The organism is Pararobbsia alpina (assembly GCF_902859895.1).
Classification (GTDB): Bacteria; Pseudomonadota; Gammaproteobacteria; order Burkholderiales; family Burkholderiaceae; genus Pararobbsia; species Pararobbsia alpina.
In genome coordinates, this window is sequence record NZ_CADIKM010000010.1 from 57,363 (window position 1) to 170,027 (window position 112,665).

At 64.1% G+C, this 112,665-nt stretch carries 110 protein-coding genes and 3 pseudogenes (1 of these 113 cut by a window edge); 52 read left to right on the plus strand and 61 right to left on the minus strand.

Going from position 1 to position 112,665, the window contains the following annotated elements:
- The 3 genes from HV670_RS12915 to leuA all read left to right on the plus strand — a co-directional run.
- Positions 1–1,786: the 3' portion of a nitrate reductase gene (locus HV670_RS12915; protein ID WP_175105184.1), read on the plus strand. 1,019 nt of this gene lie to the left of the window's left edge; only the last 1,786 of its 2,805 coding nucleotides appear in the window; its start codon lies off the left edge, out of view; its stop codon occupies positions 1,784–1,786.
- A 131-nt stretch (positions 1,787–1,917) separates the two neighbouring features.
- Entirely contained in the window at positions 1,918–2,880 is a 963-nt protein-coding gene (gene ybiB / locus HV670_RS12920) for a DNA-binding protein YbiB (protein WP_175105185.1), read from the plus strand.
- Between the two features lie 444 nt (positions 2,881–3,324).
- Positions 3,325–4,992: a 2-isopropylmalate synthase gene (gene leuA / locus HV670_RS12925; RefSeq protein ID WP_175105186.1), complete on the plus strand. Its 1,668-nt coding sequence runs from the start codon at positions 3,325–3,327 to the stop codon at positions 4,990–4,992.
- Positions 4,993–5,127: 135 nt separating this feature from the next.
- On the opposite strand, the gene HV670_RS12930 is transcribed toward leuA, so the two are convergent.
- Positions 5,128–5,523: a nuclear transport factor 2 family protein gene (locus HV670_RS12930; RefSeq protein ID WP_175105187.1), complete on the minus strand. Its 396-nt coding sequence runs from the start codon at positions 5,521–5,523 to the stop codon at positions 5,128–5,130.
- Between the two features lie 283 nt (positions 5,524–5,806).
- Between HV670_RS12930 and rpoH the strand changes: the two genes are divergently transcribed.
- The 5 genes and pseudogenes from rpoH to cydX form a co-directional block, all read left to right on the plus strand.
- Entirely contained in the window at positions 5,807–6,730 is a 924-nt protein-coding gene (gene rpoH / locus HV670_RS12935; RefSeq protein WP_425511419.1) for an RNA polymerase sigma factor RpoH, read from the plus strand.
- Positions 6,731–6,812: 82 nt separating this feature from the next.
- Positions 6,813–7,256 (plus strand): cytochrome oxidase putative small subunit CydP, encoded by a 444-nt coding sequence (cydP, locus tag HV670_RS12940; RefSeq protein ID WP_175105188.1) that lies wholly within the window; start codon positions 6,813–6,815, stop codon positions 7,254–7,256.
- Positions 7,246–8,811, plus strand: coding sequence for a cytochrome ubiquinol oxidase subunit I (locus HV670_RS12945; RefSeq protein ID WP_175105189.1), 1,566 nt, complete (start codon positions 7,246–7,248; stop codon positions 8,809–8,811). The genes cydP and HV670_RS12945 overlap by 11 nt, the downstream gene beginning before the upstream one ends.
- Before the next feature lie 87 nt (positions 8,812–8,898).
- Positions 8,899–10,038: a cytochrome d ubiquinol oxidase subunit II gene (cydB, locus tag HV670_RS12950; RefSeq protein WP_175105190.1), complete on the plus strand. Its 1,140-nt coding sequence runs from the start codon at positions 8,899–8,901 to the stop codon at positions 10,036–10,038.
- Between the two features lie 12 nt (positions 10,039–10,050).
- Positions 10,051–10,146: pseudogene (gene cydX / locus HV670_RS32220) on the plus strand (cytochrome bd-I oxidase subunit CydX); the annotation flags it as partial.
- 206 nt (positions 10,147–10,352) lie between these two features.
- Here the strand turns inward: cydX and nagE are convergent.
- The 5 genes from nagE to HV670_RS12980 form a co-directional block, all read right to left on the minus strand.
- On the minus strand, positions 10,353–12,104 hold the full coding sequence (gene nagE / locus HV670_RS12960; protein ID WP_175105192.1) for an N-acetylglucosamine-specific PTS transporter subunit IIBC: 1,752 nt from the start codon (positions 12,102–12,104) through the stop codon (positions 10,353–10,355).
- A 202-nt stretch (positions 12,105–12,306) separates the two neighbouring features.
- Positions 12,307–15,021, minus strand: coding sequence for a phosphoenolpyruvate--protein phosphotransferase (ptsP, locus tag HV670_RS12965; protein WP_175105193.1), 2,715 nt, complete (start codon positions 15,019–15,021; stop codon positions 12,307–12,309).
- A gap of 50 nt (positions 15,022–15,071) precedes the next feature.
- Positions 15,072–16,079, minus strand: a complete 1,008-nt coding sequence (locus HV670_RS12970) for an SIS domain-containing protein (RefSeq protein WP_175105285.1) — start codon at positions 16,077–16,079, stop codon at positions 15,072–15,074.
- Positions 16,072–17,187 carry an N-acetylglucosamine-6-phosphate deacetylase gene (gene nagA / locus HV670_RS12975; RefSeq protein WP_175105194.1) on the minus strand — a complete coding sequence of 372 codons (1,116 nt, stop codon included), beginning with the start codon at positions 17,185–17,187 and terminating at the stop codon, positions 16,072–16,074. The genes HV670_RS12970 and nagA overlap by 8 nt, the downstream gene beginning before the upstream one ends.
- Before the next feature lie 38 nt (positions 17,188–17,225).
- Positions 17,226–18,005 (minus strand): GntR family transcriptional regulator, encoded by a 780-nt coding sequence (locus HV670_RS12980; RefSeq protein WP_175105195.1) that lies wholly within the window; start codon positions 18,003–18,005, stop codon positions 17,226–17,228.
- A 256-nt stretch (positions 18,006–18,261) separates the two neighbouring features.
- Between HV670_RS12980 and HV670_RS12985 the strand changes: the two genes are divergently transcribed.
- A complete protein-coding gene (locus HV670_RS12985; protein WP_175105136.1) occupies positions 18,262–18,588 on the plus strand; it encodes a hypothetical protein in 327 nt (108 codons plus the stop codon).
- Between the two features lie 43 nt (positions 18,589–18,631).
- On the opposite strand, the gene HV670_RS12990 is transcribed toward HV670_RS12985, so the two are convergent.
- Genes HV670_RS12990 through HV670_RS13010 form a run of 5 tightly spaced genes read right to left on the minus strand, consistent with a single transcriptional unit; the run spans position 18,632 to position 22,728 of the window.
- On the minus strand, positions 18,632–19,261 hold the full coding sequence (locus HV670_RS12990; protein ID WP_175105196.1) for an SCO family protein: 630 nt from the start codon (positions 19,259–19,261) through the stop codon (positions 18,632–18,634).
- A gap of 33 nt (positions 19,262–19,294) precedes the next feature.
- Positions 19,295–20,200, minus strand: a complete 906-nt coding sequence (gene cyoE, locus HV670_RS12995; RefSeq protein ID WP_175105197.1) for a heme o synthase — start codon at positions 20,198–20,200, stop codon at positions 19,295–19,297.
- Between the two features lie 7 nt (positions 20,201–20,207).
- Entirely contained in the window at positions 20,208–21,350 is a 1,143-nt protein-coding gene (locus HV670_RS13000; RefSeq protein ID WP_175105198.1) for a COX15/CtaA family protein, read from the minus strand.
- Between the two features lie 4 nt (positions 21,351–21,354).
- Entirely contained in the window at positions 21,355–22,008 is a 654-nt protein-coding gene (locus tag HV670_RS13005; RefSeq protein WP_175105199.1) for an SCO family protein, read from the minus strand.
- A 3-nt stretch (positions 22,009–22,011) separates the two neighbouring features.
- A complete protein-coding gene (locus HV670_RS13010) occupies positions 22,012–22,728 on the minus strand; it encodes an SURF1 family protein (protein WP_175105286.1) in 717 nt (238 codons plus the stop codon).
- 165 nt (positions 22,729–22,893) lie between these two features.
- On the opposite strand from HV670_RS13010, the gene HV670_RS13015 reads away from it, so the two are divergent.
- On the plus strand, positions 22,894–23,103 hold the full coding sequence (locus HV670_RS13015; RefSeq protein WP_175105200.1) for a twin transmembrane helix small protein: 210 nt from the start codon (positions 22,894–22,896) through the stop codon (positions 23,101–23,103).
- A 125-nt stretch (positions 23,104–23,228) separates the two neighbouring features.
- On the opposite strand, the gene HV670_RS13020 is transcribed toward HV670_RS13015, so the two are convergent.
- The 7 genes and pseudogenes from HV670_RS13020 to HV670_RS13045 form a co-directional block, all read right to left on the minus strand.
- A complete protein-coding gene (locus HV670_RS13020; RefSeq protein ID WP_175105201.1) occupies positions 23,229–24,086 on the minus strand; it encodes a cytochrome c oxidase subunit 3 in 858 nt (285 codons plus the stop codon).
- 46 nt (positions 24,087–24,132) lie between these two features.
- Positions 24,133–24,399: a DUF2970 domain-containing protein gene (locus tag HV670_RS13025; RefSeq protein WP_246257332.1), complete on the minus strand. Its 267-nt coding sequence runs from the start codon at positions 24,397–24,399 to the stop codon at positions 24,133–24,135.
- Positions 24,389–24,541, minus strand: coding sequence for a cytochrome oxidase small assembly protein (locus HV670_RS30555; RefSeq protein ID WP_217478417.1), 153 nt, complete (start codon positions 24,539–24,541; stop codon positions 24,389–24,391). Before HV670_RS30555 ends, HV670_RS13025 begins: the two co-directional genes overlap by 11 nt.
- A gap of 117 nt (positions 24,542–24,658) precedes the next feature.
- A complete protein-coding gene (ctaD, locus tag HV670_RS13030) occupies positions 24,659–26,275 on the minus strand; it encodes a cytochrome c oxidase subunit I (protein ID WP_175105202.1) in 1,617 nt (538 codons plus the stop codon).
- Between the two features lie 22 nt (positions 26,276–26,297).
- Positions 26,298–27,464: pseudogene (gene coxB / locus HV670_RS13035) on the minus strand (cytochrome c oxidase subunit II); the annotation flags it as partial.
- A 43-nt stretch (positions 27,465–27,507) separates the two neighbouring features.
- Entirely contained in the window at positions 27,508–27,984 is a 477-nt protein-coding gene (locus HV670_RS13040; RefSeq protein WP_175105204.1) for a DUF2244 domain-containing protein, read from the minus strand.
- Between the two features lie 159 nt (positions 27,985–28,143).
- Complete coding sequence (locus HV670_RS13045) at positions 28,144–29,154, minus strand: methyltransferase domain-containing protein (protein WP_175105205.1); 1,011 nt, start codon at positions 29,152–29,154, stop codon at positions 28,144–28,146.
- A 73-nt stretch (positions 29,155–29,227) separates the two neighbouring features.
- Here HV670_RS13045 and HV670_RS13050 point away from each other — a divergent pair, with 73 nt between their 5' ends.
- Together HV670_RS13050 and trmL are read left to right on the plus strand one after the other, a co-directional pair.
- The gene (locus HV670_RS13050; RefSeq protein ID WP_175105206.1) at positions 29,228–30,085 is read left to right on the plus strand and encodes a ComF family protein; all 858 of its coding nucleotides are present in this window, start codon (positions 29,228–29,230) and stop codon (positions 30,083–30,085) included.
- Positions 30,086–30,105: 20 nt separating this feature from the next.
- Positions 30,106–30,576: a tRNA (uridine(34)/cytosine(34)/5-carboxymethylaminomethyluridine(34)-2'-O)-methyltransferase TrmL gene (trmL, locus tag HV670_RS13055; RefSeq protein WP_175105207.1), complete on the plus strand. Its 471-nt coding sequence runs from the start codon at positions 30,106–30,108 to the stop codon at positions 30,574–30,576.
- Between the two features lie 11 nt (positions 30,577–30,587).
- On the opposite strand, the gene HV670_RS13060 is transcribed toward trmL, so the two are convergent.
- From HV670_RS13060 to HV670_RS13075, 4 genes are all read right to left on the minus strand, one after another.
- Positions 30,588–31,601: an NAD(P)H-dependent glycerol-3-phosphate dehydrogenase gene (locus HV670_RS13060; RefSeq protein WP_175105208.1), complete on the minus strand. Its 1,014-nt coding sequence runs from the start codon at positions 31,599–31,601 to the stop codon at positions 30,588–30,590.
- Between the two features lie 15 nt (positions 31,602–31,616).
- On the minus strand, positions 31,617–32,123 hold the full coding sequence (gene secB, locus HV670_RS13065; RefSeq protein ID WP_175105209.1) for a protein-export chaperone SecB: 507 nt from the start codon (positions 32,121–32,123) through the stop codon (positions 31,617–31,619).
- Between the two features lie 164 nt (positions 32,124–32,287).
- Complete coding sequence (gene grxC / locus HV670_RS13070; protein ID WP_175105210.1) at positions 32,288–32,584, minus strand: glutaredoxin 3; 297 nt, start codon at positions 32,582–32,584, stop codon at positions 32,288–32,290.
- A 13-nt stretch (positions 32,585–32,597) separates the two neighbouring features.
- Positions 32,598–33,005 (minus strand): rhodanese-like domain-containing protein, encoded by a 408-nt coding sequence (locus tag HV670_RS13075; protein ID WP_175105211.1) that lies wholly within the window; start codon positions 33,003–33,005, stop codon positions 32,598–32,600.
- A gap of 177 nt (positions 33,006–33,182) precedes the next feature.
- On the opposite strand from HV670_RS13075, the gene gpmA reads away from it, so the two are divergent.
- The 3 genes from gpmA to HV670_RS13090 all read left to right on the plus strand — a co-directional run bounded on the left by gpmA (position 33,183) and on the right by HV670_RS13090 (position 36,653).
- Complete coding sequence (gpmA, locus tag HV670_RS13080) at positions 33,183–33,929, plus strand: 2,3-diphosphoglycerate-dependent phosphoglycerate mutase (protein WP_175105212.1); 747 nt, start codon at positions 33,183–33,185, stop codon at positions 33,927–33,929.
- Between the two features lie 254 nt (positions 33,930–34,183).
- A complete protein-coding gene (locus tag HV670_RS13085; protein WP_175105213.1) occupies positions 34,184–35,773 on the plus strand; it encodes a S41 family peptidase in 1,590 nt (529 codons plus the stop codon).
- A 106-nt stretch (positions 35,774–35,879) separates the two neighbouring features.
- Positions 35,880–36,653, plus strand: a complete 774-nt coding sequence (locus HV670_RS13090) for a HesA/MoeB/ThiF family protein (RefSeq protein ID WP_175105214.1) — start codon at positions 35,880–35,882, stop codon at positions 36,651–36,653.
- Here the strand turns inward: HV670_RS13090 and ptsP (HV670_RS13095) are convergent, their stop codons facing one another.
- The 7 genes from ptsP (HV670_RS13095) to HV670_RS13125 form a co-directional block, all read right to left on the minus strand.
- Positions 36,654–38,405, minus strand: coding sequence for a phosphoenolpyruvate--protein phosphotransferase (gene ptsP / locus HV670_RS13095; RefSeq protein ID WP_175105215.1), 1,752 nt, complete (start codon positions 38,403–38,405; stop codon positions 36,654–36,656).
- Between the two features lie 209 nt (positions 38,406–38,614).
- A complete protein-coding gene (locus tag HV670_RS13100) occupies positions 38,615–38,884 on the minus strand; it encodes an HPr family phosphocarrier protein (RefSeq protein WP_175105216.1) in 270 nt (89 codons plus the stop codon).
- A complete protein-coding gene (locus HV670_RS13105; RefSeq protein ID WP_175105217.1) occupies positions 38,853–39,338 on the minus strand; it encodes a PTS sugar transporter subunit IIA in 486 nt (161 codons plus the stop codon). Before HV670_RS13105 ends, HV670_RS13100 begins: the two co-directional genes overlap by 32 nt.
- A gap of 184 nt (positions 39,339–39,522) precedes the next feature.
- Complete coding sequence (gene gshB / locus HV670_RS13110; protein ID WP_425511420.1) at positions 39,523–40,668, minus strand: glutathione synthase; 1,146 nt, start codon at positions 40,666–40,668, stop codon at positions 39,523–39,525.
- Positions 40,589–41,887, minus strand: a complete 1,299-nt coding sequence (gene gshA, locus HV670_RS13115) for a glutamate--cysteine ligase (protein ID WP_175105219.1) — start codon at positions 41,885–41,887, stop codon at positions 40,589–40,591. Before gshA ends, gshB begins: the two co-directional genes overlap by 80 nt.
- Before the next feature lie 281 nt (positions 41,888–42,168).
- A complete protein-coding gene (locus tag HV670_RS13120) occupies positions 42,169–43,644 on the minus strand; it encodes an ammonium transporter (RefSeq protein WP_175105220.1) in 1,476 nt (491 codons plus the stop codon).
- A gap of 19 nt (positions 43,645–43,663) precedes the next feature.
- The gene (locus tag HV670_RS13125) at positions 43,664–44,002 is read right to left on the minus strand and encodes a P-II family nitrogen regulator (protein WP_121082910.1); all 339 of its coding nucleotides are present in this window, start codon (positions 44,000–44,002) and stop codon (positions 43,664–43,666) included.
- A 525-nt stretch (positions 44,003–44,527) separates the two neighbouring features.
- On the opposite strand from HV670_RS13125, the gene HV670_RS13130 reads away from it, so the two are divergent.
- Both HV670_RS13130 and HV670_RS13135 read left to right on the plus strand, forming a co-directional pair.
- Positions 44,528–44,779: an accessory factor UbiK family protein gene (locus tag HV670_RS13130; protein ID WP_175105221.1), complete on the plus strand. Its 252-nt coding sequence runs from the start codon at positions 44,528–44,530 to the stop codon at positions 44,777–44,779.
- Between the two features lie 34 nt (positions 44,780–44,813).
- Positions 44,814–46,441, plus strand: a pseudogene (locus HV670_RS13135) (YifB family Mg chelatase-like AAA ATPase).
- A gap of 335 nt (positions 46,442–46,776) precedes the next feature.
- Here the strand turns inward: HV670_RS13135 and HV670_RS13140 are convergent.
- A complete protein-coding gene (locus tag HV670_RS13140; RefSeq protein ID WP_175105222.1) occupies positions 46,777–47,295 on the minus strand; it encodes a hypothetical protein in 519 nt (172 codons plus the stop codon).
- A gap of 265 nt (positions 47,296–47,560) precedes the next feature.
- On the opposite strand from HV670_RS13140, the gene HV670_RS13145 reads away from it, so the two are divergent.
- Positions 47,561–48,082, plus strand: a complete 522-nt coding sequence (locus tag HV670_RS13145) for a TlpA family protein disulfide reductase (RefSeq protein WP_175105223.1) — start codon at positions 47,561–47,563, stop codon at positions 48,080–48,082.
- Positions 48,083–48,436: 354 nt separating this feature from the next.
- Complete coding sequence (locus HV670_RS13150; protein ID WP_175105224.1) at positions 48,437–48,817, plus strand: helix-turn-helix transcriptional regulator; 381 nt, start codon at positions 48,437–48,439, stop codon at positions 48,815–48,817.
- Between the two features lie 284 nt (positions 48,818–49,101).
- Here HV670_RS13150 and lipA read toward each other — a convergent pair whose 3' ends face one another.
- The 3 genes from lipA to HV670_RS13165 form a co-directional block, all read right to left on the minus strand.
- On the minus strand, positions 49,102–50,100 hold the full coding sequence (lipA, locus tag HV670_RS13155) for a lipoyl synthase (protein ID WP_175105225.1): 999 nt from the start codon (positions 50,098–50,100) through the stop codon (positions 49,102–49,104).
- Between the two features lie 83 nt (positions 50,101–50,183).
- Positions 50,184–50,885: a lipoyl(octanoyl) transferase LipB gene (gene lipB / locus HV670_RS13160; RefSeq protein ID WP_175105226.1), complete on the minus strand. Its 702-nt coding sequence runs from the start codon at positions 50,883–50,885 to the stop codon at positions 50,184–50,186.
- A 221-nt stretch (positions 50,886–51,106) separates the two neighbouring features.
- The gene (locus tag HV670_RS13165) at positions 51,107–51,445 is read right to left on the minus strand and encodes a DUF2917 domain-containing protein (RefSeq protein WP_246257334.1); all 339 of its coding nucleotides are present in this window, start codon (positions 51,443–51,445) and stop codon (positions 51,107–51,109) included.
- Between the two features lie 105 nt (positions 51,446–51,550).
- Between HV670_RS13165 and HV670_RS13170 the strand changes: the two genes are divergently transcribed.
- Positions 51,551–52,459 (plus strand): transcriptional regulator GcvA, encoded by a 909-nt coding sequence (locus HV670_RS13170; RefSeq protein WP_175105227.1) that lies wholly within the window; start codon positions 51,551–51,553, stop codon positions 52,457–52,459.
- 9 nt (positions 52,460–52,468) lie between these two features.
- Here the strand turns inward: HV670_RS13170 and HV670_RS13175 are convergent, their stop codons facing one another.
- The 8 genes from HV670_RS13175 to HV670_RS13210 form a co-directional block, all read right to left on the minus strand.
- Positions 52,469–52,741, minus strand: a complete 273-nt coding sequence (locus tag HV670_RS13175; protein ID WP_175105228.1) for a DUF493 family protein — start codon at positions 52,739–52,741, stop codon at positions 52,469–52,471.
- Positions 52,742–52,788: 47 nt separating this feature from the next.
- The gene (locus HV670_RS13180) at positions 52,789–54,006 is read right to left on the minus strand and encodes a D-alanyl-D-alanine carboxypeptidase family protein (protein ID WP_175105229.1); all 1,218 of its coding nucleotides are present in this window, start codon (positions 54,004–54,006) and stop codon (positions 52,789–52,791) included.
- Positions 54,007–54,328: 322 nt separating this feature from the next.
- On the minus strand, positions 54,329–54,976 hold the full coding sequence (locus HV670_RS13185; protein WP_175105230.1) for an alpha/beta hydrolase: 648 nt from the start codon (positions 54,974–54,976) through the stop codon (positions 54,329–54,331).
- Between the two features lie 14 nt (positions 54,977–54,990).
- Positions 54,991–55,314 (minus strand): (2Fe-2S) ferredoxin domain-containing protein, encoded by a 324-nt coding sequence (locus HV670_RS13190; RefSeq protein ID WP_175105231.1) that lies wholly within the window; start codon positions 55,312–55,314, stop codon positions 54,991–54,993.
- 118 nt (positions 55,315–55,432) lie between these two features.
- Positions 55,433–56,068 (minus strand): ABC-type transport auxiliary lipoprotein family protein, encoded by a 636-nt coding sequence (locus HV670_RS13195; RefSeq protein WP_246257337.1) that lies wholly within the window; start codon positions 56,066–56,068, stop codon positions 55,433–55,435.
- Between the two features lie 54 nt (positions 56,069–56,122).
- Positions 56,123–57,085 carry an MlaD family protein gene (locus HV670_RS13200; RefSeq protein WP_175105233.1) on the minus strand — a complete coding sequence of 321 codons (963 nt, stop codon included), beginning with the start codon at positions 57,083–57,085 and terminating at the stop codon, positions 56,123–56,125.
- A gap of 14 nt (positions 57,086–57,099) precedes the next feature.
- Positions 57,100–57,966, minus strand: a complete 867-nt coding sequence (locus HV670_RS13205) for an ABC transporter ATP-binding protein (protein ID WP_246257363.1) — start codon at positions 57,964–57,966, stop codon at positions 57,100–57,102.
- A gap of 134 nt (positions 57,967–58,100) precedes the next feature.
- Positions 58,101–59,231 (minus strand): MlaE family ABC transporter permease, encoded by a 1,131-nt coding sequence (locus tag HV670_RS13210; protein WP_175105234.1) that lies wholly within the window; start codon positions 59,229–59,231, stop codon positions 58,101–58,103.
- Between the two features lie 140 nt (positions 59,232–59,371).
- Here HV670_RS13210 and HV670_RS13215 point away from each other — a divergent pair, with 140 nt between their 5' ends.
- The 3 genes from HV670_RS13215 to HV670_RS13225 all read left to right on the plus strand — a co-directional run bounded on the left by HV670_RS13215 (position 59,372) and on the right by HV670_RS13225 (position 61,814).
- Positions 59,372–60,592, plus strand: coding sequence for a biotin--[acetyl-CoA-carboxylase] ligase (locus HV670_RS13215; protein WP_175105235.1), 1,221 nt, complete (start codon positions 59,372–59,374; stop codon positions 60,590–60,592).
- The gene (locus HV670_RS13220; RefSeq protein WP_175105236.1) at positions 60,589–61,401 is read left to right on the plus strand and encodes a type III pantothenate kinase; all 813 of its coding nucleotides are present in this window, start codon (positions 60,589–60,591) and stop codon (positions 61,399–61,401) included. The genes HV670_RS13215 and HV670_RS13220 overlap by 4 nt, the downstream gene beginning before the upstream one ends.
- A 71-nt stretch (positions 61,402–61,472) precedes the next feature.
- The gene (locus tag HV670_RS13225; protein ID WP_175105237.1) at positions 61,473–61,814 is read left to right on the plus strand and encodes a hypothetical protein; all 342 of its coding nucleotides are present in this window, start codon (positions 61,473–61,475) and stop codon (positions 61,812–61,814) included.
- Here the strand turns inward: HV670_RS13225 and rfaE2 are convergent.
- The 4 genes from rfaE2 to HV670_RS13245 form a co-directional block, all read right to left on the minus strand.
- On the minus strand, positions 61,777–62,259 hold the full coding sequence (rfaE2, locus tag HV670_RS13230; protein ID WP_175105238.1) for a D-glycero-beta-D-manno-heptose 1-phosphate adenylyltransferase: 483 nt from the start codon (positions 62,257–62,259) through the stop codon (positions 61,777–61,779). The two genes, HV670_RS13225 and rfaE2, sit on opposite strands and share 38 nt — an antisense overlap.
- Before the next feature lie 20 nt (positions 62,260–62,279).
- Positions 62,280–63,161 carry a ferritin family protein gene (locus HV670_RS13235; protein ID WP_175105239.1) on the minus strand — a complete coding sequence of 294 codons (882 nt, stop codon included), beginning with the start codon at positions 63,159–63,161 and terminating at the stop codon, positions 62,280–62,282.
- 816 nt (positions 63,162–63,977) lie between these two features.
- Complete coding sequence (locus HV670_RS13240; protein ID WP_246257341.1) at positions 63,978–64,901, minus strand: PhaM family polyhydroxyalkanoate granule multifunctional regulatory protein; 924 nt, start codon at positions 64,899–64,901, stop codon at positions 63,978–63,980.
- Positions 64,902–65,067: 166 nt separating this feature from the next.
- Complete coding sequence (locus HV670_RS13245) at positions 65,068–66,060, minus strand: fumarylacetoacetate hydrolase family protein (protein ID WP_175105240.1); 993 nt, start codon at positions 66,058–66,060, stop codon at positions 65,068–65,070.
- A gap of 70 nt (positions 66,061–66,130) precedes the next feature.
- Here HV670_RS13245 and HV670_RS13250 point away from each other — a divergent pair, with 70 nt between their 5' ends.
- From HV670_RS13250 to metH, 4 genes are all read left to right on the plus strand, one after another.
- The gene (locus tag HV670_RS13250) at positions 66,131–67,588 is read left to right on the plus strand and encodes a DUF3108 domain-containing protein (protein WP_246257346.1); all 1,458 of its coding nucleotides are present in this window, start codon (positions 66,131–66,133) and stop codon (positions 67,586–67,588) included.
- A 490-nt stretch (positions 67,589–68,078) separates the two neighbouring features.
- On the plus strand, positions 68,079–68,336 hold the full coding sequence (locus tag HV670_RS13255; protein ID WP_175105241.1) for a BTH_I0359 family protein: 258 nt from the start codon (positions 68,079–68,081) through the stop codon (positions 68,334–68,336).
- Between the two features lie 321 nt (positions 68,337–68,657).
- Positions 68,658–69,725, plus strand: a complete 1,068-nt coding sequence (locus HV670_RS13260) for a homocysteine S-methyltransferase family protein (RefSeq protein ID WP_175105291.1) — start codon at positions 68,658–68,660, stop codon at positions 69,723–69,725.
- On the plus strand, positions 69,722–72,481 hold the full coding sequence (gene metH, locus HV670_RS13265) for a methionine synthase (protein ID WP_175105242.1): 2,760 nt from the start codon (positions 69,722–69,724) through the stop codon (positions 72,479–72,481). The genes HV670_RS13260 and metH overlap by 4 nt, the downstream gene beginning before the upstream one ends.
- Before the next feature lie 112 nt (positions 72,482–72,593).
- Here metH and HV670_RS13270 read toward each other — a convergent pair whose 3' ends face one another.
- Together HV670_RS13270 and HV670_RS13275 are read right to left on the minus strand one after the other, a co-directional pair.
- A complete protein-coding gene (locus HV670_RS13270) occupies positions 72,594–72,875 on the minus strand; it encodes a PsiF family protein (RefSeq protein WP_175105243.1) in 282 nt (93 codons plus the stop codon).
- Between the two features lie 22 nt (positions 72,876–72,897).
- Complete coding sequence (locus tag HV670_RS13275) at positions 72,898–73,218, minus strand: DUF1840 domain-containing protein (RefSeq protein ID WP_175105244.1); 321 nt, start codon at positions 73,216–73,218, stop codon at positions 72,898–72,900.
- A gap of 222 nt (positions 73,219–73,440) precedes the next feature.
- Between HV670_RS13275 and argS the strand changes: the two genes are divergently transcribed.
- The 5 genes from argS (at position 73,441) to HV670_RS13300 (ending at position 79,379) form a co-directional block, all read left to right on the plus strand.
- On the plus strand, positions 73,441–75,240 hold the full coding sequence (argS, locus tag HV670_RS13280; protein WP_175105245.1) for an arginine--tRNA ligase: 1,800 nt from the start codon (positions 73,441–73,443) through the stop codon (positions 75,238–75,240).
- A 47-nt stretch (positions 75,241–75,287) separates the two neighbouring features.
- Positions 75,288–76,052: an SPOR domain-containing protein gene (locus tag HV670_RS13285; protein ID WP_175105246.1), complete on the plus strand. Its 765-nt coding sequence runs from the start codon at positions 75,288–75,290 to the stop codon at positions 76,050–76,052.
- A 176-nt stretch (positions 76,053–76,228) separates the two neighbouring features.
- Positions 76,229–76,879: a thiol:disulfide interchange protein DsbA/DsbL gene (locus HV670_RS13290; protein WP_175105247.1), complete on the plus strand. Its 651-nt coding sequence runs from the start codon at positions 76,229–76,231 to the stop codon at positions 76,877–76,879.
- Positions 76,880–76,962: 83 nt separating this feature from the next.
- A complete protein-coding gene (locus HV670_RS13295; protein WP_175105248.1) occupies positions 76,963–77,739 on the plus strand; it encodes an SDR family oxidoreductase in 777 nt (258 codons plus the stop codon).
- A gap of 65 nt (positions 77,740–77,804) precedes the next feature.
- Positions 77,805–79,379: an ABC transporter substrate-binding protein gene (locus HV670_RS13300; RefSeq protein WP_175105292.1), complete on the plus strand. Its 1,575-nt coding sequence runs from the start codon at positions 77,805–77,807 to the stop codon at positions 79,377–79,379.
- Here the strand turns inward: HV670_RS13300 and HV670_RS13305 are convergent.
- Positions 79,376–80,461, minus strand: coding sequence for an MBL fold metallo-hydrolase (locus HV670_RS13305; RefSeq protein ID WP_175105249.1), 1,086 nt, complete (start codon positions 80,459–80,461; stop codon positions 79,376–79,378). The genes HV670_RS13300 and HV670_RS13305 overlap by 4 nt on opposite strands.
- Before the next feature lie 294 nt (positions 80,462–80,755).
- On the opposite strand from HV670_RS13305, the gene HV670_RS13310 reads away from it, so the two are divergent.
- The 9 genes from HV670_RS13310 (at position 80,756) to bioB (ending at position 89,410) form a co-directional block, all read left to right on the plus strand.
- Positions 80,756–81,166 (plus strand): MerR family transcriptional regulator, encoded by a 411-nt coding sequence (locus HV670_RS13310; protein WP_175105250.1) that lies wholly within the window; start codon positions 80,756–80,758, stop codon positions 81,164–81,166.
- Between the two features lie 18 nt (positions 81,167–81,184).
- A complete protein-coding gene (gene can / locus HV670_RS13315; RefSeq protein ID WP_175105251.1) occupies positions 81,185–81,922 on the plus strand; it encodes a carbonate dehydratase in 738 nt (245 codons plus the stop codon).
- A gap of 120 nt (positions 81,923–82,042) precedes the next feature.
- Positions 82,043–83,242: an acetyl-CoA C-acetyltransferase gene (locus HV670_RS13320; RefSeq protein ID WP_246257348.1), complete on the plus strand. Its 1,200-nt coding sequence runs from the start codon at positions 82,043–82,045 to the stop codon at positions 83,240–83,242.
- A 69-nt stretch (positions 83,243–83,311) separates the two neighbouring features.
- The gene (locus tag HV670_RS13325; protein WP_175105253.1) at positions 83,312–83,848 is read left to right on the plus strand and encodes a YchJ family metal-binding protein; all 537 of its coding nucleotides are present in this window, start codon (positions 83,312–83,314) and stop codon (positions 83,846–83,848) included.
- A gap of 240 nt (positions 83,849–84,088) precedes the next feature.
- Positions 84,089–84,910 carry an enoyl-CoA hydratase/isomerase family protein gene (locus HV670_RS13330; protein ID WP_175105254.1) on the plus strand — a complete coding sequence of 274 codons (822 nt, stop codon included), beginning with the start codon at positions 84,089–84,091 and terminating at the stop codon, positions 84,908–84,910.
- 18 nt (positions 84,911–84,928) lie between these two features.
- Positions 84,929–86,266, plus strand: a complete 1,338-nt coding sequence (locus HV670_RS13335; RefSeq protein ID WP_175105255.1) for an adenosylmethionine--8-amino-7-oxononanoate transaminase — start codon at positions 84,929–84,931, stop codon at positions 86,264–86,266.
- Positions 86,267–86,272: 6 nt separating this feature from the next.
- A complete protein-coding gene (locus HV670_RS13340) occupies positions 86,273–87,574 on the plus strand; it encodes an 8-amino-7-oxononanoate synthase (RefSeq protein ID WP_175105256.1) in 1,302 nt (433 codons plus the stop codon).
- Between the two features lie 19 nt (positions 87,575–87,593).
- A complete protein-coding gene (gene bioD, locus HV670_RS13345; protein WP_175105257.1) occupies positions 87,594–88,343 on the plus strand; it encodes a dethiobiotin synthase in 750 nt (249 codons plus the stop codon).
- Positions 88,340–89,410, plus strand: coding sequence for a biotin synthase BioB (gene bioB / locus HV670_RS13350; protein ID WP_175105258.1), 1,071 nt, complete (start codon positions 88,340–88,342; stop codon positions 89,408–89,410). The genes bioD and bioB overlap by 4 nt, the downstream gene beginning before the upstream one ends.
- A 42-nt stretch (positions 89,411–89,452) precedes the next feature.
- Here the strand turns inward: bioB and HV670_RS13355 are convergent, their stop codons facing one another.
- Positions 89,453–90,469, minus strand: coding sequence for a sulfate ABC transporter substrate-binding protein (locus HV670_RS13355; protein WP_425511421.1), 1,017 nt, complete (start codon positions 90,467–90,469; stop codon positions 89,453–89,455).
- A gap of 144 nt (positions 90,470–90,613) precedes the next feature.
- On the opposite strand from HV670_RS13355, the gene HV670_RS13360 reads away from it, so the two are divergent.
- The 3 genes from HV670_RS13360 to HV670_RS13370 all read left to right on the plus strand — a co-directional run bounded on the left by HV670_RS13360 (position 90,614) and on the right by HV670_RS13370 (position 93,199).
- Positions 90,614–91,522, plus strand: coding sequence for a hydroxymethylglutaryl-CoA lyase (locus tag HV670_RS13360; RefSeq protein WP_175105259.1), 909 nt, complete (start codon positions 90,614–90,616; stop codon positions 91,520–91,522).
- Between the two features lie 57 nt (positions 91,523–91,579).
- Complete coding sequence (locus tag HV670_RS13365; protein ID WP_175105260.1) at positions 91,580–92,083, plus strand: YbaK/EbsC family protein; 504 nt, start codon at positions 91,580–91,582, stop codon at positions 92,081–92,083.
- Between the two features lie 153 nt (positions 92,084–92,236).
- A complete protein-coding gene (locus tag HV670_RS13370; RefSeq protein ID WP_175105261.1) occupies positions 92,237–93,199 on the plus strand; it encodes an NAD(P)H-dependent flavin oxidoreductase in 963 nt (320 codons plus the stop codon).
- A gap of 87 nt (positions 93,200–93,286) precedes the next feature.
- Here HV670_RS13370 and HV670_RS13375 read toward each other — a convergent pair whose 3' ends face one another.
- Both HV670_RS13375 and HV670_RS13380 read right to left on the minus strand, forming a co-directional pair.
- Positions 93,287–93,850 carry a YggT family protein gene (locus tag HV670_RS13375; RefSeq protein ID WP_175105262.1) on the minus strand — a complete coding sequence of 188 codons (564 nt, stop codon included), beginning with the start codon at positions 93,848–93,850 and terminating at the stop codon, positions 93,287–93,289.
- A 272-nt stretch (positions 93,851–94,122) separates the two neighbouring features.
- Positions 94,123–94,428, minus strand: coding sequence for a hypothetical protein (locus HV670_RS13380; RefSeq protein ID WP_175105263.1), 306 nt, complete (start codon positions 94,426–94,428; stop codon positions 94,123–94,125).
- Between the two features lie 537 nt (positions 94,429–94,965).
- On the opposite strand from HV670_RS13380, the gene HV670_RS13385 reads away from it, so the two are divergent.
- From HV670_RS13385 to HV670_RS13395, 3 genes are all read left to right on the plus strand, one after another.
- A complete protein-coding gene (locus tag HV670_RS13385; protein WP_175105264.1) occupies positions 94,966–95,970 on the plus strand; it encodes a bile acid:sodium symporter family protein in 1,005 nt (334 codons plus the stop codon).
- Positions 95,971–96,358: 388 nt separating this feature from the next.
- Positions 96,359–97,585, plus strand: a complete 1,227-nt coding sequence (locus HV670_RS13390; RefSeq protein ID WP_246257351.1) for an acyl-CoA dehydrogenase family protein — start codon at positions 96,359–96,361, stop codon at positions 97,583–97,585.
- Entirely contained in the window at positions 97,573–98,334 is a 762-nt protein-coding gene (locus HV670_RS13395) for a PIG-L deacetylase family protein (protein WP_175105265.1), read from the plus strand. Before HV670_RS13390 ends, HV670_RS13395 begins: the two co-directional genes overlap by 13 nt.
- A 222-nt stretch (positions 98,335–98,556) precedes the next feature.
- Here HV670_RS13395 and HV670_RS13400 read toward each other — a convergent pair whose 3' ends face one another.
- From HV670_RS13400 to HV670_RS13425, 6 genes are all read right to left on the minus strand, one after another.
- Positions 98,557–98,766 carry a hypothetical protein gene (locus HV670_RS13400; RefSeq protein WP_175105266.1) on the minus strand — a complete coding sequence of 70 codons (210 nt, stop codon included), beginning with the start codon at positions 98,764–98,766 and terminating at the stop codon, positions 98,557–98,559.
- A 174-nt stretch (positions 98,767–98,940) separates the two neighbouring features.
- Positions 98,941–99,852: a flagellar brake protein gene (locus tag HV670_RS13405; protein ID WP_175105267.1), complete on the minus strand. Its 912-nt coding sequence runs from the start codon at positions 99,850–99,852 to the stop codon at positions 98,941–98,943.
- Positions 99,853–99,890: 38 nt separating this feature from the next.
- Positions 99,891–101,132, minus strand: coding sequence for an ROK family transcriptional regulator (locus tag HV670_RS13410; protein ID WP_175105268.1), 1,242 nt, complete (start codon positions 101,130–101,132; stop codon positions 99,891–99,893).
- Between the two features lie 4 nt (positions 101,133–101,136).
- Positions 101,137–101,979: an ATP-binding cassette domain-containing protein gene (locus HV670_RS13415; protein ID WP_175105269.1), complete on the minus strand. Its 843-nt coding sequence runs from the start codon at positions 101,977–101,979 to the stop codon at positions 101,137–101,139.
- 10 nt (positions 101,980–101,989) lie between these two features.
- Positions 101,990–102,979: an ABC transporter permease gene (locus HV670_RS13420; protein WP_175105270.1), complete on the minus strand. Its 990-nt coding sequence runs from the start codon at positions 102,977–102,979 to the stop codon at positions 101,990–101,992.
- A gap of 57 nt (positions 102,980–103,036) precedes the next feature.
- On the minus strand, positions 103,037–104,005 hold the full coding sequence (locus HV670_RS13425) for a sugar ABC transporter substrate-binding protein (protein WP_175105271.1): 969 nt from the start codon (positions 104,003–104,005) through the stop codon (positions 103,037–103,039).
- 390 nt (positions 104,006–104,395) lie between these two features.
- Here HV670_RS13425 and HV670_RS13430 point away from each other — a divergent pair, with 390 nt between their 5' ends.
- The 5 genes from HV670_RS13430 (at position 104,396) to HV670_RS13450 (ending at position 108,028) form a co-directional block, all read left to right on the plus strand.
- Positions 104,396–105,415 (plus strand): GlxA family transcriptional regulator, encoded by a 1,020-nt coding sequence (locus HV670_RS13430; protein ID WP_175105272.1) that lies wholly within the window; start codon positions 104,396–104,398, stop codon positions 105,413–105,415.
- Positions 105,416–105,424: 9 nt separating this feature from the next.
- A complete protein-coding gene (locus HV670_RS13435; protein WP_175105273.1) occupies positions 105,425–105,721 on the plus strand; it encodes a DUF2917 domain-containing protein in 297 nt (98 codons plus the stop codon).
- A gap of 222 nt (positions 105,722–105,943) precedes the next feature.
- The gene (locus tag HV670_RS13440) at positions 105,944–106,366 is read left to right on the plus strand and encodes a hypothetical protein (RefSeq protein ID WP_175105274.1); all 423 of its coding nucleotides are present in this window, start codon (positions 105,944–105,946) and stop codon (positions 106,364–106,366) included.
- Positions 106,367–106,572: 206 nt separating this feature from the next.
- Positions 106,573–107,766, plus strand: a complete 1,194-nt coding sequence (locus HV670_RS13445; protein WP_175105275.1) for an alpha/beta fold hydrolase — start codon at positions 106,573–106,575, stop codon at positions 107,764–107,766.
- A gap of 19 nt (positions 107,767–107,785) precedes the next feature.
- Entirely contained in the window at positions 107,786–108,028 is a 243-nt protein-coding gene (locus HV670_RS13450) for a hypothetical protein (protein ID WP_175105276.1), read from the plus strand.
- 116 nt (positions 108,029–108,144) lie between these two features.
- On the opposite strand, the gene HV670_RS13455 is transcribed toward HV670_RS13450, so the two are convergent.
- From HV670_RS13455 to HV670_RS13470, 4 genes are all read right to left on the minus strand, one after another.
- The gene (locus HV670_RS13455; RefSeq protein WP_175105277.1) at positions 108,145–108,768 is read right to left on the minus strand and encodes a DNA-3-methyladenine glycosylase I; all 624 of its coding nucleotides are present in this window, start codon (positions 108,766–108,768) and stop codon (positions 108,145–108,147) included.
- A gap of 76 nt (positions 108,769–108,844) precedes the next feature.
- Positions 108,845–109,630, minus strand: coding sequence for a type I methionyl aminopeptidase (gene map, locus HV670_RS13460; protein WP_175105278.1), 786 nt, complete (start codon positions 109,628–109,630; stop codon positions 108,845–108,847).
- 116 nt (positions 109,631–109,746) lie between these two features.
- Entirely contained in the window at positions 109,747–111,792 is a 2,046-nt protein-coding gene (locus HV670_RS13465; RefSeq protein WP_175105279.1) for an AI-2E family transporter, read from the minus strand.
- A 353-nt stretch (positions 111,793–112,145) separates the two neighbouring features.
- Entirely contained in the window at positions 112,146–112,541 is a 396-nt protein-coding gene (locus HV670_RS13470; protein ID WP_175105280.1) for a surface-adhesin E family protein, read from the minus strand.
- Positions 112,542–112,665: the final 124 nt, after the last annotated feature.

Consider the following 112,665-nt stretch of genomic DNA (forward strand, 5'->3'; position numbering starts at 1 on the left):
CCCGTTCTCGCTGACGGGGCAGCCAAACGCAATGGGCGGACGCGAGGTCGGCGGCATGGCGACAATGTTATCGGGCCATCGCGACATCAACAGCGCGGCCGATCGCGACGAGATCGCCCGCTTGTGGGGCGTCGACGCGCTTCCCGCGACGGCGGGCAAGACCGCGGTCGAGATGTTCGACTCGCTGGCTGACGGCTCGCTCAAGGCGGTCTGGATCGTCTGCACGAATCCCGCGCAGTCGATGCCCAACCAGTCGCTCGTGCGCCAAGCGCTCAAACGGGCGGAATTCGTCGTACTGCAGGACGCGTATGCGAATACCGCGACTGCACCTTTCGCGGACGTCCTGCTGCCCGCTACGACCTGGGGCGAAAAAGAAGGGACCGTGACAAATTCCGAGCGCCGCATTTCACGCGTGCGCGCGGCGCGTGCGCCGTATGGCGAAGCGCGCGACGACTGGCGGATCGCCGTCGACGTGGCCCGGCGGCTCGAGGCGCAACTGCGTCCCGCGCAGCCGAGCCTGTTTTCCTATCGAACACCAGAAGCAGTCTGGAACGAGCATCGGGCGACCACCATCGGCCGCGATCTCGATATCGGGGGGCTTTCCTATGCACTACTCGAGGCGCAAGGCCCGCAACAATGGCCTTATCCGGCCGGCGCGGCAGGAGCGACTGAGCGACTTTATCTTGACCACCGCTTCGCTACGCGCGACGGCCGCGCCCGCTTCGCGAACGTCAGCTACCAGCCCGTTGCAGAAGCGGTCGATGCGCGGCATCCGTTCGCGCTGACGACCGGCCGCCTGCGCGACCAGTGGCATGGCATGAGCCGCACTGGCACGGTCGAGAAGCTGTTCTCGCACATGCCAGAACCCTGCGTCGAGCTCAACGCGCGCGATATCGAACGGCTGGGGCTCGACGAGGGGGCGCTCGCGCACCTGACCTCGCGCCGCGGCAGCATCGTCATGCCCGTGAAGTCGAGCGAGGCCATGCAGCCGGGGCAAGCCTTCGTCGCGATGCATTGGGGAGAGGAATTCCTCGGCGGGCAGCCCGGCGGACGCGTCGCGCATGGCGTGAATTCGCTGACGACCGGTGTGTACGATCCGGTGTCCAGGCAGCCCGAGCTCAAGCATGCGGCGATCCGGATCATGAAGGCCGAACTGAGCTGGCAATGGACCGTGTTCGCCTTGCTGCCCACGGAACGCGCGCTCATGCTGCAGCAGACGATGCGGGCCTACCTCGCGCGGTTTCCGTTTGCGAGCTGCGTGCCGTTCGCGGCCGGCAGCCAGGTCGGTCTGTCTTGGCGCGCAGCCGCGTACGATCCTGCGGAGATCGATCTCCAGCAGGAGATTGAAGCCCACTTTGGGATCGTCGCCGGAGCGCCGGATGTGCTCTTCTACAAGGACACGCGGCGCGGTACGGTGCGACGGCTGCGGGTCGAGGACGGCGTGTTGCGGGCAGTCTCGCTCGCAGGAGACATCTCGGCCGCGGGCTGGCTGCGTGAGTACCTCGACACGGCGACGCCGGTGGACGGGCTCGGTCGCCGGCTGCTCGTGTCGTCGAGCATCCCGCCGACGGAGAACATCGCGCCGCGCGGCAAGACGGTCTGCAACTGCGTCGCCGTTGGCGAGCGAGAAATCGTCGACCTGCTCGGCGCACAGCCCGCTTCGGCCGACCCGGCCGCGCGTCTCGAAACCCTCAGGCAGCGGCTCAAATGCGGCACGCAATGCGGATCGTGCATTCCGGAACTCAAGCGGCTCGTCGGGTCGACGCGGGCTGTTCAAGCAGCTTAGCTCGGAATGCCGGGGGTTCGGGGTCACCATCGGTGCACCATCGCTGCGATACGGACCTATCGCAGGGTCGTACACCACGGCCCTGACGCCGGCAGGCGATAATGTGGATCGAGCCTTCTCCAGAATACGCGATGACTGAATTGACGTTCTCCTGCGCACGCTTCATCAAGGAAATCGGGCGTGGCCCCAACGGCGCACGGCCGCTGTCGCGCGAGGACGCGCACGATCTCTATTCGGCGATGCTCGACGGCCGCGTCACGGATGTCGAACTCGGCGCCGTGCTGCTCGCCTACCGGCTCAAGGGCGAAACGCCAGCCGAACTCTCCGGCATGCTGGCGGCCGCCCATGAGACGCTCGAGTTGCTGCGCACCCCCGCGGGCGCGCATCGCGGCGTCTCGATCCCGAGCTACAACGGCGCGCGCAAACAGGCCAACCTCACGCCACTGCTCGCCATGCGGCTCGCGCACGAAGGTGTGCCGGTGCTCGTGCACGGCGTGACCGAGGATCCGGGCCGCGTGACCAGCGCGGAGATCTTCGCCCGCCTCGGCGTACCGGCCGCGGCCAGCATGGCCGATATCGACGCCTCGCTTGATCGCGCGAAGATCGCTTTCGCACCGATCGCGACCTTGTCGCCGCAGCTCGCACGGCTGTTGTCATTGCGCCGGGTGCTCGGCGTGCGCAATTCGACGCACACACTTGTCAAACTGCTGCAACCGTTTCGCGAACCGGGTCTGCGCCTCGTGAACTACACGCACCCGGCCTACCGCGACAGCCTGTCGAGCCTTTTCAGCGATCATCCGGAGATTGGCGCCGGCGGCGCGTTGCTCGCGCGCGGCACCGAAGGCGAGGCCGTCGCCGACACGCGGCGACAGGTCCAGATCGACTGGCTGCACGATGGCCTCGTCGAAACGATCGTCGAACCCGAGCGCCGGGATCCGGATACGCCCGCGCCCGCCCTGCCGGAACGCGACGCCGATGCTACCGCTCGCTGGATCGAGGCCGCCCTGTCGGGACAGGTGCCCACGCCGCCTGAAATCGAACGACAGGTCGAGACCATCAAGCGGCTTGCCGCGCATCCGGAGGTTTCGGCTTGAATTTCAGCCTGAGCTTTCACTTGAATTTCAGCTTTGAGTTTCCTGTTGACACGCCTCAGACCGTCCGCCTATATTTGCCTCTATGCAATCGACCGCACCTTCCACCCTCCGCATTGCCCGCCTGCTATCGCAGCGGCTAGCGCTACGCCTCCTACCGGCGCTAGCGTAAGGCCCTGCGCGTAAGCGCTCAGCAGTTTCTGTTTCTCCCCGTTTTCAGGTGAAGTGGTTCACAGACGGCCCGAGGCTATCCGCCCGCCGAGCTCACCATTTCGAAACCTTGGCCGCCAATCCGCGTCCAGCCCCGGAAAAGACGATGTTCCGCACCGCCCATCTCGATCTCGCTCTACCGCTACCGCTACCGATCGGCTGACGGAACGCGCGCCCTGTGGCAATTCCGTTCGCCTCACGCCACATCCTTTGAATCCCCCCGCTTTCGAGGCGAACATGCTCAAGAATCCGTCCACCAAGTACCAACCGTTTCCAGCCGTAGCGTTGAACGGCCGCCGATGGCCCTCGCGCACGATCACCCAGGCGCCGATCTGGATGAGCACCGACTTGCGCGACGGCAACCAGTCGCTGATCGATCCGATGAGCATCGACACAAAGATCGAATTCTTCGAGATGTTGGTCCGCATCGGCTTCAAGCAGATCGAAGTCGGCTTTCCGTCTGCCTCCCAGACCGAATTCGACTTCGTGCGCCGCCTGATCGAGGAGAACCGGATTCCGGACGACGTGACGATTGAAGTGCTCACGCAATCGCGCGCCGAGCTGATCGAACGCACATTCGAATCGCTCGATGGAGTACCCCGCGCAATCGTTCACCTCTACAACGCGATTGCGCCGTCGTTCCGCAAGATCGTGTTCGGACTCGGCAAGGACGAGGTCAAGGCACTTGCGGTCGAAGGCACGCGACTCATCAAGCAGATGGCTGCGGCGCGGCCGCAAACCGAATGGACATACCAGTACTCGCCGGAGACCTTCAGCATGACCGAACTGGGTTTTGCGCGCGAAGTCTGCGATGCGGTCGCCGGTGTCTGGCAGCCAACGCCCGCACACAAAATGATCGTCAATCTGCCGGCCACGGTCGAGGCAGCCATGCCCAATGTGTTCGCCGACCAGGTCGAATGGATGGACCGCAATATGGCATTTCGCGACAGCATCGTGCTGTCGGTCCATCCGCACAACGACCGCGGCACGGCGGTCGCCGCCGCCGAAATGGCATTGCTCGCCGGTGCGGACCGCATCGAGGGCTGCCTGTTCGGCAACGGTGAACGCACCGGAAACGTCGACCTCGTGACGCTCGCGATGAACCTCTATACCCAGGGCATCTCGCCGGGCCTCGATTTTTCGGACATCGACGCCGTGCGCCGCACCGTGGAGCGCTGCAACCAGTTGCCCGTGCATCCGCGTCATCCGTATGCGGGAGACCTCGTATTCACGGCATTTTCGGGTTCGCATCAGGACGCGATCCGCAAGGGCCTCGCCCAGCAGCGTGCCGACGCGATATGGGAAGTCCCCTATCTCCCGATCGATCCGGCCGATGTCGGCCGCAACTACGATGCGGTAATCCGCGTGAACAGCCAGTCTGGCAAGGGCGGCACGACCTGGCTGCTCGAGCGCGGGATCGGCGCCACGCCGCCGCGGCGCATGCAGATCGAATTCAGCCGGATCGTACAGGGCGTCGCTGACCGCTCGGGCGTCGAAGTCACGCCGCAGGGCATCTGCGAGTTGTTCCGCAAGACTTATTTCGACGCGAAGGGGCCCCTCGCACGCGCCACGGCCGATACGCTGAGCTGCAATGGGCGCAGTTTCCCGACGCCGCCGGCTGGCGCCGACGCGGCACAGTACGCCGCGAGCATCGCGAAGGCGATCGGACGGTCCATCGTGGTGGTCGATATCGAAGAGCAGCGCACGGCAGAGGGCAAGGTCGCCGTATTTGTCGGCGTTCGGATCGGCGCGGCGGGCGAAGTGGGCCAGGCCGGCATTCATTGCTACGGTGCTGCGATCCGGGAATCGAAGGAGATGGCCGTAATCGATGCGGTAATGGCATCGGTCAATCGGGGCATCGGCGTAACGGCCCCGGACGAACAGGCCGCGCTTGAATTTGCTTGATTCGCGGCCTTGGCGGAAAGGTAGGCCAGATGCCGACTGGGAACCGTCGAGGCAATGCGTAAAACAGCGACATAGTCCGAACCGCGCCCGAACTGTGCGGTTCACCCTGCCTGAACGTGCCGGCGCGGGTGGCGCTCAGTCCGTCGCGCAGCGCGTCGCCTGCCACGCCGCGAGCCGCCAGCCAGCCTTCTCGTGGACCTGAATCGCCGTGTAGGCAATCAGAAACAGCAAGACGCCGCTGTTCGCCTCGAGCTCGACGAGCGCACGGCCGGTCACGATGCAGGTATCTTCGCGCGCGAGCAGAATGTCCTGTGTCTGGACTTCGATCTGCCGGTAGCGGCGCTTGCCGTTCGTAATCGCCGCGAGCAGCTGTGCCTTGTTCTCGCGCTTGCCGTTGGTATGGATATAGCTGACGTTGTCGGACAGGAGGGCCTCGAGCTGCTCGCCGTCCGCGTCCACCATGGCCCGGAACCGCTCGCGTTCAAGCTCCTTGACCTTATTCACGATGGAATCGTTGAATTTTGCCGCCATCCGGAACCTCGCCGCCTGGGAAATGCACCCGATCGATTCGCTGAAATTTACACCACGTTGGCCTCCGTATCCTATGTGTGTCGAAATTCGAGCCGCCAAGCAACAGACGCGAAATCTCCGCGGAACCCGGGGGAACCGTGCAGGTCTACCCATTTAGATGACTATCATCATCCAAGCTTTGATAGGTACACGGGAACCCTTACGTGCTAACCTCCTCTAACACTTAGCACTCTAATTTGGAGAGTGCTAAGATGGAAACCGATGCCTTTAAGGAGCTTACCGAGTGAGCACTGCCACGACTTTTCCGAAAGCAAACCGTTCCACCGCACCTACCGGCGCCCTTGCGCTGGCCGGGAACGCGATGTTGCCGGGTCAGCTTGGCAATATCGACGCGTATATCCAGTCGGTCAACCGGATTCCGATGTTGACGCCGGGTGAAGAAAAGCAGCTGGCAGCCGACTATCGCGAACGCGGTGACCTCGGTTCGGCGCGCCGCCTGGTGTTGTCGCATCTGCGGCTTGTGGTGTCGATCGCGCGCAACTACCTGGGCTATGGCCTGCCGCATGCCGATCTGATCCAGGAAGGCAATATCGGCCTCATGAAGGCGGTCAAGCGCTTTGATCCCGAACAGAACGTACGCCTGGTGTCGTATGCGATGCACTGGATCAAGGCCGAGATTCACGAATATGTGCTGCGTAACTGGCGCATGGTGAAAGTTGCGACAACCAAGGCCCAGCGCAAGCTGTTTTTCAACCTGCGCAGCCACAAGCAGGGCCCGCAGGCCTTCTCGCAGGATGAGATCGACGGTCTGGCGAAGGAACTCAACGTCAAGCGCGAAGAAGTCGTCGAGATGGAAACACGTCTGTACGGCGGCGATATCGCGCTCGAAGGCCAGGTCGACGATGGCGAGGAAAGCTACGCGCCGATCGCCTATCTGTCCGACACGCGCCAGGAGCCGACCGAGGTGATCGCCGCGCGTCAGTTCGACCATCTGCAGTCGGACGGCCTCGCATCGGCACTCGGATCGCTCGACGAGCGCAGCCGCCGCATCATCGAAGCCCGCTGGCTCCATGTGTCGGACGACGGCACGGGCGGCGCGACCCTGCACGATCTTGCCGCCGAATTCAGCGTATCCGCCGAACGGATCCGCCAGATCGAAGCCAGCGCGATGAAAAAGATGCGCACAGCGCTTGCCGCAGAGGTGTGACGCCCCGCGGCTCCCCGCAGTGGTGAGTCTCTCGACTCAGCACCGCTGATCAGATCAAGACAACCAGCATGGCCTCACGGCAATGCTGGTTTTTTTTCGTCCACGTCTGCGGCATTTTGTCGCATCGCAACACGACACCTCCTTGTCCCGTGGGCCTGTCAAGACGGCGACGCCTACCTGCGACAATCTGGCGCATGGTACGCAATTAAGCGGATTCCTAAAATCGTTGCAGGAATTGTCGTGCGCGGAGCCGGTTCCCCTCTTTTCCGGTCCGCCTAACGTCGAAGCGGCATTCCAAAAGACAATGAACCAGCTTCTCTCCGTACTCTCCCGTGCGCGCCGGGGCGGCTCCCTGAAGGTCGAACTGATTGTGGTACTGGCCGTGAAAGCCGCCCTGCTTTTCGCACTCAAGGAACTGTTCTTCAGCCATCCCGCCGCCGAACACATGCATCTCCCCCCGGCCGACGTCGCCCGAGCCTTGCTCGACACCCCCGCGTCCACTCAAGGAGCCGCTCATGCTAAGTAGCGACGTCGTCGAGCTCTCGCGGCTGCAGTTCGCCGTGACCGCGCTCTACCATTTCCTGTTCGTCCCGCTGACGGTCGGCCTGGCGTGGCTGCTCGTGATCATGGAGTCGTGCTATGTGATCACCGGCAAGATCGTCTACAAGGACATGACGCGCTTCTGGGGCAAGCTCTTCGCGATCAACTTCGCGATGGGAGTCACGACCGGCATCACGCTCGAATTCCAGTTCGGCACCAACTGGTCGTACTACGCGCACTACGTCGGCGATATCTTCGGGGTGCCGCTCGCGGTCGAAGGAATGATGGCCTTCTTCCTCGAGTCGACCATGGTCGGCCTCATGTTCTTCGGCTGGGACAAGCTCTCGCGCGGCAAGCATCTGATGGTGACGTTCCTCGTCGCGCTCGGCTCGAATCTGTCAGCGTTGTGGATACTGATCGCAAACGGCTGGATGAACAATCCGGTCGGCGCCGCATTCAACTATCAGACGATGCGCATGGAACTCACGAGCATGGTCGACGTGATGTTCAACCCCGTCGCGCAGGTCAAATTCGTGCACACCGTGGCGGCCGGTTACGTGACTGCCTCGATGTTCGTGTTCGGGGTCTCATGCTGGTATCTGCTCAAACGGCGCGATACCGCGTTTGCGCTGCGCTCGTGCGCGATCGCCTCCGCCTTTGGCCTTGCCTCGACACTCTGCGTGATCGTGCTCGGCGACGAGTCCGGCTACACGACGGGCGAAGTCCAGAAAGCCAAGCTCGCGGCGATTGAATCGGAATGGGACACAGCACCCGCCCCGGCCTCGTTCACGCTGTTCGGCATTCCGAACCAGAAGGAACAGCGGACCGACTATGCGGTGAAGATTCCTTACGTGCTCGGCCTGATCGCGACGCGTTCGTTCGACGACGAGGTAACCGGCCTCAAGGACATCATCCATTCGAACGAGGCGCGCGTGCGCAGCGGGATCATCGCGTATTCGGCCTTGCAGGAAATGAAATCCGGCAGTCCCACAGCGGCTGCGCGCGCCGCTTTCGAAAAGCATCAGCAAGATCTCGGCTATGCGCTATTGCTGCGCCCGATCGCGCCACGTGTGGTCGACGCGACCGATGCGCAGATCGCCCAAGCCGCAGTGTCGTCAATTCCCAAAGTTGCGCCGGTATTCTTCTCGTTCCGGATCATGGTCGGAATCGGCATCCTGCTGCTCCTGACATTCGTGCTCGCATGCTGGCTATCGATGCGCGGCAAGCTCGAAAAACCTCGCTCGCGCTGGTTCCTGCGCTGGGCGGTCTGCGCGATACCGCTGCCCTGGCTGGCTGCCGAATTCGGTTGGATCACCGCGGAAATGGGACGCCAGCCATGGACCATCGCGGGCATCCTGCCGACGAGCGCATCGGCGTCGACCCTCACGCCGAACGATCTCTATTTCAGCCTTGGCGGCTTCGTGCTGTTCTACACCGTGCTCTTCGTGGTGGAGATGTTCCTGATGTTCAAGTATGCGCGGCGCGGCCCTTCCTCCCTCCACACGGGCCGTTACCACCACGAACCGCGGGCCGTCCAATGAGCGCGGATGACCAGACGCGCCGGTCGCACGAATCACACAGGCAGCACAAGGCTCGCCCACGCTCAACGCCGACAATGAGGAACCGCGATGTTCGACTATGAAACCCTCAAGCTGGTCTGGTGGGGCCTACTCGGCCTGCTGATGATCGGCTTCGCGCTGACTGACGGCTTCGATCTCGGCATCGGCACCCTGCTGCCCTTCATCGGCCGGACCGACACCGAGCGCCGCGTGATCATCAACGCGATCGGCCCGACCTGGGAAGGCAACCAGACCTGGCTCATCACCTTCGGCGGCGCGAGCTTCGCGGCCTGGCCGATGGTCTATGCGACATCGTTCTCGAGCTTCTACGTCGCCCTGCTGCTCGTGCTGTTTGCGCTTTTCATGCGGCCGGTCGGCTTCGACTATCGCGGCAAGATCGACAACCCGCGCTGGCGCAGTGCCTGGGACTGGGCCTTGTTCGCGGGCAGCGCGGTGCCGTCGCTGGTGTTCGGCATCGCGTTCGGCAATCTGCTGCAGGGTGTGCCGTTCTTCTTCGACGGCGATCTTCGCTCGACCTACACGGGCAGCTTCTTCGGCTTGCTCAACCCGTTCGCGCTGCTGTGCGGCGTGCTTGCCGTGTCGATGCTCGTCGCGCACGGCGCCGCGTTTCTGCGGATCAAGACCGAGGGCATCGTCGCGCAGCGCGCCAAGCCTGTGCTGCGCATCGCGACGCTGCTCACGCTCGTGCTGTTCGCCGTCTGCGGGTATTTCGTGCTCACGCGGGTGCCCGGCTATCTGATCGTCGGCCATGTCGACGGCAACGGCGTCGCTAACCCGCTGAACAAGGAAGTGATCGCCGCGCCCGGACTCTGGGTCACGAACTACGGCCGCTACCCGGTCACGCTGCTTGCGCCCCTCGTCACGACTCTCGCCGGCCTGATCGCCTGCTTGAGCGCCGGCCTGCGCAACGGGATCGCGACATTTCTCGCGACGGGGTTGCAGATCATCGGCGTGATCCTGACGGCGGCGTGCGCGATGTTTCCGTTCGTGATGCCGTCCTCGCTCGACCCGCGCAGCAGCCTGACGTTATGGGATGCGGCATCGAGCCGGCTCACGCTCGAAATCATGCTGTTCATCAAGCTCGTGCTGGTGCCGGTGATCTTTGTCTACACCGGCTGGGTGTACCGGGTGCTGCGCGGCAAGATCAGCGCGGAGACGATTGAACGCGATTCCCATGTGATGTACTGAAGGAGCTCGACGATGTGGTATTTCAGCTGGATTCTCGGGGTAGGTGTCGCGCTCGCGGCGGGCGTGATCGGCGCACTGTGGTTCGAAGCACGCGAGGATCGACAGGCAGCGCATCGGCAGGCCCCGCCGCGTGAAGCGTTGGGGCCGGGTGCGCGGAAGACCGCATAAAAAAAGAGGGCGGCCTTTTCACGGGCCGCCCTTCCAATTATCGCAATGTCTTCACTACTACTGCATCACTGCATACTGCAACATCTTCGTTACGACAGCTTCACCGCAACGACCTTGCTCCTGCATCTTCGCTGCATCGCGAAGCGTCAAGCGGGTTGCGGCGCAGCCCCACCCGCGGGCAGGCGCGCACCGAGCACTTGTGCATAGCGCTGGGCGGCATTGCCCACGACGATATGGAACGTGTCTGCGCCAACCCATGCGACATCGAGCGTATCGAGACGCGCGCGGTCGACTGCCTCGACATCCCGCACGACGACACGCAAACGCGTGGTTGCCACCGCATCGAGCGCGGCGACATTGCCTGCACCGCCGAACACGGCAAGCCAGCGCGTCGGCTCCGGATCGAGCGGGCCCAGGTCGGCCGGCGCGACGGGTGCCGCGGCAGCGGCGGCAGCCGGTGCGGCGACACGGCCCGCGCCGCTTGCGACTTCCTGGCGAATTTCATCCGAGATCAAGTCCGCTTCCGGTCCGATGATCACTTGCACCGTCGTCTTGCCCTGACGCAACAAGGCGCGTGCGCCCGCAGCCTTCAAGGCCGGCTCGGACACGAGATCGCTGTCGACGACGTTCAGGCGCAGACGTGTCGTGCAGGCATCGATGACCGTGAGGTTGGCCGCACCACCGAGCGCGGCGATGTACTTGCCCGCACGCGTATTGGCCGTGACCGGCGCATCGAGACTGCCGCCAAAGACCGGCGAGGGAGCCTCCGCCGCCGCGATTTCGGCATCGCTCTCACGACCCGGCGTCGCAAGGTTGAGCTTCTTGATGAAGAAGCGGAACAGGCCGTAGTAGACGAAAAAGTAGGCGATACCGATCGGAATCGCTTCCCAGCCCTTGGTCGACAGACCGTAGTTGAGCACGTAGTCGATCGCACCCGCAGAGAAGGTGAAACCGAGCTTGATGCCGAGCGCGCTGCAGATCGCGAGCGACAGGCCCGTGAGCAGCGCGTGGATCGCGTACAGAACCGGCGCGAGGAACATGAACGCGTATTCGATCGGCTCGGTCACGCCCGTCAGGAACGAGGTCAGCGCCATCGACAGCAGCAGCCCACCGACGATCGCGCGGCGGCCCTTCGGCGCAGCGTGGTACATCGCGAGGCATGCGCCCGGCAGGCCGAACATCATGATCGGGAAGAAGCCCGCCATGAAGCCGCCCGCGGTCGGATCACCCGCGAAGAAGCGGTGCAGGTCGCCCGTCACCACCTTGCCGTCGGCGCCCGTGAAGCTGCCGAATACGAACCAGCAGAGGCTGTTGATGATGTGATGCAGCCCGGTCACGAGCAGCAGCCGGTTCAGCACGCCGTACACGAACGCACCCAAGGCGCCCGCGGTCACGATCCAGTTGCCGACGTTCGAGATCAGCACCTGGACCGGCGGCCACACGAAACCGAAGATCGCACCGAGTATCAGGCAGGTGAAGCCTGTGACAATCGGCACGAAACGTCGCCCCCCGAAGAAGGCCAGGTACGAGGGCAGCTTGATGTCCTTGTACCGGTTGTAGAGCATGCCCGCGACGATACCGTCGATGATCCCGCCAAGCACGCCCATGTCGAGCTTGGGATCGATCGACTTGAGCACGGCGACCTGCACGAGATAGCCGATCGCACCTGCGAGACCCGAGGTCCCGTTGTTGTCCTTCGCAAAACCGACGGCAACGCCGATCGCAAACAGCAAGGCGAGATTCGAGAAAATCGCGTCGCCCGCATTCGCGACCATCGGGATATTGAATACATCAGGCTGTCCAAGCCGCAACAAAATCCCGGCTACGGGTAGCACCGCAACCGGCAGCATCAGGGCGCGCCCCAATCGCTGGACCTTTGCAAATGGATTGGTATCCATATAGTTCTCCAGAAGTTCTCGTCGTTGATTTACTGGCTGGTGCACTTCCCGCACCGCGCTTCCCCTTTTGCGAGCTGCCGGCTTTGTCTCCTCCAGGCGCCCTCACGTCCGGCCTGCCGTGTCTCGTGCATCTGCTGCCCCGTCGTCGACGTTCGGGGCAGCAGACAGGCGAGACAGGGTCAGGCCGGCACGTCAGGTTCTCCTATTCGAGCGGCCAGATCTCGCGGCTTACTGCTCTTACTGCCTGTGCCGACTCGAGCGCCAGAGCATCCTGAGCACGCTGACGGCACAATTGATAGTCCAGCTTACGGACACGGGCCTTGATCCCAGGCACCGACACCGGATCCACGGACAATTCGGTCACCCCAAGGCCGATCAGCAGCGGCACCGCCACCGGATCGCCCGCGAGTGCACCGCACACACCCACCCAGCGGCCATATTTCGCCGCCCCTTGCGCGGTTGCTGCAATCAAGCGCAGCACGGCCGGATGCAGGCCGTCGGCCTGGTCGGCGAGCTGGGCCTGCATGCGGTCCATCGCAAGCGTGTACTGAGTCAGATCGTTCGTGCCGATCGACAGGAAATCGGCGTAACGCGCGAGCTGGTCGGCGAGCAGCGCGGCCGACGGCACCTCGATCATCACGCCGACCTCGACCGGCTCGGTGCGGCCGACCTCGCGTTGAAGCTCGTCGATGCGTGCGCGCAAGCGGATCAGTTCGCCCGCATCGGTCACCATCGGCAGCAGGATGCGCACGGCGCCATGGGGCTGCACCGCGAGCAGGCCGCGCAACTGGTCTTCGAGGAGGTCGGGGCGTACCTGCGCGAGACGGATCCCGCGCAAGCCAAGCGCCGGGTTCGGTTCGGGCGGCAGGGTCAGGTAGTCGACTTCCTTGTCGGCACCGACATCGAGCGTGCGGATGATTGCGGTGCGCCCCTGAAGCGCGCCGACGATCGCCTGATAGCTGTCGCGATGCTCCTCGACGGTCGGGGCCTGCTTGCGATGGATGAACAGCAGTTCGGTGCGCAGCAGCCCAACCGCGTCGGCACCGTTGTCGACGGCGATCTGTGCATCGCCGGCCGTCGCGATATTGGCCGCGATTTCGATCGCCCGGCCATCGCTCGTCGAGGCCGCCTGCGCAGCGCTCTTGCGATTGAATTCGCGGACCGATGCAAGGCGCGCGCGCTCGGTACGGGCACGGTCGATATCGAGCGTCGTCGGCGCATATTCGAGGCGGCCCGCGCTCGCATCGACGACCACCGTCGTGCCGTCGGGAATCGCATGCAGCGCGTCGCCGACGGCGACCAGCGCCGGAATGCCAAGCTGCCGCGCGATGATCGCCGCATGCGAAGTCGCGCCACCGCGTGCGGTCACGAGCCCGGTCACGCGCGAGGTGTCGAGATCCGAAAGATCGGATGGCGTGAATTCGTCGGCTACGAGCACGGCTTCATCGGGCAGCGTACGCGTGCGGGTCGCGCTCGACAGGCCGAGCGCGCGCAGCACGCGCTTCTCGATATCGCGCAGATCGGCAGCCCGTTCCGCGAGCAACGCATCGTCGAGCCGGCCGAGCATCGCGGTCTGCGTGCGGATGGCTTCGCGCCACGCGAAGCCCGCGCTCTTGCCGAGGCTGATCAGATCGCGCGCCGCATCGACAAGCGCCGGGTCCTCGAGCAGCACGCGGTGCACCGCGAAGATGCCGGCCTCGCCGACCGCGCCGCGCTGCGAGGCGTTGTGCACGGTCGATTTGAGTTCCTGGTCGACCGCCTCCAGTGCCTTGTCGAGCATGCGGCTTTCAGCGGACGAGGTCCCGCTCGCGAGTTCGGGCGGGGTGAGATCCGCGTCGTCCCATCGAACCAGGGTGCCGACACCGACCCCCGACGAGGCGGCGACGCCTGCCAGGGTGTTCGGATCGAGCGGCCTGCCCGGCGCACCGTTCGCGCGCGGCGGCGGCGGTGGCGAAATGGCGCCGGCCGGCAGTTCCTCGCGCTCGGACTGCGCCTCGTGTTCGAGTTCGGCGACCACGGCTGCGAGCGCGGCTTCGGCGTCGTGGCCGGTCGCGATCACGGTCACGCGCGCGCCCTCGCCCGCGCCGAGGCCAAGCAAGCTCACGATGCTGTTCAGCGGCGCATGGCGCCCACCGTAGTGGAGCTCGACCTTCGAAGCGAACTTGCGGGCGGCTTCGCGCGCACGCGCGGCCGGCCGTGCATGGAGGCCGCCCTTATGTGCCAGCGTGACGTCGGCACGCGCCTCGGTGGACGAGGTGGTGTCTGCGAGCGCCGGCTCGGTGACAACGGTGCCGGCCGAGGCCGCCGCAGAGATCGCGACTGCTGCCGCCGACGCGGTGGCAGCCGATGCGCCGGAGGCGGTGGTTGTCGCCGCAGCTGCCGTTGCCGCGCCGGCCACCGCCGAGCGCTCGGCATCGGTCGCGCCGTGGCTCACGACGGCACTGCCGCTCGACACCAGCGTCAGCAGCATGGTGCGCCCCGCCTGCATCGGGCCGCTGCCGCGCCGGGCGATCTGGAACGCGTCGCCGTTTGCAATGGCCACGACAGTGACGAGGCTGTGCGCGCGCCGTGCAATGTAGTCGGCGTCGAATTCGATCAGCGGCTGTCCGGCCACGACGCGTTCGCCTTCGCTGACCTTCGGTGTGAAACCTTCTCCCTTGAGCTCAACCGTATCGATGCCGATATGCAGCAGCAATTCCGCCCCTTGAGCGGTCGTCAGCGTCACGGCATGGCCGGTCCGCGCGAGATGCGAGACCGTGCCGTCGCAGGGTGCGACGAGCAGGCTGTCGAGCGGGTCGAGGCCGATCCCGTCGCCAAACAGCTTGCCGGCGAACACGGGGTCCGGTACGTCCTCGATGGGTACCACCGGGCCGGTCAATGGCGCGAGCAATACAATTTCGTGATCCTGGCGATTCATTGCGACGCCTCCTCGGCGTATGTCATGCGATTGATGTCCGCGCGACGGACTCAATGGGTTTCAGTCACTTTCTTCAGATGACGCGGCGTATCGGGATTGCGTCCGCGCGCAACGGCCAGAGCGGCTGCCATCACGTAGAAACTGACCACCGCGGCAATCGGGTCGAGCATCGGATCGGCCGTCGTCACGAGCGGCAGGTCGCGTTCCGCGACATCGTCGGTAGCGGCGAGCAGCACGCGGGCCCCGCGTTTGCGCATATCCGCGGCCAGCGTCAGCAACCCTTGCTGAGCCGGTCCGCGCGGCGCGAACACGAGCAGCGGGTAGTCGCGGTCGATCAGTTCCATCGGGCCGTGCCGGACCTCGGCGCTCGAAAACGCCTCGGCCTGGATACCCGAGGTCTCCTTGAGCTTGAGTGCCGCTTCCTGCGCGATCGCGAGCGACAGGCCGCGGCCGATCACCATCATCTGGTCGGCATCGCGCAGCGCTTCGACCGCGGGCGACCAGTCGAGCGCGCCGGCCGCGCGTAGCGCGTCGGGCAGCCCTTCAAGCGCCGCGAGCAAGGACGCATCGCCCTTCCAGTGGGCCACCAGTTGCGCGGACATCGCGAGCATCGCGATATAGCTCTTGGTCGCGGCGACCGACAGCTCCGGCCCCGCGAGCAGCGGCAGCGTGTACTCGCAGGCATCGCCGAGCGGCGAGCCCTCGACGTTGACGGCCGCCACCGTCAGCGCGCCGGCGGCGCGAAGCGCCGTCATCGTGCCGACCAGATCGGGGCTCTTGCCCGACTGCGAGAACGCGAAAGCGAACTGATGCGCGACCTTCAGCGGTGCCTGCTCGAGCGTCGCGATCGACATCGGCAATGAGGCAACCGGCAGGCCGATCACACTCATCGCGAGTCCCGCGAAATAGCTTGCGGCATGGTCCGAGCTGCCGCGCGCGACGGTCAGCGCGACCTGCCGTTCGCGCGAGGCGAGCACGTGTGCGACCTGTTTCACGGCCTGCGGCGCGGCAAGCTGCGCGGCGACCGCATCGGCCGACGCGAGCGCTTCTTCAAGCATATTCGACGACAATTTCCTCTCCTTCCACATAAGTCATCTGCAGGGCAAGCGCGCGGTCCAGCAAGACCAGATCGGCCCATGCCCCGACTTCGATACGGCCTCGGTCGGTGATACCGAGATAGTCCGCCGCATGACGCGACAGCCGGTTCGACACATCCGCGAGGGGCAGGCCCAGCGACACCAGATTGCGCAAGGCCTTGTCCATCGTCAGCGTGCTGCCCGCGAGCGTGCCGTCGGACAGCCGCACAGCCCCCAGGCATTTGACGACGCCCTGGCTGCCGAGCCGATATTCACCATCGGGCATGCCGGCGGCCGCGGTGCTGTCGGTCACGCAGTAAAGGTTCGGAATCGCGCGCAAGGCCGCGCGAATCGCACCCGGATGAACGTGCAGCAAATCGGGGATCAGCTCGGCATAGTCCGCATGTGCGAGCGCCGCGCCGACCATGCCGGGTTCACGGTGATGCAGGCCCGACATTGCATTGAACAGATGCGTGAAACCGGAGGCGCCGTGACGCAGCGCATTCACGCCCTCGTCGTAGCTGCCCAGCGTGTGGCCGATCTGCACGCGCACGCCACGTGCGGTGAGCTCCGCGATGATGCGCGGATGCCCGCTGATTTCAGGTGCGAGCGTCACGACCTTGATCGGCGCGATGCTCAGGTAGTCGAGCACTTCGTCGAGCACCGCGACGATCGCCTCGGGCGGCTGCGCGCCGAGCTTCGACGGGCTGATGTATGGGCCTTCGAGATGCACGCCGAGCATGCGCGCCGCACCCGTCGGCCGTTCACGCGCGATCTCGCCGAGTTCGACGAGCACGGCACGCAAGGTATGGCGCGGGGCGGTCATGGTCGTCGCGAGCAGGCTGGTGGTGCCGTAACGCGCATGCAGACGCGCCATCGTCACGGCGGCCTCGCCGCCCTCCATCGTGTCGGCGCCGCCACCGCCGTGCACGTGCAGGTCGATAAAGCCCGGCAGGATGTAGGGAGCGTCGTTGCGCGACGGATCGACGGGCCCGGCCTCGATCAGGTCGAGCGCAACGATGCGTCCCGCTTCGATCTCGATTCGGCCATGGCGCCAGCCGGCCGGTGTCAGGATATTGCCAGTCAGCACATTCGGTCCTTCATGTTTGGCGCGGCAGAGGCAAACGTCTAACGTCTGAGTTCCGCAACGAAGTCGTAGTAGTCATTGCGGCAATACGTGTCCGTCAGTTCAATCGCGCGCTGCTCGGCCGTGTAGCCAATACGGGTGATCAACAGCAGCGCCTCGCCGGGCGCGATGCCCATGCGCTCGGCGATTTCATCGGTCGCATTGACCGCACGGAAATGCTGCAAAGCCCGCATGATCGACAGGCCGCGCCGGTCGAGGAATGCGTACAGCGAGTCACCGACCGCGCTCGGATCCGGAATCAATGCAGCCGGAAACGTCGAATGCTCGATCGCCATGACCACATCGTCCGCGAGCCGCAAGCGCCGCAGCCGCGCAACCGCCGCGGTCGGCGAGAGACCCAGCTGGATCACCTCGGCGCGATTGGCCGGCACGATTTCCCGCGTGATCCACTGCGAGCTCGGCGTAAAGCCGCGCCGCCGCAGCATCTCGGAGAACCCCGTCAGTTGCGACAGCGGGTCTTCGAGACGCGGCGTGATGAAGCTGCCCGCACCCTGCGTGCGGCGAATCAGGCCCTGCTCGACGAGCAAGGCAATCGCCTTGCGCGAGGTCACGCGAGAGACACCGAGCGCTTCGGAAAGCACGCGCTCAGAGGGCAGGGCTTCCCCTGCCGACCACACTCCCGCCTGGATCGCGGCGGCAAGCTTGCGCGCGAGTTGCAGATACAGCGGCGTAACGCTGTCAGGATCGGGTTTCAACTCTTGCCAGCGTGTCTCCATCGGACTTCCGTCGGCTGCGTATTGCAGCTGTTGTTTGCGGGCCATTATAGGACCAAAGTAATACCAGTCAACCTTATCAAAAATACTGTTCTAATTTGCTGAAAGGCTTGACCAGAAAGGGTTTTGAGACGATTCATGAGAATTAACTGAAAGTATTATCAGGGTATGTCCTAGTCCACGTTAGTACCAGTCGATAGCACGCAAAGGATAGGAGGCAAAGCGGATAGGAAGGGTCGTCGAAATCCGGTGGCAATGGATGTCTATGGGGCTACAGGGCTGCAGGTTGTGAACGGGGACTACGTTGGGGCTGGGGCTGGGGCTGGGGCTGGGGCTGGGGCTGGGGCTGGAGCTGGAGCTGGAGCTGGAGCTGGAGCTGGAGCTGGGGCTGGGGCTGGGGCTGGAGCTGGAGCTGGAGCTGGAGCTGGAGCTCGGGCTGGGCGGGCTGAGGCTGGGCGGAGGCCGAGGCTGGGCTGGGCTGGGCTGGGCTCAGGCTGAGGCTCAGGCTGGGCCGCGGCTGGAGCGGCCGGGGCGACGCGCGTCATTGGACCCTTCGATGGAAAACGATCGACGGACCGACGGATGTCCCGGTTTTGAAACGGGACCCGCCTTGGAAGAATCGTCTGGGTAAGCGCCGCTCACCGCGCCCTAAGGTCCGAACGCCGAACCAGACCTCAGGACTTGAGCAGTAGCTTGAGATCGTGGACCCACGGATCGGGCCCCTGGCCATCACGCACATACAGGCGCAAATGGCCGTCCGGATCGAACACATAGCTCGCAGCGGTGTGATCGAGGGTGTAGTTGTCGGCAGTCGTGCCGGGCACCTTCGCGTAGACCAGCCTGAAGTTCTTCGCGAACGCATCGCGCGCGGCATCCGAAGCTGGCCGCAGCGCGGCAAAGGCCGGGCTGAAGGCATGCACGTATTGCAAGAGCACCGGCGGTGTATCGCGCGAAGGGTCGAGCGTGACGAACAGCACCTGAACGCGTGATGCATCGGAGCCGAGCTGCTTCATCGCTTCGCTCAACTCGGCCATCGTCGCGGGGCAGATGTCCGGGCAGTGGGTATAGCCCACGAACAGGATGACAGCCTTGCCCTTATAGTCGGCAAGCGTGCGGACCTTGCCACTGGTGTCAGGCAGCGAGAAGTCGGTCGGGAAACTGGTGTTGCCCGTGATGTCGATGTTCTGGAAGGCGGGCTTGGAGCAGCCAGCGAGAAGGATCCCGAGTGTGCCGATTACGCACCATGCGAGCGCAACCGCCCACCCCCGCGAGACCCGGCCCTGCAAACTCCACGTATCCCACATGCCCCACGTTCCCCGAAAGCGCGCTTCGAACATTCAGAGGCCAATGCCGAGCGGCACGTAGTGATCGATCAGCAGGGCCGCGAACAGCAGCGACAGGTAGACGAGCGAGTAGCGAAACGCACTTCGCGCGAGCGCATCGTCGTAGTGGCGCCAAAGCTTCCACGCATAGCCGAGATAGATCGCGCCGAGTATGACCGCCGAAGCAAGGTAGACGAGGCCGCTCATGCGCGTCGCATAAGGCAGCAGCGTGACGCCGAACAGCACGATCGTGTAGAGAAGAATGTGCAGGCCGGTGAACCGCTCGCCGTGAGTGATGGGCAGCATCGGCAGGCCGGACTTTTCGTAGTCGGCGCGGCGATAGAGCGCGAGCGACCAGAAATGCGGCGGGGTCCACGCAAAGATGATCAGGACGAGGATCCAGGCATCGGCAGGCAGCGCGCCCGTGACCGCGGCCCAGCCGAGCGCGGGCGGCATGGCGCCGGAGGCGCCGCCGATCACGATGTTCTGCGGCGTCGCGGGCTTGAGAATGATCGTGTAGATCACCGCATAGCCGACGAAGGTCGCGAAGGTCAGCCACATCGTGAGGGGATTGGTGAACGTGTTGAGCGTCCACATGCCGAGGCCGCCGAGGATCGACGAAAACACGATGATCTGCACCGGCGTGATCTCGCCGCGTGCCGAGGGGCGCCAGGCGGTCCGGCGCATCATGGCGTCGACCTTCTGCTCGACCAGGCAGTTGACCGCAAACGCGGCGCCCGCGAGCAGCCAAATGCCGATCGTGCCGCCGATCAGCGGTTTCCAGGGCACCATGCCGTGCGTCGACAGGAACATCCCGATCACCGCGCAGAACACTGCAAGTTGCGTGACACGCGGCTTCGTCAGCGACCAGTACTGGGCGATGCGATTGCCGGGCGACGTCGATAGGGCAGATGCGGTCATGGCGGGATCAGGCGCTCACGCCAAGCTGCGAAGGTGCAGTGACGGAATTTGCGCGACGGGAGACGAAGCGAAAGTTTAGCATGCATAGCAAGAGCAGCAGGACCGCTGCACCACCGTTATGCGCGACCGCGACGGGCAACGGCCAGGAGAGCAGCACATTGGCGAGGCCGCTGGCGAGCTGAATCACGAGCACGGCGAGCAGGCCCGTCGCGAGACGACGCAGCGCCGGGTCGGTGCGCAGCCGGAGCGCGAGCGCCCCGACGTAAAAGAACACGACGAATGCGAAGGTCCGGTGAGTCCAATGAATCGCGACCAGCGCATCCTGTGTGATGTATCCGCCATCTCCGGTACGGCCGAGCGCACGCCATAGATGAAAGCCGTTCACGAAATCCATGGCGGGCAGCCACTGGCCGTTACACGTCGGGAAATCCGTACACGCGAGCACCGCATAGTTCGTGCTGACCCAGCCGCCTAGCGCGATCTGGATCACGAGCAGGGCCAGGCCCAGCAGCGCCGCGCGGCGCCAACGCGCGCTCGACGGCAGGACGAGCAGCGCGGAAGATCTTCCGCCGGCATCCGCGCCCCGCCCCGCCACCGAAGCCGACCTGCTCGCGGCAAGCAGGCCGAGTCCGGCCAGCAAGGCGAGACCGAGCAGCAAATGGGTCGTGACGATGACGGGCTGCAACTTGAGCGTGACGGTCCACGCACCGAACGCCCCCTGCACCAGGACCAGCACCAGCAGCGCGGTCGGCCCCCACGGGTTGATCGCGAGGCGCCTGCGGCGCAGCCACGCGATCAGCACCTGCGCAATGATCAACACTCCGACGGCCATCGCGATATAGCGGTGGACCATCTCGATCCATGCCTTGCTCATCGTCACGGGCCCGCTCGGCATGGCTGCCTGGGCCGCATGAATCTGCGCATGGGCAACGAACGGCGACGCGGATGCATAACAGCCGGGCCAGTCAGGGCAGCCGAGCCCGGAGTCGGTCAGCCGCGTAAAGCTGCCGAACATCACGAGATCGAGCGTAAGGAAGGTCGTGACCCAGACAAGCTTGCGAAACTTGTCGGGGTCGCCGCTGCCCCACACGTACGACAGCGGCACGAGCGCGACACACAGACCGATCAGTCCGAGCTGAAGTATGAACATCGTGCTAGCTCGGCTTGCCCAGACCCGTATTGATCTTCAGCAGCTTGCTCAGATCGCTCTTCATCTTCGACGGATCGGGGTTTTTCGGGAAACGCATCATCAGGTTACCGTTCGGATCGACGAGATAGATATGGTCGGTATCCTGCGTTCCCGGCGCGGCCTGCAACCAGCCCGCAACCGCCGCGGGATCGGCGACCAGCATGCGCGTGCCGCCATAGGCCTTGAGCACCTTGTCGGGCACGGGGTCCGCATCGGTGCGCAGCCAGACCGTGCGCACGCGCTCGCGCTCGGCGCCCTGCGTGAGCCGCACCTGCCGCATGAAATAGAGCTTCTGCGCGCACGCGTCGTCACAGGCACTCGGATTGACCGCGACCATCAGCCATTGGCCGGTGAGCGTGCTCAACAGCATATCCTTGCCCTGCTCGTCCTGGACATGGAGATCGGGTGGGATCGGCCGCTGCGGCTCGACGAGCTCGCCGTAGTTGGTCATGCCACCGCGCGGCTTGATCACGTAGTAGGTCAGGTAAGACGCGATCACAGGCGCCACACAGATGCCGATGATCAGCAGCAGCATCCAGCGCCCTCTGTTCCAGCTGCCGCGTACGGGTTGCGGGTCTTGCGAGCTTGGGGAGCGATTCGAATCAGTCAAACTGTCCATCCTTCATTCTTTGTCTTGCGAATGTGAACGCGCCGCACGCCGCGCGGCATAGAGGCCGAATCCAAGCGCGGCGATAGCCATCGCCCACCATTGGAACATATAGCCGTAGTTGCGCTGTGCATCGGCGGTCTGTACGGGCCAGTCACGCACGAGGCCATCGTCGAGCGCGCTGGTTTGCTGGATCACGAACGACTGAAGCGGCAAGCCGGTCTCGTTCGCATACTCGTCGATCGAGAGATTCTGCCGAATCTTCGTATGCGGCGCCGAACCGCCATGGCCCAGCTCGAATGCCTCGCTCGCATTCGCGCGCGCGACTCCGACGATTTCGACTTCGTCGGCCGGCGTCCTGAACGAACCGATCTGCGTGCGATCCTCCGAATTGCGTGGCAGCCAGCCGCGATTCACGAGCACGGTACCGCCGCCGTCGAGCGCCAGCGGCATCACGACATAGAAGCCGGGCTGGTCCTGATACGGGCGATTGTCGAGGAGAACGACGCGCTCCGGCATCAGGCGGCCGCGAGCGACGACCCGATGATATTCGATCGACGCGAGAGGCAAGCGCTTGCCGTCGATCGGAATCGGCGTCTCATACCGATACTCGAGCATATGGGCGTTCAGGGCTTCGCGCTGGTGCGCGCGCGACAACTGCCAGAAGCCGAGCCGTGTCGTCAGCACCACGACTGCGAGCACGAGCAGCGCAGGCCAGAATGAAATCTTCAGCTGCCCTTTCAGCACGGCCGCCCTCCCTGCCCTCGGGCACGGGGTATGCGGGATTCCGAGGCACGGCCCGGAATCTCCCACGCCGGCCGCGCGCCGCGACGCTCAGGCCGGCAACCCGGCGGGGCCAGTGCGATAATCACCGGCATCGCCATCGTGGTTCGATTCATGCACATCCTTGTTCCCATCGCTTTCGCCCTGATCATCGCCAGCATGGCCTCGGCCCTGTATTTCATGATGCACGACAAGGGCAAGTCCAAGCGCATGGTCTGGTCCCTCGCGACTCGCGTGGGCCTGTCGATCAGCCTGTTCCTGTTCATCCTGTTCGCCCACTGGATGGGCTGGATCCAGAGCACCGGCATACCCATGGGCCGCTGAGCCTGCCCACCCTGCAAGCGACAACGCCGCCCGGAGGGGCGGCGTCGTGCTTACAGCGGGGCAGTCGAAGGGGCCGGCCGCGGAAGTAAGCCCTCCCGCGCACCGCCCCCATGCGAGGCCTTCGCTTACATCCAGTAGACCACCACGTACAGCCCGAGCCAGACCACGTCCACGAAGTGCCAGTACCAGGCGGCGCCTTCGAATGCGAAGTGGTGATCGGGCTTGAAGTGACCGCGAATCACACGCACCAGCACGACCGTCAACATCAGCGCACCGAGCGTCACGTGGAAGCCGTGGAAGCCGGTCAGCAGAAAGAATGTCGAGCCGTAGGCGCCCGAGCTCAGCTTCAGGTTCAGCTCGTTGTAGGCGTGGAAATATTCGAAGCCCTGGAAGAACAGGAAGGTCACGCCAAGCAGGATTGTCGCCGCGAGCCAGAATATCGTCTTCTTGCGATGGTCTTCGCGCAGCGCATGGTGAGCGACCGTCAGCGTCGCACCCGAGCTCAGGAGCAGTGCGGTGTTGATGGTCGGCACCGGCCACGGGGTCATCGACTTGAAGTGGGCCACGAGGTTCGCCGGGCCATTGTTGGGCCACACCGCCGCGAAGTCGGGCCACAGCAATTTGCTGTCGAGGCTGCCGAGCGCCACCTGGGCAAATTCACGCGTGTAGAACAACGCACCGAAGAACGCGCTGAAGAACATCACTTCGGAAAAGATGAACCAGCTCATGCTCCATCGATACGACTTGTCGACGTGCAGGCCATACCGGCCGCCTTCCGATTCGGAGATCGAGTCGCCGAACCAGTGCCAGAGCACGAACAGCAGCCAGGCGAGCCCGACCACGAAGCCGAGTGGCGCAAGCGCCTCGCCATTGAGCCAGGCGGCCAGCGAAAACATCATGCACAACAGACCGATCGCTGCGGTGATCGGATGCCGCGATGGCTGCGGAATAAAGTAGTAAGGGCTCTGGTTCTGAGCGTTCATCTTGGATTCTCCACTTCGATCCGTTTTTGGTATTCCGTGACTTCGTTCACTTCGCCGTGACGAAGTGCACCACCGTGATCAGCAAGCCGATAAAAACCGCCATCAACAGGAACGCCGCGATGACGACATGAATCGGATTGAGCCGTGCCGCGTCGCGCTCGAGATCGCTCCGCTTGCGCACCCCGAAGAACGACCAGAACACGGCCTTAAACGATTCGCCAAAACGGATCGGCCGGTTAGTCGCCGCCTTGTCGGCCTCGTCGTCCGGCCCGCCTGCTGCGTTCATCGTCACGACCTTCGATTCAGTGTGCATGCAACTGTTGGATGATCGCACTGGCAAAAAACACCGCCGCAACCGCGCACAAGATCAGCCCAAGGCGCCAGTTGCTGCGCCGCACAGCGGCCTTTCGTGCTGCCGCGTCTTCCGGCAGTGTCTTTTGTCGATGCACCGTCATTTCACCGTCCTGCTACTCAAGCTACTCATACAAACCCTGTCCTGCTCGCGCTTGCAAGGCGCCCCGGCGGCGTGGCTGCAACAGCAGCACGGGGCGGGGCGCCATCCCAATCAGAACTTACTCGACCGTCGGCGGCGTTTCGAACGTATGGAACGGTGCCGGGCTCGGAATTGTCCATTCGAGGCCGGTCGCGCCGTCCCACGGCTTGTCGCCGGCCTTCTCGTGTTCGCCGTGGCCGCGATAGGTCGGCAGCGCGACGAAGAACAGGAAGTAGACCTGCGAGAGACCGAACCAGAACGCACCGATCGTCGCGATCTGGTTGAAGTCCGTGAACTGTGCCGGGTAGTCGGCATAGCGTCGCGGCATGCCAGCCAGTCCCAGGAAGTGCATCGGGAAGAACGTTACGTTGAAGCTGATCAGCGAGCTCCAGAAATGGATCTTGCCGCGCGTCTCGTTATACATCCAGCCGGTCCATTTCGGCGACCAGTAGTACCAGCCCGAGAACAACGCGAACAGCGAACCCGCGACGAGCACATAGTGGAAGTGGGCCACCACGTAGTACGTCCCGTGCATCGCGATGTCGAGCGGCGCGACCGACAGGATCAGGCCCGTGAAGCCGCCCATCGTAAACACGAACAGGAAGCCGATCGCGAACAGCATCGGGGTTTCGAACGTCAGCGAACCGCGCCACATCGTGGCCGTCCAGTTGAACACTTTCACGCCGGTCGGCACCGCGATCAGCATCGTCGCGTACATGAAGAACAACTGGCCGGTGACCGGCATGCCGGTCACGAACATATGGTGCGCCCAGACCATGAACGAGAGCACGGCAATCGACGAGGTCGCATAGACCATCGAGCTATAGCCGAACAGGGGCTTGCGCGAGAAGGCCGGCACGACCTGCGAGATGATCCCGAAGGCCGGTAAGATCATGATGTAGACCTCGGGGTGCCCGAAGAACCAGAAGATATGCTGGTAGAGCACCGGGTCGCCGCCGCCGGCCGCGTTGAAGAACGAGGTACCGAAGTGGCGGTCGAACAGCACCATCGTGATCGCGCCCGCGAGCACCGGCATCACGGCGATCAGCAGGAACGCGGTGATCAGCCAGGTCCACGCGAACATCGGCATCTTCATCAGCGTCATGCCCGGCGCGCGCATGTTCAGGATCGTCACGATGATGTTGATCCCGCCCATGATCGACGAGGCACCCATCAAGTGGAGCGCGAAGATCCCGAGGTCCATGCCCGGACCCATCTGTACCGACAGCGGTGCGTAGAGCGTCCAGCCGGCCGCGGTCGCGCCACCCGGCACGAGGAACGAGGCCGACAGCAAAACGCCCGCGATCGGCAGCAGCCAGAAGCTGAAGTTGTTCATTCGCGCGAACGCCATGTCCGACGCGCCGATCTGCAGCGGCACTATCCAGTTCGCAAAGCCGACGAACGCCGGCATGATCGCGCCGAACACCATCAGCAGGCCGTGCATCGTGGTCAGCTCGTTGAAGAATTCCGGCCGCATGATCTGCAGACCCGGCTCGAACAGCTCCGAGCGGATCAACAGCGCCATGACGCCGCCTATGAGGAACATGATGAACGAGAACAACAGGTACAACGTACCGATGTCCTTGTGGTTCGTCGCGTACAGCCAGCGGCGCCATCCGTGTGGAAGGTCGTGCGCGTGGTCGTGACCCTCGTGCGCGCCATGGCCGGCGTGTTCGTGATCGGTGATCGTGGACATGCTGATTCTCCTAGGTCTTGCTGCCGTCGCGCGCGGCGGCCACTTGCTTCGGCTGGACAACTTCGCCCGTGTGGTTACCCCACGCGTTGCGCTCGTACGTGACCACCGCGGCGATCTCGACATCGCTGAGCGTCTTGTCCCAATTCGGCATCGCCGGCTTGCCGGCTTCCTGCTTGCCGTGCAGCACAATACTAATATGGTCCGAGAGCGGGCCCTTGACGAGCGCGTCGCCGTCGAGCGCCGGGAACGCGCCTGCGCCCTTGCCGTTCGCCTGGTGGCAGACCGCGCAGTTCGTCGTGTAGACCGTCTGGCCGCGCGTTTGCAGCTCCGCCATCGTATAGGTCTTGTTCGGATCGTCGGCCGCGGCGCTCATCTTCTTCTTCTGATCGTCGACCCACTTCGCATAGTCGGCGTCGGAGAGCACATCGACCACCACTGGCATGAAGGCATGGTCCTTGCCGCACAGCTCGGTGCAGAAGCCGCGGAAGGTACCGACCCGATCGGCCTTGAACCACGTGTCGCGCGTGAAGCCCGGAATCGCATCCTGCTTGACGCCGAACGCCGGCACGTACCACGAGTGGACCACGTCGGCGGCCGTCGTGATGATGCGGACCTTCTTGTTGACCGGTACGACGAGGGGGTTGTCGACTTCCTGGAGGTAGAGGTCGCTCTTCGGCTGGGTGCCTTCGACCTCCGCGCGCGGCGTGGTCAGCGTCGAGATGAACGAGATGCCTTCACCCGGGCCGTTGACATAGTCGTAGCCCCATTTCCACTGATAGCCGGTGACCTTGACGGTCAGGTCGGCGTTGGAAGTGTCCTTCATCGCGACGACGGCCTTGGTGGCCGGCAGCGCCATCAGGATGACAATCAGGAACGGCACGACGGTCCAGATGATTTCGACCGTGGTGCTTTCGTGAAAATGCGCGGGTTGATGACCACGCGATTTACGGTGCGCGAAGATCGAATAGAACATGACCCCGAACACGCCGAGGAAAATCACCAGACAGATGATCAGCATCATCGTGTGCAGGCTGTAGAGCGTCTCGGCAATATTGGTCGCCGGCGTCTGAAAGTTCAGCTCATACAGCGCGGGACCGCCCGGACTGTCGTTGACCGCCTGGGCCACCCCGGCGGTCAGCAAACTTCCGCCCGCGAGCAGAACCGCGAGGGCTCGCTTCTTTATTTTCATGGCTTCCTTACCCAAAATTACCTCAAACCCTCGCCGTTCGATGTCAGGCACAGCGTCGCAACCAGGTACGCAGCTCGCTCGCAAATTGCGCGCGGCGGTGCCAGGCCAGATGCTGCCCGATCATGACGGATTGTCCGGCGGAGTGCAGCGTGATTCGATCGCGAGGCGTCGCACCAGGCTCGACCCTCACCCAGCGCGGATTGAATTCGAACAACGAAACCCGATCGGCCGACACCCGCTCGATGACGAGACGGTGTTCGCACAGGCGGATATATTCGTAATCGACTGCGTGCCGTGCATAAATCACAAAAGCAACTCCCACTGCGAGCAGGTCCAGACCGGTGAACGGCAATACCAGCCACGCTCCCCAAAGCACGACCGTCAACCCGACCAGCAACGACACGACACACAGTGACGCGTAAAAGAAGAAAAACTGGCGTGGGGATACCGAGCAGTTACGCTTGAGCATCCAGTCCTTGAGCACCGGTTCGTCCTCGACCCCTTCACTGTAAGCGTGCATTACCGGCCTCGTAGGACCCCACTCGCAAACGGACGCATTATAGGCGGGTTTGCCCCCGCACGACAAGCAACCTCGACCCGCGCAGAAGGCACGCCGGACGGCCGTTTCCGGGCGTTCGACGAACCTTTCAGTCCGCCTCCGGCACACTGTGCGCATTGATTACGCACGGCCGCGCCGGCCGCCGATCTGATCCGCGCGGACGATTGCATGGCCTTCGGGCGTCATCGTCTGCACGGCCTTCCATGCATGGCCGTAGACGAGTTCAAAGGTCAGCGCGAGCGTCCCGTCGGAGCGTCGCGCGCGCTCCAGCGCGGTGCACAGTGCGGCTCGCCAGCGTTTACCCGCGAGGCCTTCGAAGGCGCGATCCGCGAACGGATACGCGCCCCAACGGCGCACATCGGCGAGCAGTTTTTCGGCGCTCGGATAGGTCACGGTCAAGCGTTCGACGTCCATCACCGGGACCTCGAAGCCACTGTTGACAAGCATGTCTCCGAAGTCGTGCATATCCGTGAATGCGATCACGCCCCGATCGGGGGGACCGGGCGGCGGATTCAAAACCGGTCGAGCGGCGACTTGTCCGGCGGCCGCACGGTTGTCCGACCCAATTTCGGCCAGGGCGGCGCGAAGCTCCTTGAGGGAATCGGGTCCGAGCGTGCTGAACATCAGCAGGCCGCCAGTTTTCAAGACACGGTTCCATTCGGGAAAAACTTCATGTGGCCGGGGATGCCAGTGCAGCGCAAGATTCGACCAGATCAGGTCGAACGCGGCCGGTGCAAACGGCAACGCGCCGAAGTCACCCTGCACGAGCGGCGGACGGCGCGCGGTGAAGCGGTCGCGAATCGCGCCCGGCAGGAGCCGTTGCAGCCCGCTTGCGGGTGCGATGAGGCTCGCCACGTGCGAGAGCATGCGGCCCGACGCATCGATGCCGAATACCGTCGACTGCGCAAAGCGCTCCGCAAGCGAGGCAAAATCGTCGCCGCGGCCGCAGCCCGCGTCGAGTACCGTCGTAGGCGCGACCTTTATGTAATCGAGCCGCTCACGCATTCGTTGCGCGACTTCGCGCGGCAGGAAGGCAACATCACCGAACGACGCGGCACGCCGGTCGAAAATACGGGTGATGCGACGGATATCAGCATCCGGCCGGACCGAATCGGTGTAGGAGGAGGACATCGGATCTCAGGGTTCGCGAACGTCCGCGACGAAGCTGGGCAGTATACTCGCTCACCGATTTTCTCCATGCCCGATGAAACGTGCCACCGACCTGTTCTCACGCCTGATCGCGGGCGCGCTGCCGCTTGCGTTGCCCAGCGCATGCGCGGGCTGCGGGGTGTCGGGCGCGCGCGTGATCTGCGGCGGATGCGCGGCCTGCCTCGAAGACGCATGCGTACGCTGCGCGCGTTGCGCGCTGCCACTGGCGGCCTCGGAGAGCGCCCCTGCGCCGAGGGGTTTCGCCGCGGCCACTGTGCTACACGGTGCCGAAGCCTCCCATGCGCTGCCAGACCCGCTGGCAAGCCTGGCGAATGACGGCGCATGCGTGGACTCGGATCGCTTACCGCAGCCGCTGCTTTGCGGCCGGTGCATCGCCGCTGCGCCGGCCCTCGACGCGGCGCTGTGCGTCGCCGACTATGCGGCGCCCGCCGACGCTTTCGTACTCGCACTCAAATTCCATCGGCGGCTCGCGCTGGCCGGCTGCCTCGCGTCGACGCTTGCCCGACGCGCGCTCGCGGCCGGCATCGTGCTGCCCGATGTGATCGCGCCGGTGCCGCTCTCGTCGCGCCGACTTGCGTCGCGCGGTTATAACCAGGCGTGGGAAATCGCGCGTCCGTTTGCCCGTCATCTGCGCCGACCGGCTGTCGCGCGGCTACTGAAGCGCTCCCGCGATACGCGTGCGCAAGCCGAACTGCCGGGCGCGGAGCGTCATCTCAATATGCGGGGCGCATTCGACGTTCCGCGAGCGGCGGCTGTCCGTGCGCGCCATATTGGCCTGGTCGACGATGTGATGACTTCTGGCGCAACGCTGGACGCGGCCGCCCGTGCGTTGAAACAGGCCGGCGCCGCGCGCGTCACCGCCTTCGTGATCCTGCGCACGCCGAAGCCCTGAGACCCTGAGTACCTTCCACTATGTTCAACGTCGTCCTGGTTCACCCCGAAATTCCGCCGAACACCGGCAACGTGATTCGCCTGTGCGCAAACACGGGCGCACGCCTGCATTTGATCGAGCCGCTCGGCTTTCCGCTCGACGACGCGAAGATGCGGCGCGCGGGCCTCGACTATCACGAGTATGCGCAGATGTCGGTTCATCCCGACTGGGCGGCCTTTATCGCCAAGGAACAACCCGTCCCCTCGCGCATGTTCGCTTTCACGACACGAGGCTCGAGCCCCTTTCACGGCCGCGCATTCGAGCCCGGCGACTGGTTCGTGTTCGGCTCGGAAACGCGCGGCCTGCCCGCCGATGTGCTCGCGCAATTCGACAGTACGCAGCGTGTGAGACTGCCGATGCGCGCGGGCAATCGCAGTCTCAACCTGTCGAACACGGTCGCAGTCGTGGCGTACGAAGCGTGGCGCCAGAACGATTTCTCGGGTGGAGAATAAGAAGATACGGCTCAGGCAACGCCGATATTTTCCGAACGGGCATCGCGTCTGAGGAGTGCGTCGACCGCCGCCCCTGGTGAAACGCCGTCGAACAGCACGGCGCAGACCGCTTCGGTGATCGGCATCTCGACGCAATGTTCGCGCGCGAGCGCCGCGACAGCCTGCGCGCAGCGCACCCCCTCGGCGACGTGCCCAAGACTGCCGAGAATGTCCGCGAGCGAGCGACCCTTCGCAAGTTCGAGCCCGACCGTCCGGTTGCGCGACAGATCCCCGGTCGCAGTGAGGATCAAATCGCCCACGCCCGTGAGGCCGGTGAACGTATCCGCATGCCCGCCGAGCGCCACACCGAGCCGCGTCATCTCGGCCAGGCCGCGCGTGACGAGCGCCGCGCGCGCATTGAGGCCGAGCGCGAGTCCGTCGGCGATCCCCGTCGCGATCGCAAGCACGTTCTTGACGGCCCCGCCGACCTCGACGCCGATCACGTCGTCGCCCGTATAGATGCGCATCGCACCCGCGTGGAAGGCCTCGACGGTACGCTTGCGGCATTGCGCCGACACGCTCGCGATCGTCAGCGCCACCGGCAGATGCGCGGCGACTTCGCGTGCGAAGCTCGGCCCCGACAGCGCGCCCGCATGCGGATGCGCGCCGAGCTCCGCATCGACGACCTGATGCGGCAGCAGGTGCGTCTCGCGTTCAAAGCCCTTGCACAGCCAGATCAGGTTGGCCGGCACGCAAGCCTGCTCGCGCATGGCGACGCAGCTTTCGCGCAGGCCCGCGACCGGCGTCGCGACGACCACCAGCGCGTCGTCGTCGCAGGCATGGCGAACCGCCGAAGGCAGATCGCTTTCGAAGTGAATCGAATCAGGAAGGACGGTGCCGGGCAGATAGGCATCGTTGCGGCGCTCACGCGCAAGCGTGGCGACCAGCGCCGGATCGCGCGCCCACAATACGGTGTCGTGGCGCTCGCCGAGATGCGCGGCAAGCGCCGTGCCCCACGCGCCCGCGCCGAGCACGACGACTTTCATCGAGCGTACCGCGGCCTAGTGCGTGCGCGGCGCGGTTTCGCCGATCACGATCGGGTTGTCGCCGCCGTTCGAGGCAACTTGCTGCGCCTGGAATTGCGCGAGGCGTTGCTCATACAGCGCCTGAAAGTTGATCTCGGCGAGATGGATCGGCGGAAAGCCCGCACGCGTGACCATGTCGGCGATATTCGAACGCAGATACGGAAACAGAATCGTCGGGCAGGCAATGCCGAGCAGCGGATCGAGCTGGTCGGCCGGGATGTTGCGAATATCGAAGATGCCGCCCTGCTTGGCTTCGACGAGGAAGGCGACCTTGTCCTTGACCTTCGCGGTGATGGTGCCCGTGACGATGCTTTCGAACACGCCTTCGGCCAGTTTCTCAGCCTTCACGTCGACTTCGACCTCGACCGACGGCATTTCCGTTTCGAGGAAGATGCTCGGCGAATTCGGCTGTTCGAGCGACAGATCCTTCAGGTAGATACGCTGGATGTTGAAGAACGGCTGGGTATTCTGCTGGTCTGACATAAAAAATTCCTTGGTGGAAAAACAATGAAACGTATGCCGCGCTACCATGAAGAAGCGCCCAGCAGGCGAAAACCGCCCTGCGAGGCGCACGGATGAAACACCCAGCTGCGGCAGGCCTGCTGTGTCCGGAAGTCAGGAACAGCCAGCCGTGCCGCCCACCGCGCTCAGATCGTCTGCAGCAGCGGTACCAGTCCGCCCTGTCGGTCGAGCGCCGAGAGGTCATCGAAACCGCCGACATGCTGCTCGCCGATAAAGACTTGCGGCACGGTGCGGCGCCCGGTGCGCGTCATCATTTCCTGACGCCGGCCGGGCTCGCGATCGATCAGGATCTTCTCGACATGCTCGACGCCGCGCGCCTTCAACAAGCGTTCGGCCATCTGGCAATACGGGCAGACCGTCGTGCTATACATCACGACCTTGCTTTCGACCTGCGCTGCATTCGTGCTGGACTCACTACTCATGGTGCGGCTCTCCTTATTTGACCACCGGCATTCCGGCAGTTTGCCACGCCTCGAGCCCACCCTGCAGCGAATACACTTCGGCATAGCCCGCATCAGTCAGGACTTGCTCCGCCTTGCGGGCGCGCTGGCCGTTCTGGCACACGAGCAGCAGCGGCGTGCCCTTGTTCTTCGAGATTTGCGACGCCTTCGCCGTCAGCTCTTCGAAAGGATAGTTGCGCGCCTGCGGCAAATGCCCCTGGCCATACTGCTCGGCGGTGCGCACATCGAGCACCACCGCGTTGCGGCGGTTGATCAACTGCGTGGCATCGGCCGCGGACAGCCCATGGCCGCGCCGCGTGATCGTCGGCCAGGCGAGCAGCACACCGGAGACGAGCGCGATGGCGATCAGCGCAATATTCAGATAGTTGGCAAAGAAGCTCACAAAAGTCCGTTCGGTAGAGAGGCGAGCCCGCATTATAAAATATCTGCTTGACGCAACGGCTCGCCGACTTCGATCATTTGAGGTTCCGGATGCTTAAAGTTCGACAGACGGCCGCCTCAGGCAGCGTCGGCGGCCTCCCGCATCCCTTTCAACCCTGAATCCCCTCGGAAAGCTCCCATGTACAAACTGGTCCTGATCCGCCACGGCGAATCGACGTGGAACAAGGAAAACCGCTTCACTGGCTGGGTCGATGTCGACTTGACAGAGAAAGGCGCCGCCGAAGCGCGCCAGGCGGGACGATTGCTCAAGGAAGGGGGCTACCGTTTCGACATCGCCTACACCTCGGTGCTCAAGCGCGCGATCCGCACGCTCTGGTACGTGCAGGACGAAATGGACCTCATGTATATCCCCGTGGTCCATGCGTGGCGCCTCAACGAGCGCAGCTACGGTGCGCTCGCCGGCCTGAACAAGGCCGAGACGGCGGCCAAGTATGGCGACGAGCAGGTCCTGATCTGGCGCCGCAGCTACGACACGCCGCCGCCCGCGCTCGAACCGGCGGACGAACGCGCGCCGTTCGCCGACCCGCGCTATGCGAAGGTGCCACGCGAACAACTGCCGCTGACCGAGTGCCTCAAGGATACCGTCGCGCGCGTGCTGCCCGTCTGGAACGAATCGATCGCGCCAGCCATCAAAACCGGCAAAAGCATCGTAATATCCGCCCATGGCAATTCGCTGCGTGCGCTGATCAAATATCTGGACAATATTTCCGATGATGACATCGTCGGGCTGAATATCCCGAATGGCGTGCCGCTCGTCTATGAACTCGACGCGGATCTCAAGCCCATCAAGCATTACTATCTCGGTGATCCCGACGCGATCGCGAAGGCTCAGCAGGCAGTCGCCAGCCAGGGCAAGGCCGCCTGAAGCCGCTTTCGAACCGTTTATATCGTCCTTGCGCAAGCGACTTAAGAATCTTGTTGCGCATGGGGTTGTGAACCTTGTTATGCGCCCCGCGTCGAACCTCTGATTCGCCGCGGGGGCAAAACAAGGTCCCTTCCCCATATGAAACTCAATGCTGCTGGGCAAACAAGCGGCAAGCGAACGGCATTGCTGCGTCCATCTTCGTTATACTGCCCACCAACGGCGACGAAGCCGGCCGTCTTATCTTTCCGATCCTTATGCGCAAATACGTGAAACACTTGGCCCTGATCACAGCCGGCCTCTTGACCGGTGTGTTGGCCACCCACCAATTTTCCGTCGCCGCCTCCGCCCCCGATAACGCCGTCACACCGTTGCCGCTCGAGCAGTTGCGTCTACTCGCGGAAGTGTTCGGCCAGATCAAGCACGATTATGTCGAGCCGGTGGATGACAAGAAGCTGCTGACGGCGGCCATCAAGGGCATGGTATCGAGCCTTGATCCGCACTCGTCGTATCTCGACAAGAAGGATTATCAGGATCTGCAGGAACAAACGCGCGGACGTTTCGCGGGCCTCGGCATCGAAATCGGACAGGAAGACGGCCTGATCAAGGTCATCTCGCCGATCGAGGACACGCCGGCATTTCGCGCGGGCATCCGCCCGGGTGACCTGATCACGCGGATCAACGACAAGCCCGTGCGCGGCATGACGCTCGACCAGTCGGTCAAGCAGATGCGCGGCGAGCCGGGTACCAAGGTTACGCTGACGATCTACCGCAAGACCGATGAACGGACCTTCCCCGTCACCGTCACGCGCGCCGAGATCCGCATCCAGAGCGTGAAGGCCAAGATGATCGAGCCCGGCTACGCATGGGTGCGCATCACGAGCTTCCAGGAACGCACCGTGCCCGATCTCGCCGCGAAGCTCCAGGACCTCGCGCGCCAGGACCCGCATCTCAAGGGTCTCGTGCTCGATCTGCGCAATAACGGCGGCGGCCTGCTGCAAAGCGGCGTCGGTGTCGCCGGTGCATTCATGGCTCCCGATTCGGTCGTCGTTTCGACCAATGGCCAGATCCCTGACTCGAAGCAGTCCTACCGCGATACGTTCTCGGACTACCGCCTGCCTTCGTTCGACAGCGACCCGCTTGCCAACCTGCCGGCGATCTACAAGACGGTTCCGATCGTCGTGTTGACGAGCCCGTACACGGCGTCGGCTTCGGAAATCGTGGCCGGTGCGCTCAAGGATGCGCATCGCGCGATGACAATGGGCAAGACGACGTTCGGCAAGGGATCGGTGCAGACGGTGCGTCCGCTGACCGCCGATACGGCGCTGCGGCTGACAACGGCGTATTACTACACGCCGTCGGGCCGTTCGATCCAGAACAAGGGCATCCGTCCAGACATTCCGGTCGACCAGTTCTCCGACGGCGACCCCGACGATGCACTCGTCACGCGTGAGGTCGACTACACGAACCATCTGGCGAATCTGCAGGATGCCAACGAGCAGGCCGAGCAGGAAAAGCGCGAGCAGCAACGTATGGACGCGCTGCGTGAGCTCGAAGAGAAGAACGACAAGATGACGCCGGCCGAGAAGGAAAAGCTGCGTAATCGCCTGCCGGTCGAGTTCGGCAGCAAGGACGACTTCATGCTCCAGCAGGCCCTCAACGAGTTGCAGGGTAAGCCGGTCGTGCGTTCGAAGTCGCCGTTCGAGCGTGTGCTCGCCCAGACGGCTAGCGACAAGACGGATGCGTCCGCTGCTGCAGCGTCAGTTGCAGCACCGGCGACCCCGGCTTCGCCCGCCAGACCCGCATCGCCGGCCATGCCGGTCTCGGCACCGACGGGACAACGCTGATGTGACGGCGCCGATCCGGGCCTACCGGGTTCAGCTCAGGATTTAAGTCGTAAAATACGAACGGCCGGTGCATTGCGCACCGGCCGTTTTTATTTGCCTGCTATCGATGAACGACGATCAACTCCTCCGCTACTCCCGCCACATTTTGCTCGATGAAGTCGGCATCGAGGCGCAGCAGCGCTTTCTCGACGCGCATGCGCTGATCGTCGGCGCCGGTGGTCTCGGCTCCCCGGTCGCGATGTATCTCGCGGCATCGGGCGTGGGCCATTTGACGCTCGTCGACGAAGACCGCGTCGACCTGACCAATCTCCAGCGACAGATCCTCCACACCACGCAAAGTGTCGGGCAGCGCAAGGTCGACTCGGGCCGCCAGACGATCGAGCGGCTCAACCCCGACATCCGCATCACGACGCTCGCTTGCCGGGCCGATGCCGCCACACTCGATTCGCTCGTCAGCGACGCGACCGTCGTGCTCGACTGCACCGATAATTTCGTGACGCGCCATGCGATCAATCGCGCATGCGTCGCGCATCGCGTCCCGCTCGTATCCGGATCGGCGCTGCGTTTCGACGGCCAGGTCAGCACCTTCGACGCACGCTCGCCCGACTCACCGTGCTACGCGTGCATCTTCCCGCCCGACGAGAATTTCGAGGAAGTCGCCTGCGCAACGATGGGCGTGCTTGCGCCGCTCGTCGGCATCATCGGTGCCGTGCAGGCAGCCGAGGCATTGAAAGTGATCGGCGGCTTGGGCAAACCGCTCACAGGAAGACTGCTGATGCTCGACGCGCTGAGCATGCAGTGGGACAGCTTCAGGGCGCCGCGCCAGACGAGCTGCCCCGTATGCGGCGACGCGTCACACTCACCGCCACACACGGCCTGATCAGCAGCGCGCAAGCCGCGTGAGCGCGGCCTGTTGTTCCGCCGGCTCAAACGCGGCGAGTACATCCTGGACGAGCTTCTCGACCGTCGGGATATGCGTGCGCAGCACTTCCTGCTTGACCTCGAGCACCTGGCTCGGATGCATCGAGAACTCGGTCAGGCCCATGCCGAGCAGCAGGCGCGTCAAGGTCGGATCGCCGGCCATCTCGCCGCAGACCGCGATGGGCATTCCGGCCTTCTTCGCCTCACGCAGGGTCAATGCAATCAGGTGCAATACGGCCGGATGCAGCGGATCGTACAAATGCGCGACCGCGTTGTCGGCACGATCGATCGCAAGCGTATATTGGATCAGGTCGTTGGTGCCGATCGACAGGAAATCGAGACGCTTGAGGAACAAGGGCAAGGCGATCGCCGCGGCGGGAATCTCGATCATCGCGCCGACCTTGATATTGCGGTCGTAGGCCTGCCCGGCGATATCGCACTGGCGCTTCGCTTCGGCGATCAGGTCGAGCGTCTGGTCGATCTCGCGCGCATGGGCGAGCATCGGAATCAGTATCCGGATCGGACCGAACGCCGAGGCGCGCAGGATTGCGCGCAACTGCGTGAGGAACATCTGCGGTTCCGACAGGCTGTAGCGAATCGCGCGCAGGCCAAGCGCCGGGTTCGGCGGGACTTCATATCCGTCGCGGCCTTCATCGCGATAGTCGAGCGGCTTGTCGGCCCCGACATCAATGGTCCGGATCGTCACCGGGTGACCGCGCATGCCTTCGATTGCGCGGCGGTAGGCGGCGAACTGCTGTTCCTCGTCGGGAGACTGATGGCCGCGGTTCATGAACAGGAATTCCGTGCGGAACAATCCGACTCCAACTGCGCCGGCCTCGAGGGCGACATCCGCATCCTCGGGCAGCTCGATGTTCGCGCACAGATGAATCTCGGTGCCGTCGACCGTTTGCGCCGGCGCGAACTTCAGCCGCAGGAGCTTGCGCTGCTCGAGCGCTTTCTCGCTTTGCCGGTAGGTGTATTCCTCGAGCACGATCGGCGCTGGATCGACGATCACGATGCCCTGGTCGCCGTCTACGATGATCATGTCGTGCTGGCGGATCAGCGCGCTCGCCTGCTGGACGCCGACCGCCGCGGGAATGCCGAGGCTGCGTGCCACGATCGCCGTATGCGACGTGCGCCCGCCGAGATCCGTCACGAAGGCGCGGAAGGTCTGCTTCTTGAACTGAAGCATGTCGGCCGGCGCAATATCGTGCGCGACGACGATCATGTCTTCGGGGGTGTCGCCGTTGAGGCCATCGGCGGGCACGAACGAGCCCGCGAGTGCCTTGAGCACGCGCTCGACGACCTGTTCGATATCGGCCTTGCGTTCGCGAAGGTATTCGTCTTCGACGTCGTCGAAAATGCGACCCAGCAACTGGAGCTGCTCGGTCAACGCCCATTCGGCGTTGTAGCGGCGCGTACGGATCAGCTCGACAGTCGCCTCGGCGAGCATCACATCGCGCAGGATCAGCGTATGGACATTCAGGAATGCGCTCATTTCACCCGGCGCATCGGCGGGTAGTTCGGCGCGCAGCGTATCGAGCTCGTGCTGAACCGCATTCTGCGCGGCGCAGAAACGCAGGACCTCTGTTTCGACCTGATGCGGCTCAACGAGGTAATGGTCGACATCGAGCGCAGCCGGCGCAATCAGATACGCCCGGCCAATGGCAATGCCTCGCGAAACCGGAATTCCGTGCAGCGTGAACGACACGCGCGCCTCCTTAATGAATTGTTCTATGGCGCCAGCGGGTGGCGCAGCGCAGCTTCACGCGTTGAATCGCGGATACCGCACTGCCGCATTCGTCAATCCCGCTCTTGCAGTCCAGGGATAGACCGTGCGACACATTATAAGGTTCGCTGCAGGCGTCCCGCAGCCTAGGGCCGCGGTGTTCCGGGGCGTTACGCGATGCCTCGCGAGGCTTACTGGCCTTCGCCGAACTTGTCCGCGATCAGGGCGAGCAGTGCCTGCATCGCCTCGGCCTCATCGGTACCTTCGGTCTCGATTTGCACCGTGCTGCCGATGCCGGCCGCGAGCATCATGACCCCCATGATGCTCTTCGCATTGATGCGTCGTCCGTTGCGCGTCATCCAGACTTCCGACTGATAACGAGCGGCCAGTTGTGTCAGCTTGGCCGAAGCCCTTGCATGCAAACCTAGTTTATTGACAATCTTCGTTTCTTGTTGCTGCATGGTGCTCGGTTTCAGGTATGCAAGAAGTAAAAAGTGAGGCCAGAGATGTAACGTTCGAGGGGGTTGGCGAGGGCATCACCATCTGGATACCCTTCGCACCGCCCGCCAGCGCCTTGTCAGCGAGCGTATCGAGCGGTATCGACCGGTAGCAGACGGCGCGCACGAGCATTGGCAGGTTCACGCCCGAGACCACGCGGACCTGCGGCAGTGACGAGAGCCGCGACGCAATATTGCACGGTGTCGCGCCATAGAGGTCGGTGAGCACCAGCACGCCATTTTCCTCGCGCAGCCGCTCAACCTCCGCGCTGGCCTGGCCCAACACGCCCACGGGGTCGTCGGTCGGTGCGATGTCCAGCACGCCGATGCGGGCCGGCAGCCCGCCGTAGATGTGAGCGATACAGTCCCGCAGCGCGCTGGCGAAAGGGGTATGCGCAATGATCAATATGCCTGCCATGAATTGCTCGAAGGTCCGGACACTGTCCCGTCAACTTGATTGTACTCGCGACTGGGATTGCACCGGCGGGTCGAGCAAATAGCCAACAGGCCCTTGATTTTCTGACGAAAACCGCAATCGGCAGGCGCGGACTGCACGGAACACCGCCGCAGGGGGCTCGCACGCCATGCGCACGGCTTCCCGTTCAGCCCACGGCCGCCTCCAGCGCGTCGACAAACATCGCCGCGACGTCGAAACCAGTCTGATCCATGATCTCGCGAAAGCATGTCGGGCTGGTCACATTGATCTCGGTCAGCCATGCGCCGATCGAGTCGAGGCCGACCAGCAGCAGCCCGCGTTCGGCAAGCACCGGCGCGACAGCGTGCGCGATCTCGAGATCCCGGGCGGACAAGGGCTTGGCCACGCCGAGCCCACCCGCCGCGAGGTTGCCGCGGACTTCGCTGCCCTGCGGAATACGGGCAAGCGAAAACGGCACCGGCTTGCCGCCGATCAGCAGGATGCGCTTGTCGCCCTCGACGATCTCGGGGATGAAACGCTGCGCCATGATGGTCCGCGCGCCGTTGTCCGACAGCGTCTCGATGATCGAGCCGAGGTTCATCGCATCGTCCTTGACCCGGAAGATCCCCATGCCGCCCATGCCGTCGAGCGGTTTGAGAATCACGTCGCGGTGCTCGGCATGGAAGGCACGCAGACGCTCCGTATCACGGGTGACCAGCGTGGGTGCGACGAACTGCGGAAATTCGGCGATCGCGAGCTTCTCCGAATGGTCGCGGATCGCGCTCGGACGATTGAAGACTTTCGCGCCCGCCCGTTCGGCATGGTCGAGGAGCCAGGTCGCGGTCACGTACTCCATATCGAACGGTGGGTCTTTGCGCATGAGCACCGCGTCGAAGCGCGTGAGCGGGCCGACGGCCGCGGCTTCGACACGGAACCAGACCTGCGGTTCATGAATGCGGTGGTCGCCCGTGAGGGTGATCGCGCGGGTGCGCGCCTCGACCACCCCGCCCGCGAGCGAGAGCTCGAATGGCTCGCATGCGTGGATCGTGTGCCCGCGGCGCGCGGCCTCGGCCATCATCGCGTAAGTGCTGTCCTTGTAGATCTTGAAGTGGTCGAGCGGATCGGCGATAAAAAGAATGTTCATGACGGCGAGGGAGCGAATAGGGGCTGAAAGGACAAAACACGCAGGGAACACCGGTGGCAGACATCGCAGCGCCGGCCTGGGACGGCGGACGGCTCGCGAGCCGCCTGCCTCAGACCTGGATGGCTTCCGGGTCGGTCTTCTCGAGCTCGATCGACGCAGCGAGTAGCGCGAGGCGCGCGACCACGCCATACAGGTAGAAGCGGTTCGGGGGCGCCGCGCCGGCCTTCGCGTGGACGTCGGGCAACGCCGAATGCTCGAACGGCAGCGGCACGAATTTCATGCCCGGCGCGTTGAGGTTGTCCTCACTCGAACGCGTGTTGTGGACACGATAGAAGCCGCCGACGACATAGCGGTCGATCATGTAGACCACGGGCTCCGCCACCGCATCGTCGACCCGTTCGAACGTATGCACGCCTTCCTGGACGATCACATCGTGAATCTCGACCCCGTCCTTGCCGACCGCCATCCGGCTGCGCTCGCGCCGGCTCAGGCCGGCGACTTCGGACGCGTCGCGCACCGTCGTCACGCCCATTCCATAGGTGCCGGAATCGGACTTGATCACGACATAGGGCGCGTCTTCGATGCCGTATTCGCGATATTTGCGCGCGATCTTCCGCAGCACCGCGTCGACCTGCGCGGCAAGCGCTTCTTCACCGGTGCGCGCCTCAAAATCGACGCCCCGCACGTTCGCGTGATACGGATTCAGCATCCACGGGTCGATATCGAGCATCTTCGAGAAGCGCTTGGCGACGTCGTCGTAGAAGTTGAAATGGTTCGACTTGCGGCGCGTGCTCCAGCCCGCGTGCAGCGGCGGCAGCAGGTATTGCTCGTGCAAGGCCTCCAGTATCGGCGGTGTGCCGATCGAAAGGTCGTTGTTAAGCAGGATCGAGCACGGATCGAAATTCTTGAGGCCGAGCCGGCGGTGCGAGCGCTCGAGCGGCTCGATCACGATCTTCTGGCCATCGGCGGCGGTTAGCGAGAGGGGCTCGCGCAGTTCGTCGTCGAGCGCGCCGAAGCGCACATTGAGGCCCGCTTGCCGCATGATCAACGAGAGGCGCGCCATGTTCTCGAGGTAGGACACCTGGCGGCCCGAGCCCGCATGGCGCTCGGGAATCACGAGCAGGTTCTTCGCATCGGGGCAGATCTTTTCGATCGCGGCCATGGCCGCCTGCACGGCGAGCGGCATCGTCTCGGGTGGCAGGTGGTTGAAGCCCGAGGGAAACAGATTGGTATCCACCGGCGCGAGCTTGAACCCCGCGTTGCGCAAGTCGACCGAGCAATAGAACGGCGGCGTGTGCTCCTGCCATTCGAGACGGAGCCAGCGTTCGATTGCCGGAGTGGCGTCGAGAACCTTCTGTTCGAGGTCGAGCAGCGGTCCGTCGAGCGCCGTGACGAGATGCGGAACCATGGGGGTCTCAGAAACGGGGGAACGACGATTGTAGGGTATCCATGCAGTCGATCTGGGGATGACCGGGCTTTTTGCAAGTTTTTTTCCACGAATGCCGGACCCGGAACGACAAAACCCCACGTTCCAGAAAAACGTGGGGTTTTGTCAGCAAGCTGCCCCGCCGGAGCAGGGACTTTTTTCATCGAACAGACGGTACCCGGGAGAAGGCGGGCCCACCGGGAGCGGGCCCTTGAAGCGCTGCTTACCCCATAAAAACCGTCAGGACTGAACGTCAGCCGGTCTTATTCGACGTGTTCGCCGTGCAGCACGACGTCGAGACCTTCGCGTTCTTCTTCTTCCGCCACGCGCAGACCCATCACGACGTCGATGATCTTCAACAGGACGAAGGTCACGACACCGCTGTAGATCACAGTCGTCAGCACGCCCTTGGCCTGGAGGATGAGGCTGCCGTCGGCGCCGCCGATATCCTTGACCGCGAACACGCCGGTCAGCAGGGCACCGACGATACCGCCGATACCGTGGACGCCGAACGCGTCGAGCGAGTCGTCATAGCCCATCTTCGACTTGAGCCACGTAGCCGCCCAGAAGCAGACCACGCCAGCGACCACACCGATCACGAGCGCTCCGATCGTACCGACGAAACCCGAAGCCGGCGTGATGGCGACCAGACCGGCCACCGCACCCGAAGCAATACCGAGCACCGACGGCTTGCCCTTGAAGATCCACTCGGCGAACATCCAGCCCAGTGCGGCGGCGGCGGTCGCGACTTGCGTCGTGAGCATCGCAAAACCGGCACGGCCGTCAGCGGCAACTGCCGAACCCGCGTTGAAGCCGAACCAGCCCACCCACAGCATGGCCGCACCGACCAGGGTCAGGATCAGGTTGTGCGGCGCCATCACTTCACGGCCGTAGCCGACGCGCTTGCCGAGCACCAGGCAGCAGACAAGGCCTGCCACACCGGCGTTAATGTGCACCACCGTGCCGCCCGCAAAGTCGAGGATACCCGCTGCGGCGAGCCAGCCCGTCGGTTCCCAGACCATGTGCGCGATCGGCGAGTAGACAATGATCGACCACAGCGACATGAAGACCAGCATCGACGAGAACTTCATCCGGTCAGCGAACGCACCGGTAATCAGCGCCGGCGTGATGATCGCGAAGGTCATCTGATAGACCATGTAGACCGATTCCGGAATCGTCGGCGCAAGGTGGCTCACCGTGAGCGTCGTCGCCTTGTCGCCCTTCACGTAGGCGAGGCCCTCGAGAAAGACGCGCGAGAAGCCGCCGATGAACGAGCCGCCGGGCGTGAACGCGATGCTGTAACCGACCACGACCCAGAGAATCGTGACCACACAGGTGATCGCGAAGCTTTGCATCAGGGTCGCGAGCACGTTCTTCTTCCGAACCATGCCGCCGTAGAACAGAGCCAGGCCCGGGATCGTCATGAACAGCACGAGCGCGGTCGAGGTCAGCATCCAGGCGGTGTCGCCCGAGTTGATCTTGGACGAGTCGACCATCGACGGCGCCGCCGGTGCGGCCGGGGCCGCGTCGGAAGCCGGTGCGGCGGCGGCGGCCGCTGGAGCACTTGCGTCGGAGCTGGCCGCCGCGGCCGGAGCGCTGGCATCGGCAGCCGGTGCACTGGCTGAATCGGCTGAAGCGGAAGCCGCGGCCGGAGCCGAAGCGTCGTCGGCGAGTGCCGATGTGACGCCCGCCCCCAGCAGCGAACCCGCCATCAAAAGGGTTAGCAGAAATTTGCGCATGGTCGGAATCCCCTGTTTCTTAGAGAGCATCCGCGCCGGTCTCGCCGGTGCGGATACGAATGACTTGTTCGATTGGCGTTACGAAGATCTTGCCGTCGCCGATCTTGCCCGTGCGCGCCGCGCGTTCGAGGGCTTCGATGGCCTGCTCGACGATATCGTCCGACACGGCGGCTTCGATCTTGACCTTGGGCAGGAAATCGACCACATACTCCGCGCCGCGATACAACTCTGTATGGCCCTTCTGACGGCCGAACCCTTTGACCTCGGTCACCGTAATGCCCGAGACCCCGATGCTGGATAGGGCCTCCCGCGCTTCATCGAGCTTGAACGGCTTGATGATTGCTGTAATCAATTTCATAGAAAACTCCGTCAAAGAGAGTGCGAAACGGATGGATGAGCCCATACCTCGCCGGCGGCCGGCGGAACCCGCACCAGCCAGCGCCGCCGCGCCGGGCCAGGGCTCGCTGTGCGACGATGCTGCACGCAAGAAGAGCATTGACGCTTCGCTTGCGCAGTTATTGGGTCAGCGTGTTACTTGATTATGATTCGACTCGCCGCCGTGCTGGCGCAGGTAACAGCAACCTCTGTGCCATGCCATACCCGCGGATCGGACAACTTTTCCGGGTGCTACGGCAAATGACTCATTTACAAGGGAATTACGGGGGTCGGCCAATCGTCTAACGCGCCCGCTCGGGTGCTGGATCGGGCCAGTCTTCGTGCTACAGTTGTTTGAATAGAGATCGGGCAACGGCCCGGCGCTTCGAAACCGGGCGCCAATGCACCATAAAGGAGCGTGCGGCAGCGCCGGCAAGGCGCACACCCGCAACGCGCACGACTGCTGTGCGCAAAGCCTCGAAGCGATGCATGCAATGGAGAATAGTAGATGAAACCGAACGAAGCATTCCAGGACATTCAGAACAAGATCGGCGAGATGTTCCGTAACTCGCCCGCGAAGGACGTCGAACGTAACGTGAAGGCGATGCTCACCCAAGGGTTCGCGAGGCTTGATCTCGTGACGCGCGAAGAATTCGACGTGCAGGCACAAGTGCTCGCGCGCACGCGCACCCGCCTCGAGGAACTCGAGCGGCGTGTCGCGATGCTCGAGCAACGCGCGTCCGCGCCGGAGGCGCCGTAACACCCGCCCCTTTTTCCGTCGTTTTCCTATGTCCCTGCCTGTCGCGGTCGTCAAAAGCCGCGCGCTGACGGCTGCGCGCGCGGTTGAAGTCACAGTCGAAGTCCACCTCGCCAACGGCTTGCCGTGCTTCGCGATTGTCGGGCTCGCCGACACCGAAGTCCGCGAAAGCCGCGAGCGTGTGCGCGCCGCGATCCAGAACTCGCGTTTCGAATTTCCCGCTCGCCGCATCACCGTTAATCTCGCGCCCGCAGACCTGCCGAAGGCCGCGGGACATTTCGATCTACCGATCGCGCTCGGCATCCTGATCGCGAGCGGCCAGTTGCCCGCGCACTGCGCGGGCGGTGCCGAGTTCGCGGGCGAACTCTCGCTGACCGGCGAACTCCGTGCGATGCGCGGCGCATTCGCCATTGCCTGCGGGATCGCGCAGAGTGCCGGCGCCGTCGGCGCGCAGCCGCGCCTGTTCGTGCCGGAGGCGAGCGCCGGCGAAGCCGCACTCGTCGAGGGCGTCGCGGTCTATGGTGCACCAACGCTCGCTGCGCTTTGCGCGCAGCTCGCCGGCTTGCCTGGCCACGAACTGCAACGGATCGAACCGCGACGTACGGCATCGGGCCACCCAGGCGGGGCGGGCTCGGACCATGCCGGGCATCCCGGACAGGGCGGCGCGGAATCTGGCCATGCCGGCGCTCAGGCCGGCGTTGAACGAAAGACCGGTGATACCCCTGACCTGGCCGATGTGATCGGTCAGGCCGCCAGCAAACGCGCGCTTGAAGTCGCGGCGGCGGGCGGCCATCATGTGTTGATGATTGGACCGCCGGGCTCCGGCAAATCGATGCTCGCCGCCCGCCTGCCAGGCATCCTGCCGCCAATAAGCGACGACGAGGCCTTGGCCTCTGCCGCGCTGCTCAGTGCAAGCCACTCGGGCTTCAATCCCGCGCATTGGCGCAGGCGACCGTTCCGGGCGCCGCAACATTCGGCCACCGCGGCGTCCCTGGTCGGCGGCGGCAATCCGCCGCAGCCCGGCGAGGTCTCGCTGGCTCATCATGGCGTGCTCTTTCTGATGAATTGCCCGAGTTCGAGCGGCGCGCGCTCGACATGCTTCGCGAACCACTCGAGACCGGCCATGTCTCGATCTCGCGCGCGGCACGGCATGCCGAATTTCCCGCGGTGTGCCAGCTCGTCGCCGCGATGAATCCCTGCCCGTGCGGCTGGCTCGGGGATCCCGGCGGCCGCTGCCGTTGTCCTGCGGAGGCCACCGCGCGCTACCAGCGCAAGCTTTCCGGCCCTCTGCTCGATCGTCTCGATATCCTGATCGAAGTCCCGGCCCTGTCGCCGGCCGAACTCACCGAACCGAGACTCCACGAAGCAGAACCAAGCTGTGCGGTCCGTGCGCGCGTTGGCGCTGCGAGGCATCGGCAGATTGCGCGCCAGGGCGTCGCCAACCGGTTGTTGAGCGCCCGGCAGGTCCACGAGGTTTGCGCGCTGGATGCCGACGGCACGCGCCTGCTCGAACGCGCCGGTGCGCGGCTCGGATGGTCAGCACGCGCTAACTTTCGTGTGTTGCGTGTGGCGCGGACGATCGCCGACCTTGCGGGCGAGGAGCGGCCGACTGCGCGGCATGTTGCCGAAGCCATCCAATACCGGCGCGCCTTGCGTAGCGATTGATCCAATATCGCACTTGTCAAGTCTTGACTTATGCACAATGTGTGAGCTGCCCCACATTGGGGACCGCTGGCCCGGCATAGTGCCCGGTCATTGCAGCCAAGTCCCTGATTTATATGAGAAGCACGAGGGTGCGCAGTTTCAAGGCAATCCGTCGGAAAGGGCCGCCCCGCGCGGCTTTCAGGCTGTCAGGGGGGCTTACCCACATAGTTATCCACAGGATCTGTGGATAGCCGGAATTAGGCTGAAGAATCCGGGGTTTAAGGCCGACATCTCGAAAATTTCTCCCGGGATCTAAGTAGGCAATCAGCCTGAATCTTCACACCGGGATTGGCGCTTCAATAGAGCCGAAGCGAATCGAGGAATTGCTCGACCTGTTCGGGGGGGATCGGCTTGTCGGCGATCACGACCGCCTGAACGACGCGCTGGCCGCGAATGGCAAAACGGGCCGATACCATCCGGTGCTCGGAACGACCGGCGACCTTGCCATCGCCCGACAGCGCTTCGCCGTCGACGAACTTGCCGTCCTCGGTCAGCGGGATCTGTATCTTCCGCGGCCTCATATCGATGCCGATATTCCGCGCGAGGCCGCTTTCGAGCAGGTCGAGGACGGCGCGTTGAAGCTTGGGATCGTCGCTGGGCAATTGCACGGCACCGACCGCGAACGTAGCATCGCCTGCCCGGGCAGCCTGCATCTGCATCTTGAGCTGGTGGCCCGCGATCGGCAGCATGCGTTCATCGAGCGTCGGCTTGGCGGGGTACATCACCGAAAACCGGCCATCGTCGTTCGTGATCGTGCGCCACTCGAACTTCGGAGAACAGCCAGCGAGCGCAGCCGAGGCGAGCAGCAAGATCATCAACCAACGGGTTGGGGTGCAACGGAACGGCAAAGACACGGGCATCGGACGAAGGCTCAGAGAGGGCGTTGGAACCGGATATTATCCGTCACGCGCGCCGGACTCTCTTTCCACTTTCCTTGCCGCGCGCCTTTCAACTCACCTGCCGCCCCACCGCATACGGGCCGCGCCGCTGCGCGGCTTCCCGACGCTCGAGGCCGAGCGCGGGGCCACGTTCGGCGCTACAATACTGGCCAATTTCCACCCTTACTCATCAGGCGTTGCCATGTCTCGTACTGCCTCCTCGAAGACACCGCTGATCGGCGCCGCGATCGCACTGGTCGCCGTGGTTATCGCGCTCGCGGGCTGGTTCGCGTTCAACTCATCCAAGCCGGTGCCCGCGGCCACGTTCACGCTGCTGTCCGGCGAGAAGATCTCGACCGATCAGCTCAAGGGCAAGGTCTACCTGATCAACTTCTGGGCGACCGACTGCACCACCTGCATCAAGGAAATGCCGCAGATGGTGAAGACGTATAACCAGTTCAAGGGCCAAGGTCTCGAATACATCGCCGTCGCGATGAACTACGATCCCCCCTCGTACGTCGTGAACTACGCCCAGACACGCGCGTTGCCGTTCAAAGTCGCGATGGACGACGGTTCCGCCGCGAAACAGTTCGGCAACGTGCAGCTCACGCCGACCACCTTCGTCATCGGCAAGGACGGCAAGATCCTCAAGCGCTACGTCGGCGAGCCCGAATACGCGGAACTCGACAAACTGCTCAAGGACGCGCTCGCGAAGCAGGTTTGAACACCGGGGTCCCGCGCGGGAAATCCCGCCGCGGCTGCCCGGTACGATCCGATGAACAAAAGCGCCCGGCAAGCTCATGCTTGTCGGGCGCTTTTGCGTCTGCCGTTGCCGCGTGGCGCGACCATTCTTCAATCCCCAAGCGCCATGCTCCTGAGGGCCGAGCTTCCTCGGATTGCCAGCAAAACGCCGACGTCCAATGACACATGGCCGACTTCCTTTCCGCCCCCGTCGAAGACGTCACGGCATCTCCATAAAGCTTCTGATGGATAGCACAAAGCGTTTTTAGGCATCTCATAGGATGCACTAATCGCAATACACTTTTATCGACCGAAATTATGGCCTATAGTGCATCCCATGGACATCACTAACCTCGATAAAGCATCCGATCAGAGGCCTAAATCCTCAAAACAGCCCCTTCCGCTGCCAGTCCAACGCGCCCTGCGGAAATTGGGCAACGATCTGGCTTTGGCGCGTCGTCGCCGGCATATGACGCAGGCCTCCGTTGCCGAGCGCATCGGTGCCTCCCGGCCCACGATCCAGCGCATGGAGCAAGGGGATCCGCGCGTGCCCATTCACTTCATCGCGAGGGCGATGTACCTATTCGGTGAAATCGATGCGATCAACGAGCTGATGGATACTGCCAGGGACGATATCGGGCTCACCCTGATGGACGCCCAGCTGCCACAACGAGTGCGCAACAGGAAAAAGGGCTCTGCACCCTCGGGCGCGCTATGAAACCGGCAGCAGTTCGGAAAGTCGACATCCGGAAACAGATCGATGTGTGCCTTGGACAGGTGGCAATTCCGAAAGGCAAGCTGACCTAGGCTTGTCGCAACAAGAACTCGATGATTTTGCGCCTGCCTTCGAGCATGCGGAACTCGAGGCTGCGAAGCGCTTGCTGGGTGCGTGAGGCCTGGCTGCTGCGAGAGCCCCCACCTTGAAGGTGGCTGATTGCCCGCGCTACCGGGCGGTAGCGCGGGCGAGTCCCGGGTCGGCCCCGAGGCTTGCGTCATTTCACCTCAAACCACGCCGGCCTCATGGGCCTGAACGTCCGCGTGATAGCTTGAACGGACCATCGCCCCGACTGCCGCATGCTCGAAGCCCATCTCGTAGGCGGCCACTTCATAGCGCTTGAACGTGTCCGGGTGAACGTATTCGCGCACGGGCAAGTGGTGTTCGGACGGCTGCAGGTATTGGCCAACCGTCAGCATGTCGACATCGTGCGCGCGCAGGTCGCGCATCACCTGGAGAATCTCTTCCTCGGTTTCGCCCAGGCCGACCATCAGGCCCGACTTGGTCGTCACATCCGGATGCGCGGCCTTGAAATTCTTCAGCAGCATCAGTGAATGCTGGTAGTCCGAACCCGGGCGCGCTTCCTTGTAGAGACGCGGCACGGTTTCGAGATTGTGGTTCATCACGTCCGGCGGCGCGGCGTTGAGGATCTCGAGCGCGCGGTCCATGCGGCCGCGGAAGTCTGGTGTCAGTATCTCGATGCGCGTCTGCGGCGACAGCTCCCGCGTGCGCTCGATACAGGCGACGAAATGCGCGGCGCCACCATCGCGCAGGTCGTCACGGTCGACACTCGTGATCACGACATACTTGAGTTTCAACGCGGCGATCGTGCGCGCCAGGTTCTCGGGCTCATTGACGTCGAGCGGATCGGGACGTCCATGGCCAACGTCGCAGAACGGGCAACGCCGCGTGCACTTGTCGCCCATGATCATGAAGGTCGCCGTGCCCTTGCCGAAGCACTCGCCGATATTCGGGCAGCTCGCTTCCTCGCAGACCGTATGGAGATTGTGCTCCCGCAGAATGGTCTTGATCTCGTTGAAACGCGAACTTCCCGTGGCAGCCTTCACACGGATCCAGTCGGGTTTCTTGAGTTTTTCAGCAGGGACGATCTTGATCGGAATGCGGGCGGTCTTGGCCTGCGATTTCTGTTTGGCCGTCGCGTCGTACGGTGCCGGCGAAACGTCCGTCGGATTCTGCGCGGCGGTGCCGGGAGCTGGGGTAGTCATGTCGATTCCAATTAAAGGCTCGAACGGAACGCTTCATCCCGATCGAGAAAGACCCTGCGGGACGCTTCGTCCATCAAGGCCCCTCACGCCGCCAATGCGGCATTCCGATCGCCGATCGAGGCGATCAGGTGTTCAGCGAGTGTCTGCGCGGCCTCGGCCCAGGACGCCCGGCTACCGAGCGCGGCCATGTCCACGGTACGCAGCCCCGCATAGCCGCAAGGGTTGATGCCGTCGAACGGCCTCAAGTCCATCGCGACGTTCAGGCTGACCCCATGATAGCTGCAGCCGTTGCGGATCTTCAGGCCCAGCGCGGCCACCTTGGCCCCCGCCAAGGGCCCATCGGGAACATAGATTCCCGGTGCGCCCGCCTTCCGAATACCGGCCAGATTATACGCCGCGAGCGTATCGATCACCGCCTGCTCGATCCGGTGGACCAGTTCGCGAACCATCAGTTTGCGGCGCCGCAGGTCGAACAGGACGTAGGCCACCACCTGGCCCGGACCGTGATAGGTGATCTGCCCGCCGCGGTCGACACGCACGAGAGGAATCTCGGGATCGGGCGCGAGCAGATGCCCGGGATCGCCCGCCAGGCCCAGCGTATAGACAGGGGGATGTTCGACGAGCCAGATTTCGTCTGGCGTGCTCGCGCTGCGCGCCTCGGTGAATGCGCGCATCGCGTCGAAACTGATCGGGTAGGGCTCAAGGCCGCGCCAGCGTGCGGTTACGGCGGGGGTGACCGACGTATTAGCAGATGCGAGGCGGGATTCGACAAGCGTTTCGTCCATGATGGACGCAGTTTACTCAAAAGCAGCCCACTTCACCGGAAACTCGCGGCCAGCTTCATCGGCTCCGAACGTCGGCGAACGCTCCAGATATCGACTTCGCAACGCCGCCCCGCCCCGCCCCGCCCACCCCACCCCGCTCTGCTCTGCACCGCGGGGCTGCCCTGCTCTATTTGCCTTAGTCTGCTCGCGCGCCCGAGCCGCCGGAGCTGCTCGACCTGTCTTCAACCGATCCGCATGCCAAGCTTGGAACCGCTGAAGACCACAGCCTGTGCATACGCCAGCCAGTCGCCCACCCAGTCTGCAAGCCTTCCGCGCATACCGCCCTTGAGCGTCACCATCAGCCGGGCCGGGCGAGGTCCGTCGACGCTGAGCCACAGGGTCTCGCTCGGGCGCAGCGCCAGCGTGTCGCCGTCGTGCAGGAAATAGTCGGCTTGGTCGTTGCTGCGTGTGACCCAAAGCCGCTCGCCGCAGACCCGCAAAGCCTCGCCGCGCCGCACCTGGATGCCAATCCGCTCGCCGGCCGCAAGTTCGAATGCTACTGTTGAGTAAATCTCGTTCATGATGGGCTCCATCTCGTATTCGACTGCCATGGAACCTATGATAGAAGCGAAGGCACAAAACGCTTAACGAGAAAAACTCGATTGATAGATGAGCCAAACTAACCTATGCAAGCCCCGCTGCGACGCCTGCCCAACCTGAGCGCCCTGCGTGCTTTCGAGGCCGCGGCGCGCCACCAGAGTTTTGCGCGCGCGGCGGCCGAGCTGTTCGTCACGCACAGCGCGATCAGCCATCAGATCAAGGGATTGGAAAATGAACTCGGGGTGAGCCTGTTCGCCCGGGTCGGGCGGCGCGTCGTGTTGACGGAACTCGGTAGCGAATATGCCGAGCAGATCAACTCGGCGTTCGTGCGCATCGCACAGGCCACGCAGGGCTTGTCGAAAGACGTACGGGAACGCCGGCTCGTGCTCACGACGATCCCGTCTTTCGCGGCACGCTGGCTGGCGCCGCGGATCGGCCGCTTCATGATCGCGCACCCGGAACTCGACGTCGAACTGCGCTCGTCAACCGAGCTTGTCGATCTCGATCAGTCGGAGGTCGATGTCGCGATACGTTTCGGCACCGGCGCCTACCCCGGTCTGCATGTCGAGAATCTCATGCATGAGACGTTCTTCGTTGTCTGCAGCCCAAGCTTCAATGGCGGCGTCCAGCCCACGACGCCCGCCGAGCTGCCCTCGTTCCCGTTGCTACGCTCAGATAATGAACGCTGGCGCATCTGGCTCGATGCGGCAGGCCTGCGCGATGCGCCGGAGCCCGCCCGGGGCCCGATCTACGAGGATTCGTCACTCTTGCTCGAGGCTGCCATCGGGGGTCAGGGCATCGCGCTGGTCCGCTCCTCGCTCGCCGCGGACCCGCTCGCGGCCGGCCGGCTCGTTCGACTATTCGCGAATATCGTCACGCCTTCGCCTTGGAGCTACTTCCTGGTGAGTTCGAAGGCGAAAGTCCAGCGCCCGGCAGTGCGGGCGTTTCGCGACTGGGTCCTCGCCGAGGCGCAGGCGTTCACGGCCGGCACCTGACGAAGATGGCTACATGACGACCGACACCATCGGATGCGCCGAGAGCGCCCGATAGATGTCGTCGAGCTGCGCCCGGCTGAGCGCACGCACGGTGCAGGTCAGGCCGATATAGTTGCCGCCGCTCGAAGGGCGGGTTTCGATGCGGCCACTGTGAAAGCCATCGTCGAATTTCTGGATGACGAGCACGACTGTGTCGGCGAATTCGGGGTGCGACTTCCCCATCACCTTGATCGGGAAATCACACGGAAATTCGAAGACGGAGTCATCGGAGGAGGAAGTCATATCGATTTCGGTTCCTTGTCTGTCCCTGCCGGGCGCGACTCGCGTGCCTACTTCTTCTTGTTGAACGACAGCATGGCCGAGTCCCACAGGCGGCCAAGCAACCCGGCCTGCGGCACGGCTTCGAGCGCGACGAGCGGGAAGGAGGTGAGGTCCTTGCCGTCCATCTGCACCTTGATCGTCCCGACCGACTGGCCGGCGGCAAGCGGTGCGAGCAGCGGATCGGTGCGTTCGACCACCGGCTTCATCTTGTCCGCGGCCCCCTTCGGTACGGTGATCAGCGGATTCGCATTGACGCCGAGCGTGACCGAGGACTTCGCCCCCTTGTAGATGCGCGCGGTCTCGATGACCTGACCCGGCTTGTAGAAGCGCACCATGTCATAGGCCTGATACCCATAGTTGAGCATCTTCAGGCTGTCCTGCACGCGGTCCGATTCCTTCGTCTCACCCATCATCACGACTACGAGGCGGCGCTCGACGTCAGGCGAAGAGGGCAAGGGGCGCTTGGCCGACGCGATCAGACAGTAGCCCGCGGCCTGGGTATGTCCGGTCTTGAGGCCGTCGACGGTCGAGTCGAGCCACAACAGGCGGTTGCGGTTCGGCTGCTTGATCTTGTTGTACGTGAAATCGCGAATCGAAAAAATCGAGTAGTAGTCGGGGAAATCACGAATCAGCCGCGCCGACACGATCGCGAGATCGCCCGCCGTCGTGTAGTGATTCGGATCGGGCATCCCGTTCACATCCGCAAAATGTGTATGCGTCATGCCGAGCTTCTGCGCTTGGGCATTCATCATTTCGACGAAGTGACTCTCGCTGCCGCCGACCAGTTCGGCGAGCGCGATTGCCGCATCGTTGCCCGACTGGATGATCATGCCGTAGACGAGGTCGTGCACCGTCACGGGCTTGTCGGCCTCGATGAACATCCGCGATTCGTCATGGCCGACCCGGCGAATTGCCTCGCTCGGCACCACCGACTGCTCCATCGAGATCTTCTTCGTCTTGAGCGCGTCGAAAACCAGATAGGCCGTCATCAGCTTGGTCAGCGAGGCGGGCTCGACGCGCTCGTCGGCATTGCCCGAAGCGAGCGTCTGGTTGGTCGTGGCATCGACCAGCACCCAGGAACGCGCGCTCACGGCGGGCGGAGGCACCTGTGCCTGCGCGAACTGCGCGCTCAGCGGCAGCAGCGCGACGAATGCCAGGGCTCGCGAGGCACGCTGAAACACGTTCGAGGCACGCAGGGAGCGAACAGGGTTCGCGGCAAAAGCCATCGGACGAGCGACCCCGGAGACCGCGGCGCGAGCCGCGTCAGGAATCGCGACAGTGGAGGGTACGGAAGTCGTCAAGGAAGTTGAAAAGCGGCGACGGGCGGTGAAGCGGCTCGAAAACGATACGAAGGCAGGAAAGCGCATAGGGTCTGGGTGAGCTGAATTTCGGCAGTTCGGAGGGGCGACACAACACAGGCCAACGCGCGGGCCGTCGCGGCAGCAACGGTACCTGCGCGCATGGATGCCGGCGAGCGGTCCGGAATCCTGCGGCGGCGAAGCATGCGGCACGGGTCGACAAACCCGCCGTGACGCAAAATCCGCTCGATTATACGCGCCAGGAATCCGTGATTATCCGGCGCAGGATATGAAGTTTGCGATGAAAGAAGTGCTCGGCACCGGGGATCACCGTCACCGGGAGCTCCTGCGGGGCGGCCCAGTCGTACACCGCCTGGATGGGTACGGTCTCGTCCAGGTTGCCATGGATCACGATCGTGTCAGCCGGCACATTCGCCACCTCCCACTTGCTTGCGGCAGTGCCGACCAGCACGAGCCGTTGTGCAGGCGTGCCTGCGGCTTCGAGCCGCTCGGCGACATGCGAGAGCACATAGGTACCGAACGAAAAGCCCGCCAGTACAAAGGGCTGGCCGCGATACCCCCGCGTGCCGCGCAAATGGTCGAGCACCGCAAGCAGGTCGTCCTGCTCGCCGACGCCGTTGTCGTGCACGCCCTCGGTCTGGCCCACACCGCGAAAATTCGACCGGATCACGACGTAGCCGAGTTGCACGAGCGTGCGCGCGAGGGTCTGCGCGACCTTGTTGTCCATGGTGCCGCCAAAGAGCGGATGCGGGTGCGCGACCAGCGCGATACCGCGCGGCGCGGCACCCTGCTCGCGCACGGCGTCCGGCAAGTCGAGCGCGACTTCGATCTTCCCGACCGGTCCGTCGATCAGATATTTCTCAGTATGCACATTCATCGCAGCGAGCCTCGTCAGTTGCGATCGATCAGCAGCCGCTCGACGACTTTGCCTTCGACAAGATGTGAATCGATGATTTCGTCGATGTCGGTCTCGTCGACATAGGTGTACCACGTGCCCTGCGGATAGATCACGACGACCGGCCCTTCCTCACAGCGGTCGAGGCAGCCCGACTTGTTGATGCGCACCTTGCCCGGCCCCGCGAGGCCGAGTTTCTTCACGCGCTTTTTCGCATACTCCTGCATCGCTTCCGAGCCGCAGTTCGCGCAACTCGGACGATCGCCCGTCTCGCGTCGATTCAGGCAGAAAAATACGTGATGTTCAAAAAACGAAGCCATGATTTTGAGGACCACTCGAAATGTACCGCCACTGCATGTGCATCGATTCCGTATCGACATCTGCATCCATCGTGGCAACACGATTGCCGCGCCGCCCGAGTGGCGGCGCGGCAATCACCTATAGATTTTGCGCGGCAAGCCACGCAAGCAACTGGCCGATCGCCGAATCGCTTGCGAGCGACAGCGCATGCGCGCCGCCGGCCGCGTCCGCCGAGGCGGAGGGCGAGGTCGCGACGAACGACTGCTGCGCGATCAGCGTACTGCCGCGCAACAAAGTCGCGCGTAGGCGGATCACGCCCTGGCTCACGCCGGGCTTGTCGAACACCTGCGTAAATTCGTCGAGATCGACCTTGAGCACAGGCACGGCGGGCCCGCCGTCACTGCTGTCGAGCACGTGCCCCCGCCGGGCGATCTGGTCGCGCAGGCGCGCGGTCAGCAACTGCGGCGGCGGTTCCGTCCAGCGGCTGCTCGCATAGACGTGCATCTGGTGATCATCGGCATAGCGCAACCGGTACTGGAACGTGTCGCTGCTCAATGCGGGAGGTGCCGCGACAGGACTCACACGGATCGCCACCGCTAGCCGAACGGGCGGCGTGCCGCCCTCGTCGGGCAAGGCACCGAAGTCATAGCGCGCCAGCGCGGCCGCGGTCCGCCCACCGCCGCCGGCCGAGCATCCGGACAGTGCGGCAAGCGCGGTCAGTGCGGCGAGCGCGAGCGACATCAGCCGGAACGAAAGGGACATCTTGCGTCGCATGGTCAGCATCCTTGTCCGCTGGTTTTCAAACGTCGATTTCCGCGCATCGCGGCCTCATTTTCCATCGGTTGCCGCGGGCCACGCAAAACCCGCCTCGCCGGGGCCGGGCTTCGGCGTCGGCTGACCGAACAGCAGGCCGCGCGGATTGCTCGACAACTGGTCCGCCGCGCGATTGAATGACTGCGTCGCCGCGCGAATATCGTCCGACAGCGAAGAGACCCGCGGCAGGGTTTCGTAGTTCAAGGATGCAGTGATCGCCTGCATCGAATCCGACAGCTGCGTCACCGCGGTCCCCGCCTTGTTCGCGGCTTCGCCGACCTTGTTGAGGTTCGACATCAGCGGGCCGTTCGGATTGTTCAGGTTGAACGCCAACGCATGCACCGAATCGAGGGTCCGATCCAGTTTGCCGATCGTCTGGGGCAGGCGGGCCACCACCGGGTTGGCGTTCTTTGCGAGCAGGGCGATGTTGTCGGCCGCATGCTGGATGCTCCGGCTCGTCTGCAGCAGTTGTTGGCGCGTCTGCTCGCCGACTAGCTGGTTCAGCGAGACGGTGACCTGCTCCATCTGCTTGATCATCGCTTCACCGCGTTTCTGCATGATGTCGAGCAGACCCGGCTGCAGCGAGAGTTGCGCGACCTTGCTCTCGCTCGACGGTAGTGGCGTCGGATCGGCTCCCGTGTCGTCGAGCTGCACGAAGCCGAGCCCGGTCACGCCCTGGTAGCCAAGTGTCGCGAAGGTCGAATGCGTCATCGGCGTATCGGGGTTGACCGCGATACGGACCATGATGACGCCTGGGTTCTTGGGGTCGAACTGGATCGAGCGGACCTTGCCGACCGGAATGCCGCGATAGCGGACGATCGAGTCGGGATTCAGCCCGGTCACGCTGGCCTTCGCGACAAGGTCGTAGGGCACGCGCACCGCGCGGTCGTGGTTGAACCACGCGAGCACCAGCACGACGATCGCGAGCAGGCCCAGCGTGAAGGCCCCGGCCCAGAATGCATGTGATTTGTTTTCCATGACTTGCTGTCTCCCTAGCGCGCGATATCGGCGGGTACCGGCGCGAGCGCCGCGTCCGGCAAGCGCGCGCGCCGCTCCGGCGGCAACGCCTGGAGCGCACGCCGGCCACGCGCCCCGAGGAAGTATTCGTGAATGAACGGGTGGTCGATGCCCGCGACCGTCTCGAGCGGCGCATTGATGATGATCTTGCGGTCGGCGAGCACGGCAACCCGCGTCGAGAGCGAGGTCATCGTATCGAGGTCGTGCGTGACCATCACGACCGTCAGATCGAGCGCGCGGCGCAGGCTTGCGATCAGATCGACGAACTCTTCCGATGCCTGCGGATCGAGCCCGGCCGTCGGCTCGTCGAGAAACAGCAACTCGGGCTCGAGCGCGATCGCACGCGCAATCCCGACGCGCTTGATCATGCCGCCCGACAAGGCGGCGGGCATCTTCGTCGCATGGCGCGTGGACAGTCCGACCATTTCGATCTTCAGCATGACGAGGTCATGCAGCAGGTCGGGGGGAACGTGGCCAAGTTCACGAATCGGCTGCGCGATGTTGTCGAATACGCTCATCGCCGAGAACAGCGCGCCGCGCTGGAACAACATCCCCGAGCGCGCGCGGATCAGCCGCGCGTCGCGGCCCGAGACCTTCGAGAGATCGTGACCGAGTACCCGGATCGTACCGGCAGTCGGCGCCTCGAGTCCGAGGATCTGGCGCACGAGTACCGTCTTGCCCGCCCCCGAACCGCCGACCAGCGAGATCACCTCACCATGCTGGACTTCGAAATCGAGATCTTCGTGCACGACCGCGGAGCCATAACGCTTGAGCAGGCCGCGCACCTCGATCGCGGGCGGAGCATTCAAGCCGGCGCCGCCTGTGGTACGCGGACCGTTCATGCTGGCGCCGGCTGTGTTGCGCAGCGTGCTCGCGGACGCGACCGTGGCGCCGGGCCGGTTTCCCTGGTTGCGGCCGGCCGCGCGCGACGATGCATCGCGCATGGCGTCGCCCAGCCTGGAATCGAGAGGAGAGTTCATCGCAGCCCCACCCGCTGGAACATGATCGCAAACACCGCATCGGCAAGAATCACGACCGTGATCGAGGCAACGACCGAGGCGGTGGTGCCCGCGCCGAGGCTCTGCGAATTCGGCTTGATCCGGAAGCCGAAATGGCAGCCGGTCAACGCGATAAGCATGCCGAACACCACGCCCTTGAGCAGACCGATCCAGACGTTGCGGATCGGCACGACATTGGGCAACTGGTGCAGGAACAGGCTCATATCGATATCCAGCGCGAAGTGCGCGGCGACGGCACCGCCGAACAAGGCAATGATATCGGTCCAGATGATCAACAGGGGCATCGCGATCGCAAGCGCGATCACGCGTGGGAACACCAGGCGCAGACTGTGCGGGATGCCCATCACCTGCATCGCGTCGAGCTCCTCGGTCACGCGCATCACGCCGATCTGCGCGGTGATGGCCGAACCCGAGCGCCCCGCGACCAGAATCGCGGCGAGCACCGGGCCGAGTTCGCGGATGATCGTGAGGCCGAGCACGTTCACGATATAGGTGCTCGCGCCGAACAAGCGTAATTGTTGCGATGACAAATAGCTCAGCACGATGCCGATCAGGAAGCCGACCAGCGCCGTAATCGGCAGCGCACGCGTTCCCGCTGTGAAGACGTTCGCCGAGATCTCGCGCCAGGGCACCTTGCGGCGACCGGCCAGCACGCGCGCACAGTCGAGCATGAACTCGCCGAACAGCGCGATGCCGTCGGTCATGTGATGCAGGAACTTGAAGATCGACAGGCCGAGACCCGTCACAGGGCCGATCTGCTCGGGTTTGTCCGGACGCTCGAATTGCGCATCGAGCGCGGCAATCCGGTCGAAGATCTGGCGCTGCATGTCGGTGAGCCGAATGATGTCGGGCCACTGCCTGCCCCAGGCGTGCCATAGCGCCTGGCCGCCCGCATGGTCGAGACGCTCGATCGCGCTCAGGTCCCATTCATGTCCGTTCGCCTGATCGAACCGGCGCAGTTTCTTCGATACCCCGCCGCGCTGCTGGTCAATCGCGAGTGCGAGCGCGGTCCACTGGCCCGACAGGCGCACGATCGGACCGTCGGCGCCGGTGTCGATCTGCAGTTGCGGAGGAGTATCGAATTCCAATGGGCTCGCCAATGATCGATTGATGGAAACAGAGTGCTCGCGGCATTGTAACCAACCCCTCTTGGTAAGCAATCGACGATCGCAGGGATAGCCATCCCGCTGAGGGGGCAAGGCGTGGGCGTGCTCGTTACAATAAGCGCATGAGCGAAACCCATTCGAACAACCCGAACGACTCGAGCCGCGCCGTACCGCACACGGCCCACGCAGATCCGAAGCGCGCGGAAGGTGCCGCGAGTGGCGACACTGACGCGCGCCAGACTTCCGTGCATCCTCCGGCGGGCGCCGCGCCTGGATACGCGCCGCAAGCGCCTGTCGCCGCCCCGGACGGTACGGACGGTACGGATGTTCCCGAAGTTCAGGACACCGCCGGGCTGGGAACGATCGACCGCGACCGTCTCGATTCGCAACTTGGTGAGTCGGCGCGGGCCTGGGCAATTGATATTGTCGAGCAGACCACCTCGACCAATGCCGATCTGCTGCAGGCCCTTCGTGCTGATCGGGCCGAGCGCGTCCACGGTGGCGCGCGTACACATGAGACGCGAAGCCATGCGGGCTGGCCCTGGCAAACGAGGGTCAAGGTCGCCTATGAGCAGACCGCGGGGCGCGGCCGGCGCGGCAGAAGCTGGGTCGCACAACCGGGCGATGCCTTGTTGTTTTCGGTTGGGGTGCAGGTGCCACGCGGTGTCGACGGACTGGTCGGCCTCAGTCTGGCGGTCGGCCTGGCCGTGTACGAAGCACTGTGCGAACTGCCAGTCGACCGTTCGAAGCTCTCTCTCAAATGGCCGAACGACGTGCTCGTCGACGGCGCGAAGGTATCGGGCATTCTGATCGAAACGGCGGGCGGCGACGCGCACGCGACCCTTGTCGTGGTCGGCATCGGCATCAATCTGCGCGGCGCGGCAAAGCTTGCCGCGCATCTCAAGGCAGGGGGCGCGAAGGTGGCAACCGCGCACGCGGATGCCGGCACAACGACACACGCAGGTACCGGGGTCGACGACGTCGACGCCAAAGGCAACGATGGCCAAAACGCGGCCCCCGCCTCCGACCTGCCCCCCCCCACGCCCCCGACTGCGCTCGACGCAATATGGGATGCGCCCTCGATGACCGACCTGCTTGCCGCACTGCTGAACACGCTCGCGAGTACGTTCGAGCGTTTTGGTGCGCAGGGCTTCGCCCCCTTTCGCGAGACCTGGTGCGAGGCGGACGCCTACCGCGATATGGCTGTCGCCCTATATGAAGGCGGCGCCGTCGCCGTGCACGGGATTGGACGCGGGGTCGATGCGCAAGGACAGCTGCTGCTCGAGACCCTGCAAGGTCTGCGCACGATCGCGAGCGGCGACGTGTCACTGCGCCCCGCATGAGCCGCGCGCTGCTGGTCGACGCGGGCAACAGCCGGGTCAAGTGGGCCCTGGTCGAGGGCTCGCACACCCTCGCCGACGGCGTCTTCGTCCACGGCGAGGAAGCCAGCGAACGCTCACGGCTCGCGGCCCTGCCCCGGCCCGCCGCTGCCTGGGTGTCGAACGTCGCGGGGCCCGAAGCGGCCGCACGGATCGGGGCGCTTATCGAGGCCGTCTGGCCCGGCCTCGAATGCCGATGGGTGCGCGCCCAGGCAAAGCAGGCGGGCATCACGAACGGCTATGCCGAACCCTCGCAACTCGGCAGTGACCGCTGGTGCGGGATGATCGGCGCACGGGCCGCCTACCCGGGCGAGCACCTTCTGATCGCGACGCTCGGTACGGCGACGACCGTCGAAGCCCTGCACGCCGACGGCCGCTTCATCGGCGGACTGATTGCGCCGGGCTGGACCTTGATGATGCAGTCGCTCGGCCAGCACACGGCGCAACTCCCTTCGCTCGATGCCGTAGAAGCACGACAAATCTTGCAGGGAAAGGGGGAGACCAAGGGAAAGGACAAGGCGGCAGCAGAACATATCGGCAGCACATTCGCATGCGATACTCGCAGTTCGCTCGGCGAGGGTTGCCGGATCGCCCAAACCGCCTTTATCGAACATGCGTGGCACGATGCGGCCGCAACCTTCGGCTCGACCGCGCGATGCTTACTCAGCGGCGGTGCCGCCGATGCGGTCAGCACGAGGTTACGGATACCGTTCACCCGGCATGAAGGGCTCGTACTGGCTGGCCTCGCATGGATTGCCGCAGCGCCTGTCTAGGCTGACGCGACTGGACGCGCGCAGCGATGTCCGATATGACGATTCGTTTGACGAACCAAGGAGTGGGGACGATGTTGCGCTGGGTGATCGCTTTTCTGCTTATCGCTAATCTTGCGGCGTTCGCCGCGGTCAGTGGCGCGTTTGGCCCTTTGCCGTCCGCAGGCGACCTCGAACCGGGTCACATCAGTAGCCAAGTTCACCCCGAACACCTCGACGTACAACTGGCGGCAGCTGCACCTTTGGCCGCTTCAGCTGTCGTCGGTGCGCCTGTCAGTACCGACGTACCTGACGCGGCGTCTCTGCCCGCCTCCGATGCGACGGACTCCGCGGCCGCCGCGGCATCGAATGTCGCGGCTTCGGACGCCGCAGCGGCGGCTAGCGCGCCGAGCGCACCTTCCTCAGCAGCGCAGTAGTCGAACGCTGGTGCTCGAACGGAATGGCCCGCACATTCCCGCCCCAGCCGCGGACCAGGGCCGATTCGGGCAACGTGTCCATATCGTAGTCCCCACCCTTGACGAGTACGTCGGGGCGAAGCTCGCCGATCAGCTCGACCGGCGTCGATTCCGTGAACAACACGACCCAGTCGACGCTCTCGAGCGCAGCCAGAAGAGCCATGCGGTCCGCTTCGTTGTTGATCGGCCGGTCGTCGCCCTTGCCGAGCATGCGGACCGACGCGTCGCTGTTGACGCCGACGATCAGGCACGCGCCAAGCGCCCTGGCATCGGCGAGATAAGTCACGTGGCCGCGATGCAGGATATCGAACACCCCGTTGGTAAAGACTACGGGCCCCTGTAGCGTCGCGCGCAACGCGGCAAGTTGCGCGCGATCGACGATCTTGCGTTCAAAAGTCGCGGTCATCCGACTTCCTGACACCGGCCTCAGGCCAGTTGCTCCGCGGAACCTTCATCCTTGGCCGCCGCTTGCAGACGCTGCACGACTTCCTTGCGGTAGCGGTTCAATTCCTGCGCGGTCGTGAAGGTGCGCTCGAACAGGACCGACAGGTTGTGCAGGATGCGCTCGACGACCTTCTTTTCCCAGTTGTCGTCGAAGCGGATCTGCTCGTCGAGCCAGTGTTCGAGCCATTCGGGGTCGGGCAGGCGCGACTGGACGGTGTCGCGCGGAAACAGGTCGCGATTCACGTGCAGATTGGTCGGGTGAAGCGGCTTCTCCGTGCGACGCGCGGAAGCCATCAACACACCGATCTTCGCGAATGCCGCGCGCGCCGTATCGCCGAAGTTCGCGAGCGCCTTCTTCATGTAGCGCAGGTAGGCGCCGCCGTGCCGCGCTTCATCGCGCGAGATGGTTTCGTAGATCTGCTTGATGACCGGCTCGGTATGCCATTCCGCAGCGCGGCGATACCAGTGGTTCAGACGGATCTCGCCGCAGAAGTGCAGCATCAGCGTCTCCAGCGGGGGCGCCGGATCGAAGGTGAAACGCACGGCATGCAATTCGGCCTCGGTCGGCACGAGTTCCGGCTTGAAACGGCGCAGATACTCCATCAGCACGAGCGAATGCTTTTGCTCCTCGAAAAACCATACGCTCATGAATGCTGAGAAATCGCTGTCGTTATGGTTATCGCGCAGGAACATCTCGGTGGCCGGCAGTGCCGCCCACTCGGTGATCGCGTTCATCTTGATCGTCGCAGCCTGCTCGTCGGATAGCAAGGAAGCATCGAACCGATCCCATGGGATGTCCTTCTCCATATCCCAACGGACCGATTCGAGTGATTTGTACAGTTCTGGATAAAGCATCGTTTCCATTTTCCTACCCCTTTTCAGCGCACTGCCTGAAGCTCGCCGTCCTCGCGTCCGGTTGGACGCTACGGATCCGACTTCGGTCATCGCGCCAGCCAACCTGGCAATGCAAGGTCAACTCTTTATATATTACGCAGCAAATTGCGTGACCGATGCAGCGTCGCGACTATTTTGGGTCTGCCCGCCGCCATTGCGCCCAGGCATCGTGCGATGTTCTCCCAGCTTTCCCTAGCCGCGAGAAAGCCGCAGATTTTAGCATGGTGTAGTGGGGCGCAATTCCGAGGCAAGCCCTGCGTCCGAAACTACGCCACACGCGAAGGTAGCTGACACACAGTTCTGCTGTTCGTTCCCGTCGGCTCGATTTCCGGCGGCATAGGGGTCGGTTTCGAGTGAAACACAGCCCGCGCCTGAATACTTCAAGATCGATTCAGCATCAGGAGTCCGAGGCCATGCTGCTCGCTCAGCGTCGTGGTCAGCAACACACAGGACATGCACCCCACCCGAGGTGGGGCATCAGATTCATCACGCTGCGAAAACGGGCATAAGACCTGAAGTCGACAGCGGCAGCCATTGCATTTGTCGACGCGATCACACCGTCGCAAACTTGAATTCAATCGCGCGCTAACGGATTCACCTGTAAAACGCGATTCTTGCGATATTGCCGCGCAAAAGATCCTGCCTCTGTTCGTTCCATCACGACAGTTGAGCCCGTATGGTTGCCGGTCTCCCTATGGTGGTCGGCCATACAGGAAACACGCGATGAACCATGCCCTCTTTTCAAGCCAAAAGGGAGCCCGTTTCCCGAAAGGAAGGTCAGCGGTCCTATTTCAAAGGACGAGTGCTTTTCGAAACCAACGGTACGCTGAGCGATGCCTTGTCCGCGGCACGCATGGCCGCCTTCGGCGGCTTGGTGGTGGACCTCGCGACGGGTTTCGCTCGAGCCTTGGCGGGAGGTTTGCTCGTGGCCCTGGCAGCGCCGTCTCCGTCGGCACTCGCGGATTTGCTCCCGGGCCGGGTCCGGCCACCGCCCGCATCGGTCGTCTTGCCCCCTGTGCCTGTCTTCGCCGCATCCTGCACGTTCGCCCCGGACATATTGCCTGCCGCAGTCGCCGCGGCGGGCATGCCGGCAGCCGCACTCGCCGCGGCGAGGCCCGCAATCTGGTTGAACTGGGATTGGAGCAGATTCCACCACCCGTTCGGATCGAACGCCGCGCTCATTGCCGCCGGGTCAGAAGCGGGCGCCTGCGGCGCAGGCGGGGAGCTCGTGCCGGACTGCCCACCCTCGCGCCCTGCTTCGCCCGCCGGTGCGCGGGTCGGCGTGCGAGAAGCCGCAGCCTGTCTCGCGGTATCGGCCGCCGATTCGGCGGCCCGGGTCCCTTCGCGCGTGACGGCGGCGCCCGCCTCGGCCGCCGCGGCGACCGACGATTGGGCAAATGCGCCGAACGCACGCAGCGTCGCGAGCGTCGAACGCTGGACTTCGAGTGCCTGGATCGCGGATTGAAGCATGTTCAGGTTCAGCTTGAGCCATTGCTCGACAGCGCGCATCTCCTCGATGCGTTTGTCGAGTTCCTCGACATTGGTCAGGGGCGCGACCAAATTCGACATCGCCGACAGCGAGGGCGTCCCGCCCATGCCGGGCATCGAGAACGGCGCAGCGAACTGAGCGGCGAACGGTCCTTCGCGGAACATTCCCCACATTTTCTCGAACATGTCATAGCCAAACGGTGTACCTGCGGACTCAGTCATCGACACCCCCAAGAATACTCATTGATGCATCTCCATTGACGCCTTTATCGGGCGTCCTTCTCGGCGTCTTTCATTGCCCTCTCACCCACACCCCCTCAATGACTTCAATTCACCTAGTGGCGTCGCCTGATCCCGTCCCCACGACACGCCCTGTCTGGTATCGCCCTCAGGCCGCACCCTCGACCGGCGCAACGGCCTGATCGATCGCACCGAAGATCGACTTGCCATTCGCATCGAACATCTCGATGCGCACGCGATCGCCGAAGCGCATGAATTCCGTGCCCGGCGCGCCATCTTCGAGCGTCTCCAGCATGCGCTTTTCGGCGATGCATGCATAGCCTTTGGCGCGGTCGGTGTTCGAGATGGTGCCCGAACCGACGATGGTGCCCGCGCGCACATTGCGCGTCTTCGCGATGTGGGCAAGCAACTGCCCGAAATGGAAAACCATATCGGTACCGCAATCGGGCTGGCCCACACGCTTGCCATTCCAGTGCACCGTCATCGGCCGATGCACGCGCCCTTCGCGCCAAGTCTCCCCGAGTTCGTCGGGCGTCACCGCGACCGGCGAGAATGCCGTGGCCGGCTTGCTTTGATAGAAACCGAAACCCTTCGCGAGCTCGCCGGGAATCAGATTGCGCAACGACACATCGTTGGCGAGCATCACCAGGCGCACGGCACCGAGCGCGGCATCAGCGCGCGTGCCCATCGGCACATCGGTCGCGATCACTGCAACCTCGGCTTCGAAGTCGATCCCGAAATCTTCGGATGCGCAGACGATGTCGTCGAGCGGTCCAATGAAGTCGTCGCTACCGCCCTGGTAGATCAACGGGTCGGTCCAGAATTCAGCGGGCATCTCGGCACCCCGCGCCTTGCGCACGAGCTCGACATGGTTCACATAGGCCGAGCCATCAGCCCATTGATAGGCTCGCGGCAAAGGAGCCATGCAAGCCTGGGCGTCGAAGTCGAACGCCTGCCGCGCGCGTGCCTGGTTCAGGGCTTCGTAGAGCGCCTGCAGTTGCGGCGCATGGAAATTCCAGTCGTCGAGCACGCGCTGCATGGTCGGCGCGATCGCATCGGCGATCGCTGCGTGGCGCAGGTCGCGCGAGACGACGAGCAGTTGTCCGTCCCGGGTGCCGTCTTTGAGTGTGGCCAGCTTCATCGTGTGGCAGGGAACTAGTTGTAATCCGGGTATTCTACAAGTGGTGCGGCATCGCGCCGCCAGCAGGTGCATGCGAACCACCCCGATGTACCGGATGACGACTTCGAACCGCTTTCCTTTCCATTCTTTTCCCATTGCCCGGCGTCGCTGGCCACGCTGGCTGGTTGCGCTCGCGGTCGTGCTGGCCCTGCACTTCGTCGCGGGCCTCTGGGTGATCCGCTTAGGCGGACCTTCAAGGCTCGACAAGCAGGACTTCAAGGTGCCGGTCCAGATCGCGCTGCTCAAACCACAGGCCGTGCGCAGCATGGCGGATGAGCATTCGCCGAAAGATGAGTCGAAAGACGGACCGCAAGCCGGCGAAGCAGGAAAAACCCCTGCCGCCGCGCGCAAGGATGCGCTGCAGGCGAGCATCGGCGAATCTCATAAATCGACCAGGCCACCTGTTCCGAACAAGCCGCCCGTGCGCGTATCGAAGCCGGCTACCCCGGTGCAGGCAGTTGCATCTGCACCTTCTTTAGCGGCGGCGTCGACGGCGGCTGCCGCCGCGTCCCCCGCTTCGGCTGAACCCTTGTCGACGGCAGCAAGCTCGCCGGCAAGCGCATCTGCTAACGCAAGCGTACCTTCGTCCGCCAGCGCATCGACGGCATCCGCTCCCCTCGCCAATTCAAACGCGGATTCGACGGCAAACACGGGCCACGCCGGCCCAGGGGTTGCCGCACCGGCGGCGAATGCACCGGCAGGCGAGAAGTTCTCCTTGCCGCCGCCGGCCGACCTCCACTACGCCAGCTTCTACAACGGCGTGCAGAACCCATCGGGCACGATTCATTGGGCAACGGATGGCTCGACCTATCAGATGATCGTGTCGATCCCTTTGCCGTTCGTCGGCACTTACTCATATATAAGCGAAGGCCGGGTCGACGCATATGGGCTCGCTCCACTGCACTATACCGAGCAGCATGGCCGGCGCGGCACGGATCTCACCACGTTCGCGCGCGGCGACGATACCTCGAAGCCGCATGCGGTGTTTAGTCGCAATCCCTCGAGCGTCGATCTGCCTCCCGGTGCGCAGGACCGCTTCAGCATGTTCATGCAACTCTCGAGTCTCGTGCGTGGCGATCCCGCGCGATACACGCCGGGGGTCACTCGCGAGTTCTTCGTGCTCGACAACGACAGCGGTGAAACCTGGCCGATCGAAACCGTCGGCGACGAGAGTGTGCAGACCAGTCTCGGTTTCGTACCGGCGCGCCACTTCACACGCCTGCCCCGCCGCGAAGGCGACCGACGCAAGGTCGATGTCTGGCTCGCCCCGTCGCTCGGTTGGCTGCCGATCCGCTTCATGCAAACCGAGCCCAATGGCACAGAGATCGAATTGCGCTATACGGGCGCGGACGCGCCTCGTGCCGACGCCCATGCAAACGATGCCGCAAACAGCCCATCTGGCGACCCGGCAAGCAGCGCGGTAAACAACACGCTGCCCAGTCCGCACAGCGCAGCCGGCAGCCCCCTCGAGGAGCGCGTCAATCCGTAAGGCTGGCAACGTTTGCTTACAGGGATACCCGCGCAGGCGCGCGGCGTGCTGTTTTCCCTGGTGTCATCCCAACTGGCGTCTCGTGCGTTGTGCAGTAAACGCATCGACAGGAACGCATCGAAAGCGAACTCGCGAGAGACTGCAAGCATTGAAATGATTCGGCAGGGTACAGGGAACGTGCCCGCAAGAGACGAGCACAGAGCCGACGAACATGCTTGAACGAAGCGTGCGTAAAACGATAGTGGAACATTCAAACGCCCTTTACGTTGCCCGCGCGCAACTCGAACACGGGGAAGCTTGAAAGGATCGCGTAGTCTGAATGCAGCGGTCTGGATTTGCGACTATGCTGGAAACGTTTCTACAGGGCCCTGTCTAATCAGTAGATTCGGAAGCGACGCTGTCGGGCGCGTCCGGGTCGACCTCTTGAATTCCGACCAACCCGCTCCATTTATGTCTCAGCGAATAGAGCAGCAGGATGAGGAGAGTCGCCATGCAAATGATTTACAACAGCCCGAACTATTGCGTCGTCGAGTTCCCGGCGCAGGACGACAACGTCGCGCTGACGTCCGGCGGTTATGAGATCGTCGACAAGAACCTGCAGCGCGAACTCTACATTGATGGCTTTATGGCGGTTCGCTTTCGCGAACACGTGCAGAAGCTGATCGAAAAACAGCCGTCGCTTGACGAGGTCGATGAATTCCTCGGTCAGTTCGACAGCCTTATGCAACAACCCGTCATCCTGCACTAAACACGCGCGATGCCGGTTGCAGGCCCCGATCCGCGATGCGGACGGGGCCTTTGTCTTTTGTACAGACCCCCTGCAGCACTCAATGCGACGGATCACCACGGAGGAACAGTGCCAATTCTTCAAGATTGCGTCTGCGATTCGCCCTTTTTTAAGATAGGAGTCTTTGTATCCAAATGTGAATCGGCCCATACCCGGTAAAATAGCGGATTACCCGTTTCAGCAGCCACCGCCAGGACGAATACCGGCCCGGACAGTGTCCGCATGACGGCGCGTGCCGAAGTGTTCCCGCTGTTTCAATCAATGTTTTCGACCACGAAGATCATGAGCCAAGCCAGCCCTCTCACCCCAGCCAGCGACCCTCGACGCTATACGCGCGGCGCGCAGATGCCGGCACTGTTGAAACAGCGGATCCTGATCCTCGACGGCGCGATGGGCACGATGATCCAGCAGTACAAGCTCGATGAAGCGGCCTACCGGGGCCAGCGCTTCGCCGATCTCGGCCGCGACATCAAGGGCAACAACGAGTTGCTGTCGCTGACGCGGCCCGACGTGATCCAGGAGATTCACGAGCAATACCTCGCGGCCGGTGCGGACATCATCGAGACCAATACCTTTGGCGCGACGCGCGTCGCCCAGGCCGATTACCGGATGGAAGATCTCGCCCGCGAGATGAACCTCGAGTCGGCCCGGCTCGCACGCGCGGCCTGCGACAAGTATTCGACACCCGACAAGCCGCGCTTCGTCGCGGGCGCGATCGGACCGACGCCGAAGACCGCGAGCATCTCGCCGGACGTCAACGACCCAGGCGCGCGCAACACGAGCTTCGACGAACTGCGCGACTCGTACTACGAGCAAGCCAAGGCCTTGCTCGAAGGCGGCGCCGATCTGTTTCTCGTCGAAACGATCTTCGACACGCTCAACGCGAAGGCCGCACTGTTCGCACTCGATGAGCTGTTCGAGGACAGCGGCGAAGTCCTGCCGATCATGATCTCGGGTACGGTGACCGATGCGTCGGGACGCATCTTGTCCGGCCAGACGGTCGAGGCGTTCTGGAACTCGCTGCGCCATGCGAAGCCGCTGACCTTCGGACTGAACTGCGCACTCGGCGCAGCACTGATGCGCCCGTATATCGCCGAACTCGCGAAGCTCTGCGACTGCTATGTCTCGTGCTATCCGAATGCGGGACTGCCGAACCCGATGAGCGACACCGGGTTCGACGAGACGCCGGAAATCACCTCGAGTTTGCTTCACGAGTTCGCCGATTCCGGGCTCGTGAACATCGCCGGCGGCTGCTGCGGCACGACCCCGGCGCATATCGCCGCGATCGCCCAGTCGCTCGCCTCCGTCAAACCCCGCCAATGGCCGAACCAATACCGGACCGCCGCATGACCGTCGATACCCACTCGCCGCTCGACAATACGTCTTCAACGCCAAACCAAGCCACGCGGCTGTCGGGACTCGAACCTTTCAATTTCGGTGAAGGCTCGCTGTTCATCAATGTCGGCGAACGCACCAACGTCACGGGTTCGAAGGCATTCGCGCGGATGATTCTCAATGGTCAGTTCGACGAAGCACTCGTCGTCGCGCGCCAGCAGGTCGAGAATGGCGCGCAGATCATCGACGTGAACATGGACGAGGCGATGCTCGATTCGAAGGCGGCGATGGTTCGCTTCCTGAACCTGATCGCCTCCGAGCCGGATATCGCGCGCGTGCCGATCATGATCGACTCGTCGAAGTTCGAGGTGATCGAGGCCGGCCTCAAGTGCGTGCAGGGTAAGGCGATCGTCAATTCGATCTCGATGAAGGAAGGCGTCGAGGCGTTCAAGCACCATGCGCGGTTGATCAAGCGCTACGGCGCGGCCGCCGTCGTGATGGCATTCGACGAGCAGGGCCAGGCCGACACCTTTGAACGCAAGACGTCGATCTGCGAACGCAGCTACCGGATTCTCGTCGACGAAGTCGGCTTTCCGCCCGAAGACATCGTGTTCGACCCGAACATCTTCGCGATCGCGACCGGCATCGAAGAGCACAACAACTACGCGGTCGACTTCATCAACGCGACGCGCTGGATCAAGGAGAACCTGCCCGGCGCGAAGGTCAGCGGCGGCGTCTCGAACGTCTCGTTCTCGTTCCGCGGCAACGATCCCGTGCGCGAGGCAATTCATACGGTGTTCCTGTATCACGCGATCGGCGCGGGCATGGATATGGGGATCGTCAACGCGGGCCAGCTCGGCGTCTATGCCGACCTCGACCCCGATCTGCGCGAACGCGTCGAGGACGTCGTGCTGAACCGCACGGTCGCCGGCGAGCTTACGCCGACCGAACGCCTGCTTGAAGCCGCCGATCGCTTCAAGAGCGGCGCGGCGAAGCGCGAGGACAATCTCGAATGGCGCGAGAAAAGCGTCGGAGAGCGGCTTGCGCATGCGCTGGTCCGGGGCGTCACGACGTTCATCGTCGAAGACACCGAGGAAGCCCGCCAGCAGTTCGAGCGCCCGATCCAGGTGATCGAAGGGCCGCTGATGGACGGCATGAATATCGTGGGCGACCTGTTCGGCGCGGGCAAGATGTTCCTGCCGCAGGTCGTGAAGTCCGCACGCGTGATGAAGCAGGCCGTCGCCCACCTGATCCCCTTCATCGAGGAAGAAAAAGCGAAGCTCGCCGCGACGGGCGCCGACGTGCGTTCCAAGGGCAAGATCGTGATTGCGACCGTCAAGGGCGACGTCCACGATATCGGCAAGAACATCGTGTCGGTCGTGCTCCAGTGCAACAACTTCGACGTCGTCAATATGGGAGTGATGGTGCCGTGCGCCGACATCCTGGCGATGGCGAAGAACGAGAATGCCGACATCGTCGGCCTCTCGGGCCTCATCACACCAAGCCTCGAGGAAATGGCCTATGTCGCAGCCGAGATGCAGCGCGACGATCATTTCCGGCTCAAGCAGATTCCACTGCTGATCGGCGGCGCGACCACCTCGCGCGTGCACACGGCCGTGAAGATCGCCCCGCACTATGAAGGCCCGGTGGTCTATGTGCCGGACGCCTCGCGTTCAGTCTCGGTCGCCTCGAGCCTGCTGTCCGACGAGGGGGCGGCAGGCTACCTCGAGGAGCTCAGGAGCGACTACGAGCGGATCCGCCACCAACATGCGAACCGCAAGGCGGTGCCGATGGTCACCCTCGCGCAGGCGCGCGAGAACAAGCACCGGATCGACTGGACCCGCTTTACGCCGGTCAAGCCGAAGGTGCTCGGACGGCGCGTCTTCAAGAACTATGATCTCGGCGAGCTCGTCGACTATATCGACTGGGGGCCGTTCTTCCAGACCTGGGATCTGGCCGGCTCCTATCCCGCGATCCTCGACGACGAGATCGTCGGCGAGTCGGCGCGGCAGGTGTTTGCCGACGGCAAGCGCATGCTCTCGCGGCTGGTCCAGGGCAACTGGCTCAAGGCCAATGGCGTGATCGCGCTGCTGCCCGCGAATACCGTCAACGACGACGATATCGAGATCTACACGGACGACACCCGCAGTGAAGTGGCGCTGACCTGGCGCAATCTGCGCCAGCAGACGGAGCGGCCGGTCGTCGACGGGGTGCAACGTCCGAACCGTTCGCTCGCGGACTTCATCGCCCCGAGGGAATCGGGCGTGGCCGACTATATCGGCATGTTCGCGGTGACGACAGGACTCGGCATCGAAGCGAAGGAGGCGACGTTCATGGCCGACCACGACGACTACAGCGCGATCATGCTCAAGGCGCTCGCCGACCGGCTCGCCGAGGCGTTCGCCGAACGCATGCACGAGAAGGTGCGCACTGACCTCTGGGGTTATGCGCTCGGCGAACAGCTGACGGGGGAAGATCTGATCGAGGAAAAGTATGCCGGTGTGCGGCCCGCGCCGGGCTACCCGGCCTGCCCCGATCATCGGGTCAAGAAGCCGATGTTCGAGGTGCTCCAGTGCCACGACATTCACATGTCGGTCACAGAGTCGCTCGCCATGCTGCCGGCCGCGAGCGTATCGGGCTTCTATCTCGCACACCCGGACAGCACCTACTTCTCGGTGGGCAAGATCAGCCAGGACCAGCTCGAGGACTATGCGCGCCGCGCGGACCTGCCGCTCGACGTCGCGCGCCGCGCGCTCGCGCCTCAGCTATAAGGCGGGAGCTGAAGGGTTGACGATCCCTATACGGCCGTCAACCCTTCGGTGCGGCCATCAACCCTTCGATGCAGTCATCGACCCTTCGGTGCGACCGTCGACCTTCGGTGCCTTAACCCTTGTTGCTCAGGCAGCTCGACATGAAGGCCTTGCGTTCATCGCCCTTCTTGCCCGTTGCCTGCTTGTTGCAGTCGGTCATGCGCTCCTGCTGGGTCATCGGCTTCGCGGGCGCGTTTGACAGACACGAACTCATGAAGGCCTTGCGTTCATCGCCCTTCTTGCCGGCGGCCTGCTGGTTGCAAGCGGACATCTTGTCCGTCTGGGTGCTGGCGAGGCCCGGCAGCGCGAAGCTGACGGCCAGCGCGGCGATGACTACGGCTATGGCATTGCGCATCGTAACCTCCGTTGAGAAAGTCTTACACGCCCCAAACGATATCCGCCTTCATCTTCTGTGCGTGCCGCATCATGTCGAGAAACGGATAGGCGCGTTGTGCAAGGCCCACGGGCAGATCGCGCTCATGCCGGTCGTCATGGTGGTGAACCGAGTCGTGCTGCGTCTTTGCATCCTTGTCGACGACGATCGCGGCCTCGAGCTTGACGATCGCCACCTCGAGTTCGTCATGGGTGATCACGCCACGTTGGCCAAGACGCTTGCCGATGATTCCCAGCAGAAGCTGAGCCAGGTTATCGAGCATCATGACTTCCGGCGCGGCACTCGATTTGAACGTGATCAGCATGGCGACTCCTTGGTTTGTTGTGCATTCGGTACCAGGTACCCAAACAAATTCGCGCCGCCGCGCGAGCGGCGCATGCCAGTTTCCATCATAGCACCTGATAAACTCGCTTTTTTCGAAGCCTGACGGGCGTGACCCGCCACCCGGCAGGCCGCCGCCGCGGCCCTGCGCAGGTGAGCACGGCCCCCGCCCAGGCGCTGTCCTAGCTGCTTTGCCGAGCCCTTCATGCTGCCTCAACAACGCCTCAAGATCGAATCCATCCTGGCCGATGCCGCCGCCGCGCTGATCGCCGCTTCCGGCCTCGAGGCTCCACCCGCCGCGCCCGCGATCTCGCTCGACCGGCCGAAGGTCGCCGCACATGGCGACGCCGCAAGCAATCTCGCCATGCAACTGGCGAAGCCGCTCAAAATGAACCCGCGCGAACTCGCGCAAAAGCTCGCCGATGCACTGCGCAACGACCCACGCGCCACCGGCCTGATCGACTCGATCGAGATCGCCGGACCCGGCTTCATCAACCTGCGCCTCGCGCTTGCCGCCAAGCAGACCGTCGTCGCCTCGATCTTGTCGGCCGGCGCGGACTTTGGCCACGCCCCCGCGGACGCGCCGCATGCGGGGCAGCGCGTCATGATCGAGTTCGTCTCGGCCAACCCGACCGGTCCGCTGCACGTCGGCCATGCGCGCCAGGCCGCGCTCGGCGACGCGCTGGCGAAGCTGCTCGAAACGCAGCGGTGGGACGTCCACCGTGAGTTCTACTACAACGATGCGGGCGTGCAGATCGGCAACCTTGCCGCGTCGGTGCTCGCGCGCGGCCAGGGCCATAAGCCCGGCGACGCGGCGTGGCCCGCCGGGACGTACAACGGCGAGTACATCGCCGACATCGCGGCCGACTATCTCGCGGGCGCAACCGTCGCGGCCAAGGACGGCGCACCCGTCAAGGCCACGGGCAACCTGGATGACGTCGAGGCCATCCGCCGTTTCGCGGTCGCCTACCTTCGCCACGAGCAGGATCTCGACCTCCAGGCCTTCGGCGTGCAGTTCGACTGCTACTACCTCGAATCGTCGCTGTACGACGAAGGCCGCGTCGCGGACACTGTCGAACGGCTGATCAAGGCCGGCAAGACGTACGAGCTCGACGGCGCGCTCTGGCTGCGCACGACCGAGGACGGCGACGACAAGGACCGCGTGATGCGCAAGTCCGACGGCACATTCACGTATTTCGTGCCCGACGTGGCCTATCACCTCTCGAAATGGGAGCGTGGCTTCACGAAGGCGATCAATATCCAAGGCACCGACCACCACGGCACGATCGCGCGCGTGCGCGCGGGCCTGCAAGGGGTCGGCCTCGGCATTCCGAAGGGCTATCCCGACTACGTGCTGCACAAGATGGTCACGGTCATGCGCAATGGCCAGGAGGTCAAGATCTCCAAGCGCGCGGGCAGCTATGTGACGCTGCGCGATCTGATCGTCTGGTCGGGCGGCGGCAGCACCGCGCAGGACGATGCCGCGGGCGCCATTGATTCACCCGAGATCATTCAGCGCGGCCGCGATGCGGTGCGTTTCTTCCTGATCTCGCGCAAGGCCGACACCGAATTTGTGTTCGATGTCGATCTCGCGCTCAAGCAGAGCGACGAGAACCCCGTCTACTACGTGCAATATGCGCACGCCCGGATCAGTTCGATCCTGAACACCTGGGTCGCCGAGCACGGCGGCGATCTCGCGCGGCTGCCGGGCCTCGGCGCCGGGGACCTCGCGCCGCTCGACTCCGAGCGCGCGCAGGCGCTGCTCGCGCGCCTCGCCGAATATCCCGACATGCTCGCCCACGCCGCCGACGAACTCGGCCCGCATGCGGTCGCGTTCTATCTGCGGGATCTGGCCGGCGAGTTTCATTCTTTCTACACGGCCGATCGCGTGCTCGTCGACGATGCGGCCCTGCGCACGGCACGAATCGCCCTGCTGGCAGCGACGCGCCAGGTCTTGGCGAACGGTCTGGCGACGATCGGCGTCAGCGCCCCGCAGAAAATGTAACCGGCCCCCGTCTATAATCGATCACTGTTCCAGGAACCTCACTCGCGATGGCAACAAAACGTCGAACATCTTCAAATCAGGGTGGCAGACCGTCGAAGCAGGGTGGCGGCACGTTTGTCGGCATCGTGCTGGGCTTGATCGTCGGTCTGGCGATCGCGGTCATCGTCGCGCTCTACATCACGCGCTCGCCGACGCCGTTCGTCGCGAAGCTGACCGGCGGCGCCGCGAGCGATGCAAGCGCCGCGTCCGACGTGGACCTGAACCGCTCGCTGCAAGGCAAGGCACCGGGCCAGCCGGTACCCGGCGCGGCCGCGCCGGCGGCGCCGGCCGCGAACATCGGCAGCCCTGAACCGCAGATCATCGAAGTCCCGCCGTCGGCACCGGCCACCACCGCCACTGCGCCGACCGTCGTGCCGGGCAGCGGGGGTCCGGTGGCCAGTCCGGGCGAAGCGCCGGCGCCGCAGGCACCTCAGGTGCAGAAGCCCGCGCCGAGCGCGAATGCCAATGTGGCAGCCCTCGCGCCCGCACCGCAGCCCAACGCCGGCGCGAACGCGGCGGCCAACGATGCGAATTCGGGCTACCTGCTCCAGGTCGGGGCCTACAAGACCGAGGCCGATGCCGATCAGCAGCGCGCACGGCTCGCCTTCCAGGGCTTCGAGTCGAAGGTCACGCGGCGTGATGCCAGCGGCGTCACGTACTTCCGCGTGCGCGTCGGTCCGTTCACGAAATTCGCCGATATGAATGCCGCGCGGCAGCGTCTCTCCGATGCGGGCATCGATACGGTCGTGATCCGCTTCCAGAAAGAACAATGACATCACAGCCCACGCGATGCACGCCCATGGTGAGCTCAAAAGCAAACCGGCAGGCGGGCAAAGCGTGCGGCGACAAGCACACTGTAAGCCTTCAGCAAGAGGGGGGCGCGGCTGAACCATTCACCGCGCGTCCCGTCTGAAAACGAGCGTCTTAATTTCCCGAACCAACTATTTCCATGAACAAACTCATTCGTACGCTGTTCGCGTCACTGGTCCTGGGTGCGGCTTTTGCCTCGGCGCCTTCGTTCGCGAGCCCCGCTGCGCCCGTCAACGGCAAGGATTACAAGACTCTCCCGACCCAGCAAACGGTCGACGTGAGTGCCGGCAAGATCGAAGTCACCGAATTCTTCTGGTACGGCTGCCCGCACTGCAACGAGTTCGAACCCATCCTCGAAGGCTGGCTCAAGAAGCAGGACCCCGACGTCGTGTTCAAGCGCGTACCGGTCGCGTTCCAGCCGCAGTTCGTGCCTCACCAGAAGCTGTACCACGCCTTGGTTGAACTCGGTGTCGAGCCGCAGCTCACCTCGAAGATCTTCCATGAAATCCATGTCGAGAGGGACTACCTGCTGACGCCGGAAACGCAGGCCGACTTCCTTGCGAAGAACGGCGTCGACAAACAGAAGTTCCTCGCCGCTTATAACTCGTTCGCGAACGACAGCATGATCAAGCGCGACGACCAGATGATCGAGTCCTACCAGATCGACGGCGTGCCAACGATTGCGGTGCAGGGCAAGTATGAAACCGGCCCCGGCATCACGAACAGCCTGGAAAGCACCTTGCAAGTGCTCGACTATCTGGTCGCGCAGGTCCGGGCGAAGAAGATGTAAGAAGGCTCCCGCCCCACCGGAACGATCCGCGGTTTCATTGCCATGAACCCGCGGATTTTTTTTAACCACCGCGAGGCCTGCCGATGCGAGCGCGCACTCCCCTGAAAGTGTTCATCACTGGCGCATCGAGCGGCCTCGGTCTGGCACTGGCGACCCGATACGCGGAGCAAGGCGCGACGCTCGGGCTCGTCGTGCGCCGCGGCGATGCGATCGAGCCCCTTCGGGCACGCTACCCGAGCCTGCGAATCGCGGTCTATGTGACCGACGTGCGCGACCATGCCGCGCTCGCGGCCGCCGCACAGGACTTTATCGCCCATGCGGGTTGCCCGGACATCGTGGTCGCCAATGCCGGCATCAGCGCGGGGGCAGTCACGGGACGCGGCGACCTCGATGCGTTTCGTACGATCATGGATGTCAACTATCTTGCGATGGTCGCGACCTTCGAACCGTTCATCGGTCCGATGACCGAGACACGCACCGGTACGCTGGTCGGCATCGCGAGCGTCGCAGGTGTGCGCGGCTTGCCCGGTGGGGGCGCCTACAGCGCCTCGAAGGCCGCGGCGACGCGCTATCTCGAAAGTCTGCGCGTCGAGCTGCGCGCAGCGGGCATCGCGGTCGTGACGATCGCCCCCGGCTATATCCGCACGCCGATGACGGACGGCAACAGTTATCCCATGCCCTTCCTGATGGACGCCGACGCGTTCGCCGTGCGCGCCGTGCGGGCGATCGCGCGCCGCGTGAGGTTCACCGTGATTCCCTGGCCGATGCGGTTCGTCGCAATGCTGCTGCATGTGACCCCGCGCTGGCTCTATGATTTCGCTTTCGAACGCGCTCCGCGCAAGAAGCGCGCAGCCGACTGAGATACGAGGATTTATCCCTGATGTCATTCCGAGCAACTCTGAAGGCAAGCGCTACCGCGTTCGTGATGGTGCCGCTGCTCGCCCTGGCCTTCGGCCCGGGCGCCGCGCTTGCGAAGCCGCTGGTCGTCTGCACTGAGGCAAGTCCCGATGGCTTCGACGTCGTGCTGTTCAACTCGCTCGTGACGACCAACGCATCGGCGGACGTGATCTTCAACGGACTCGTTGCGCTCGACGAGTCGAACGACAAGATCGTGCCCGCCCTGGCCGACAAATGGGACGTCAGCACCGACGGCCTGAGCTATACCTTCCATCTGCGCGCGAATGTGCAGTTCCAGAAGACCCCCTGGTTCACACCGTCGCGGCCGCTCGACGCCGACGATGTGATCTTCACCTTCACGCGGATGCTCGACCCCAAGCAACCCTGGCACAAGGTCAGCGGCCCGAGCGGCTTTCCGCATGCGCTGTCGATGCAGTTACCCAAGCTGATCAAGTCGATCGACAAGGTCGATGCACAGACGGTCCGCTTCACGCTCAGCGAGCCCAATGCGACCTTCCTGCCGATCCTGAGCATGGGCTTCGCTTCGATCTATTCGGCCGAATACGCGGATCAGTTGCTCAAGGCCGGCCGCACGGCCGATCTCAATGCGAAGCCGGTCGGTACCGGTCCGTTCATGTTGCGCAGCTACCAGAAGGACGCAGTGATCCGCTACGACGTGAACCCTGGCTACTGGGGGCCGAAGCCGAAGGTCGACAAGCTGATCTATGCGATCACGCCTGACACCGCCGTGCGCATGCAGAAGGTCAAGACCGGCGAATGCCAGATCGCGCTGTCGCCGACGCCACAGGATGTGCTCGCGGCAAAAAGCGACAAGAAGGTGAAAGTCAGCGAGCGGCCCGCCTTCATGACCGCCTTCGTCGCGCTCAATACGCAGCACAAGCCCTTCGACAATCCAAAGGTGCGGCAGGCCCTCAATATGGCGTTCGACCGCGCGACCTATGTGAGGGCCGTGTTCGACGGCACCGCGACACCCGCTGTCAATCCCTACCCGGCTGGTACATGGAGCTATGCGAAGGATCTGCAGCCCTACCCGCACGATCTCGCCCAGGCGAAGAAGCTGCTCGCCGAAGCGGGCTACCCGAATGGCTTCCCGACGACGATCTGGACGCGGCCGACCGGCAGCGTGCTGAACCCCGACCCGACACTCTCGGCCGAATTGCTGCAAGCCGATCTGGCGAAGATCGGCGTGACCGCGCAAGTCAAGGTCGTCGAATGGGGCGAGCTGATTCGTTCCGCCAAGCAAGGCCAGCATGATCTGCTCTTCATGGGGTGGGCCGGCGACGACGGCGATCCGGACAATTTCCTGACACCGCTGTTCAGCTGCGCGTCCGTGCAATCGGGAATCAACTTCGCGCGCTATTGCGACCCGGCACTCGACAAGCTGATCGCCGATGGCCGTTCGACGACCGACGCGGGCAAACGATCGGCCAGCTACCTGAAGGCGCAGCAGTTGATCCACGACCAGGCGCTCTGGATCCCGCTTGCCTACCCGAGCGCGGCCGCCGTGTTGCAATCGAACGTCGACGGCTATCAGGTCAGTCCGTTCGGACGGCAGAATTTCGGCAACGTGACGGTGAACTAGATCCCGCTGGGTACGAAGCGGATCACGCCATCCTCGCCGCGCACGCGCCGAAGCTCGCCCGCGTGCCAGAGCAGGTGCAGGTGGGCGAGCGCCTCGCCCATCGCAAACGTCATCTGATGCGTGTCGAGCTTGCGCTTGAACATCATCGGCAAGATATCGGCGGCACTGCAAGGCTTGGCGGCGCAAGCCTCGCGGACCTCGTCGAGACGGGCGGCATGGTGGTCGCGAAGTTGCGCGAGCCGGGTATGAAGGCCGCGAAACGGCTTGCCATGCGAAGGCAGCACGAGCGTATCGGGCGACAGCGAACGAAAATGGTCGAGCGATTCGAGAAACCAGGCGAGCGGGTTTGCTTCGGGCTCGACATCGAACACCGAGACATTGGTCGAGATGCGCGGCAGCACCATATCGCCCGCGATCAGCACCTCGTCCTGCGCATCGTAGAGCGCGCAGTGTTCGGACGAATGACCGAAGCCCGTGATCACCTGCCAGCCGCGCTCGCCGATCGCGACCACATCGCCTTCGCGCACGCGGCGGTAGGTCGCCGGGACCTGTGGCACGAGCTTGCTGTAATAGTTCTTGCGCGCGCGGATCTGCGCGATTGCGTCGGCATCCTGCAAGCCGTGCAGCATGAAATGCCGCGCGGCGGCATCGCCACCCGCGCTCGAACCCGAGACGTCGCCGGCCGCCAGGGTGCGGGCGGTCATGTATTCACCGAGCGACATCCAGAGCCGCACATCCCAGCGCGCCCGGTCGCCGCCTGCGCAGATCCAGTGCGCAAGACCGACGTGGTCGGGATGGAAATGCGTGACCAGCACCCGCAGCACAGGCAGTCCGTCGAGGTGTTCGTCGAACACGCGCTCCCAAAGCGCCTTGATCGAGGCGTCGGTAACCCCGCAATCGACGATCGTCCAGCCCGCCTGGCCCTCGATCTCGTCGCGCAGCAGCCAGACGTTGATGTGATCGAGCACGAAGGGCAGCGGCATGCGCAGCCAATACACGCCGGCTGCGACCTCGAGGCGGTGCGCCGGCTCCGGCAGGGACTCGCCGAGCGGGTAGTTCAGTTGCTGCTCAAGGACATTCATGGAATGTGTCAGGAAATCGGCTCGCGCACGCCGCGCTGGCCTGGGTCATCGGCGTCCGTGCGACGGCACGGTTGCGCGTTTGCGCAGTTGACGATAACGTAAAGCTCGATTGTAATCGCCGGAACGCACCGGCGCTGCGCGTACCCTCTCTGCGGGAATCGGTCAGCGAAACCTGCCCGGTCGGCCCGTTGAGGGCGGCTGGCCGGAACGGCCTGGTGCGCGCGTCCGGTGTGAGCTTTTTGCGCTCCCGACTATCTGTGTCCTTACCTGTCGTGCTATACCCAAGCTCCGCTCATGAGCGCCCATTACACGATTACTGAACTCGCACACGAATTCGACATCACCCCGCGCGCGATCCGCTTCTACGAAGACCAGGGGCTGCTCGCGCCGAGCCGGGAAGGTGCCGGCGGCCAGCGGCGCGTCTACTCGGGGCATGACCGAACGCGCCTCAGGCTCACGCTGCGCGGCAAGCGGCTCGGCTTCACGTTGACCGAAATCCGCGGGCTGCTCGATCTCTACGAATCGCCGACCGATACCGTGCCGCAACTCGAGGCGTTCCTCGCGACGATCGCCGAACACCGCGCCGTGCTCGAACGGCAGCTCGAAGACCTCACTGCGACCCTCGAAGACCTCGCACAATACGAGGCGCAATGCAGGGCGCTTCTCGACGGTGCCTCGCCTGACGATGCGGCGAATGCCGCCTGACTTTGAAAAGACCAACCCATGACTGTCCAAGATCCGCATGACGCACATCAACTCAGCCTCCAGGAGTTGTTCGCCAACAACGAGCAATGGGTCGCCCACAAGCTCGGCGAAGATCCCGATTTCTTCAGCCGCCTCAAGGACCAGCAGTCGCCCGACTATCTGTGGATCGGCTGCTCGGACTCGCGCGTGCCCGCGAACGAGATCATCGGCCTGCCGCCGGGCGAAGTGTTCGTCCATCGCAATATCGCCAATGTTGTCGTCAATTCGGATCTCAACTGCCTGTCCGTGATCCAGTTCGCGGTCGAAATACTCAAGATCAAGCACATCATGGTGGTCGGCCACTATGGCTGTTCGGGGGTCGCCGCGGCGGTGTTCGGCAAGCGTGTCGGCCTCGCCGACAACTGGCTCCGGCACGTGCACGACGTGCATGACAAGCATGCCGCGCTGCTCGCCGAATGGCCGCTCGGCGAAGCGCGCCACCGGCGCCTGGTCGAACTCAACACGATCGAGCAGGCGGCCCACGTCTGCCACACGACGATCGTCAAAGACGCCTGGGCACGCGACCAGTCGCTGACGATCCACGGTTGGGCCTATGGGGTGCATGACGGTCGCCTGCGCGACCTCGGCATGACGGTCGACTCGCCCGAGGCGCTCGCACCGATCTACAGCGCGTGCATTGCCTCGCTCGCGCGCGGCGGCACACCGCTCAACTACGTACCCGCCGATCGCCGTCCCGAGGAACCGGCGCTTGGATAGACCTGTGTGAATTCCTGAGGGCCCCGCCCGAGAACAGCGCTTGCGACGCGAATGTCGCGGTATCTCGAGTCGGCGCCGTGGTCGCTGCACTTGGCGAAAACAGACATGATGGAGGCAAGCATGACCGATTCAGTCGTTATCGTCGCCGCGGCACGCACACCGCTCGGCGCCTTTCAAGGCGAGTTCTCCTCACTGAGCGCGGCTGAACTCGGCGCGGTTGCGATCGCGGCGGCCGTCGAGCGCGTGGAACTCTCGCCGGCGGCGGTCGACGAAGTGCTGATGGGTTGCGTGCTGCCGGCCGGCCAGGGGCAGGCGCCCGCGCGGCAGGCCGCGCTCGGTGCCGGACTGCCGCTCGGCACGGGCTGCACGACGATCAACAAGATGTGCGGCTCGGGCATGCGCGCGGCGATGTTTGCGCACGATATGCTCGCCGCGGGTTCGGCCGGCGTCATCGTCGCGGGCGGCATGGAGAGCATGAGCAATGCTCCGTATCTGCTGCCGAAGGCACGCGCGGGCATGCGCATGGGTCATGGCCAGGTACTCGACCACATGTTTCTCGACGGCCTCGAAGACGCCTACCACAGGGGATCCGACGGCAACGGACGCTTGATGGGAACCTTCGCCGAGGCCTGCGCGGACGAATTCGGCTTCACGCGCGAGGCGCAGGATGCCTTTGCCATCACATCACTCGAACGCGCGAAATTCGCGAACGACAGCGGTTCGTTCAACTGGGAAATCGCCCCCGTCACAGTATTGTCGCGCAGCGGCGAGGTCCGCGTCAGCAAGGACGAACAGCCGTACAAGGCGCGCGCCGACAAGATCCCGACGCTGAAACCGGCATTCCGCAAGGACGGCACCGTGACGGCGGCCAATTCGTCCTCGATCTCGGACGGCGCGGCCGCGCTCGTGATGACGCGCGAATCGACGGCAGCGCGGCTCGGCCTTTTGCCGCTTGCGCGCATCGTCGGCCACAGCACTTTTGCGCAGGCCCCCGACCAATTCACGACCGCGCCGGTCGGTGCGCTCGCGAGACTCTTCGAGAAGACCGGCTGGCGCGCGGACGAAGTCGATCTCTATGAGATCAACGAAGCCTTCGCGGTCGTGACGATGGCGGCGATGCGCGAGCACGGCTTGCCGCACGAGAAGGTCAACGTGCATGGCGGCGCATGCGCGCTGGGTCACCCGATCGGCGCCTCGGGCGCACGCATCATCGTGACCCTGCTCGGCGCACTGCGCCATCAAGGCGGCCAGCGCGGCGTCGCGAGCCTCTGTATCGGCGGCGGCGAGGCGACCGCGCTGGCGCTCGAAATCATGAACTGAAGCGCGACAACGTCCGGGCTCACGACGAAACCGTGAGCGCGGGCACGAGTCGGCACCCGCAAAGAACGCATGAACGCAAGACACACCAAGACTGCACCCCACCCCGCCGCGTTACCCTGTCCCTGCGGCGGCTACGTGGTCACTGCCGCGCCCGCACCCGGCGAACAACACGCCGTGCCGTCACCCGGCACAGTCCGCCTTCCCGCGAGCCCGGCAGCCAGAAGTCAGGCCCCGGGCAAGACCCAGGGCAGGATCCTCTACGGCAACTGCTGCGCACGCCTGATCGAGTCAGGCGAGATTCCCGTGAACGCCGAACAGCTGATGCGTTCGCGCTACACCGCCTACGTGCTCGAACGCTTCGACTACCTGCGGGAAACCTGGGATCCCGCGACATGCCCCGCGGATCTCGGCAGCGAGCCCGGCCCGCAATGGCTGGGACTGGATGTGCGCCGCCACGAGCCACTCGACGACCGACATGCGCTCGTCGAGTTCGTCGCGCGCTACAAGGTTGGCGGCCGCGCTCACCGTCTGCAGGAGCTCAGCCGCTTCGTTCGTGGCGAGGACGGACGCTGGAGATACGTCGACGGCCAGATCTCCGACCGATGAGCGTGCCGCCACCGTGAGCGCCCGCACGCCCCGCCCCCTGAAGGAGCATGCGCGTTGACCGAGACTATCGACAATTGCGCGTTAAACCCCTGAACGTCAGGCAACCGGCCCTCAAGCCATAATTTCCGGGCCAGAACGCGAAATGACGACGCTCTCGCAGAAGCGCAATCTTTAGCTGATAATCGGCGTTCCAGCCGCGGCCGGCTCCATGACTTTCCGACCTTCTTGGAACGCCTTTCGATGAACGCGTCTTCTCCCCTGCTCCAGCGCATCAAGCTCGAGCGCCATGCAGTGGCGCGCAATGCGGTCATCGCCACCGTCACGCTCAACCGGCCGGCGCTGCGCAATGCATTCGACGACATCGCGATTGTTGAACTGACGGGTGCGTTCCGAGCCTTGTCCGAGGACCCACAGGTCCGCGTCGTCGTCCTGGCGGCCCAAGGCCCGGCATTCTGCGCAGGTGCCGACCTCGGCTATATGCAGAGAATGGCGGGCTTCTCCGACGCACAGAACCGCGCCGACGCGATGGGCCTCGCGACGATGCTCAACACGATCTACAGCTGCTCGAAGCCGGTCATCGCACGCGTGCAGGGCGACGCGTATGCGGGCGGCATGGGTCTGGTCGCCGCGGCGGATATCGCGATCGCGGCCGAAGGCGCGCAGTTCTGTCTCTCCGAAGCCCGGCTGGGCCTGCTGCCGGCGACGATCGCGCCCTATGTGATCCGTGCGATCGGCGAACGCGCCGCGCGCCGCTACTTCGTGAGCGCGGAACGTTTCGATGCGGCTGAAGCGTTGCGACTCGGCCTCGTGCATCAGCTTTGCCCCGCCGAAACGCTCGACGCGGTCGTCGACACGATCGCGCGTGCGATCGCCGCGAACGGACCGCAGGCCGTGGTCGAATGCAAGCAACTGGTGCGCGAGATTGGCGGCCGCGCGATCGACACCGACCTGCTCTTCGATACCGCCGAGCGAATCGCGCGCGTGCGCGGCTCCGACGAAGGCAAGGCCGGCATCGCGAGTTTTCTCGGCAAATACTCACCGCCGTGGACAGCCGGCGAATAGTCGAAAGGACCTCATAACTTGAACCAGCGATTGAACCCCACCCCGGACAGCGACTGGGTCGCACGCAGCAAGCGCGCGGTCTGGCATCCGTGCACGCAGATGAAGCACCACGAAACGCTCCCGCTGATCCCGATCGCGCGCGGCGCGGGGCCTTGGCTCTACGACATGAACGGCAAGCGTTATCTCGACGCGATCAGTTCATGGTGGGTCAATCTGTTCGGCCATGCGAATCCGCACATCAACGCGGCGCTCAAGGCCCAGCTCGACACGCTCGAACATGCCATGCTCGCGGGCTGCACCCATGAACCCGCGATCGAACTCGCCGAGCGTCTGTCGGCGCTCACCGGCGGCGTGCTCGGCCACGCGTTCTATGGTTCGGATGGTGCGTCGGCCGTCGAGATCGCGCTCAAGATGAGTTTTCACTTCTGGCGCAATAGCGGTCGGTCGAACAAGCGCGAGTTCGTCTGCCTCGCAGGCAGTTACCACGGCGAGACGATCGGGGCGCTTGGCGTGACCGATGTCGCGATCTTTCGCGATGCGTACGATCCCCTGCTCCAGCGCGCGCACACCGTGCCCGCACCCGACACACGCCTGGGCGCGGCGGCGACCGAGACGAGTCTCGCCGCGCTCGCCGGATTGTTCGAAACGCGCGGCACGCACATCGCGGCGCTTATCCTCGAACCGCTCGTCCAGTGTGCAGGCGGTATGGTCATGCATCCGCCGGAATACATCGCGGCAGTACGGCGTCTTTGCGATGCGCATGAGATCCATCTGATCGCCGATGAGATCGCGGTCGGCTGCGGCCGTACCGGCACCTTCTTCGCCTGTGAACAGGCCGGCGTCTGGCCCGATCTGCTGTGCCTGTCCAAGGGCATCACGGCCGGCTACCTGCCCTTGTCGGTGGTGCTATCCCGTGACACGATATTCGACGCGTTCTACGACGACGACAGCGCGCGGGCATTCCTGCATTCGCACTCGTACACGGGCAATCCACTTGCCTGCCGCGCGGCGCTCGCGACGCTCGACCTGTTCGCACGCGATGACGTGCTGAACGCGAACCGTGCCAAGGCCGCGCGCCTGGCTGCCGCACTCGAGCCACTCGCGAAGCATCCGGCCGTGCGCGCGCTGCGCCAGTGTGGGACGATCTTCGCATTCGATGCGCTCACCCGGCCGGAATCGGCGAAGACCTTCTCGCGGCGGTTCTTCGAGACCGCGCTGCGCCATGAGATGCTGCTGCGCCCGATCGGCACGACGGTCTATCTGATGCCGCCGTATGTGCTCAGCAATGAGGAAATCGATCTGCTCGCATGGCGTACGCGCGCGATCTTCGAACATGTGATGGCACTGGACCTGTAGTCGACTATGCGATTGCTGGATGATCTGAATCAGGGCCTCGCGGACCTCGCCGCGCAGGGATTGACGCGTCGGCGCAAGACCATTGAGACCGGCTGCGCCGCGCATATGCGCGTCGACGGCCGCGAGATCGTCGGTTTCGCGAGCAACGACTACCTGGGGCTCGCCTCGCATCCGGCGCTGGCCGGCGCGATCGCCGAGGGCGCCGCGAAATTCGGCGCGGGCAGCGGCGGCTCGCATCTGCTCGGCGGCCACTCCGATGCGCACGCCCAACTCGAGCAGCAGCTCGCGGCATTCTGCGGCGGGTTTGTCGATGGCGCGCGTGCGCTGTATTTCTCGACCGGCTATATGGCGAACCTCGCCGTGATGTCCGCACTGAGCGCGGCGGGCGCGAGGATCTATTCCGACCGGCTCAACCACGCTTCGCTGATCGACGGTGCGCGGCTCTCGCGCGCCGAGGTGCGGATCTATCCGCATGGGGACGCGGCGGCGCTCGACGCGCTGATCGGGGCCGACGATGTCGCCGATACGCCGGCGCCGGCTCATATCGGCAACGCCGCGCCGGTGCGAACCGCCGACGGTCGCACCTCATTCACGATGAACGCAGGCACGCGCGGCAGCAGCGCGCGCGCCTCGGTCAAACTGATCTCGACCGACAGCGTATTCAGCATGGACGGCGATATCGCGCCGCTCGCCGCGCTGCTCGAGGTCGCGCAGCGGCACGAGGCCTGGCTCGTCGTAGACGATGCGCACGGCTTCGGCGTGCTCGGCGAACAGGGGCGTGGCGCGCTCGCCGCGGCCGGCCTGCGCTCGGAGCACCTCATCTATGTCGGTACGCTCGGCAAGGCGGCGGGCGTTGCGGGAGCCTTTGTGGTGGCGCATCCAACCGTCATCGAATGGCTGATCCAGCGCGCGCGGACCTATATTTTCACGACGGCCGCGCCGCCCGCCGTCGCCCATGCCGTCAGCGTGAGTCTCAAGTTGATCGCCGGTGCGGAGGGCGACCGGCGGCGCGCGCACTTGAGCCATCTGATCGCACGCACACGCACGATTCTCGCGGGTACGCGATGGCAGCCCGTCGACTCGCATACGGCGGTGCAGCCGCTCATCATCGGCACCAACGAAGCGACCCTTGCGCTTGCCGCGGCACTCGACGAGCAGGGCCTCTGGGTGCCGGCGATCCGGCCACCGACCGTGCCCGCCGGCACGTCGCGATTGCGCATCTCGCTGTCGGCCGGCCACTCCGACGACGATCTCGACCGGCTCGAGCGCGGCCTGCGTTCGGCCGGCCCGACTGTCCGTGCAGCCTGATGAACGAGGAGCACCGACCATGACACATCGTGGCCTGTTCGTCACCGGCACCGATACCGAGGTCGGCAAGACCTTCGTCTCGACGGCGATCCTGCATGCGCTGCGCAGCTTCGGTATCCGGGCCGCCGCAATGAAGCCGATCGCGGCCGGTGCCCAATGGCGCGACGATGCCTGGCATAACGACGACATCGACGCGCTCTGCGAAGCGGCCTCCGTCTCGCTGCCGCCTGAGATCATGACGCCCTATCTGTTCCCGACACCGGCGGCGCCGCATCTGGTCGCCGCAAGCGAGAGCACGTCGATCGATATCGCGCGAATCGTCGCCTGTCACAACGATGCGCAGAAGCTCGCCGGGTTCGTGCTCGTCGAGGGGGTTGGCGGTTTCCGGGTGCCGCTCGACGATCGCGTCGACACGGCTGACCTGGCCGTTGCCCTCGGCCTGCCCGTGGTCCTCGTCGTCGGCATACGTCTCGGGTGCCTGAACCATGCCCTGCTGAGCGCGGAGGCGATCGTCTCACGCGGCTGCACGCTCGCCGGCTGGGTCGCGAACCGGATCGATCCGGATCTCGAGTTCGCCGACGAAAACATCGCCACGCTGCGCAACCGTTTCGCGACGCCGGGCCGCGGCGGTGTCGCCAGCCTCCCCTATTCGGTGCCCATGCTGGGCATCGTCCCGTTTCTCAAACCCGCCGATCCGCGCATCGCCGCCGCCAGCCTCGATGTCGCACCGCTCATTGCGCTGGCGGATCGCGAAGGAAAATCACGATGACCTACGATTCCCCCGTTACGCCGCCCGCCGCCCAGACAACCCACCACGCCGCGGGCACCTCAGGCGGCGACACCCATGCCGGCTCCGGTACGCATACCGGCATCGCTGAATCGGCTGCCCATCCCGCACGCTGGACCGTTGCCTCGGTTGTCGCGCTGTATGAACTGCCATTCAACGACCTGCTGTTCAAGGCGCAGCAAGTCCACCGCGAACACTTCGATCCGAACCTCGTGCAGCTTTCGACGCTGCTCTCGATCAAGACGGGCGGATGTCCGGAAGACTGCGCCTATTGCCCGCAGTCGGCCCACTACGACACCGGTGTCGACGCGGACAAGCTGATGCCGCTCGACGACGTGCTGCAGGCCGCCCGCGATGCCAAGGCTCACGGTGCGACGCGCTTCTGCATGGGGGCCGCCTGGCGCAGCCCGAAGGACCATCATCTCGAACAAGTCGCCGACATGGTCCGGGGAGTGAAATCGCTCGGCCTCGAGACCTGCGTGACGCTGGGCATGCTGAGATCCGAACAGGCGCAATCGCTGAAGAATGCGGGGCTCGACTACTACAACCACAATCTCGACACGTCGCCCGAGTTCTACGGCCAGATCATCAGCACGCGGACCTACCAGGACCGGCTCGATACGCTCGACCACGTGCGTGATGCGGGCATCAATGTCTGCTGCGGGGGGATCGTCGGCATGGGGGAATCGCGTCGCGAGCGCGCGGGCCTGATCGCGCAGCTTGCGAATCTCGATCCGTATCCGGAGTCGGTACCGATCAACAATCTCGTACAGGTCGAAGGCACGCCGCTCGCGGGCACTGCGCCAATCGATCCCTTCGAATTCGTGCGGACCATCGCCGTCGCGCGCATCACGATGCCGGGCGCGATGGTGCGGCTGTCGGCCGGACGCGAACAGATGGACGAGGCGCTGCAGGCGCTCTGTTTCGCCGCGGGGGCGAACTCGATTTTCTACGGGGAAAAACTGCTGACGACGGGCAACCCGCAGGCTGAAGCCGACAAGGCACTCCTCGCACGCCTCGGCATGCGCACGGAGATCGGGCAGGCGTGAGGCCTAGCCGGCGCGGAGAGTTCCCCCGCGCCTCTTCACGCCTTACTTCTTCGCTGCGACGATGATCTGGTCGTAGCTGCCACCGTCGGCGAAATGCGTTTGCTGAGCTTTCGCCCAGCCGCCGAAGACATCCTCGACCCTGAACGTCTTCAGGGGCTTGAACTGGTCCGCGTGTTTGGCGAAGACAGCCGGATCGCGCGGACGCAGATTGTGTTCGGCGATGATCTCCTGCCCCGCGGGCGAGAACAGGAAGTCGAGATACGCCGTCGCGACCTTGCGTGTGCCGCGCTTGTCGACCACCTTGTCGACGATCGCCACCGGCGGTTCGGCCAGCAGGCTCGTCGACGGATAGACCGCTTCGAACTGGCCCTTGCCGAGGTCATTGCCGATCAGAATCGCCTCATTCTCGAAGGTCACCAGCACATCGCCGATATCGCGCTGCATGAAGGTCGTCGTCGCGCCTCGGCCGCCAGAGTCGAGCACGGGCACGTTGTGGAACAGTTTCGTCTCGAAATCGCGCGCCTTCGCCTCGTCGCCGCCATGCGAAGTGACATAGCCCCAGGCGGCCAGATAGCTATAGCGACCGTTGCCCGAGGTCTTCGGATTCGGGATCACGACCTGCACGCCGGGCTTCACGAGATCGTCCCAGTCCTTGATGTGCTTCGGGTTGCCCTTGCGGACCAGGAAGATCATGGTCGTCGTATAAGGGCTGCTGTTGTTCGGAAACTTCGCGCGCCAGTCGGCCGGCACGTAGTCGCCGCGTTCGTGAAGCAGGTCGATGTCGTTCGACTGGTTCATCGTCACGACGTCGGCCTGCAGGCCCTGGGTGACCGCCATCGCCTGTGCGCTCGACGCGCCGTGCGACTGCTTGAGCTCGACGGTCTCGCCGGCCGTTTTCTTGTAGGACGTGACAAATGCGCTGTCGATGTCCTTGTACAGTTCGCGCGTGACGTCGTAGGAGACGTTGAGCAGCGAAGTATCCGCATGCGCGACACCCGCCGCCATGCCCAGACCCGCCAATACCAGCGCGCGCCACCGGCTCGCCCGTTTCGCCATCATGCTTTCACCCCTATTCTTTTAAGAAAGCCGATTGTAGCGGAGCAGGCAGCGCCTCCCGATCTCGCCCGTGCGACTCGGCTTTACAATCAGGTGAATGTGCGTCGGACACAGGCGTGTCGGCGCCATCGAACTGGAGAGAGACAGATGAAGTTGCCGCGAAAGGTCAAGCTGGTCGAAGTCGGTCCGCGCGACGGCCTGCAAAACGAAAAGCAGTTTGTCTCGACCGCGGTCAAGGTCGAGCTGATCAACCGCTTGTCGGCCGCGGGCTTCCCGAACGTCGAGGCGGCTTCGTTCGTATCGCCGAAGTGGGTGCCCCAGATGGCCGACGGCAGCGACGTCATGCAGGCAATTCATCGGCGACGCGGTACGATCTATTCGGCGTTGACGCCCAATATGAAAGGTCTCGAGGCCGCGCTCGCCGCGCGTGTCGATGAAGTCGTGATCTTCGGCGCCGCGAGCGAGGCGTTCTCCCGGAAGAATATCAACTGCAGCATTGCCGAGAGCATGGAACGCTTCCGCCCCGTTGCGCGTGCCGCGAAGGACGCGGGACTGCGCGTGCGTGGCGCGTTGAGTTGCGCATTCGGCTGCCCCTACCAGGGCGATGTGCCGGTCGCATCGGTGGTCAGCGTCGCGCAGATGTTCGACGAACTCGGCTGCGACGAAATCGATATCGCCGATACGATCGGGGTGGGCACCGCCGCCCAGGTCGGCACGGTATTCGATGCGGTTACACGCGTGATCGACGGTTCGCGACTATCGGGTCATTTCCACGATACCTACGGGCAGGCGCTCGCGAATATCCTCGCGGCACTCGAAACCGGCATCACGATTTTTCATGCATCCGTCGCCGGACTCGGCGGCTGTCCCTACGCGAAAGGCGCGACCGGCAATGTCGCGACCGAAGACGTGCTGTACCTGCTCGACGGACTGGGGATCGAGACTGGAGTCGACCTCGCGGCCGTCGTCGCGGCCGGCGATTTCATCTCGACCGCGCTCGACCGGCCCAATGGCTCGCGCGCCGGCAAGGCGCTGCTCGCCAAGGCCGCGGCCTGAGAAGCCTCGTCACTCGCAACCTGCAAGCCTGCGACCCGTAACATCAGACTCTTGAACATGAACGAAACCTCCTTCGAAGCGCTGCCGGATGCCGCGAAACGCGTCGCACTCCTGCTTGAAGCCCACGGCTATGCAAAGCCCATCGTGATGCTGCCCGCGACCGGCAGGACCTCCGCCGAGGCGGCTGCGGGGCTTGGCTGCGCGATTGCGCAGATCGCCAAATCGATCATTTTCCGGCGCGTGAGCGACGATGCGCCGGTGCTCGTGATCGCCAGCGGCGCGAATCGTGTCGATGAAGCGAAGGTAGCCGCTCGCGTAGGCCCGCTCGGCAAGGCCGATGCGCGCTTCGTGCGCGAGCAGACCGGCTACGCGATCGGCGGCGTCTGTCCGATCGGCCATGCGACAAAGCCTGTCATGCTGATCGACGAAGATCTGCTCGCCCTCGACAGCCTGTGGGCCGCGGCCGGGCATCCGCATGCCGTATTCAATCTCTCTGCGCAAGAACTGGTCGCCATGACCGGCGCGCCCGTGGTCGATGTCGCCTTGCGTGCGGATGCCTGACCTCCGGGGACGCCATCGAATCCGAGGACTCGCTCCACACATGCCAGTGGGCAGGGATGGGCCTCGCCCCTACAATAGAACGATCGTTCGCTGATGACCGCGATCCCTCGGTACAGATGAACGCCCCGCGCGGGCGTCCACAGGAGATTCGTGATGGCCCTTCCCGCCGTACTGCAGAACCTTGCGCTACCCGTTGTCGGCTCGCCGATGTTTATCGTGAGTTATCCCGAACTCGTACTGGCTCAATGCAAGGCCGGCATCGTCGGATCGTTTCCTACGCTCAATGCGCGGCCGGCCGAGGCGCTCGGCGATTGGCTCACGCAGATCGAGGAAGAACTCGCAACGTTCAAGCGCGCCCATCCTCAGGCCAAGGTCGGGCCGGTGGCAGTCAATCAGATCGTTCATACGTCGAATGCGCGGCTCGAACACGACATCCGGGTCTGCATCGAGCACCGTGTGCCGATCTTCATCACGAGCCTGCGGGCGCCACCGCGTGAAATGATCGATGCGGTGCATGCCTACGGCGGAATCGTGCTCCACGACGTGATCAATCTTCGGCATGCGCAAAAGGCGCTCGAGGCAGGAGTCGACGGGCTGATCCTCGTCGCGGCGGGTGCGGGCGGCCATGCTGGCATGCTTTCGCCCTTCGCGCTGGTCGGTGAAACGCGGCGCCTGTTCGACGGCCCGCTCGTATTGTCGGGATCGATCGCGACGGGGAGTGCCATTCTCGCGGCGCAGGCGATGGGTGCCGATCTCGCTTATGTCGGCACGCGATTTATCGCGACTCAGGAAGCCCATGCGGCGGAACACTACAAGAAGGCGATCGTCGATGCGAAGGCATCCGACATCGTCTACACGAACCTGTTCACGGGCGTGCACGGCAACTACATCAAGCAAAGCATCGTGAACTCGGGACTCGATCCGGACAACCTTCCCGAGTCCGACAAGACGCGCATGGATTTCGGCGACGGCGGTGCGAAAGCCAAGGCCTGGCGTGATATCTGGGGTGCCGGACAGGGTGTCGGCCTGATGGACGACGTGCCGACGGTCGGCGAACTCGTCAGCCGGCTCAGCGCCGAATACGAAACCGCCCGCAACCGAATCGGCGCAATCTAAGGCGGCCGCCCCCTTTGGTTGAGCCCTTGGGTTGAGCCTTTGTGAGTTGGGCCCTTGGGTTGGGCTCTTGGGTTGGACCGGCCGGCGCTACAGGCTGAACATCGTCGCTGAAAAGGTGAGCTTCGCGAGTACGATCAGCAGGACCTGGATGATCAGGAACAGCACGAGCGGCGACATATCCATACCGCCGATCAATGGAATCGCGCGGCGAATCGGATTCAGGAAGGGCGCGGTAAGCTGCATCGCAACCTGCATGGCGGGCGAGCGCGGGTTGACCCACGAGAGCACGGCAAGCAGCAGGGTCGTCCACAGCAGGAGCGAAAGCCCCCATTTGCAAACCGTCAGCAAAGCAATGAGCAGCCCTTGCGGGAACAGCCCCAGCGGCGAACCACCCGCGGCGCTCACGACCAGAACGAGATACAGCACGGCGATCAGATAGGCCGCGACAATACTTGTCCAGTCGACATTGCGCACATTCGGAATGATCTTGCGTAACGGCAACACCAGCCAATTGCTGAGCTGGTAGACCCCATGCGAGACGGGATTGAACGGTGGCAGGCGCACGGCCAGCATCCAGGCACGCAGCAGGAGCACCGCTCCGAATAGGGAAAATAGTGTGTCGAGCAAAAAACTGGCTACGTCGCCGAACATTGAAACTCCTCTGTGGACTCACTTGACTTATGCTCCGGCGAATTGTCGCATGAGGCACGCTTTGTGCGGCACTGAGCCCGCGACGATCCGGTGGGCGACTGCGTGGAGTTTCGTGGGGCCGAACCGGACCCGCGGACGCAAGGACACACCGCATCTCGAGAAAATACGGACGAAAAAAAACCGCGACACGCAACTCGCGGCAAGACTTTGATCTGAAGGGTTAGCGGGGGATCTGTCGCGTTAGCGGAGGTTCGGACCGCGGGTTCGGACGATCAATTGGAACGGTATCCGTTACGGAGGTCCTGAACTTGCCGGCTGGGTTCGCTCTGATTCGCGGGAGCGCGCGTCGAACGTTCGGCGTTGTAGCGGTTGACATCGGTCCGGATCGAATTGCTACGCGGCGCGTTCTCAACCGGCGCACGGGCATTGCCGTGAAGATCCTCGCTTACCGGCGTGAAACCACCCACCCCCGAGCGTAAGGTGCCGGCCAGCGCATTCGTGCCGAGGCATGCCGATAGACAGGCAACGATCAGCAGGAGCGCTTTGAATCCCGTTTTGAATCCCAACCACGAAGGCATGATATCGACTGCGTCACTCATAGAGGTGCAACGGCAAAACCATCGCTGGAGTCCTCGGCCGACCTGTCACGTGATGCGTTCATCATGCATCGACAGGCGTTGCCGATGACGCCAATTTAGGTACCTGCCGAAGCGCTGTCGAGTGTAAAAATGTTAGGTAGAAAGCGTGGATGTAACTTCCTGTTACCGTATAAAAGTCCTGTTCGAATAGGGACTTAACAGAGATCACGCGGCGGCCGGCGGGCGACGCCGGGAGGCGCGGCGGGCCCATGCTTGATCGTCTGCACGACGCTTTGGAACACATTCGAACCTTGCCTCGGAATGGAATTTCATTGAAGCGTCCGGACCGCAAGAACCGTTCACTGTCCTGGCGCAACCATCCTGGAAATCCCGTGATTGAATAACAAGGCGCGCCTTGAAAAGCGAAGATGAACAGTCGCACATTCTCTCAGCGCATCAATTGAAGCGCGAAATGAATTTGCCTGTTTAATTTCGGAGATGGACAATCCACGCACTTGTTCCTTATTTTCCCTTCTCATGTCGCGCCCTCGATTCCTGCCGGACAATTTCACGCTATCGCTGATCACCACCGTCGTGATCGCGAGTTTGCTGCCTTGTCGCGGCGGCGTCGCGGTCGCCTTCAACGGCCTGACCACCATCGCCATCGCGCTGCTGTTCTTCCTGCATGGGGCCAAGCTCTCGAGCGAAGCGATCGTCGCGGGTGCGACACATTGGCGGCTGCACCTGCTGGTGTTTTGCTCGACCTTCATCATGTTCCCGCTGATCGGCCTCGCGCTCCAGCCGATCTTCGCCCCGCTGATCACCCCCGCGCTCTATGCGGGCGTGCTGTTCCTCTGTGTATTGCCGTCGACCGTCCAGTCGTCGATCGCCTTTACGTCGATCGCGCGCGGCAATGTGTCGGCTGCCGTCTGCAGCGCATCCGCTTCGAGCCTGATCGGCATTTTCCTCACGCCGCTCATCGCGAGCCTGATCGTGGAAACACAGGGCAGCGCGCACACCTCGGTGCTCGAGTCGATGGGCAATATCGTGCTTCAACTGCTGGTCCCGTTTGTCGCGGGCCATCTGGCACGGCGCTGGATCGGCAGCTGGATCGAGCGCAACAAGAGCGTGCTGCGCTTCGTCGACCAGGGTTCGATTCTGCTGGTCGTGTACGTCGCGTTCAGTGAGGCCGTGGTGGAGGGGCTCTGGCACCATATGACGCTCACCTCGCTGTTGCTGTTGGCTGTCGTGTGTGGCGTGTTGCTCACCATCGCGCTGGTCATCACCAGCGTGGCCGCAAAGCAGTTCGGCTTCAACAAGGCCGACCAGATCACGATTATTTTTTGCGGCTCGAAGAAGAGTCTCGCTTCGGGAATTCCGATGGCGAAGGTGATCTTCGCGAGCAATGCGGTGGGCGCGGTCGTGCTGCCCCTGATGCTGTTCCATCAGATCCAGCTGATGACCTGCGCGGTGCTCGCACAGCGTTGGGGCGCGCGGGCCGACGCCGGCAACGCGAAACTCGCGCCGTCGCCGCGCGCCTAGCGTGGCAGGCTCCTGTAGCGTACATGCACAGGTGATTGATCCGGGTACCAGGCCTTTGACAGTGCGCTGCAACAGGCCTTTCTTCAACGCCGTGATGCGCCCTCAGACGCCTCCCCCTAGGTTGGCCGCATGTAGTCTTGACGCACTGCGGTGAAATCTTTACATCCACCTTTCATCCCTTGAAGGGCGCGCCCCGGTTCCCAGCCGCTCCCAGCCTCCGCACACGCGCTCTCCCGTCGGTCGCCAGCCCTCAGCCCCTGGTCCTTTCGAAGCCCCGGCCCAGCCATCCTCTCCCGCAAGCATTCCGTAGCCAGGCACACGACTTGCCATCCACGTAGGACATTCAGGCGAAAGCGAGGCTTCGGGCCCGCGTTCAAAGGATCCTCTCGTGAACCCTATGCTTGGCTCCAAGCAATCTCCGCCCCACCGCGGACCCGCACCCGGGGATTCGGAAACCGCCTTCCCGCCACTCACGGGACTTTCCCCCACCCAGACCTCACGCGACGCACGCAGCCAAGACGACGCGCAGGGCAGCACTCGCGAGCGCGTCACCGATGCCCCTTCCGATCCGGTGCTGACGGACGCGGTGACCCAACTCGGCCGGTTTCTCGCGCATCTGTCCTTCGAACGCGATGACCCTGCCGATGTCGGCCGCGCGCTTGCCGTCCTGGTCGACGGCGGGCTCGACCGCCTGCCTCTGCCGGGCAAGGGCCGCACGCTCGACCGGTGGCGCCTGCTCGCCACCGTGGCGGAGCATGACCTCGGTCTCGTCAAGCTGTTCGAAGGCCATACCGATGCACTGGCGATCCTGGCCGAATTGCACGCGCCCACGCCTCCAGCGGGCAGCCGCTGGGGCGTGTGGGCTGCCGAGGCACCCGATTTGCGCCTGCGCCTCGAGCGCCGCGAAGGTGAGGGCGCGGACCCGGACGAGGTCGTCCTGTCCGGCACCAAGACGTGGTGCGCGGGCGCCGCTTCGCTAACCCATGCACTCGTCACGTGCCGCGACAGCGCGGACCGGCCCCGGCTCGTTGCCGTCGCACTGGATCAACCCGGCGTACGGATTTCAACACGCAACTGGCACGCGGTCGGGATGGCCGCGACCGCGAGTGCCGACGTCCACTTCGAACACGTCACCGCGCATTTGATCGGCGGACCGGGCGCCTATCTGTCGCGGCCCGGCTTCTGGCACGGCGGCGGGGGGATCGCCGCGTGCTGGTTCGGGGCTGCGCAGATGCTCGCGCGCACGCTTCACGGCGCCGCACGCGAGAAGCGCGACGGTCATCGGTCCGCACATCTCGGCGCGGTCGACGTGACGCTCGACGGTGCCGCCGCGGTTCTACGCGAAACGGCGGCCTGGATCGATCGCACACCGCGCGCCGATCCGATCCGGCCCGTGCTGCGCGCACGTCTTCATGTCGAGCAGGCGGCCAGCGCCGTCCTCGAGCGCGCGTGCCGCTCGCTGGGCGCTGGTCCGATGTGCCGCAACGAAGCCTTTGCTCACTGTGTTGCCGATCTACCGGTATTCTTGCGACAAAGCCACGCAGAGCACGATCTCGCTGCGCTCGGCGACCTCCTTGCACAACAAGAACAGGACAATCTCGGATGGAAGCTCTGAAACCTCGCATCTTCGCCGGTGAAGGCACCCCTGAATCGGACTGGCTGAACTGGAACGGTCTCGCGGCGCTGCACGAAATAGGGCCCGAGGCCCTCGTGCCGTTCGATTCACGCGCGGTGTTTGTCGCGCCGCACCCCGACGACGAGGTGCTCGGCATGGGCGGGCTGATGGCCCGGCTCGCCAAGATGCAGCGGCGGCTCGCGCTGGTCGCGGTCACCGATGGAGATGCCAGTCATCAAGGCTCGTCGTTGTGGCCGGTCGAACGATTGCGCACGGAACGCCCGGTCGAGACACGCGCAGCGCTCCAGCGCCTGCATGCGTCCAATGTGGAACTGACGCGCATGCAGATCGGCGATGGCCAGGTCCGGTATGCGGAGTCCCACCTCACAGAGCGCCTCAAAGCCATGTTCCGGAGCACGGACGTCGTGATCACGACCTGGCGCTTGGACGGCCATCCCGATCATGAAGCAACCGGTCGCGCGACCGCTCAAGCCTGCCTGGCGACCGGCGCGACCCTGATCGAAGTCCCGGTCTGGACATGGCACTGGGCGAGCCCGGGCGATGCGCGCGTGCCGTGGAGCCGGGCGCGACGTCTTTCGCTCGATGCAGGGACACATGCGCGCAAGCGTGACGCGGTGCAAGCGTTCACGAGCCAGATCGAGGATGACCCATCGACCGGCAGGCAGGCCGTTCTTTCGCCTCATGTGCTGGATCGCCTGCTGCGCGACTTCGAGGTGGTATTCGTTTGAGCACCGCCCCTCCCGCCCACTTCGCGATCCGCGTTCAGTCGCGGAACTAGAAGGCCTCGCCCCTAACAGGACATCGCAGGGCTTTTGCGATGGACTCCGCTAACCGACGAATCTGCCTGCCGTCGACAACGACGGCAACAGCACCTGCGCGCAGGGCCATGCGAGTAGCGATCCCTCGGACAGCCGCCCGATGCCGGGCAGCCGGGCGTCATATCTGCCGTCTTATGGACTGCGGCGAAACAACTTGACGAGCTCGGGGTCGCACGAGGCCCGCAGCCGCCCGTCGGGCAGGCGCGCGACGACCACGTCGCCCATTTCCGGCGTGGTGACCACGACTTCATCATGGATGGCCAGTAATGAAGTGAGCCGGCGCTCACCTTCGAGAATCACCACCCCGTCGTCGGTTTCGCGAATCACGATTTCGGCTGTCACTTTGCACCCCCTCTTTTCCCTTCCCAGGCCCACCCGCGTCTTTGAAGCCGGATACGTTCGCCTGACGGTTTAGTGCGTAACGGCAGCGGGCAGAAATTTCTTTAGAGTGGCCAAGAAAAGTAGAACGGGCCGGCAATATTTGCCGGCCCGTGTCGGGAAAGTGAACGGTTGAAACTAGGCAGGAATGACGGTCTGGGTGACTGTCTCGAACAAATAATTGCGGATGGTCGAACGGCTCTCGTGCGGCATCGAGACGAATTCGAGTCCGTAGCGGCACAGGCCGTCGTCTTCGCGCTTGTTGCGGATGATCGTCGTCAGCAGCACCGGTCGGTCCCATCCGCCCGAACGCAACTTGAATGACATCTTCACGCGCTCGCCGACTTCGAAAACGGCTGCGCTCGAGGTCGCACCCGCGCCGATCAGACTGATGTCGGACAGCTTCACATCGAAAAGCTGGGGCTGGAGCCCATTGCTGAGCAGCTTGGCCGGCACGTCGGCTTCGACGCGCACATGCTGGCGCACCGGAATCTCGCGCACGAGGCTTGGGTAGTGGAGATGCAGATATTCGAAGGGCTGGGTACACACGCGCTGCACGAAAGTGCGGAACTCGTAGATATGCCGCCCGGAGAACATCTTCGCGCTGAGTTCCTGCCCATCGTAGAGCGCGTCGACCGGGAAGCCCGTGAGAGGCGTGACCATGATGCTCACGTCTTTCATGACCCCGAGATACGTGACCCGGAACGGCGCATTGCTCGCCTCGTCGTCGGTCAGCGCGGACAACTGGAATGCCTCGACGCCTTTTCGCAGTGACGGAAACGGCACATCGTCGCGCCCGGCACGGGCCTCGGCCGCCTCGATATCCGCGCGTGGCGCCGATGCGGGAGGCTTGCTCGACATCAGCAGGCCCTGCGGCCGTTCCACCTCCTCCTCTCGAAATGCGCCCATCTGGCGCACTTTCGCAAGCAATTCGATGCTGTTGATGATCTGCCCGCGCTGCAGCAGCAACTGCTTCGTCTCAGTATAAATCGCATGCTCGAGAGGCTTGCCGAGCTGAATGTCGGCTTTTGCCAGCTTGATCAACGGCATGAAAACTCGCCCCGGATGTTGTGTTTTTCTGTGAAGCGTCAAGTATAGGCGCGCGCGGTCTTCAGGAATAGCTGATGGCTCGGCGCGAAATGCGCGTAGAGCGGCAGGATCGCACCGCCCATGGCACGCGCATCGGCACCGGTGCGCCCCTGCAGCAGCATGGGCCGAACGATGCCCTCCCAGCGCTCGGCATCGAGCGCGCGGGATGTCGCGACGATCAGTTCGGCGATCAGCCCGGGGGCGAGCGAGCCATCGATCACGATGGCATCGAGATCGAGCAACGCAGCCGAGGTCGCGAGGGTGGCGGCGAGCGACTGCGCGGCATCGTTGATCCACCGGCCGGTCACGGTGCGCAACGCATCGGACAGCGCGCGTTCGTCATAGGCGGCAGAGGCCGGCATGCCCTCGCCGCGAACGGCCTGTTCGAGTACGAGCCCGGAAGCCCGATGCAGCAGTTGATGCGCCGAATCAAGCGGCACCGAGCCGATCGCTCCCGCGTTCCCATTGGGGCCGTGGTGCAGGCGGCCGTCGATCACCAGGCCGCCGCCGATGAAAGTCCCGATAAAAACATACAGGAAGTTGTGCACGCGCTGGCCGTGACCGGTGACGAGCTCGGCCGCGCAGGCGGCCGTCGTGTCCTTGGCGAATTCGATCGGCAGGCGCGTCATCGACTGCACGCGCTCGCGGATGTCGAGGCCGCGCCAGCCGTCGAGCACCTGGCCCGGCGCCCCCAGCAGGTCGCGCCAACCGCCGATCCAGAGCGGCGCGGCCACGCCGATCCCGACGATCCGCGCGGCATGCCGGCCGAGCCTGCTCTCTATGAGTTCGAGCTTGCGCGCGATCGCCGGAAAAATGATCTCAGGGTCGGGATAGTCGTATTCGACGATCTCGCGACAGCGGACCTCGCCCGAAAAATCGAGTGCCAGCACGTCGAGGCTGCGCCGGCCGAGCTTCACGCCGAGCGTGAACGCGCCGTCGGGGTTCAGCGCGATCGGCACCGAAGGCTGCCCGATGCGCCCTCGCAAGCGCTCCTGCTTGACGACGAGCCCGTCCTTCAGCAGGGCGTTGATGATGACTGAGACCGTCTGCATCGACAGGCGCGTGACCCTCGCGAGTTCGGCCTTCGGCAATGCGCCGTGCAGGCGGATCGCCTGCAGCACGATGCGTTCGTTGAACTGCCGCATGCCGACATGGTTCGAGCCGACCGTGCTCGCGAGCGGCGTGGCCGTACCCGGCGCCTCGGCCACGTGCGCCGCATCCTGCCTGGTCGGATTGTCCATAGGTTTATTGCAAGGTAGCCGCCCCCGTCATGACGGCGACCGCATGGTTCATGTCGATGTCCCGCCGGTTCACGAGCGCGACGCGGCGGCCAAGCCGCTGGATATGAATCCGGTCGGCGATTTCGAATACGTGCGGCATATTGTGACTGATCAGAATGACCGGCAGCCCCTTGTCGCGCACGCGCCCGATCAACTCGAGCACCATGTTCGACTCCTTGACGCCGAGTGCGGCGGTCGGCTCGTCCATGATCACGACATGCCGTGCGAACGCCGCCGAGCGCGCGACCGCGACGCCCTGCCGCTGGCCGCCCGACAAGGTCTCGACGGCTTGTTTCATCGAACGGATGCCGATCTTCAGGCTCGCCATATGGGCGTTCGCCTCGGCCAGCATGCGGCGCTTGTCGAGCAGATGGAAGGCCTGGCCGAAGAAACCGGGCCGGAAGAGTTCGCGGCCGAGAAACAGGTTTTCGGTAATCGTCATCGCCGGCGCCACCGCGAGATCCTGATAGACGGTCTCGATACCCTGCGCGCGCGCATCGAGCGGTCCGCGGAAATTGACCTGCTTGCCATCGAGAAACATCTCGCCCTCGTCGGGACGCACGGCGCCCGACAGCACCTTGATCAGCGAGGACTTGCCCGCGCCGTTGTCGCCGATGACCGCGAGAATCTCGCCGGGCAGCAGCTCGAAGTCGGCGCCGTCCAGCGCGGTCACGTGGCCGTAGCGCTTGACCAGGTTGCGCGCGGCAAGGACAGGCGTCGGCTCCGGGGCCAAACCCGGGGTCGGATCCGGCGCAAGGCCCGGCGCACGACCCTGCGCGCCCGGGTTCGTTGCTTCGAATGTGGACATGATGCTTTCCTCAGGCGCGCCGCGAGATCTTGTCCGCCGAGACGGCGAGGATCACGAGAATGCCGGTAACCAGAACTTGATAGACCGAGGAGACACCGATCAGCGTCAGGCCGTTGCGGAACACACCGACGATCACCACGCCGAGCAGTGTGCCCATCATCGTGCCGCGGCCACCGAACAGACTCGTACCGCCGAGCACGACCGCGGTGATGCTGTCGAGATTCTCGGTCTGGCCCGCCTGCGGGTCGCCGACGCCGGTGCGCGCGACCGCGAGCAGCGCGGCAATGCCATAGCTGAGCCCCGCAAGCGTATAGACCGTGATCAGGATGCGCTGAGTCGGCAACCCCATCAGCCGCACGGCTTCCGCGTTGTTGCCGAGTGCATAGACGTGCCGGCCCGGCGCCGTCTCGCGCAGCACGAACCAGGTGAGGAGGTAGAGGATCAGCATCATCACCGTGCCGTAGGTGACCGTGCCCGCGCCGATCCCGAAGGTATTGCCGAAGAAGGTCAGCGGCGTCGGCAGGTTCGAGATGCTTTCGGCATTCGAATAGATCTGTGTGATCGCGAAAGCGATGTTCAGCGTGCCGAGGGTGACGATGAAGGCGGGCAGCCTGACGTGGGTGACAAGCACCCCGTTGATCAGGCCGAACAGCGTGCAGACGCCCACGCCGAGCACGATCGCCAGATACGGATTGAGCCCGTTGGCGACTGCGACCTTGCTCATCACGACCGAACCGAGCGCCATGACCATCCCGCACGAGAGGTCGATGCCGGCGGTCAGTACGATGAGCGTCTGGCCGATCGCGATCACGCCGACCACCATCGACTGCTGGAGGATCAGCGAGAGATTCTGGACCGACAGGAAGCGCGGTGTCTGCAACGTGAAGAAGATGCAGGCGAGCAGCAGCGCGATCAAGGGGCCGAGCATGGTCAGCGGCGGCAGACGATCGGTGAACTTGCCCTTCTGTCCTGCAACAGGCGAAGCCGGCGAAGCGTTCATCTTGGACTCCTTGAAGCGGCAGGCAACATCGCGCGATGGGCCTGCCATAGACCGGTCTTACTTGCTTCCCCAGCACTCGTTGAGACCGAACGTCGTGTCCTTGCTGCTCACGCCGCTCTCCGGCTTGTCGGTGATCAGCGTCACGCCCGTGTCGGTATAGCCACTCGGCTTCTTGCCCGTCTTCGCGTACTCGAGGCCGGCCTGCACACCGAGCGACGCCATCTTCAGCGGATACTGCTGGGAGGTCGCGGCGATCTGCCCGGCCTTGACGTTGCGCACGCCCTCGCAGCCGCCGTCGATCGACACGAGCAGCACGCCCTTCTCCTTGCCCGCGGCCTGCAGTGCGCGATACGCGCCGGCGGCGGCCGGCTCGTTGATCGTGTAGACGACGTTGATGTCAGGGTTCTTCTGCAAGCAGTTTTCCATGGCGGTCTGGCCCTTCGCCTGATCGCCGCGCGTGTCCTGGCTGCAGACGATGGCCGGATCGCCCGCCTTGATTCCATACCCCTTGAGAAAGCCGTCATGGCGGAGCACCCCGACGCTGATCCCCGGCGCGAGGTCGAGTGTCGCGATCTTGGCGGGCTTGCCCGCCATCGCGCTCTTCGCATAGGCGCCAATCAACTCGCCCGCCTTGTAATTGTCAGTCGCGAACAAGGCATCGGTCGCATCCTTCGGTTCGGTGGGCGTATCGAGCGCGATCACCAGGACGCCCGCATCACGGGCCTTCTTGATGCTCGGCACGATCGCCTTGGTGTCGCCCGGCGTGATCAGAATGGCCTTGGCGCCCGCGCCGACCATGTTTTCGATCGCGGTCACCTGCGTCGCGTTGTCCCCGTCATAGCGGCCCGCCGCCGTCAACAGTTTCGCGCCTCCGGCATCGGCCGCCTGCTGCGCACCCTGCTTCATCTTGACGAAAAACGGATTGGTGTCGGTTTTCGTGATCAGGCCGATGACCGGCTGGTCGGCAAGCGCGGCGGCGCTGCAAGTCATGGCGAGTGCGAACAGGGCACGTTGCATTTTCTTCATGTCTTCCTCCAGGTTTTTGTCGTCGGAGCGCAAGGGTGAACAGATGCTCCCGGATCACTAAATCATTCTCCGTGAGTTAATAAAGCAGCCGGCGAATACAGAGTCAAGAAACAACGCGCGGAAAACGGGTAAACGACGACGGATCAGATGCCGGTTCGACCGGTTTGGGCGATTCGGACGATTTATTTTGGCAAGAAACTTGGACTACATGGCATTGCTGCCACGGGTAGCGCGGCTTACACTTCTTTCCATCGGTGCTCTCGAAAACCGGGCAACGCCGGTATCCAGTACTGACTTCCGGCGGCCATTCCGGCGCTCGTTTCCGTTGCTCCTGTCCGGCGCCCATGTCCCGGCGGCCATGTTTCAACCATCCCTAGCTCGGGAGAAACCATGCCCTCGTCCCACTTGCCCCACAAGATCGTGCTGATCGCTTTTGACGGTGCGCAGATGCTCGACATCACGGGTCCGATGGACGTGTTCGCCGAGGCCAACACCGCTTGCGAAGAGAGCGGCCGGCCGCCGGCCTATGAGATCGTTTTCGCGGGTCCACGGGTGGGGCTCATCCCCACAGCGTCAGGCGTGGAACTCAACGCCAAGGTCTCTTTCTTCGACGAAAACCTCGTTGCCGACACCCTCGTGGTCTGCGGCGGCCGAGGCGCGCGGATGGCCGCCGACGACGCCGCATCGATCGAGACGATCGGCAAGCTCGTCGATCGCGCCAAGCGGGTCGTGTCGATCTGCACGGGCGCGTTCGTGCTCGCGGCGACCGGCCGGCTCGACCGGCACCGTGTGACGACCCACTGGAAATATTGCGACACGCTCGCGCGGCGCTTCAACGCGATCGAAGTCGATGCCGACGCGATCTTCATCAGCGACGGCAAATACTTCACCTCGGCCGGCGTGACGGCGGGGATCGACCTCGCGCTCGCCCTGGTCGAGCGCGATCTCGGCCGGCCGATCGCGCTCGAAGTCGCCCGCGAACTCGTGGTGTTCCTGCGCCGGCCCGGCGGCCAGTCGCAGTTCAGCGCGCAGATGGCGGCCGATGCGAGCGCGGTCGATCCCGACCGATTTGCCGAGCTCACGCGATGGATGGCCGACCATCTGTCCGACGACCTCTCGATCGACGCCCTCGCGACACGTGTATCGATGAGCCCGCGCAACTTCGCGCGGCGTTTTGCCGCGGCGCTCGGCATGCCGCCGGGCAAATACGCGCAGGCCCTGCGCATGGACGCCGCGCGGCGTCTGCTGACCGACGGCGAGGTGCCGCTCGCGATCGTCGCGCGCCGGTGCGGTTTCAATTCGCTTGAAACGATGCGGCTGTCGTTCCAGCGTCATCTGAAAGTGGCGCCTCAGGATTTCCGGGCGCGTTTCCATCATCGTGGCGCGCCATCGCGTGCCGCGATGGTATGAGGAGGCATCATGCGTGAAGTACGGACATTCGAACTCGAAGAGCACGATGCAGTAGGCTGGCGCGTCGGGCAATCGCAAGGCATCGAGGTACTCGAAGGACAGATGTGGCTGACCTTCGAACGCGGCTCGGAAGACATCTGGCTGATGACGTCTGAGTCGGTCGAACTGCCGGCGGGCACCCTTGCATGGATCAGCGGCTGGCGCGGGCCCTTGCGCTTCCGGGTGTTCAGCACGGTCGACGCGAAGGCGATCGCGCGGGCCAGGACGCCGGCGGCGGCACGTGTGCCGCGCTTGCTGCGTGGCTGACGGCGCGCCGCTGGAACAGCATGCGGCGTGTCATGAAAGCGATAAAATACGGGCTGTATAAACGATTTTTACGGTGGCTTTATACCGGCCACCGAAAAATTGCCCGCTTCGCTACCTCGGCTGACCTACCTTTACGTCAGACGCGGAACACAACCACGGATCCCCCGTCGGATGGTCCGCTCCAAGTTCAAGTCTTTTGACGTAGATGGGAATCAAAAACAAATGAGCAAGATGCTCTCAAGTAGCGTGACGTCCGCGATCGCCGCTGGACGCCCCTTGTTTCTCCCCCGCCAGGGGGCCGCTTCCTCGACCGTGCATCCACCACGATCGATCTCCCGCCCAGTCCAGCTCGTTCAGGCGCAGCGCGTGCGGCTCGACGTCACCCTGCCAGTGCTCACGCACGACACGGTTCACGATCAGCTTCACGATCTGCTGCACTGCGGACTTGGCGCCTATATCGCCGACATCGATGTCGGCGAACGCAAGATCTGCGTCGAGTTCAACCTCGCGCACGACGATATCGACTTCGCCTTCCATACCCTGATCTCGAAGCTCCCCGAGGCGATCATCGGTCCATTGAGCACGCGCGATTCGAGCGCCGCCGCGGACCTCGCCCACCGCCCGAGCCCACGCTCGTCGAGCTGAACGCCTCGCTTTTCCCCGGCCTACCGCCTGACGCTACGAGCGACTCCCGACGGCCGGGTCAGCGATGCATCGAGACCATCCCAAGACAGCTTCAGAACCTGCGCGCTCCCGCGCGGGATGCTAAGGTACGACGTTGCCGGACCCACCTTGCCATTGCGCCACGAGGCGCGGGCCGTGGTCCGGTGCTTCGGACCACAGGCATCGACATGGAAGATGGGAAGCACGATCAGGGCGTAATAAGCAGGACATTCAGGGACGGCATGCTCGAGGTCGGCGACGGCCATTCGATCTATTGGCGCAGTCATGGCAATCCGGCCGCCCCCACGGTCGTGATCCTGCACGGCGGGCCCGGTGGCGCGCTGAACCCGCGCTGGGCCGACTTCTTCGACCCGGCCAAATGGCAAGTCGTCATGTTCGACCAGCGCGGCTGCGGCAAGTCGACCCCGTTCGGCGAACTGCGCCACAATGGACTCGCTGAGCTGGTCGACGACATCGAGAAACTGCGCATCGCACTCGGCATCGACCGATGGGCGGTGTTTGGCGGTTCGTGGGGCACCACGCTCGGCCTCGCTTACGGCATCCGGTATCCGGAGCGCTGTCTCGGCTTCTTGCTGCGTGGGATCTTTCTCGCACGACAGCAGGATATCGACTGGTTTCTCTGGGATGTCCGGCGCGTCTTTCCCGATGCGCACCAACGCTTTCTCGATGCGATCGAACAGGCCGTGGGCCGACGGCCGGCCAATCTTCGCGAGGTGCTCGACCTGACCGAAGCCCCGCTCGCGCGTTTCGACACGAACGGCCAGCGCCTCGCACAGGCATGGACGCGCTATGAGCACAGCCTCTCGTCGGTGGGGCCAATGCCCGCGGAACCACCGGCTTCGGGAACGTCGGAAGGACGGCCTTCGGCATCTTCGGCATCTTCGGCATCTTCGGCATCTTCGGCATCTTCGGCATCTTCGCCTTCGTCGCCTTCCTCGGCGTCTGCAACACCGTCTTCACCGCGAGCAGCGAGCGACCCGGCCATCGCCGGCACATCCGCTGTCGCATCGGACGTAACGACGGGGGACACGGCGTCCCCGAGTTCATCGAATGTACCGGCCTCGGCTATTTCGATGGCCTTGCTCGAGCGGCACTATATGGCAAACGAATTGCCGCCCGCCCCGCTGCTCATGGGCATCCACCGGATCGCGCATCTGCCCTGCTACATCGTGCACGGGCGCTTCGACATGGTCTGCCCGGCCGACCAGGCACAGGCACTCGCCGATGCATGGACGAGCGCCCGGCTTTCGATCGTCAACGCGTCGGGACACTGGACTTTTGAACCCGGCATCGCGGCGACACTCAGGCGCGATGCGGGGCGCCTGCTCACCGACATCCGCACACAAGGCCTGCAGGCCTGAACCCCAGGGGAGGACTTCCATGAACGAAGCGAACGCAATCCAGAAGCGCGCCGAAGAAGCGCAGGCCATCGAACGCGTGGTGCTTGCCACGCAGAAGGTGCAGACCGCGTTCAAGTCGCTGCAGTCACAGTTCCCGCCCGAGGGCAGCGGGCAACCGTCGAAGCTCGCGCTGCAGGTGCTCGACGCGGCGCTACAGGAACTCGAGGACGCGCAGATGGCTTTCGACGCCTTGCTCAATGACCTGCTCGACGGCGAGCGCTGAAACGGGTGTCCCGGCATGGTGGCCCGGGGCCGGCACCGCACCGCACCGCGGGTTCCATCAAGGATACTTTGCGTCATGCCCGCGATGCCGCACTGGCACTCTCCACGCCACCTGGCCTACGTCGGCACCTTGAACGCTTTGCGTGCACGCAGGGCGAGCGCGCGTGAGGCACAACCTTCCTCGTGGTCGTTCACGAGACCCATCGCCTGCATCAGCGCATACATCGTGGTCGGGCCGACGAATTTCCAGCCGCGCCGCTTGAGCTCCTTGCTCAGCGCGATGGACTCCGGCGTGAGGGCGAGCGTGCCGAGCACGTCTCGCGTGAGCTTGGGGGGGCGCGTCTTCGGGTCGGGCTCGAACCTCCACAGAAAGGCGGCCAGCGAGTTTTCCTGCTCGAGCAGTTCGAGCAGACGCTGGGCATTGTTGATCGCGGCCTCGATCTTGCCGCGATGGCGGATGATGCCCGCATCGCCGAGCAGTCGTTCGACATCGCGTTCGCCGAAACGCGCCACCTTGGCGGCATCGAAGTTCGCAAACGCGGCACGGAACGCCTCGCGCTTGCGCAGGATGGTCAGCCAGCTCAGTCCGGCCTGAAAACCTTCCAGGCAGATCTTCTCGAAGAGACGGCGGCCATCGCTGACCGGATACCCCCATTCGGTGTCGTGATAGTGCTGGTACTCGGGGATGTCCCCGCACCAGTGGCACCGCGCGACTATCGCCGTATCTTTCGAGGTGACCATGTCTGCCTTGTTCGATGAATCAATGGAAGCAAAAGGTGCAAAGGGCACGCAGCTCGCGCAGGGCGAGCCGGTGCGCTCAGGGTGCGGCGTACTGGCCCGTGCCTTCGGGCCACGGCGTGAGCAACTCGAAACCGTCATCGGTCACCACGACCATATGCTCCCATTGCGCGGACCACGAACGGTCCCGCGTGACGACGGTCCAGTTGTCGTCGAGCACCTGGGTGGCCGCGCGGCCGGCATTGACCATCGGCTCGATCGTGAAGACCATGCCCGGCTTGAGACGCGTGCCCGTGCCGGGCTGGCCGTAGTGAAGCACCTGCGGGTCCTCGTGATAGACCTTGCCGATGCCGTGCCCGCAGTACTCGCGCACGATCGAATAGCCTTCGCGATGCGCGACCCGCTGGATCGCATGGCCCACATCGCCGAGCGTCGCGCCCGGGCGGACCTGCCGGATCCCCGCGACCATCGCCTCGTAGGTGGTCTCGACGAGGCGCTTCGCGTCCTTGCCCGGGGTGCCGACGTAGTACATCCGGCTCGTGTCGCCGAAGTAGCCATCCTTGATCACGGCGACGTCGATATTGATGATGTCACCGTCCTTGAGTTTCTGGCCGGCGCTCGGAATGCCATGGCAGACCACCTGGTTCACCGAGGCGCAGATCGTCTTCGGAAAACCGTGATAGCCGATATTGGCGGGAATCGACCGCTGCCGCCCGACGATGAAGTCATGGCAGATTGCATCGAGTTGTTCGGTGCTCACGCCCGGCCGCACGTGCGACCCGATCATCTCGAGCACATCGGCGGCGAGACGGCCCGAGATCCGAAGCTTGGCAAGGTCGTCGGGCGTTTTATAGGTAATGGCCATGCAGGCAAGCTCAAGGAAGAGAAATCAGGCAGACCGCGCCGCACACGGGACGCACAGGCAACGGTGCCATTTTATCGGGAGCAGGGGCGCTTTGCTTGCGCAATGTAAGGCGCGCTTCACACAGGCGTGTTGATCACCCGAGCCGCCGGATCGCCATCCTCGAGATGCTGTTCGCGTTCGGCCCGACGATCCGCCGCCTCGTCGTCGGCCGCATCCCGGGCGCGCTGGTCGTCCGACACCGGCACGCGTCGCGCGCCGAACTGCGACTCGGCCGCCAACACACAGGCCTCGGTCATATCGCGGAGGGTCGCGACCAGGTTCGCGTTGCCGAGATCTCCCACGGACGGCGCGCCCGGCGTGGCCCCATGCACCCATTCGCGCCCGAGTCCGAACACGATGGTCGCACCCGGCACGCGCTGCTGGACGCGGCGAATCAGATAGCGCAGATAGAACGGCAAATATTCGGCATCGAACGAGATAATGCAAACGAGCGGAGCCAGTTCGAGTTGCTCGACCGCGCGCCCGTCGCGCGCGAAGGACTCGGACTTCGCATGTCGAACTTCGAGCCCGTGCTTGCCGAGCAGTTGTACGGCGATCGCGGCGATCAGGTCGTCGAGCTCGCCGCGCCCGGAGATGCAGAGCACCGGCACGCGACCGCCCGCTTCGGTGCCGTCGACCGTCGGGACCAAGGTCTCGCCGCCCGCGAGCACATCGTGCGGCAGCGCCTCGGGCCCTTCGGTCGCCGGCACGCGCGCCAACGGTGCGTCCTCGACATCCTCGAGCCCCTCGACGAGGTCGAGCGTCGCCTGCTTGATGCGCTTGAGCTGCAATTCGGTCACGACGCCGCGTGCCATGTCGTTGTAGGCAAGCCGCAGGCCCTTGATCGCGACTTCGTCGTAGTAGGCGCTCAGCGAATTGTCGCGCAGCAGGACCTCGGCCTGCGACAGCGCCTCGTCGGGATCGCCCGCGAGAATGCGCTGGTAAAAGTTCTCGTCCGGTGTCAGCGCGGGTCGATCGCCGAACAGCACCTCAAGGAACTGCAGGCGGTCGACATGGCGGCCGAGAATCACCAGGCACAGCGTGAGCGGGGTCGACAGGATCAGGCCGATAGGCCCCCAGATCCAGCTCCAGAAGATCGCCGCGACGATCACCGCGAACGGCGACAGTCCCGAGCTATGGCCGTAGAGCACCGGCTCGATCACCTGCGAGGCGAGAATCTCGACGAAGCCGAACAGGACGAGCGTCCAGACCATCATGGTCCAGTTCGGCTGGACCGCACCCGCGAGCAGGATGGCCATCGCGGCCGCGAGCCATGAGCCGATATAGGGCACGAAACGCAGCAGGGCCGCGAGCACCCCGAACAGCAGCGCACCCGGCAAACCGATCACCACGAGCCCGATCGCGATCACGGCACCGACGCCCGCGTTCATCGAAAGCTGTGCGACGAAGTAGCGGCTCAGTCGGCGAGCGGCCTCGTCCATCGCGGTCGTGGTCCGGTGCAGGTCGCGCGAGCCGACGAGCCGGATCATCCGGTCGCGCAGATCGCCCCGTTGGAGCAGGATGAAGATCGCGACCACGAGGACGATGCCCGAGGTCGCGAGCGGATTGACGACAGGCGACAGGAAACGCTGCGCGAGATCGAGCGGCGAGGCCGATGGCTCGTGAACCTCGACCGGCAGCGGACGCACGTCGGCATCGGGGTTGTCGGGCTGGGCCACTGCATTGTCCTGCACGTGCTGGCCGCTTTCCTTGAGCGCATGCGAAGCGCGCGTCAGCAGGTTGTCGGCGCGGCCGAGCGTTTTTTCCTGGACTGTGTTGATCTTGTCCTCGATGGTCGCCTGATAACGCGGCAGAGACGAGGCGAGTTGGGCAATCTGCACGCCGATCAGGCCGCCGACGGCGAGCACCACGAGCAAGGCGACCAGCACGGCCGCGATGACCGACGTGATCCTGCCTATGCGCAGAAGGCGCAACCAGTCGGCCAGCGGCGCGAGCAGGAAGCTCAGCAGAATCGCGAGGGTAATCGGAATCAGCACCGTGCGGCCGAAATACAAGGCGCAGACGATCACGACACTGGTGATCAGCGTCGTCAATACCCGGATGCCGGGCGCTTCAGCGGGAGCGACCTGGGCGGGCGGGCGCGGCTTGGGAACGCCATTCATAGGATTCTCGCAAATGAGCTACGGCGAAACGACGGTGCAAGGCGCTGGCACAGGCCGACCGGCGTTAGTTTTAAGCAAGGTGCATTCCCGGATCTGGCGCGGGTCTGCAAACTGGCGTCCGTCTCATAATAATGGACACCTCCCGCGCTTCCGTAGCGTCATTCGTTTGAGTCGTGTGTTTGCGGTAACAATCCGTTAGCGCAATCGACATCCTGCTGGGCGGTGACTACGCGGGCGGCAGGATGCACAGATCCCCCGCGTGAACGCTGCCTTGAAAGCGGATTCGATGGTGTGCCGTCGCGGTTTGGTCGCTTCCCACATCGGCGAGGCCCCACATGGGGGGCCCGCATGCGTCACTTGCTCTTGCAGACGATTTGTCCGGCAATCGCCGGCCCGGTGTCGGGCTGGATTGCATCGAAGGTGGCGTCCGGCGCGTCGTCGGTGTAGACGCTGTCTCCGCTGGAATTGAGAAATTCGGTATGAACGACCTTGGCCTGCTGGTGCGCACAGTCGAATATCATGCGCGTGAGGGTTGTCGTGAACACGATGCCACTGACCATCTGTGGCGTATTAAACGCGGTCTTCACCACGGTGTGCCGCGTCCCGTCCGGAAAGATGTCGGCGGCCTTGCGCTTCATCAACAACGTCTCGGAGCTGCTCTGTGCGATCGGCACCCAGTCTTCAAGCGGCTGCGCCGCGGCGACCAGGGGTAGCAGTGCGCCCAGTGCGATAAGAACCTTCTTGTACATGACTATCCTCGAAAGACGAGGCTCCAGTCTAGCCGACTGCAGGATCGAGCGCCGCGCCACCCGCCGGATTGCTCCAACGCGTGCGGCTTGGTAGCGCGCTCGCAGCATGGCCGGGCACCCACGC

Bases quoted from the DNA above. Each gene is read 5' to 3' on its own strand.
- ybiB (WP_175105185.1), top strand. From the start codon at position 1,918: ATGACTGAATTGACGTTCTCCTGCGCACGCTTCATCAAGGAAATCGGG.
- leuA (WP_175105186.1), top strand. From the start codon at position 3,325: ATGCTCAAGAATCCGTCCACCAAGTACCAACCGTTTCCAGCCGTAGCG.
- HV670_RS12930 (WP_175105187.1), bottom strand. From the start codon at position 5,523: ATGGCGGCAAAATTCAACGATTCCATCGTGAATAAGGTCAAGGAGCTT.
- cydP (WP_175105188.1), top strand. From the start codon at position 6,813: ATGCTGGTTTTTTTTCGTCCACGTCTGCGGCATTTTGTCGCATCGCAA.
- HV670_RS12945 (WP_175105189.1), top strand. From the start codon at position 7,246: ATGCTAAGTAGCGACGTCGTCGAGCTCTCGCGGCTGCAGTTCGCCGTG.
- cydB (WP_175105190.1), top strand. From the start codon at position 8,899: ATGTTCGACTATGAAACCCTCAAGCTGGTCTGGTGGGGCCTACTCGGC.
- nagE (WP_175105192.1), bottom strand. From the start codon at position 12,104: ATGGATACCAATCCATTTGCAAAGGTCCAGCGATTGGGGCGCGCCCTG.
- ptsP (WP_175105193.1), bottom strand. From the start codon at position 15,021: ATGAATCGCCAGGATCACGAAATTGTATTGCTCGCGCCATTGACCGGC.
- HV670_RS12970 (WP_175105285.1), bottom strand. From the start codon at position 16,079: ATGCTTGAAGAAGCGCTCGCGTCGGCCGATGCGGTCGCCGCGCAGCTT.
- HV670_RS12980 (WP_175105195.1), bottom strand. From the start codon at position 18,005: ATGGCCCGCAAACAACAGCTGCAATACGCAGCCGACGGAAGTCCGATG.
- HV670_RS12990 (WP_175105196.1), bottom strand. From the start codon at position 19,261: ATGTGGGATACGTGGAGTTTGCAGGGCCGGGTCTCGCGGGGGTGGGCG.
- cyoE (WP_175105197.1), bottom strand. From the start codon at position 20,200: ATGACCGCATCTGCCCTATCGACGTCGCCCGGCAATCGCATCGCCCAG.
- HV670_RS13000 (WP_175105198.1), bottom strand. From the start codon at position 21,350: ATGTTCATACTTCAGCTCGGACTGATCGGTCTGTGTGTCGCGCTCGTG.
- HV670_RS13005 (WP_175105199.1), bottom strand. From the start codon at position 22,008: ATGGACAGTTTGACTGATTCGAATCGCTCCCCAAGCTCGCAAGACCCG.
- HV670_RS13015 (WP_175105200.1), top strand. From the start codon at position 22,894: ATGCACATCCTTGTTCCCATCGCTTTCGCCCTGATCATCGCCAGCATG.
- HV670_RS13020 (WP_175105201.1), bottom strand. From the start codon at position 24,086: ATGAACGCTCAGAACCAGAGCCCTTACTACTTTATTCCGCAGCCATCG.
- HV670_RS13025 (WP_246257332.1), bottom strand. From the start codon at position 24,399: ATGCACACTGAATCGAAGGTCGTGACGATGAACGCAGCAGGCGGGCCG.
- HV670_RS30555 (WP_217478417.1), bottom strand. From the start codon at position 24,541: ATGACGGTGCATCGACAAAAGACACTGCCGGAAGACGCGGCAGCACGA.
- ctaD (WP_175105202.1), bottom strand. From the start codon at position 26,275: ATGTCCACGATCACCGATCACGAACACGCCGGCCATGGCGCGCACGAG.
- HV670_RS13040 (WP_175105204.1), bottom strand. From the start codon at position 27,984: ATGCACGCTTACAGTGAAGGGGTCGAGGACGAACCGGTGCTCAAGGAC.
- HV670_RS13045 (WP_175105205.1), bottom strand. From the start codon at position 29,154: ATGTCCTCCTCCTACACCGATTCGGTCCGGCCGGATGCTGATATCCGT.
- HV670_RS13050 (WP_175105206.1), top strand. From the start codon at position 29,228: ATGAAACGTGCCACCGACCTGTTCTCACGCCTGATCGCGGGCGCGCTG.
- trmL (WP_175105207.1), top strand. From the start codon at position 30,106: ATGTTCAACGTCGTCCTGGTTCACCCCGAAATTCCGCCGAACACCGGC.
- HV670_RS13060 (WP_175105208.1), bottom strand. From the start codon at position 31,601: ATGAAAGTCGTCGTGCTCGGCGCGGGCGCGTGGGGCACGGCGCTTGCC.
- secB (WP_175105209.1), bottom strand. From the start codon at position 32,123: ATGTCAGACCAGCAGAATACCCAGCCGTTCTTCAACATCCAGCGTATC.
- grxC (WP_175105210.1), bottom strand. From the start codon at position 32,584: ATGAGTAGTGAGTCCAGCACGAATGCAGCGCAGGTCGAAAGCAAGGTC.
- gpmA (WP_175105212.1), top strand. From the start codon at position 33,183: ATGTACAAACTGGTCCTGATCCGCCACGGCGAATCGACGTGGAACAAG.
- HV670_RS13085 (WP_175105213.1), top strand. From the start codon at position 34,184: ATGCGCAAATACGTGAAACACTTGGCCCTGATCACAGCCGGCCTCTTG.
- HV670_RS13090 (WP_175105214.1), top strand. From the start codon at position 35,880: ATGAACGACGATCAACTCCTCCGCTACTCCCGCCACATTTTGCTCGAT.
- HV670_RS13100 (WP_175105216.1), bottom strand. From the start codon at position 38,884: ATGCAGCAACAAGAAACGAAGATTGTCAATAAACTAGGTTTGCATGCA.
- HV670_RS13105 (WP_175105217.1), bottom strand. From the start codon at position 39,338: ATGGCAGGCATATTGATCATTGCGCATACCCCTTTCGCCAGCGCGCTG.
- gshB (WP_425511420.1), bottom strand. From the start codon at position 40,668: ATGGCGTGGTCGCGCGCCTCGCGCTACTCGCTGCGTCGATCGAGCTCG.
- gshA (WP_175105219.1), bottom strand. From the start codon at position 41,887: ATGGTTCCGCATCTCGTCACGGCGCTCGACGGACCGCTGCTCGACCTC.
- HV670_RS13120 (WP_175105220.1), bottom strand. From the start codon at position 43,644: ATGCGCAAATTTCTGCTAACCCTTTTGATGGCGGGTTCGCTGCTGGGG.
- HV670_RS13125 (WP_121082910.1), bottom strand. From the start codon at position 44,002: ATGAAATTGATTACAGCAATCATCAAGCCGTTCAAGCTCGATGAAGCG.
- HV670_RS13130 (WP_175105221.1), top strand. From the start codon at position 44,528: ATGAAACCGAACGAAGCATTCCAGGACATTCAGAACAAGATCGGCGAG.
- HV670_RS13140 (WP_175105222.1), bottom strand. From the start codon at position 47,295: ATGATCTTGCTGCTCGCCTCGGCTGCGCTCGCTGGCTGTTCTCCGAAG.
- HV670_RS13145 (WP_175105223.1), top strand. From the start codon at position 47,561: ATGTCTCGTACTGCCTCCTCGAAGACACCGCTGATCGGCGCCGCGATC.
- HV670_RS13150 (WP_175105224.1), top strand. From the start codon at position 48,437: ATGGACATCACTAACCTCGATAAAGCATCCGATCAGAGGCCTAAATCC.
- lipA (WP_175105225.1), bottom strand. From the start codon at position 50,100: ATGACTACCCCAGCTCCCGGCACCGCCGCGCAGAATCCGACGGACGTT.
- lipB (WP_175105226.1), bottom strand. From the start codon at position 50,885: ATGGACGAAACGCTTGTCGAATCCCGCCTCGCATCTGCTAATACGTCG.
- HV670_RS13165 (WP_246257334.1), bottom strand. From the start codon at position 51,445: ATGAACGAGATTTACTCAACAGTAGCATTCGAACTTGCGGCCGGCGAG.
- HV670_RS13170 (WP_175105227.1), top strand. From the start codon at position 51,551: ATGCAAGCCCCGCTGCGACGCCTGCCCAACCTGAGCGCCCTGCGTGCT.
- HV670_RS13175 (WP_175105228.1), bottom strand. From the start codon at position 52,741: ATGACTTCCTCCTCCGATGACTCCGTCTTCGAATTTCCGTGTGATTTC.
- HV670_RS13180 (WP_175105229.1), bottom strand. From the start codon at position 54,006: ATGGCTTTTGCCGCGAACCCTGTTCGCTCCCTGCGTGCCTCGAACGTG.
- HV670_RS13185 (WP_175105230.1), bottom strand. From the start codon at position 54,976: ATGAATGTGCATACTGAGAAATATCTGATCGACGGACCGGTCGGGAAG.
- HV670_RS13190 (WP_175105231.1), bottom strand. From the start codon at position 55,314: ATGGCTTCGTTTTTTGAACATCACGTATTTTTCTGCCTGAATCGACGC.
- HV670_RS13195 (WP_246257337.1), bottom strand. From the start codon at position 56,068: ATGCGACGCAAGATGTCCCTTTCGTTCCGGCTGATGTCGCTCGCGCTC.
- HV670_RS13200 (WP_175105233.1), bottom strand. From the start codon at position 57,085: ATGGAAAACAAATCACATGCATTCTGGGCCGGGGCCTTCACGCTGGGC.
- HV670_RS13205 (WP_246257363.1), bottom strand. From the start codon at position 57,966: ATGAACGGTCCGCGTACCACAGGCGGCGCCGGCTTGAATGCTCCGCCC.
- HV670_RS13215 (WP_175105235.1), top strand. From the start codon at position 59,372: ATGAGCGAAACCCATTCGAACAACCCGAACGACTCGAGCCGCGCCGTA.
- HV670_RS13220 (WP_175105236.1), top strand. From the start codon at position 60,589: ATGAGCCGCGCGCTGCTGGTCGACGCGGGCAACAGCCGGGTCAAGTGG.
- HV670_RS13225 (WP_175105237.1), top strand. From the start codon at position 61,473: ATGTTGCGCTGGGTGATCGCTTTTCTGCTTATCGCTAATCTTGCGGCG.
- rfaE2 (WP_175105238.1), bottom strand. From the start codon at position 62,259: ATGACCGCGACTTTTGAACGCAAGATCGTCGATCGCGCGCAACTTGCC.
- HV670_RS13235 (WP_175105239.1), bottom strand. From the start codon at position 63,161: ATGGAAACGATGCTTTATCCAGAACTGTACAAATCACTCGAATCGGTC.
- HV670_RS13240 (WP_246257341.1), bottom strand. From the start codon at position 64,901: ATGACTGAGTCCGCAGGTACACCGTTTGGCTATGACATGTTCGAGAAA.
- HV670_RS13245 (WP_175105240.1), bottom strand. From the start codon at position 66,060: ATGAAGCTGGCCACACTCAAAGACGGCACCCGGGACGGACAACTGCTC.
- HV670_RS13250 (WP_246257346.1), top strand. From the start codon at position 66,131: ATGCGAACCACCCCGATGTACCGGATGACGACTTCGAACCGCTTTCCT.
- HV670_RS13255 (WP_175105241.1), top strand. From the start codon at position 68,079: ATGCAAATGATTTACAACAGCCCGAACTATTGCGTCGTCGAGTTCCCG.
- HV670_RS13260 (WP_175105291.1), top strand. From the start codon at position 68,658: ATGAGCCAAGCCAGCCCTCTCACCCCAGCCAGCGACCCTCGACGCTAT.
- metH (WP_175105242.1), top strand. From the start codon at position 69,722: ATGACCGTCGATACCCACTCGCCGCTCGACAATACGTCTTCAACGCCA.
- HV670_RS13270 (WP_175105243.1), bottom strand. From the start codon at position 72,875: ATGCGCAATGCCATAGCCGTAGTCATCGCCGCGCTGGCCGTCAGCTTC.
- HV670_RS13275 (WP_175105244.1), bottom strand. From the start codon at position 73,218: ATGCTGATCACGTTCAAATCGAGTGCCGCGCCGGAAGTCATGATGCTC.
- argS (WP_175105245.1), top strand. From the start codon at position 73,441: ATGCTGCCTCAACAACGCCTCAAGATCGAATCCATCCTGGCCGATGCC.
- HV670_RS13285 (WP_175105246.1), top strand. From the start codon at position 75,288: ATGGCAACAAAACGTCGAACATCTTCAAATCAGGGTGGCAGACCGTCG.
- HV670_RS13290 (WP_175105247.1), top strand. From the start codon at position 76,229: ATGAACAAACTCATTCGTACGCTGTTCGCGTCACTGGTCCTGGGTGCG.
- HV670_RS13295 (WP_175105248.1), top strand. From the start codon at position 76,963: ATGCGAGCGCGCACTCCCCTGAAAGTGTTCATCACTGGCGCATCGAGC.
- HV670_RS13300 (WP_175105292.1), top strand. From the start codon at position 77,805: ATGGTGCCGCTGCTCGCCCTGGCCTTCGGCCCGGGCGCCGCGCTTGCG.
- HV670_RS13305 (WP_175105249.1), bottom strand. From the start codon at position 80,461: ATGAATGTCCTTGAGCAGCAACTGAACTACCCGCTCGGCGAGTCCCTG.
- HV670_RS13310 (WP_175105250.1), top strand. From the start codon at position 80,756: ATGAGCGCCCATTACACGATTACTGAACTCGCACACGAATTCGACATC.
- can (WP_175105251.1), top strand. From the start codon at position 81,185: ATGACTGTCCAAGATCCGCATGACGCACATCAACTCAGCCTCCAGGAG.
- HV670_RS13320 (WP_246257348.1), top strand. From the start codon at position 82,043: ATGACCGATTCAGTCGTTATCGTCGCCGCGGCACGCACACCGCTCGGC.
- HV670_RS13325 (WP_175105253.1), top strand. From the start codon at position 83,312: ATGAACGCAAGACACACCAAGACTGCACCCCACCCCGCCGCGTTACCC.
- HV670_RS13330 (WP_175105254.1), top strand. From the start codon at position 84,089: ATGAACGCGTCTTCTCCCCTGCTCCAGCGCATCAAGCTCGAGCGCCAT.
- HV670_RS13340 (WP_175105256.1), top strand. From the start codon at position 86,273: ATGCGATTGCTGGATGATCTGAATCAGGGCCTCGCGGACCTCGCCGCG.
- bioD (WP_175105257.1), top strand. From the start codon at position 87,594: ATGACACATCGTGGCCTGTTCGTCACCGGCACCGATACCGAGGTCGGC.
- bioB (WP_175105258.1), top strand. From the start codon at position 88,340: ATGACCTACGATTCCCCCGTTACGCCGCCCGCCGCCCAGACAACCCAC.
- HV670_RS13355 (WP_425511421.1), bottom strand. From the start codon at position 90,469: ATGATGGCGAAACGGGCGAGCCGGTGGCGCGCGCTGGTATTGGCGGGT.
- HV670_RS13360 (WP_175105259.1), top strand. From the start codon at position 90,614: ATGAAGTTGCCGCGAAAGGTCAAGCTGGTCGAAGTCGGTCCGCGCGAC.
- HV670_RS13365 (WP_175105260.1), top strand. From the start codon at position 91,580: ATGAACGAAACCTCCTTCGAAGCGCTGCCGGATGCCGCGAAACGCGTC.
- HV670_RS13370 (WP_175105261.1), top strand. From the start codon at position 92,237: ATGGCCCTTCCCGCCGTACTGCAGAACCTTGCGCTACCCGTTGTCGGC.
- HV670_RS13375 (WP_175105262.1), bottom strand. From the start codon at position 93,850: ATGTTCGGCGACGTAGCCAGTTTTTTGCTCGACACACTATTTTCCCTA.
- HV670_RS13380 (WP_175105263.1), bottom strand. From the start codon at position 94,428: ATGCCTTCGTGGTTGGGATTCAAAACGGGATTCAAAGCGCTCCTGCTG.
- HV670_RS13385 (WP_175105264.1), top strand. From the start codon at position 94,966: ATGTCGCGCCCTCGATTCCTGCCGGACAATTTCACGCTATCGCTGATC.
- HV670_RS13395 (WP_175105265.1), top strand. From the start codon at position 97,573: ATGGAAGCTCTGAAACCTCGCATCTTCGCCGGTGAAGGCACCCCTGAA.
- HV670_RS13405 (WP_175105267.1), bottom strand. From the start codon at position 99,852: ATGCCGTTGATCAAGCTGGCAAAAGCCGACATTCAGCTCGGCAAGCCT.
- HV670_RS13410 (WP_175105268.1), bottom strand. From the start codon at position 101,132: ATGGACAATCCGACCAGGCAGGATGCGGCGCACGTGGCCGAGGCGCCG.
- HV670_RS13415 (WP_175105269.1), bottom strand. From the start codon at position 101,979: ATGTCCACATTCGAAGCAACGAACCCGGGCGCGCAGGGTCGTGCGCCG.
- HV670_RS13420 (WP_175105270.1), bottom strand. From the start codon at position 102,979: ATGAACGCTTCGCCGGCTTCGCCTGTTGCAGGACAGAAGGGCAAGTTC.
- HV670_RS13425 (WP_175105271.1), bottom strand. From the start codon at position 104,005: ATGAAGAAAATGCAACGTGCCCTGTTCGCACTCGCCATGACTTGCAGC.
- HV670_RS13430 (WP_175105272.1), top strand. From the start codon at position 104,396: ATGCCCTCGTCCCACTTGCCCCACAAGATCGTGCTGATCGCTTTTGAC.
- HV670_RS13435 (WP_175105273.1), top strand. From the start codon at position 105,425: ATGCGTGAAGTACGGACATTCGAACTCGAAGAGCACGATGCAGTAGGC.
- HV670_RS13440 (WP_175105274.1), top strand. From the start codon at position 105,944: ATGAGCAAGATGCTCTCAAGTAGCGTGACGTCCGCGATCGCCGCTGGA.
- HV670_RS13445 (WP_175105275.1), top strand. From the start codon at position 106,573: ATGGAAGATGGGAAGCACGATCAGGGCGTAATAAGCAGGACATTCAGG.
- HV670_RS13450 (WP_175105276.1), top strand. From the start codon at position 107,786: ATGAACGAAGCGAACGCAATCCAGAAGCGCGCCGAAGAAGCGCAGGCC.
- HV670_RS13455 (WP_175105277.1), bottom strand. From the start codon at position 108,768: ATGGTCACCTCGAAAGATACGGCGATAGTCGCGCGGTGCCACTGGTGC.
- map (WP_175105278.1), bottom strand. From the start codon at position 109,630: ATGGCCATTACCTATAAAACGCCCGACGACCTTGCCAAGCTTCGGATC.
- HV670_RS13465 (WP_175105279.1), bottom strand. From the start codon at position 111,792: ATGAATGGCGTTCCCAAGCCGCGCCCGCCCGCCCAGGTCGCTCCCGCT.
- HV670_RS13470 (WP_175105280.1), bottom strand. From the start codon at position 112,541: ATGTACAAGAAGGTTCTTATCGCACTGGGCGCACTGCTACCCCTGGTC.